Annotated in this window: 98 protein-coding genes and 6 tRNA genes (2 of these 104 only partly in view); 60 read left to right on the forward strand and 44 right to left on the reverse strand. The window is 41.2% G+C overall.

The window, feature by feature from the left end:
* Positions 1-754, forward strand: partial view of a L,D-transpeptidase family protein gene (locus AC1MCB_RS00875; protein ID WP_479966858.1) — the 3' portion only. Its footprint begins 860 nt before the window's first position; only the last 754 of its 1,614 coding nucleotides appear in the window; the start codon falls outside the window, past its left edge; the stop codon is at positions 752-754.
* A gap of 34 nt (positions 755-788) precedes the next feature.
* On the opposite strand, the gene AC1MCB_RS00880 is transcribed toward AC1MCB_RS00875, so the two are convergent.
* Positions 789-864, reverse strand: a tRNA-Gly gene (locus AC1MCB_RS00880).
* Positions 865-1,123: 259 nt separating this feature from the next.
* Here AC1MCB_RS00880 and ric point away from each other — a divergent pair.
* From ric to rlmF, 9 genes are all read left to right on the forward strand, one after another.
* Positions 1,124-2,074, forward strand: a complete 951-nt coding sequence (gene ric, locus AC1MCB_RS00885; RefSeq protein WP_479966859.1) for an iron-sulfur cluster repair di-iron protein — start codon at positions 1,124-1,126, stop codon at positions 2,072-2,074.
* A gap of 235 nt (positions 2,075-2,309) precedes the next feature.
* Positions 2,310-3,686, forward strand: a complete 1,377-nt coding sequence (locus AC1MCB_RS00890; protein ID WP_479966860.1) for an NAD(P)/FAD-dependent oxidoreductase — start codon at positions 2,310-2,312, stop codon at positions 3,684-3,686.
* A gap of 49 nt (positions 3,687-3,735) precedes the next feature.
* Positions 3,736-4,221, forward strand: a complete 486-nt coding sequence (locus AC1MCB_RS00895) for a hypothetical protein (RefSeq protein ID WP_479966861.1) — start codon at positions 3,736-3,738, stop codon at positions 4,219-4,221.
* Positions 4,211-5,023 (forward strand): DUF2249 domain-containing protein, encoded by an 813-nt coding sequence (locus AC1MCB_RS00900; protein ID WP_479966862.1) that lies wholly within the window; start codon positions 4,211-4,213, stop codon positions 5,021-5,023. The genes AC1MCB_RS00895 and AC1MCB_RS00900 overlap by 11 nt, the downstream gene beginning before the upstream one ends.
* Positions 5,023-6,300, forward strand: a complete 1,278-nt coding sequence (locus AC1MCB_RS00905) for a cytochrome C oxidase subunit I (protein WP_479966863.1) — start codon at positions 5,023-5,025, stop codon at positions 6,298-6,300. The genes AC1MCB_RS00900 and AC1MCB_RS00905 overlap by 1 nt, the downstream gene beginning before the upstream one ends.
* On the forward strand, positions 6,300-6,623 hold the full coding sequence (locus AC1MCB_RS00910) for a metal-sulfur cluster assembly factor (RefSeq protein WP_479966864.1): 324 nt from the start codon (positions 6,300-6,302) through the stop codon (positions 6,621-6,623). Before AC1MCB_RS00905 ends, AC1MCB_RS00910 begins: the two co-directional genes overlap by 1 nt.
* A 4-nt stretch (positions 6,624-6,627) precedes the next feature.
* The gene (locus tag AC1MCB_RS00915) at positions 6,628-7,059 is read left to right on the forward strand and encodes an RrF2 family transcriptional regulator (RefSeq protein ID WP_479966865.1); all 432 of its coding nucleotides are present in this window, start codon (positions 6,628-6,630) and stop codon (positions 7,057-7,059) included.
* 592 nt (positions 7,060-7,651) lie between these two features.
* Positions 7,652-9,334 (forward strand): FAD-dependent oxidoreductase, encoded by a 1,683-nt coding sequence (locus AC1MCB_RS00920; RefSeq protein ID WP_479966866.1) that lies wholly within the window; start codon positions 7,652-7,654, stop codon positions 9,332-9,334.
* Positions 9,335-9,412: 78 nt separating this feature from the next.
* Positions 9,413-10,351: a 23S rRNA (adenine(1618)-N(6))-methyltransferase RlmF gene (rlmF, locus tag AC1MCB_RS00925; RefSeq protein WP_479966867.1), complete on the forward strand. Its 939-nt coding sequence runs from the start codon at positions 9,413-9,415 to the stop codon at positions 10,349-10,351.
* Here rlmF and AC1MCB_RS00930 read toward each other — a convergent pair.
* On the reverse strand, positions 10,344-11,267 hold the full coding sequence (locus AC1MCB_RS00930; protein WP_479966868.1) for an alpha/beta hydrolase: 924 nt from the start codon (positions 11,265-11,267) through the stop codon (positions 10,344-10,346). The genes rlmF and AC1MCB_RS00930 overlap by 8 nt on opposite strands.
* Positions 11,268-11,467: 200 nt before the next feature.
* Here AC1MCB_RS00930 and AC1MCB_RS00935 point away from each other — a divergent pair, with 200 nt between their 5' ends.
* Complete coding sequence (locus tag AC1MCB_RS00935; RefSeq protein ID WP_479966869.1) at positions 11,468-12,505, forward strand: virginiamycin B lyase family protein; 1,038 nt, start codon at positions 11,468-11,470, stop codon at positions 12,503-12,505.
* Between the two features lie 40 nt (positions 12,506-12,545).
* Here the strand turns inward: AC1MCB_RS00935 and AC1MCB_RS00940 are convergent, their stop codons facing one another.
* The 11 genes from AC1MCB_RS00940 to AC1MCB_RS00990 all read right to left on the reverse strand — a co-directional run bounded on the left by AC1MCB_RS00940 (position 12,546) and on the right by AC1MCB_RS00990 (position 25,169).
* A complete protein-coding gene (locus AC1MCB_RS00940; RefSeq protein ID WP_479966870.1) occupies positions 12,546-13,628 on the reverse strand; it encodes an AI-2E family transporter in 1,083 nt (360 codons plus the stop codon).
* Positions 13,629-13,859: 231 nt separating this feature from the next.
* Positions 13,860-14,357 (reverse strand): hypothetical protein, encoded by a 498-nt coding sequence (locus AC1MCB_RS00945; protein ID WP_479966871.1) that lies wholly within the window; start codon positions 14,355-14,357, stop codon positions 13,860-13,862.
* Positions 14,358-14,367: 10 nt separating this feature from the next.
* On the reverse strand, positions 14,368-15,072 hold the full coding sequence (locus AC1MCB_RS00950; RefSeq protein ID WP_479966872.1) for an SDR family NAD(P)-dependent oxidoreductase: 705 nt from the start codon (positions 15,070-15,072) through the stop codon (positions 14,368-14,370).
* Positions 15,069-16,853 (reverse strand): aromatic amino acid hydroxylase, encoded by a 1,785-nt coding sequence (locus tag AC1MCB_RS00955; RefSeq protein ID WP_479966873.1) that lies wholly within the window; start codon positions 16,851-16,853, stop codon positions 15,069-15,071. The genes AC1MCB_RS00950 and AC1MCB_RS00955 overlap by 4 nt, the downstream gene beginning before the upstream one ends.
* A gap of 73 nt (positions 16,854-16,926) precedes the next feature.
* Positions 16,927-17,847 carry a lysylphosphatidylglycerol synthase transmembrane domain-containing protein gene (locus AC1MCB_RS00960; protein ID WP_479966874.1) on the reverse strand — a complete coding sequence of 307 codons (921 nt, stop codon included), beginning with the start codon at positions 17,845-17,847 and terminating at the stop codon, positions 16,927-16,929.
* Complete coding sequence (locus tag AC1MCB_RS00965; RefSeq protein WP_479966875.1) at positions 17,816-18,772, reverse strand: glycosyltransferase family 2 protein; 957 nt, start codon at positions 18,770-18,772, stop codon at positions 17,816-17,818. Before AC1MCB_RS00965 ends, AC1MCB_RS00960 begins: the two co-directional genes overlap by 32 nt.
* The gene (locus tag AC1MCB_RS00970) at positions 18,769-20,367 is read right to left on the reverse strand and encodes an ArnT family glycosyltransferase (RefSeq protein WP_479966876.1); all 1,599 of its coding nucleotides are present in this window, start codon (positions 20,365-20,367) and stop codon (positions 18,769-18,771) included. Before AC1MCB_RS00970 ends, AC1MCB_RS00965 begins: the two co-directional genes overlap by 4 nt.
* A 547-nt stretch (positions 20,368-20,914) precedes the next feature.
* Positions 20,915-21,733, reverse strand: a complete 819-nt coding sequence (locus tag AC1MCB_RS00975; protein WP_479966877.1) for a murein L,D-transpeptidase catalytic domain family protein — start codon at positions 21,731-21,733, stop codon at positions 20,915-20,917.
* Between the two features lie 177 nt (positions 21,734-21,910).
* Positions 21,911-22,951, reverse strand: coding sequence for an NAD-dependent epimerase/dehydratase family protein (locus tag AC1MCB_RS00980; protein WP_479966878.1), 1,041 nt, complete (start codon positions 22,949-22,951; stop codon positions 21,911-21,913).
* Between the two features lie 50 nt (positions 22,952-23,001).
* Complete coding sequence (locus AC1MCB_RS00985; protein WP_479966879.1) at positions 23,002-23,628, reverse strand: SET domain-containing protein; 627 nt, start codon at positions 23,626-23,628, stop codon at positions 23,002-23,004.
* 62 nt (positions 23,629-23,690) lie between these two features.
* Entirely contained in the window at positions 23,691-25,169 is a 1,479-nt protein-coding gene (locus AC1MCB_RS00990) for a glycine--tRNA ligase (RefSeq protein WP_479966880.1), read from the reverse strand.
* A gap of 174 nt (positions 25,170-25,343) precedes the next feature.
* Here AC1MCB_RS00990 and AC1MCB_RS00995 point away from each other — a divergent pair, with 174 nt between their 5' ends.
* From AC1MCB_RS00995 to AC1MCB_RS01020, 6 genes are all read left to right on the forward strand, one after another.
* Positions 25,344-25,931, forward strand: a complete 588-nt coding sequence (locus tag AC1MCB_RS00995; RefSeq protein ID WP_479966881.1) for a porin family protein — start codon at positions 25,344-25,346, stop codon at positions 25,929-25,931.
* Positions 25,932-26,065: 134 nt separating this feature from the next.
* The gene (locus tag AC1MCB_RS01000) at positions 26,066-26,779 is read left to right on the forward strand and encodes an ATP-binding cassette domain-containing protein (protein ID WP_479966882.1); all 714 of its coding nucleotides are present in this window, start codon (positions 26,066-26,068) and stop codon (positions 26,777-26,779) included.
* A gap of 217 nt (positions 26,780-26,996) precedes the next feature.
* Entirely contained in the window at positions 26,997-27,725 is a 729-nt protein-coding gene (gene gldF / locus AC1MCB_RS01005; RefSeq protein WP_479966883.1) for a gliding motility-associated ABC transporter permease subunit GldF, read from the forward strand.
* 50 nt (positions 27,726-27,775) lie between these two features.
* Complete coding sequence (gldG, locus tag AC1MCB_RS01010) at positions 27,776-29,410, forward strand: gliding motility-associated ABC transporter substrate-binding protein GldG (protein WP_479966884.1); 1,635 nt, start codon at positions 27,776-27,778, stop codon at positions 29,408-29,410.
* Between the two features lie 155 nt (positions 29,411-29,565).
* Positions 29,566-30,690, forward strand: coding sequence for a DNA polymerase III subunit beta (dnaN, locus tag AC1MCB_RS01015; RefSeq protein WP_479966885.1), 1,125 nt, complete (start codon positions 29,566-29,568; stop codon positions 30,688-30,690).
* A gap of 159 nt (positions 30,691-30,849) precedes the next feature.
* Positions 30,850-31,506, forward strand: coding sequence for a DedA family protein (locus tag AC1MCB_RS01020; protein ID WP_479966886.1), 657 nt, complete (start codon positions 30,850-30,852; stop codon positions 31,504-31,506).
* Here the strand turns inward: AC1MCB_RS01020 and AC1MCB_RS01025 are convergent.
* A complete protein-coding gene (locus tag AC1MCB_RS01025) occupies positions 31,503-32,465 on the reverse strand; it encodes a zinc dependent phospholipase C family protein (protein WP_479966887.1) in 963 nt (320 codons plus the stop codon). The genes AC1MCB_RS01020 and AC1MCB_RS01025 overlap by 4 nt on opposite strands.
* 77 nt (positions 32,466-32,542) lie before the next feature.
* Positions 32,543-33,163 (reverse strand): hypothetical protein, encoded by a 621-nt coding sequence (locus AC1MCB_RS01030; RefSeq protein WP_479966888.1) that lies wholly within the window; start codon positions 33,161-33,163, stop codon positions 32,543-32,545.
* 327 nt (positions 33,164-33,490) lie between these two features.
* Here AC1MCB_RS01030 and rpsT point away from each other — a divergent pair, with 327 nt between their 5' ends.
* The 9 genes from rpsT (at position 33,491) to AC1MCB_RS01075 (ending at position 44,694) form a co-directional block, all read left to right on the forward strand.
* The gene (gene rpsT, locus AC1MCB_RS01035) at positions 33,491-33,745 is read left to right on the forward strand and encodes a 30S ribosomal protein S20 (RefSeq protein WP_479966889.1); all 255 of its coding nucleotides are present in this window, start codon (positions 33,491-33,493) and stop codon (positions 33,743-33,745) included.
* An 83-nt stretch (positions 33,746-33,828) separates the two neighbouring features.
* Positions 33,829-34,527, forward strand: coding sequence for a RadC family protein (gene radC, locus AC1MCB_RS01040; RefSeq protein WP_479966890.1), 699 nt, complete (start codon positions 33,829-33,831; stop codon positions 34,525-34,527).
* A gap of 64 nt (positions 34,528-34,591) precedes the next feature.
* A complete protein-coding gene (pheT, locus tag AC1MCB_RS01045) occupies positions 34,592-36,991 on the forward strand; it encodes a phenylalanine--tRNA ligase subunit beta (protein ID WP_479966891.1) in 2,400 nt (799 codons plus the stop codon).
* Positions 36,992-37,025: 34 nt separating this feature from the next.
* Positions 37,026-37,337 (forward strand): hypothetical protein, encoded by a 312-nt coding sequence (locus AC1MCB_RS01050; RefSeq protein WP_479966892.1) that lies wholly within the window; start codon positions 37,026-37,028, stop codon positions 37,335-37,337.
* A gap of 22 nt (positions 37,338-37,359) precedes the next feature.
* Complete coding sequence (locus tag AC1MCB_RS01055) at positions 37,360-37,650, forward strand: cell division protein ZapA (RefSeq protein ID WP_479966893.1); 291 nt, start codon at positions 37,360-37,362, stop codon at positions 37,648-37,650.
* 205 nt (positions 37,651-37,855) lie between these two features.
* Entirely contained in the window at positions 37,856-39,409 is a 1,554-nt protein-coding gene (rny, locus tag AC1MCB_RS01060) for a ribonuclease Y (protein ID WP_479966894.1), read from the forward strand.
* A gap of 155 nt (positions 39,410-39,564) precedes the next feature.
* Positions 39,565-40,104, forward strand: a complete 540-nt coding sequence (locus tag AC1MCB_RS01065) for an Mpo1 family 2-hydroxy fatty acid dioxygenase (protein ID WP_479966895.1) — start codon at positions 39,565-39,567, stop codon at positions 40,102-40,104.
* A 323-nt stretch (positions 40,105-40,427) separates the two neighbouring features.
* On the forward strand, positions 40,428-43,268 hold the full coding sequence (locus tag AC1MCB_RS01070) for a TonB-dependent receptor (RefSeq protein ID WP_479966896.1): 2,841 nt from the start codon (positions 40,428-40,430) through the stop codon (positions 43,266-43,268).
* A 103-nt stretch (positions 43,269-43,371) separates the two neighbouring features.
* Positions 43,372-44,694: a hypothetical protein gene (locus AC1MCB_RS01075; protein ID WP_479966897.1), complete on the forward strand. Its 1,323-nt coding sequence runs from the start codon at positions 43,372-43,374 to the stop codon at positions 44,692-44,694.
* Between the two features lie 73 nt (positions 44,695-44,767).
* Here AC1MCB_RS01075 and AC1MCB_RS01080 read toward each other — a convergent pair whose 3' ends face one another.
* Positions 44,768-45,967 carry a hypothetical protein gene (locus AC1MCB_RS01080; protein ID WP_479966898.1) on the reverse strand — a complete coding sequence of 400 codons (1,200 nt, stop codon included), beginning with the start codon at positions 45,965-45,967 and terminating at the stop codon, positions 44,768-44,770.
* A gap of 283 nt (positions 45,968-46,250) precedes the next feature.
* Here AC1MCB_RS01080 and AC1MCB_RS01085 point away from each other — a divergent pair, with 283 nt between their 5' ends.
* Entirely contained in the window at positions 46,251-46,604 is a 354-nt protein-coding gene (locus tag AC1MCB_RS01085) for a DUF6152 family protein (RefSeq protein WP_479966899.1), read from the forward strand.
* Between the two features lie 8 nt (positions 46,605-46,612).
* On the forward strand, positions 46,613-47,083 hold the full coding sequence (locus tag AC1MCB_RS01090; protein WP_479966900.1) for a DUF6644 family protein: 471 nt from the start codon (positions 46,613-46,615) through the stop codon (positions 47,081-47,083).
* A 1-nt stretch (position 47,084) separates the two neighbouring features.
* On the opposite strand, the gene AC1MCB_RS01095 is transcribed toward AC1MCB_RS01090, so the two are convergent.
* Positions 47,085-48,839, reverse strand: coding sequence for a GNAT family N-acyltransferase (locus tag AC1MCB_RS01095; protein ID WP_479966901.1), 1,755 nt, complete (start codon positions 48,837-48,839; stop codon positions 47,085-47,087).
* 253 nt (positions 48,840-49,092) lie between these two features.
* On the opposite strand from AC1MCB_RS01095, the gene AC1MCB_RS01100 reads away from it, so the two are divergent.
* The 26 genes from AC1MCB_RS01100 (at position 49,093) to AC1MCB_RS01225 (ending at position 73,159) form a co-directional block, all read left to right on the forward strand.
* Positions 49,093-50,019, forward strand: a complete 927-nt coding sequence (locus tag AC1MCB_RS01100) for a ComEA family DNA-binding protein (RefSeq protein ID WP_479966902.1) — start codon at positions 49,093-49,095, stop codon at positions 50,017-50,019.
* Positions 50,019-50,546 carry an adenine phosphoribosyltransferase gene (locus AC1MCB_RS01105; protein ID WP_479966903.1) on the forward strand — a complete coding sequence of 176 codons (528 nt, stop codon included), beginning with the start codon at positions 50,019-50,021 and terminating at the stop codon, positions 50,544-50,546. The genes AC1MCB_RS01100 and AC1MCB_RS01105 overlap by 1 nt, the downstream gene beginning before the upstream one ends.
* Positions 50,547-50,685: 139 nt before the next feature.
* Positions 50,686-51,858, forward strand: coding sequence for an acyl-CoA dehydrogenase (locus AC1MCB_RS01110; protein ID WP_479966904.1), 1,173 nt, complete (start codon positions 50,686-50,688; stop codon positions 51,856-51,858).
* 497 nt (positions 51,859-52,355) lie between these two features.
* On the forward strand, positions 52,356-53,192 hold the full coding sequence (locus AC1MCB_RS01115) for a hypothetical protein (RefSeq protein WP_479966905.1): 837 nt from the start codon (positions 52,356-52,358) through the stop codon (positions 53,190-53,192).
* Between the two features lie 293 nt (positions 53,193-53,485).
* Entirely contained in the window at positions 53,486-54,001 is a 516-nt protein-coding gene (locus AC1MCB_RS01120) for a hypothetical protein (protein WP_479966906.1), read from the forward strand.
* Positions 54,002-54,146: 145 nt separating this feature from the next.
* A complete protein-coding gene (locus AC1MCB_RS01125) occupies positions 54,147-54,980 on the forward strand; it encodes a hypothetical protein (RefSeq protein ID WP_479966907.1) in 834 nt (277 codons plus the stop codon).
* 400 nt (positions 54,981-55,380) lie between these two features.
* Positions 55,381-56,604 carry an IS256 family transposase gene (locus tag AC1MCB_RS01130; RefSeq protein WP_479966343.1) on the forward strand — a complete coding sequence of 408 codons (1,224 nt, stop codon included), beginning with the start codon at positions 55,381-55,383 and terminating at the stop codon, positions 56,602-56,604.
* 249 nt (positions 56,605-56,853) lie between these two features.
* Entirely contained in the window at positions 56,854-57,045 is a 192-nt protein-coding gene (rpsU, locus tag AC1MCB_RS01135) for a 30S ribosomal protein S21 (RefSeq protein WP_479966908.1), read from the forward strand.
* 72 nt (positions 57,046-57,117) lie between these two features.
* A complete protein-coding gene (locus AC1MCB_RS01140) occupies positions 57,118-58,020 on the forward strand; it encodes a tyrosine-type recombinase/integrase (protein WP_479966909.1) in 903 nt (300 codons plus the stop codon).
* A 13-nt stretch (positions 58,021-58,033) separates the two neighbouring features.
* Positions 58,034-58,375 (forward strand): ribosome hibernation-promoting factor, HPF/YfiA family, encoded by a 342-nt coding sequence (gene hpf, locus AC1MCB_RS01145; protein WP_479966910.1) that lies wholly within the window; start codon positions 58,034-58,036, stop codon positions 58,373-58,375.
* A 203-nt stretch (positions 58,376-58,578) separates the two neighbouring features.
* Positions 58,579-58,651, forward strand: a tRNA-Thr gene (locus AC1MCB_RS01150).
* A gap of 82 nt (positions 58,652-58,733) precedes the next feature.
* Positions 58,734-58,817: transfer RNA gene (locus tag AC1MCB_RS01155), tRNA-Tyr, on the forward strand.
* 37 nt (positions 58,818-58,854) lie between these two features.
* Positions 58,855-58,927: transfer RNA gene (locus tag AC1MCB_RS01160), tRNA-Gly, on the forward strand.
* A gap of 103 nt (positions 58,928-59,030) precedes the next feature.
* A tRNA-Thr gene (locus AC1MCB_RS01165) sits at positions 59,031-59,102 on the forward strand.
* 54 nt (positions 59,103-59,156) lie between these two features.
* Positions 59,157-60,344 (forward strand): elongation factor Tu, encoded by a 1,188-nt coding sequence (tuf, locus tag AC1MCB_RS01170; RefSeq protein WP_479966911.1) that lies wholly within the window; start codon positions 59,157-59,159, stop codon positions 60,342-60,344.
* 116 nt (positions 60,345-60,460) lie between these two features.
* A tRNA-Trp gene (locus AC1MCB_RS01175) sits at positions 60,461-60,531 on the forward strand.
* A gap of 17 nt (positions 60,532-60,548) precedes the next feature.
* The gene (gene secE / locus AC1MCB_RS01180) at positions 60,549-60,743 is read left to right on the forward strand and encodes a preprotein translocase subunit SecE (RefSeq protein WP_479966912.1); all 195 of its coding nucleotides are present in this window, start codon (positions 60,549-60,551) and stop codon (positions 60,741-60,743) included.
* A gap of 11 nt (positions 60,744-60,754) precedes the next feature.
* On the forward strand, positions 60,755-61,297 hold the full coding sequence (gene nusG / locus AC1MCB_RS01185) for a transcription termination/antitermination protein NusG (protein WP_479966913.1): 543 nt from the start codon (positions 60,755-60,757) through the stop codon (positions 61,295-61,297).
* Positions 61,298-61,450: 153 nt separating this feature from the next.
* On the forward strand, positions 61,451-61,894 hold the full coding sequence (gene rplK / locus AC1MCB_RS01190; protein WP_479966914.1) for a 50S ribosomal protein L11: 444 nt from the start codon (positions 61,451-61,453) through the stop codon (positions 61,892-61,894).
* A 22-nt stretch (positions 61,895-61,916) separates the two neighbouring features.
* Positions 61,917-62,612 carry a 50S ribosomal protein L1 gene (gene rplA / locus AC1MCB_RS01195; RefSeq protein WP_479966915.1) on the forward strand — a complete coding sequence of 232 codons (696 nt, stop codon included), beginning with the start codon at positions 61,917-61,919 and terminating at the stop codon, positions 62,610-62,612.
* 2 nt (positions 62,613-62,614) lie between these two features.
* Entirely contained in the window at positions 62,615-63,133 is a 519-nt protein-coding gene (rplJ, locus tag AC1MCB_RS01200; protein ID WP_479966916.1) for a 50S ribosomal protein L10, read from the forward strand.
* Positions 63,134-63,193: 60 nt separating this feature from the next.
* The gene (rplL, locus tag AC1MCB_RS01205) at positions 63,194-63,571 is read left to right on the forward strand and encodes a 50S ribosomal protein L7/L12 (protein ID WP_479966917.1); all 378 of its coding nucleotides are present in this window, start codon (positions 63,194-63,196) and stop codon (positions 63,569-63,571) included.
* Positions 63,572-63,722: 151 nt separating this feature from the next.
* Entirely contained in the window at positions 63,723-67,532 is a 3,810-nt protein-coding gene (rpoB, locus tag AC1MCB_RS01210) for a DNA-directed RNA polymerase subunit beta (RefSeq protein ID WP_479966918.1), read from the forward strand.
* A 94-nt stretch (positions 67,533-67,626) separates the two neighbouring features.
* Positions 67,627-71,913, forward strand: coding sequence for a DNA-directed RNA polymerase subunit beta' (gene rpoC, locus AC1MCB_RS01215; protein WP_479966919.1), 4,287 nt, complete (start codon positions 67,627-67,629; stop codon positions 71,911-71,913).
* Between the two features lie 235 nt (positions 71,914-72,148).
* Positions 72,149-72,463 carry a DUF3467 domain-containing protein gene (locus tag AC1MCB_RS01220; RefSeq protein WP_479966920.1) on the forward strand — a complete coding sequence of 105 codons (315 nt, stop codon included), beginning with the start codon at positions 72,149-72,151 and terminating at the stop codon, positions 72,461-72,463.
* Between the two features lie 3 nt (positions 72,464-72,466).
* Positions 72,467-73,159 carry a potassium channel family protein gene (locus tag AC1MCB_RS01225; protein ID WP_479966921.1) on the forward strand — a complete coding sequence of 231 codons (693 nt, stop codon included), beginning with the start codon at positions 72,467-72,469 and terminating at the stop codon, positions 73,157-73,159.
* On the opposite strand, the gene miaA is transcribed toward AC1MCB_RS01225, so the two are convergent.
* The 6 genes from miaA to AC1MCB_RS01255 form a co-directional block, all read right to left on the reverse strand.
* A complete protein-coding gene (miaA, locus tag AC1MCB_RS01230; RefSeq protein WP_479966922.1) occupies positions 73,119-74,051 on the reverse strand; it encodes a tRNA (adenosine(37)-N6)-dimethylallyltransferase MiaA in 933 nt (310 codons plus the stop codon). The genes AC1MCB_RS01225 and miaA overlap by 41 nt on opposite strands.
* A 36-nt stretch (positions 74,052-74,087) precedes the next feature.
* A complete protein-coding gene (locus AC1MCB_RS01235; RefSeq protein ID WP_479966923.1) occupies positions 74,088-74,711 on the reverse strand; it encodes an IS1096 element passenger TnpR family protein in 624 nt (207 codons plus the stop codon).
* An 87-nt stretch (positions 74,712-74,798) separates the two neighbouring features.
* Positions 74,799-76,211 (reverse strand): CCA tRNA nucleotidyltransferase, encoded by a 1,413-nt coding sequence (locus AC1MCB_RS01240; protein ID WP_479966924.1) that lies wholly within the window; start codon positions 76,209-76,211, stop codon positions 74,799-74,801.
* Positions 76,212-76,322: 111 nt separating this feature from the next.
* Positions 76,323-76,889: an L-threonylcarbamoyladenylate synthase gene (locus tag AC1MCB_RS01245; protein ID WP_479966925.1), complete on the reverse strand. Its 567-nt coding sequence runs from the start codon at positions 76,887-76,889 to the stop codon at positions 76,323-76,325.
* The gene (locus AC1MCB_RS01250) at positions 76,882-78,033 is read right to left on the reverse strand and encodes a glycosyltransferase family 4 protein (RefSeq protein WP_479966926.1); all 1,152 of its coding nucleotides are present in this window, start codon (positions 78,031-78,033) and stop codon (positions 76,882-76,884) included. The genes AC1MCB_RS01245 and AC1MCB_RS01250 overlap by 8 nt, the downstream gene beginning before the upstream one ends.
* Positions 78,034-78,049: 16 nt before the next feature.
* The gene (locus AC1MCB_RS01255) at positions 78,050-78,868 is read right to left on the reverse strand and encodes a 2,3,4,5-tetrahydropyridine-2,6-dicarboxylate N-succinyltransferase (RefSeq protein WP_479966927.1); all 819 of its coding nucleotides are present in this window, start codon (positions 78,866-78,868) and stop codon (positions 78,050-78,052) included.
* A 79-nt stretch (positions 78,869-78,947) separates the two neighbouring features.
* Here AC1MCB_RS01255 and AC1MCB_RS01260 point away from each other — a divergent pair, with 79 nt between their 5' ends.
* Positions 78,948-79,349 (forward strand): RNA-binding S4 domain-containing protein, encoded by a 402-nt coding sequence (locus AC1MCB_RS01260; protein WP_479966928.1) that lies wholly within the window; start codon positions 78,948-78,950, stop codon positions 79,347-79,349.
* A gap of 64 nt (positions 79,350-79,413) precedes the next feature.
* Here the strand turns inward: AC1MCB_RS01260 and AC1MCB_RS01265 are convergent, their stop codons facing one another.
* From AC1MCB_RS01265 to AC1MCB_RS01280, 4 genes are all read right to left on the reverse strand, one after another.
* On the reverse strand, positions 79,414-80,175 hold the full coding sequence (locus AC1MCB_RS01265) for a DUF72 domain-containing protein (RefSeq protein ID WP_479966929.1): 762 nt from the start codon (positions 80,173-80,175) through the stop codon (positions 79,414-79,416).
* A gap of 49 nt (positions 80,176-80,224) precedes the next feature.
* Entirely contained in the window at positions 80,225-81,055 is an 831-nt protein-coding gene (locus AC1MCB_RS01270; RefSeq protein ID WP_479966930.1) for a metallophosphoesterase, read from the reverse strand.
* A gap of 41 nt (positions 81,056-81,096) precedes the next feature.
* Entirely contained in the window at positions 81,097-81,579 is a 483-nt protein-coding gene (locus AC1MCB_RS01275; protein WP_479966931.1) for a nucleoside deaminase, read from the reverse strand.
* A gap of 82 nt (positions 81,580-81,661) precedes the next feature.
* Positions 81,662-82,252 carry an OmpH/Skp family outer membrane protein gene (locus tag AC1MCB_RS01280; protein WP_479966932.1) on the reverse strand — a complete coding sequence of 197 codons (591 nt, stop codon included), beginning with the start codon at positions 82,250-82,252 and terminating at the stop codon, positions 81,662-81,664.
* 160 nt (positions 82,253-82,412) lie between these two features.
* Here AC1MCB_RS01280 and gyrB point away from each other — a divergent pair, with 160 nt between their 5' ends.
* A complete protein-coding gene (gene gyrB / locus AC1MCB_RS01285) occupies positions 82,413-84,371 on the forward strand; it encodes a DNA topoisomerase (ATP-hydrolyzing) subunit B (RefSeq protein WP_479966933.1) in 1,959 nt (652 codons plus the stop codon).
* Between the two features lie 116 nt (positions 84,372-84,487).
* On the opposite strand, the gene AC1MCB_RS01290 is transcribed toward gyrB, so the two are convergent.
* From AC1MCB_RS01290 to AC1MCB_RS01330, 9 genes are all read right to left on the reverse strand, one after another.
* Positions 84,488-85,387: a hypothetical protein gene (locus AC1MCB_RS01290; protein ID WP_479966934.1), complete on the reverse strand. Its 900-nt coding sequence runs from the start codon at positions 85,385-85,387 to the stop codon at positions 84,488-84,490.
* Between the two features lie 3 nt (positions 85,388-85,390).
* Positions 85,391-86,290 carry a hypothetical protein gene (locus AC1MCB_RS01295; protein ID WP_479966935.1) on the reverse strand — a complete coding sequence of 300 codons (900 nt, stop codon included), beginning with the start codon at positions 86,288-86,290 and terminating at the stop codon, positions 85,391-85,393.
* A 55-nt stretch (positions 86,291-86,345) separates the two neighbouring features.
* Positions 86,346-86,774 carry a retropepsin-like aspartic protease gene (locus tag AC1MCB_RS01300; RefSeq protein WP_479966936.1) on the reverse strand — a complete coding sequence of 143 codons (429 nt, stop codon included), beginning with the start codon at positions 86,772-86,774 and terminating at the stop codon, positions 86,346-86,348.
* 22 nt (positions 86,775-86,796) lie between these two features.
* The gene (gene mdh, locus AC1MCB_RS01305) at positions 86,797-87,735 is read right to left on the reverse strand and encodes a malate dehydrogenase (RefSeq protein WP_479966937.1); all 939 of its coding nucleotides are present in this window, start codon (positions 87,733-87,735) and stop codon (positions 86,797-86,799) included.
* A 218-nt stretch (positions 87,736-87,953) separates the two neighbouring features.
* A complete protein-coding gene (locus tag AC1MCB_RS01310; RefSeq protein WP_479966938.1) occupies positions 87,954-88,706 on the reverse strand; it encodes an energy transducer TonB in 753 nt (250 codons plus the stop codon).
* Positions 88,707-88,771: 65 nt separating this feature from the next.
* A complete protein-coding gene (locus AC1MCB_RS01315; protein ID WP_479966939.1) occupies positions 88,772-90,283 on the reverse strand; it encodes a GNAT family N-acetyltransferase in 1,512 nt (503 codons plus the stop codon).
* 59 nt (positions 90,284-90,342) lie between these two features.
* Positions 90,343-90,810, reverse strand: coding sequence for a GNAT family N-acetyltransferase (locus tag AC1MCB_RS01320; RefSeq protein ID WP_479966940.1), 468 nt, complete (start codon positions 90,808-90,810; stop codon positions 90,343-90,345).
* Positions 90,811-90,981: 171 nt separating this feature from the next.
* Positions 90,982-91,242 (reverse strand): VOC family protein, encoded by a 261-nt coding sequence (locus AC1MCB_RS01325; RefSeq protein WP_479966941.1) that lies wholly within the window; start codon positions 91,240-91,242, stop codon positions 90,982-90,984.
* The gene (locus AC1MCB_RS01330) at positions 91,242-91,376 is read right to left on the reverse strand and encodes a hypothetical protein (protein WP_479966942.1); all 135 of its coding nucleotides are present in this window, start codon (positions 91,374-91,376) and stop codon (positions 91,242-91,244) included. Before AC1MCB_RS01330 ends, AC1MCB_RS01325 begins: the two co-directional genes overlap by 1 nt.
* 401 nt (positions 91,377-91,777) lie before the next feature.
* Between AC1MCB_RS01330 and AC1MCB_RS01335 the strand changes: the two genes are divergently transcribed.
* On the forward strand, positions 91,778-92,338 hold the full coding sequence (locus AC1MCB_RS01335) for a nuclear transport factor 2 family protein (RefSeq protein WP_479966943.1): 561 nt from the start codon (positions 91,778-91,780) through the stop codon (positions 92,336-92,338).
* 79 nt (positions 92,339-92,417) lie between these two features.
* Here AC1MCB_RS01335 and tamL read toward each other — a convergent pair whose 3' ends face one another.
* The 5 genes from tamL to AC1MCB_RS01360 all read right to left on the reverse strand — a co-directional run bounded on the left by tamL (position 92,418) and on the right by AC1MCB_RS01360 (position 104,376).
* Positions 92,418-94,733, reverse strand: coding sequence for a translocation and assembly module lipoprotein TamL (gene tamL, locus AC1MCB_RS01340; protein WP_479966944.1), 2,316 nt, complete (start codon positions 94,731-94,733; stop codon positions 92,418-92,420).
* Positions 94,734-94,760: 27 nt separating this feature from the next.
* Positions 94,761-99,842: a translocation/assembly module TamB domain-containing protein gene (locus AC1MCB_RS01345; RefSeq protein WP_479966945.1), complete on the reverse strand. Its 5,082-nt coding sequence runs from the start codon at positions 99,840-99,842 to the stop codon at positions 94,761-94,763.
* Positions 99,843-100,114: 272 nt separating this feature from the next.
* Positions 100,115-102,223: a glycoside hydrolase family 97 protein gene (locus tag AC1MCB_RS01350; protein ID WP_479966946.1), complete on the reverse strand. Its 2,109-nt coding sequence runs from the start codon at positions 102,221-102,223 to the stop codon at positions 100,115-100,117.
* A 21-nt stretch (positions 102,224-102,244) separates the two neighbouring features.
* A complete protein-coding gene (locus AC1MCB_RS01355; RefSeq protein ID WP_479966947.1) occupies positions 102,245-103,003 on the reverse strand; it encodes an SGNH/GDSL hydrolase family protein in 759 nt (252 codons plus the stop codon).
* Between the two features lie 128 nt (positions 103,004-103,131).
* Entirely contained in the window at positions 103,132-104,376 is a 1,245-nt protein-coding gene (locus tag AC1MCB_RS01360) for a PQQ-dependent sugar dehydrogenase (protein ID WP_479966948.1), read from the reverse strand.
* Between the two features lie 634 nt (positions 104,377-105,010).
* On the opposite strand from AC1MCB_RS01360, the gene dnaE reads away from it, so the two are divergent.
* Positions 105,011-108,643: a DNA polymerase III subunit alpha gene (dnaE, locus tag AC1MCB_RS01365; RefSeq protein WP_479966949.1), complete on the forward strand. Its 3,633-nt coding sequence runs from the start codon at positions 105,011-105,013 to the stop codon at positions 108,641-108,643.
* Positions 108,644-108,919: 276 nt separating this feature from the next.
* Positions 108,920-109,240: a thioredoxin gene (trxA, locus tag AC1MCB_RS01370; protein ID WP_479966950.1), complete on the forward strand. Its 321-nt coding sequence runs from the start codon at positions 108,920-108,922 to the stop codon at positions 109,238-109,240.
* Between the two features lie 158 nt (positions 109,241-109,398).
* Here trxA and AC1MCB_RS01375 read toward each other — a convergent pair whose 3' ends face one another.
* On the reverse strand, positions 109,399-111,555 hold the full coding sequence (locus tag AC1MCB_RS01375; protein ID WP_479966951.1) for a S9 family peptidase: 2,157 nt from the start codon (positions 111,553-111,555) through the stop codon (positions 109,399-109,401).
* A 227-nt stretch (positions 111,556-111,782) separates the two neighbouring features.
* Here AC1MCB_RS01375 and AC1MCB_RS01380 point away from each other — a divergent pair, with 227 nt between their 5' ends.
* Complete coding sequence (locus tag AC1MCB_RS01380) at positions 111,783-113,261, forward strand: glycoside hydrolase family 130 protein (RefSeq protein ID WP_479966952.1); 1,479 nt, start codon at positions 111,783-111,785, stop codon at positions 113,259-113,261.
* Here the strand turns inward: AC1MCB_RS01380 and AC1MCB_RS01385 are convergent.
* Both AC1MCB_RS01385 and AC1MCB_RS01390 read right to left on the reverse strand, forming a co-directional pair.
* On the reverse strand, positions 113,258-114,265 hold the full coding sequence (locus AC1MCB_RS01385) for a glycosyltransferase family 4 protein (protein ID WP_479966953.1): 1,008 nt from the start codon (positions 114,263-114,265) through the stop codon (positions 113,258-113,260). The two genes, AC1MCB_RS01380 and AC1MCB_RS01385, sit on opposite strands and share 4 nt — an antisense overlap.
* Positions 114,266-114,296: 31 nt before the next feature.
* Positions 114,297-115,343, reverse strand: the 3' end of a protein-coding gene (locus AC1MCB_RS01390; protein ID WP_479966954.1) for a glycosyltransferase family 4 protein. 1,239 nt of this gene lie beyond the right edge of the window; 1,047 of the gene's 2,286 nt are visible here — the last part of the coding sequence; its start codon lies off the right edge, out of view; it ends in the stop codon at positions 114,297-114,299.

The following is a 115,343-nucleotide window of genomic DNA, read 5'->3' on the forward strand; positions in this document are numbered from 1 at the left end:
AGCTTTTATTGAGATGTGTAACATCCCAATCAATTTCAGGATAAAGCAAATGTTGATCAATATGGAAAGGATGCGATGGATGCCAAAGGAACGGCCCGGAAATTTTATTGTAGCCAACATTCCGGAGTTTCGATTACATGTATTTGAAGATTCCAAAAGGTTATTTAGTATGGATATTATTGTTGGGAAGGCCGCCAACCGGACGATTATTTTCAATGAGATGCTGAAACAAGTGGTCTTCTGTCCCTATTGGAATATCCCGCCAAGTATCGTGAAGAATGAAATACTGCCGGAAATTCGAAGAAATGGAAACTATTTGCAGTCAAAGAATATGGAGCAGATTGGCTTCAGCGGAGGGCTGCCGGTTATTCGTCAGAAACCCGGTGCAGGCAATTCATTAGGGAAGGTTAAATTCATCTTTCCCAATGCCTACAATATTTATTTTCACGATACGCCGACAAAATCGCTTTTTAAAGAACAGAGCCGAATGTTTAGCCACGGATGTATCCGCATATCGCAACCCGAAAAGCTAGCCATTTACCTTTTAAAAAACCAGCCTGAGTGGACTCCTGAAAATATCAGGAAAGCTATGAATGCATCTAAAGAAAAGTGGGTTAAACTAAAGGACCCTGTACCTGTAGTCATAACCTATTTCACCGCCTGGGTAGATAGAGACGGATTGCTAAATTTCAGAAATGATGTTTACGGGCACGACCAAAAGATGGCGGAGTTGTTATTTGCTGCAGACAAATAGCAAAGTAAACCATTCAGTAAAGGTCATCAAAACTTGGAGCGAAAAACGGGGTTCGAACCCGCGACCCCGACCTTGGGAAGGTCGTGCTCTACCAGCTGAGCTACTTTCGCTTTTTTTGTTATCATTAATTTACGGACAATTTGATAATTATACAATCTGGCGAAAATTTAGTGAGACCTTGATTTTTCATTAACTCAAATAGAAGACTCAGTTTTTTTATTCTCCCGTTGGTTGTCTTCAACTAAGCCATTAATTAATACATACCCGAAGAATTTTCAACGTAATGTCATATATGAAGTATAAAAGTACTTGAATACTTTTATTATCTATATCTTTGAAGCAGAAACAAAAAAACTAAAATATAAAATCATGGAAACAGTACAGGAAAACTTCATTGATGTAACGCTGATCGAACCTAAGCTAAAACACCCGACCATCTTTCAGGTGTTTGACAGTCTGGCCGGCGGAGAGAGCTTAACGATTCATAACGATCACGACCCGAAGCCGGTTTATTATCAGCTGCTGGGTGAACGCGGCGATATCTTTACCTGGCAGTATCTGCTGGAAGGACCCGAATGGTGGGATGTGCGGATCACTAAACGCGGTGAAGAAGATAAAGAAACCATTGGTGAAATAGCGGTAAAGGATCTGCGTAAAGCGGAAGTTTTCAAAAAATACGGTATTGATTTTTGCTGCGGTGGTAAGAAAACACTGAAGGAGGTATGTGCTGAGAAGAACATTGACGCCAGTAAGATTGAAACCGAACTTTTGCAGTTGAGTACCGAAGGAAAAGCAAGTAATATATCGTATAACGACTGGAATATCGACTTCCTGGCTGATTATATTGTAAACACCCATCACAGCTACGTGCGCAAATATTCCCCTGAGCTAAATGCTTATGCTATAAAAGTGGCACAGGTGCATGGGGCTCAGCATCCGGAGTTATTGGAAATTCGGACACTGGTGAATGAGATCGTAGAGGAGCTTGCCGACCACATGGAAGAGGAAGAAAAAGTATTATTTGCCTATGTGAAAAGAATCGTCTTTGCCAAAAACATGAATCAGCCTTTGGTAAAAGAAGAAAAAGATCTTGAAAGCCTGATTGAAGAGTTGGAAAAAGAGCACGATCATGTTGGACGCTGCCTTGACCAGATCAGAGTGTTGAGCAATGGCTATGCAATTCCATCCGATGCCTGCGCAAGTTATCAACTGCTCTTTAAAATGATCCAGGAATTTGAAGACGATCTGCATATCCATATTCACCTGGAAAATAATATCCTCTTTCCGAAAGCGGTGGCGATGGAAAAGGAGATTGACTGAGACTTGAGATCTTAGACTTGAGATTTGAGACACGAAACATTATATCTGAAAGGCTCAAACCTTCAAAATTGCATTGTGGCTGGTGCTTTCGCCAGCCACATTAGTAAACGCTGCTCGCCAGTTTCACGCCCAGGCCCATGGTCGGGGTTACATAAAAAATCAACATGTTCTTACTTTCACAATGTTTTCACCTTTTTTCGTCTGAGCAGGAACAACATAGTTATACCAATCTAATATGGACATTCCAGAAACAGACGTCAAAGAGAAAAGAGTAATCGTAGTAGGTGCCGGGTTTGCCGGATTAACATTAGCCCGGAAATTATCGGGGCAACACTTCCAGGTGGTCCTGCTTGATAAGAATAATTACCACCAGTTTCAGCCTTTACTCTACCAGGTGGCTACCGCCGGACTAGAGCCGAGCAGCATTAGCTTCCCCTTGCGAAAAGTATTTCAGGATCAGAAGAACATCTTCATCCGTGTAGCGGAGGTGAAAAAAGTACTGCCTGAAAGGAATGAGATCGAAACAAGTATTGGGCTCATCCCTTATGATTATCTCGTGCTGGCCAATGGCGCTGAGAGTAATTTCTTTGGCAATGATAACCTAAATCACCACGGCTATTCGATGAAATCGGTCTCTGAAGCTTTACTAATCCGGAATACGCTTTTGCAGAACTACGAGCACGCCCTGGTTACCAATAATGAAATCGACCGGGAGGCATTGCTGAACATTGTGATCGTTGGTGGCGGACCGACCGGGGTAGAACTGGCCGGTGCTATTGCAGAAATGAAGAATAAACTGCTGCCTAAAGATTATCCGGAGCTGAACTTCACATCCATGAAAATCTACCTGCTCGAAGCAGCAGCCGGTTTAATCAACAGCATGAGTTCGGCTTCAGCGACGCGGGTAAAAGGTTATCTGGAAGAGCTGGGGGTAGAGGTTTTAACCGGAACAGCAGTTAAGGACTATGATGGAGAAACAGTTTATTTAAGCGATGAATCGACCTTGAAAACACGCTGCCTGATATGGGCAGCCGGGGTAAAAGGTGCGGCTATGGAAGGAATTCCTGCAGCAGCTGTATTAGGCAATAAGCGGATCAGCGTAGACACTTACAACCGGGTCGCCGGAACAACAAATGTCTTCGCACTGGGAGACATTGCCTGTATGATGACCGACCAACAACCGAAGGGTCATCCGCAAGTAGCCCCGGTGGCAATGCAACAGGCAGCGCTGCTGGCCGGCAATTTAAAACGTCTGGTGAACCACCAGCCATTAAAGCCCTTTATTTATCAAGATAAAGGAAGCATGGCCACTGTGGGGAGGAATCTTGCGGTCGCTGAGATGGGAAAGATCAAGTTCCGGGGACTTACTGCCTGGCTCATCTGGATGTTAGTGCACCTCTTGTCGGTCATTGGCTTAAAGAACAGGCTCTTCATTCTGATCAATTGGGTTTGGCAATATATCACCTACGATCAGTCCCTTCGCCTAATTATCCGACCAACGGAGAAAAAGAAACGAGCCAACTCATCGGATGAAAATCAACTGGTAAGGGGTATTAAAAGCGGCTTCCCGATAAAGAAGGAAATGACGGTCGCAACAGGTACCACCATCTGATCATCCTGTAATTTTTCAATATTTACAAAAAATTTAAAACAATAGCATCATGAAAATTAAGATCACATTGACCGGTTTATTAGTTGTTTTGTTTCTGGCCTGTACCAGTGAGAAGAAACAAGGATCAACCGATATCGTTCAAACAGAGGCTGCCGATGCTCATTCAGATACCGGGGAAGCCCATGCCGTCGCACTAGCACTGAATAAGGGAAGTAAATGGCAGTCGGATGAAAGCACATGGGTGCACGCCGCTAACCTGAATGCCCTGGTTAACGAATTCCAGAATAAAAAAGATACAGACCTCGGATCATACCAGGTTTTTGCGGCAGATATGCAGGAAGAACTGGGCGGATTAGTCAAAGATTGCAAAATGAAAGGCGCTGATCATGACGCTTTACATTTATGGCTGGAGCCGATTATGAAAGATGTAAATGATCTGAAAAAAGCAGCCACAGCAGCAGAAGCAAAGCCAATAGCTGACGTGCTTAGCGCAAATGTTCAAAAGTTCAATCAATATTTTGCAAATGCTAATTAATTCACAGACAAAGATAGCGGCCCTGCTGAAGCACCATCCGGATGCATTGGAAGCTATTGTCACGCTGAGTCCGGATTTTAAGAAACTGCGCAATCCAATTTTGCGAAAGCTGATGGCGGGGCGTACCAGTATCTCTATGGCTTCTAAAATTGGTGGCTGCAAGCCTGAAGACTTTTTCGAGACACTAAAGCTTTACGGCTTTGAAGTGGATAGTGCTCCCGAACCCGACGAAGCAGCTCCCGATCATTTGCCTCTGCCGCAGTTCATCAAAGATGTTGAAGCCGGACATATTATAACATTGGATGTTCGTTCTATGCTTGCTGGCGGTGATGATCCGCTGAAGCTGATTCAGAAAACGGTGAAAGAGCTGCAGTCAGGGCAAATATTGAAGATCGTCAATACATTTGAGCCTACACCGCTGATTAAGCTTTTAGAAAAACAAGGCTTCCAATCCTATGTCGATGTGCTCGATAAAGACCTGGTGGAAACTTACTTCAGCAAAACAGATGCAGAGAGCGGTATAAAAGTAGAAGCGAGCTCGTCAGAGCATGATGACTGGGAACAGATCATCGGCCAGCATAGAAATAAGCTGCAGCAAATCGATGTCCGTCATCTAGAAATGCCCATGCCGATGATGACCATTCTGGAGTCTTTAGAGAAGTTGGCTCCCGATGCCGCTTTGTATGTACATCACAAACGGATCCCTGTTTTCCTGCTCACCGAACTGAAGGAAAGAAATTTCGACTACCGCATCAAGGAGATCAGTGAAGGGGAAGTATATTTGCTGATCTTTAAAAGCTAATGTTCCCATCCTCTGATACCGGATCACAGAAAACTACTTCTTACCAGGTAGTATTGCCATTTTACATCTATGGCGCCCTGTCCTTTTTACTTGCCTGCGTGTTGCTCCTGATCAATACCGGAGTGGTACACCAGCATTATTTTCAACCGCAAACTCTGGCTATCACTCACCTGATGGCCCTTGGCTGGGGCACCATGATCATCCTGGGTGCCAGTCATCAGTTGCTACCCGTTCTGATAGAAGGTAAGCTGGATAGTAATCTGCTGGCCTACCTATCCTTCATTTTTGCAGCCATTGGGATTCCGTTTCTGGTCACCGGTTTTTACCAGTTCAACACCGGCTGGGTGCTTCAAACGGGGGCAGTCCTGGTCAATTTGTCGGTCGTCTGCTATTTTCTGAATGTGGTCACCAGCATCATCGAAAGCAAGCGGAATGATGTGCATGCCTGGTTTATCGCCACTGCCTCCCTGTGGCTGTTCGTAACCGTTTTCTTTGGCTTACTGCTGGTATTCAATTTCAGCCGTTCGCTGTTGCCGGATAATTCCATGGAATACCTGTCGCTGCACGCACACATGGGCCTGGCGGGATGGTTCCTGCTCCTGGTGATCGGTGTAGCGTCAAGGCTTATCCCTATGTTCCTGATCTCCAAATATACCAGCAAAGCCACGCTGTGGTGGGTTTACGCGCTGATCAATGGAGCCCTATTGGGATTTATCGTGTTGAAGACCTTAAAGGCTTATTCTCAATTCTACTATACTCCGTTTTTGCTGGTACTGATCGCCCTCCTGTTGTTCGGGCGGCTTTGTTATACAGCCTATCGTTTACGGATCCGCAAACAGGTAGACGAGCAAATGAAGGTTTCCTTGCTGTCTGTCGCCCTATTGTTCCTGCCATTGATCGCCTTGCTGGCAGTCATTTATTTCATCTCTATAGATGAACGGGCGAACATCGTGCTGTTGTACGGCTTTTGTATTTTCTTCGGCTGGATCACGGCCATCATTTTCGGTATGACCTTTAAGACCCTACCCTTTATCGTCTGGAATAAAGTGTATCGTAGCCGGGCCGGCGGTAAAACACCGGCCCCGAAAGAGTTATTCAGTGAGCGGCTTTTTCAAATCATGGCGCTCCTTTATCTGCTGGGCTTTCTTCTATTCCTGGCCGGGATTATTATACTGAATGATATTTTATTAAAAAGCGGGGCGGCCTCTTTGCTTGCTTCCGCTGTGTTTTATGTTTGGAACGTGGCTAAAACCCTGTTTCATCAACCAAAGAAGTAATGGAAATAATAACAAATGATCACATACAGTGTAATCAGGCGCTGGTAGGTTTGTACGAAGTGTACGACCCGGAGATCGGTCTGAATGTAGTGGACCTGGGTTTGATCTATGGGATCAACTTCAATGAAGATCGAAAAGAAATTGATATCGTCATGACGCTGACTACGCAGTTTTGCCCTATGGGTGAAAGTATTCAGAGTGACGTGAAACAATCCGTCAGTTCCGCATTCAGTGATTATGCGGTGAACATTACCCTAACGTTTGACCCCGCCTGGAGTCACGAATTTCTTTCGCCTGAAGGCGAGGCTTTTTTAAACGGATAAGCGGATGTTGAGTTTTACCTGTAAAACAGCCATCAAAGCGGTGATCTACCTGTCTTCCCGAAGTGCGCTGGGCGAGAAGGCTGGGATCAAAGAAACGGCTGAGCATATCAATGCAAGCGAGCACACTGTGGGCAAGATCCTGCAGACACTGGCCCGGCAAGGGCTAATTAACAGTATGAAGGGACCATCAGGAGGATTTTATATCAATGAACAGCAGCAGGAACAGCCAATCATTGGCATTGTTGAGACCATAGACGGTAAGCAGATCTTCAAGGAATGCGGCCTGGGTTTAAGTCAGTGCAACGCGCTGCATCCCTGCCCGATCCATGATGAGTATAAAGTGGCCCGCGATCTGATTGAAAACCTGTTCCGGGTAAAGAAAGTGAGGCACCTTACCGATCCGGTCACTCATGGCTTAGCTTACCTGATCGGGTAGAGGCAGGCTTGAGCGACTTTCCCGCAGGCTTGGGCCGCTAAACGACGCAGATCTGTTCTAATATTTCTGGGACTAATCTATCGGGTCGCCCCGATCACCATCAATCTTCCGAAACACTTCAAAACAAATCTCCGAATAGCTACCGACTCTGTACGGCGTAACCGTGCACAGGATTCTTCTCCAAAACGTATGTTTTTTCATAGAGGACAATACGGCCAGGCTTTCAGCCTGTTATGTACTATGGTGGAGCCTTTTACATGTAAAGAATATCATTACCATTAATACACTATGTGTAAACAGGGTGATAACCATATCGGCATATGCTGAGCATACTGTTATCATACTGTTATCACGCTGTTAACACCCTGTTATCTCGAAGACAAAACATCGTCATTTCCGACGAATAGTTTATGTCGTTTTGCGCGGTTGGATTGTCGAAATTATACACTAAGCTCTTTTCTGGCTGTTTGTTTAGCATGATTATTTTGGCTTTGACAGCCGCTTTATAATTACTCTCATTTAATTATATGACCAAGGTCACGCGGCCACTGCTTACGAACTCCTTTATTTGATTAGAAATTAAATTAAGAGTTTGAAATACATCATCATTGGAGCCGTAGCCGGTGGCGCAAGTACAGCAGCCCGCTTAAGGCGTTTAGACGAACATGCAGAAATCGTGATCTTTGAAAGAGGTCAGTACATATCATACGCGAATTGCGGGTTACCCTATTATATTGGTGACGTGATTAAAGACCGGAATAAGTTATTTGTTCAAACTGCGTCTTCGTTCGCGACACGGTTTCAGATTGACGTGCGGGTACGATCAGAGGTTACGGCTGTTGATGCTGCGGCCAAAACTATTACAGTAGTAAACCTGAGAACAGGCGACGAGTACTATGAAAGTTACGACAAGCTCGTTCTTTCACCCGGAGCTAATCCGATCGTTCCTCCCTTCCCAGGTATAGAATTGGATGGGATTTTCACGATCCGGAATGTTGGGGATACCGATTATATCAAGGCGTATGTCAATAAGCTTTCCGTGCGGAAGGCCGTGGTGATTGGGGCTGGATTTATAGGTCTTGAAATGGCCGAAAATCTGAGTAATTTGGGTTTAGAGGTCAGCGTGGTTGAACTGGGAAACCAGGTACTGGCGCCGGTAGATTATCCTATTGCTGCCATCGCTCAGCAGCACTTACGCGAAAAGGGTATCAACCTTTATTTAAACACTAAGGTAGAAGGTTTTGTTAAGGATGGTGTGCAGTTAAGCGTAGCCATTGAAGACGGGGAATCAATACAGGCGGATATCGTTATTTTGTCTATTGGCGTTAAACCTGATACGTTTTTAGCCGAAACAGCAGGCCTGGATTTGGGTGTTGCAAAGGGGATTTGGGTGAATGAATATCTGCAAACGTCTGATCCGGATATCTACGCGGTGGGGGATGCGATAGAATTTAAGAACCCTATTTCCGGTATTTCGATGCCTGCATATTTGGCTGGTCCGGCTAATAAGCAGGGGCGGATTTGTGCTACTAACCTGGTTTTCGGCAATAAACAATCCTATCAGGGATCTATAAATACGGCAATACTTAAGCTTTTTGATTTAAATATTGGCGTCACCGGCATGGCGGCAAAGCATTTGAAAAAGAACGGCATTGATCATATCGTTTCTACAATTCACGGGACCTCACATGCCGGCTACTATCCAGGCGCACAATTAATGACTATCCAGATCGCTTTCACTCCTGAAACCGGACGATTATTAGGCGCCCAGGTGATCGGGCAGGATGGAGTAGATAAAAGGCTTGATATTCTGGCAGCTGTAATTAAAAACAAAGGAACGATCTATGACCTGGAGGAAATTGAGCACGCTTATGCGCCACCCTTTTCATCGGCAAAAGATCCGGTGAATATGGCAGGCTTTGTTGCGGAAAACATCCTGCTGGGTCGTTTAAAAGTGGTGCAATGTTCAGATCTTGCCGCCATTGATGATGATGATGTTTTGCTTGATGTAAGAACTGAAGCAGAGTACCAGGAGGGAACAATGCCCGGAGCGGTTAATATTCCGCTGGATGAATTGCGCGACCGGATTGATGAAATACCTGAGAAAAAAACCATCTATATTTTTTGTCAGCAAGGTATGCGCGGTTATTTGGCCCAACGGATTCTTGTTCAAAGTTTGGAAAACAAGGTCGTTAATGTGTCAGGTGGTTATTTGCTGTGGAAGAGCTACTGTAGAGAAAAGATGCTAGCGGAGAGCGTGATGGTTTGTGCGTAATTTGAGGGTCCACATTTAATTGAGCAATGAATATGGTTATTATTGCCGTATTTTTGAAATATTACCAGATTGCTTTTAATGACATTAAAACACACTCCTTCCCAGGAAGAAAAAGCTGTACTTCACCCAAGAAATCTACATCGGTTCAGATATGATTTTGAAAAACTTATTCAAAGTTCTCCTGAACTAGCTGAATTTGTATCAATTAACAATTTCAACGATCAGTCTGTCGATTTTAATGATCCAGCAGCTGTAAAAGCGCTTAACCGTGCTCTGTTGAAGCATTTCTATCATATAGATTTCTGGGATGTCCCGGTTGGTTATTTATGCCCTCCAATTCCAGGAAGAGCCGATTATATTCATTATGCGGCGGATCTGCTTGCTTCGCTTAACGGTGGTGTAATCCCACGTGGTAAAAGTGTTAAAATTCTGGACATAGGCGTGGGTGCTAATTGTGTTTATCCCATTATTGGTTTTAAAGAATATGGTTGGAATTTCGTTGGTTCAGATATAGATCATCTTGCCGTACGCTCTGCGAAAAATATAATTGAAGCCAATGGATTATCAAAAGCTATTGAGGTGAGAAAGCAACTTTCTGCAAGTAACATATTCGACGGAATAATTAAACAGGGCGAGAAATTTCACCTGAGTGTTTGTAATCCGCCCTTCCACTCCTCTGCTTCAGCTGCGGAAGCTGGGACTCAGCGTAAGTGGAAGAACCTTGGTCAAAAAGGTAAAACGGAGGATGTATTGAATTTTGGCGGCCAGCAGAACGAGCTTTCCTGTGAAGGGGGAGAAGAAGGTTTTTTGAAACGGATGATTCTCGAAAGTCAACAATATGCTAACAGTTGCAACTGGTTCTCTACGTTGGTTTCAAAAAGGAGTACATTGGATGCAGCTTATCACCAGCTTAAAAGTGCAGGTGCATCAGATGTGCGCACTATAGATATGGCACAAGGTCAGAAGGTGAGCAGAATATTAGCCTGGACGTTCTTCAGGGGTGATAACGCTATTTAATTGGAATAATACTAATTGCTTTAAGCCAGTTTTCTACTCTTTCTATCCATTTATCAGGTGTGGTTTGATTGTGAACACCAAATCCATGTCCCCCTTTTGGATAGATATGCATTTCGGCTGGGACGTTATGCTTCAAAAGAGCTTCATAGAATTTGATGGTGTTACCGACCTTTACAGATTGGTCATCCCCGGCATGAATGAGAAGGGTTTGAGGTGTTTTATCCGATACCTGAAGCTCATTTGAGAAAAGATTGCTAAGTTCTTCCGTTGGATTTGATCCGATTAAATTATCACGTGAGCCTTTATGCATCAATTCCTTAGTGAAGCTAATCACAGGATAAACCAATATCATATAATCTGGACGCAAATTAGTCCGCTCTTTATTTTCTATAACCGCTTTGCTGAAGTGTGTTCCGGCCGTTGAAGCAAGATGGCCGCCTGCGGAAAATCCAATGATACCAACTTTAGACGAATCAATCCCCCATTCTCTCGCTCTCATCCTGACGGTTTTAATTGCCTGTTGCGCATCCTGCAAGGGACCAATGCTCATGTCAACCATTGTTTTGGCTGAAGGCAACCGATATTTCAGGATAAAAGCTGCAACTCCCATTTTGTTAAATGCCGATGCAATGTTAGTTCCCTCATGGGTATAGGCAACTATACCATAACCGCCTCCAGGTATGATGATTACAGCAGCTCCTGTAGCTTTTCCGTTTTCAGGAAGATGAATCTCCAGCGTTGGTTGGGTAATCTTGCTATACCTGATTTGATTAGCGTTATCGACGTCCGTAATTTCCTGTTCAGCACTTTTAATAGCATTTGGGACTTGTTCTGGCGGATAAAGAGAAATTATATTCTGCGCATTCACATTCATCGATATTGAAAAAAATATTACAGCTATTACTAATTTGCACATGGTTCACACTTTCGAACAAAATACGAAATCTATTTCAAGTCAGTTATTGATTCAGTATATTGGTTATAGATATTCTGCAACAGGTAATTGATGGCTCTCTAACGTCCACTCTAACAACTTGAGCTTGTTGTGTCTCATATAAATCGAAAGTCAGAAATAAAGTATTAGATCTAGGTATACGGTATCAATCGTGATTTGCTATGACTCCATTCAGAACTAAAGCAGCTATTACTTTCGTAGGTTTGCTCTTGCTTTTGTCTTGTCAGAAAGAAGCCAGTGATTCAGACCCCATCACTACGAAGGTTAATGTATTTTTTATTTCTACATATGCTGGTTCTTTTTTACAGGGAAATCAGGATGGCCCAGCTTTACAGGCATCTTTCAAATCACCTTTTGGCATTGCCGCCACTTCTGAGGGCACTTTATTTTTAACCGATAATGGAAATGGCAACATTCGTAAGATCTCTCCTGAAGGCTTGGTTGAAACCGTGACACCTATAGGATCCCTAAATGCTCCATCGGGTATAGAAATCGGGCCCGCCGGAATGCTTTATGTTTGTGAATCACTAAATAACCGCATTGTTAAAGTCACGCCCGAAGGTCTAATAAGCGAACTTGAGGTTTTTGAAGTAAACACGGATGGTACTCATGTAAAAGCAAGGTTTAATTCTCCTAACGGTATTGCATTAGCTCCTGATGGGAGTTTATATATCGCTGATACTTTCAATCATGAGATCAGGAAAATAAGTCCGAAGGGGCGTGTTACATTAGTAGCAGGAGGCCACGCAGGATATAAAGATGGTAAATGTGCTGAGGCCAGATTCAACCTCCCATTTGGTGTGACACTTGATAAAGACGGCTCCTTGTATGTTTCAGATTATGGCAATCATTCTATCCGAAAGATAAATGCGAATCTAATAGTAAGTACCGTTGCAGGCACAAACGCGGAAGGGAACGACGATGCAGTAAAGGCATCGGATGCACGATTTAGATTTCCAACAAATTTAACGATTGCAGAAGATGGCACTATCTACATAGCTGATTATTATAATTCTCGGATCAGGTCTATTCTTACAACAGGCGAGGTAACTACAGTTGCAGGAACAGATAACGGTTTTTTAGATGGAGTTGGAATAACTGCAAAGCTTTTCAATCCAGTATCGTTAGTAATCCATAAAAATGTATTGTATATAACGGACAGCAAAAATGGTCGGATAAGAAAAATTCCTTTAGGATAATTTCTCAAAAAAATGAAGTAGATAGTGTAAACTTCTATGTTCACGAACTTTTTAATTTCTTTTTCAGTGTGCCAAACAGTACCGGCCGTTTCTTCTTCTTCTTCTTTTCAGAACCAATCAGAAAGCCATAAGGTTGAAGTTCGGGAACATTGTCGCAAATAATTTTTACTATACCTAATAATGGGATAGCCAGAACCATTCCTCCGATACCCCACAGCATTTCTCCTACCACAATAACCATGATGGTAAACAGTGGATTTAAACTAACTTGTTCACCCACAACCAGGGGTTCGATAATATAGGTCTGCAGGAACTGCACTAAGAGGTAAGTACACACTACGCCGATGAGCATACTGGTATCACCCCCTTGAACTAGCACGGCTAATACTGTTATAGACGTACCTGTTATGTTTCCCACAAAAGGAACGATCTCTAATAAACCACAAAGAACGGCAAAGAAGATTGCATATTCTACGCCAACGATGCTGAAACCAATACCATACATGATCCACAGCATAACGATCATCGCGCTAAGTCCGCCCAGGTATTTTTGGGCTACCTGAACCGATTCGCCGATCACTTTTTCAGTGTTTACTCTCTTATCTGTGTGGAACAACTTCAATATAAATTGCTTGATGTGATGCCGGGAGTAGAGTAAAAGATAGATGTAAACTGTTACCAGGACTGAGTTCACCAATATCCCCATAAAAGAACCTGCAAAAGAGCCTATTTGGCTGCTGCTTCCCTTACTCTGATCTTCCAGCAACTCTTTTTGCTTTTGGTACGAGATATTGAAAGTCTGCTGTATCCATACCTTAACTTGGTCCAGCATATCAAGGAGCCGCATTTTTATCCCATCCAAATTATCTGCAAGGTTGCTTAGCTGGAGAGATAAGAGTGTAAAAGCACCAGCTACCAGCAGGAGAAGTAATAAGACACACACCAACGCTGACCATCCCCGATGCATTCCTTTACTCTCAAGGTAGTTGCTAAAACGCACAAAAAGCATCGCCAGAAGCGCCGCAAGCGATAAGGGGATCAGGAACTCACGTGCATAGTACAGTCCACTGAAAGCGAGAAATAACAATAATAAAATATAGACGCTGCGTTGAAGTTTTTGCATAAAAAGCAGATAAGCAAATAGTATCCGGTTTGGTCAATTTGCATTTACCAAATAAGTGGGCGAATATTAAATCTACAGCAAATTACATTTAAGCACTGTAATTACAAAACGAGGCTCAACGAGGTAAATTTAAAGAAACAGGATGGGAATGAAAATTCATTTCAATAGTCTTATACAACCGAACTTCAGACTGGTTACAAGGAAGGTGAAAAGTGCTTTTTGAAATTGGATTTAATTAAAGTTCTCAAAGCTTTTCCGGGTTAATATACCAGGCATAGCATGGTCACCTGCCTCAAATCTAAAGTCCACAGAATCGATACCATCGATTTCAGTTAACGAGTAGGTCGCCTCTGCTAAAAATGCTCTGGCTCCTGCGGAGCCCATTTCCTGGGTTAAGTAAACAGCGTTTGGAATCTTTACAATCGCTTTGTTACCTTCCCTGGAAACCGCCTCCATCTTAATTTGGGGGTATTTCAAATTTAAGGCATCAATGATATCCTGTTCGTTCAGATTATCGGGATGGGCTACCGGATTTTTCTTTAATTCCAACAACTGCGTACTATCATTAAAAACTGCTATCCATGGAACGTCAAGTGTTTTGTCAGATTCTTTCGCCGTAACTGACGGCTCCCTGATGGTATCGTCTGAAGAAGTATCTTTTAAGGGCTTTTCATTCTGACAAGAAGCGAGTGTTATAATTGCTAATAAACATAGAAGGGAACGCTTCATAGGGCAGGGGTTAAGGTGTTGTAACGGCTACTGGCAATATCTTTCCATTAAAGAATTTATGCCCGGTAAGAGCAAAATCTGCTATATATTTCCCCATTTCAAAAGCCATTACAGGTGACTCATAATCCGGAAAAGCTTTTTCAAACATCTCCGTTTGTGCTGAACCAAGTGCCAGGCAATTCACTTTAATTTGCCGGTTTTCCAGTTCAAATGCCAGGCATTCAGTCAATGTGTGTAGTGCCGCTTTACTAACGGAGTAGGCAGCCAGGCCCGGAAATTTAATACTCCCCTGGAACCCACCCATACTGCCAATGTTTAATATGTGGGCTCCGGGCATCATTAGCGGAAGCAGATGTTGAATCATTTTTACATGGCCAAGCAAATTGATCTGCAGCATTTCGGCAAAATCTAATTGAACAAGTTCTTCAAAAGGTTTGTTAATCAATGACCCGGCATTATTGATTAAAATATCAACCGTCCCAAACTTCGATTCAATAAATGGAAGAAGTTCAGCTGCATAGTCATCATGCACAATATCAAATTTACGCGTATATAGTGTACAATCCGGGTTAAGGCTAGTGGCTATGTCGAATAAACGCTGAAGTTTATCTTCCGAGCGGGCTAACGCGATTACCCGATGGTCGTTATTCAGAATAAACTGCAAAACGGCTTCAAATCCAACCCCACTGCTGGCACCAGTTATTACGATGTTCATACGCTTAACTTTTGCTGACTTACCGGATTCTTGATCAGGTAGAAACCATCCTGAATGAGTTTTGTGTATTCCGGTTCAGTTGCAGCCTTCATTTCTAAAAATATCCTGATCTCACGGGCAAGTTCAGACATGGTCTCTTCATGTTCTAATATCTCAAGAATCTCGAGGGAGCAAAGCCAATCCTCCCTAAACTTGTCTTTGAGTTGATTCCATACATTACTCAAAGTCTCATAGCCAGATTGAGTCTCGCGAACCTCACGAACGGTCTCATATAATCTGTGGTATTGCTGGGTTTTTTGGTCATACTCCGGACGAATCGTTGCTGTCTTAGATATTAAAGCCACCTCTTCGAAAGCATCTTTGTCGGCCGCTCCGCAAAAAACAGAAATTATCTTTTCGCCTACTGCCATGTCGTAGTTTCCCCATGCAGGATCAAACAGGAGTTTGCCAGTCTCATCGCTCACCGAGCAATTCGAAAAACTGATCAATACTACTTTGCCATTTTTACGTTCTACATTTTTAACGTTCCCGCTAACATGAATACCGCTATCAAACTGCAGGCTGGCACGGCTACCCGGCATTACACCGATAGCTTGAAGCTCGTGTTCTCCAAATTCTTCAAGAGGCTTAGAAAATCCTTTAAGCTTACCTACGGGAGATGAAAAGCCATCAGCATGAGTGCTCTTGCTATGGTCAGAGAGTTCTTTGTTGTCAAATGCAAGCGCGCTGGGCCCTTGGGTTCTTAAAAAAGTAACGCTGTTTTTTCGGTCCATTCCAACATCAGTAAATACACCGCTAACCTGCAGCCCAGAGCTGAATACTGCGGTACATACGTTTTTACACTCTACTGCTTTGAGCAATCCTTCTAATCCGCCCACCCGGAATGCCATGGTATTCGCAAATTGTTCAAGCACGTTGATCAGATTTTGAAAGTCGTGAGTTACGAACAATTGCGGTTGCGTCTGCGTAATATCAAATGGATAATTGACGGCATCGATGGTATAGGGTATTTTTTTTATGTCCGGACGCATACAACTGGCACTTTCTCCAATTGAAGAAAGTAATCCTGCACCGTAAATTTTAGGGTTGTCAAGAGTGCCAATTAAACCGTATTCGACAGTCCACCAATGTAACCGGCTTAACAGGGCCATTTCTGAAGGTTCACCCAGATTATTCTGACAGTATTCTACTTTCTTTTCAGCTTTACGAATTTCCGCGGGGTCAGCATCAGGCATCTCTTTTAATATTGAAAGGTGACGGATGGCCTCGTATAATTCAAAGTCTTTGGAAGAGAAAATAGCTTTAGCTCCAATAGAGCCAAAGTAGCTCAGATATTCGTGATAATCCTTATCGGCAATAATAGGAGCATGGCCGGCTGATTCATGAATGATATCCGGTGCAGGAGTATACTCAATATGATGGATCTGCCGGATATCCGCCGCAATCACCAACACCCGGTAAGCCTGGTATTCCATAAAGGCCGCCGGTGGAATAAATCCGTCAACTGTAACAGCACCCCAGCCAATTTTACCAAGGGCGTCATTCATGTCCTGAAGATTTGGAATTCTCTCTATGGTCAGTCCTGCCGCTTCAAGTCCGGGAATATATGGATAGTAAGCAACGTCTTTGAGAAAGCTATAATTCTGGCGCATCACATAACGCCATACCGCATGATCGACAGGCGTATACTGATCATATTGTTGTTCAACAATAAACTGTTTCAGATGCTTAGGTAACTTGGCAACTTGCGGATTATTAAAATCGTTAAAGCTGTTCATCATTTATAGAAAATTTGATGGATAAAGAACGGATATAAATTTAAGAAATTTTTAACCCGCTTTGTATTGCCGTAAATTAAGGATTTAGTTCTGTCAGATCAGGTATTTCTTTCAAATTCCCAATATCACCTCCGGTATCCTCGAGTGTCTTCGGATTTAAAACAAAATACATACCCGACAGAGATACCAATGCGGAGATACAGTAAAACAGCAGACTGATGATGACCCCGTAATGTTCGTCAATGCCGAAAATGTCTGCCCCATATAGAAATACCATTTCACGGGCGCCCAAACCTCCCATCGTAAACGGTATAACCGCGACGAGCGATGATACAAGGAAGATGAACAGGTAGGGGGAAAACTTCCCGTCAAAATGAAGTGCATAGAGCAAGAATATAATAGAGATGACTTGCATCGACTGCACGAGGATCGCCTTCAAATGTGTCGAAATAAAATAGTGGCTGTAATCAACAAAAAAGCGTTTCATTACAAAGTAATACGCAATGCTCCCAATGATAACTACTGTGATAGGAAGCCAGGTAGGTATGCCAAATTTGGGGATAAAGACCACCAATGCAGAAATAATTAATCCGAGCGCCCAGAAGCCACTTAAACGATCAAAGAATATAGCCTGAAACAGCTTTCGGCCCTTTACTTCCATGCGTTTGCGCAGGTAGAAAATTTTGTAGCCATCGCCGCCAATCCCTCCCGGCAGAAATAAATTATAAAACATACCCAGCAGGTAGATCTTAAAGTTGAATATGTTAGAAACATGAATTCCAATTCCTTTAAAAAACGAGTTTAGCCGTGAAGAGGTGATGATAGTCGAAACAACAAAACAAATAAATGCAGCTATGAGAAACCATGGATTAGCTGCGGATACTGCTTTCTGAAGATCATTCAAATTAACCTTAGTGAAAACCAGGTACAAGGATAAGCCGCTGATTCCAATCTTAAGTATGAGCTTAATTATGCTCCAAAGCCTTTTTTTCTCCATCAAAAATTCGTCTAACCTGGTAAGTCTTCTTGTTCGTACCCTCAAAATAAGTACGAACGTTTATCTCTGCTAAAATCCCGAAGGTAATCAATTGGATACCGCCCAATAGAAACACCATCCCTAAAATGAGCAAAGGCTTACCCCATATATCATGCCCCATAATTTTAAGGATTAGAAGGTATGTATTGATGATTACTCCTAATCCTAAGGATACAAATCCCATCGTTCCAAAAAGATGCATCGGCTTCTGAATGTATTTCCTGAAGAACACCATCAGGATCAGGTCAGACATCACTTTAAACGTCCGGTTCAGGCCATACTTAGAGTTCCCATAACGTCTGGCGTGGTGTTTTACGTCCACCTGGGTAATGCTCGCGCCTTGCAATTTGGCAAGTACAGGGATAAATCGGTGCAGCTCGCCGTAAATGCCAAGATCTTCTGCAATCTCCCGTTTAAAGATCTTTAAGGTACACCCGTAATCGCGGATATACACACCTGTCATTCGGCGAATTAAGGCGTTAGCTATTTTCGATGGGATCTTACGAAGAAACATTCCATCCTGGCGATTTTTACGATTCCCAGCCACCACGTCCCAATCTTCATCCACCAGCTTCTTCAACATGAATGGAATATCGGTAGGATCATTCTGAAGATCTCCGTCCATTAATGCGATAAAGGCACCGGTAGAATGATCAATACCGGCTGTCATAGCGGTACTCTGTCCGTAGTTTTTACGCAGTTCTACCAACCGGATGCGACCGTCGGCTTGGTTGCGGATCTCTTTTTGTGTCCCGTCATCAGAGCCGTCGTCTACAAAGACAACTTCGTAATCAATATCATCTAAAGCGTTGCGTATTGCGAGAATAAGCGGTTGAATATTTTCACGTTCATTCAGAACGGTTATGACAACGGAGAGTTCTCTCATTTTACTCTAAACAATTTAAGGTTGCCATTGTAAGATTTTATTAATTCAGCGTCTTGTCGTTCTATATCCCTATCAAAGGTAAAATAATAACCCGGCATAGCATCTGTAGCAACAAACTTAACCTTTTGCATGCGGGTGCGCTCCATGTAAAATATTAACCTGTCATGAAACGGAATATTTTCAAGCTCAGGTTTATATTGATAGAAATATAGAGGTTTTCCGTCGGTTATTTTGCCGATTTCGATAGCTGCATGTCGAAAGTAATTTAATTCTCCGTGATGAAGTCGATGCGGCAGTACAAACCAACTAAAAGCTAGCCTGACGACGAGCAGAAACCCGATGAAAGGGAAAATATAATCTTTTTTGAAACGATAGATCAGCCATGTGAATAATCCTGCTGCTACAAAAACTACAGTTACTTTCAGGGTCAAATCTGAAATGAATGTTTCAAGACCCAGAAAGAGCGCTGATGGGAGTGCTAAGGTGATAAGTGCAGCGAGTCCAAGATGGATATACTTTACAACCTTATCTGTTCTGGGTAGCTGACTTCGATAAGTGTAAAAAGCATGCGCCCAGACGATAAATACCAGAGGGTAGAGCATCAAAATGTACCGTGGTCTCGTCTCTGGCGAAAGCCAGTAAACCCAAATATTCGCCAGAAATATAATAGTGACAAACTTCAGGAAGTCATTATTCATCAGGCCCCGCCAAAATCGCTTATGCAAGCAAAACAAAACCAGGATGCTTACAGGGAACAAATGAACAAGGTGTTCGAAAGGAAATCCTAAAACATAAAGCAAGGTTTTTCCGAGGCCGGTTTGAACAGGCGTGCGCCTGCTGCTCTGATCCCAGATCGTGCTAAAATAACCTTCTAAGTTTGAGTTATACTGACGATAGTTTATAAAGTAAATAGAGATAATCAGAAGGCAGATTAATCCGCTTATAATGTGCTGCCAGCTAACAATTTTTTTTAAATTTTTGGTATAGATCAGTAAAGCAATAATTGTAAAGCCCTGGAAAACTATCGATGGTAAGCCTTTGGATAAAAAAGTGACCGCTGTGATGAGGTAACTAAAAAAAAAGAGGTTAAACCATTGTTTACGCTGATAAAAGTAGAAGATACTCATGAACGATACGTAAGTAAGCCATGAGTAGAAGATGTCGATATGCCCAAGCATTGAATCGTAAATAAGCATTCGGCCATTCACCAGGAAGAAAAGTCCGCTTATTGCAGCGATGTGCTTATTCTTTAGAAAATAGTTAACTGTGTAGTATATGGTTATCGCAAACAGGAACATGGGAATAGTCGCTGGCAGGCGCGTCACAAATTCAGAAAAGCTACCTGTTAACAGGTAGAGTCCAGCCAGTAGCCAGTTATAAAGAGGGGGTTTGTTGTAATAATATTCGCCCCCAATAGTTGGAACTGCATAGTTACCACTGAGAATCATCTCTAACGCCACATTTGCCCGTGTAGGCTCATCAGCGAAGAGAGGTAAGAGGCCCAAGTTAATTAGAAATGGAGGTAGAGCTGCCAGCAGCAAGATGAAGAACGCCCAACCGGGATATTTTTGTACGTAAGTTTCCAGTTGCTGCATAGAGTCGGCAAAGATAAAGTAAAATAGACGGTCAATAAGCCCTCTAAAATAAGTTAAAGTAGCTGAGGTCTGGCTGTTTTAATAGCAATCAGCAGTATTTGTCTTAACTGCATTGGGGCCCTCAACAATGACAAGACGAATCGATGCGCGGAGAGTACTGATTTGGAATACCTCGATGATTACTATGTGATAACAAGATGTTAACAGGGTGCTTACTATATCTTGATCGAAGGATGACATAGTAAGCATATAGTAGTATATAGTAATCGTCGAACCAGGGGGGACTGTAAATGAACTGTGCCAGCAAGTAAAAAGGATATTTAAACCGATCATATTCAAGTTACCTTTTGGAGTTATGCGCTCCAGGAGAAATTGGTAATATGAAATTCTAGAGGTTATCGAACCTTGTTTACTGTAGAACAGCTTAGGAATACCTGGTGACTGCAATCTGGTACTGCCAGAAGCATGGTCTGGTTAGTAAGGCACAAAAAAGGCCATCCGGAATAGTGTCTGGACGGCCTTTTTTATTGTGTAGTGTGGTTTGTTCTTATATAGCAGCTATACCGGTTGTCGACGCAACGAAACCGCTGATAGCGGTCTGTTGATCTGAATATTTAGAGTTATACTTTTCTGCAGGTCCGGCTATGAATAAGCAGGTTTTGCCTTTAATGTTGTCAATTATTTTGCTTGTCAGTTCGACAGGTAAAGCCGGGCAACCGTGACTTCTGCCGAGACGTCCACGCTGATTAACGAATTGCTGGCTTACATAATCTGCACCATGTATTACAACCGCCCGTTCTTTAGCATTCGTATTGAAGCCTTCGTCCATTCCATCAAGTTTCATCGAAAGACCATGTTTGCCATGATAAATATCACTGGTTACATAGAATCCAAGACTGCTTTGATGCGAATTCGGCAGATTTGAAAATTTATCAGGCACATCGCCACCACTTCCCTGACCATGAGCTACTAACGTATTGAATAACAGCTTTTCTTGTGCTAGATCTATGATCCACAGACGTTTTTGAGTGCTGCTTTTGTTAAAATCAACAATGGTCAGGAGTTGTTTTGCTGAGATAAGATCAGCAGTCTTCAAATTAACATAACCAATGAAGGCCTTCTTAAACACATTATAGTCAAGCTTAGATTCTGCCAGGCCTGCGGCATTATAAATACCATTAACTCGCTGCTCAAACTGTTCCTCAGCAGAAACCGTAACATTAACCGCAAGGGTTGACTTGACAACGGTTTTATCGGTAATTTCGGAAGAAGCAGAATGACTTTCTTTAACAGAGATCCAGCTGATAGCTGTGAATGCGGTAACAAGAATTGATAAGGTGAGAATCCAAAATGATTGTTTTTTCATAAGTTGTCCTTCTTTTCTGTTTAATTCGAAACGTTTCAATCGTTTTAAAATTGCTTTATGTCAGCAAGCTCTACAACAGGTAGACTCAAAAGTAAGACAATAGATTAACTAGTATGTCACAGTTAAGTTTAAAAATACTCTTTTTTATTAAAAAGTACAGATTATAAGGCAATTACGCTAAAAATTAACCAGCCATGGGGCGGCTGAAAGCTGTTGAGAATAGGCTTTTTTACCACCAATATACTTAATCCACCGGGCAATCTCTGCAATAGAGTTATGCAGATTTCGGTTAGGTTTGTATACCAGCTGCTCGCGGATGCAATGAATGTCAAGGACGGAATTTTTATGGATAGCCTGGAAAAGCGACGGGTTCAACTGCTTAAGAAATGTCAACTTTGAATAGATTCGGTCAATTGCATTTAAGGGAGTTGATGGAATGTTTATTAACTCTAAGGGCCGCTCTTCAATGGCCGACAGGAGTTCTACAATTGAATCGCAGAGTTGATATTCCTCATCATCAGTTACATTAAATATTTGAAGATTCTGGCCATCTTTCTGATTTAAGAAAAGGTCGATAGCATACGCTATATTTTCCACATGAGTTAACGAGGTTTTAACTTTCTTGTCTACCGTACAGAAAATAGTGTGGCCCTTTAACAGATTGAATAGTTTTGGAAGAAACAGGGTATCGCCAACCCCATAAATTACCCGGGGGCGCAATATCAACCGCCTTTGATTTACCGGGATATCATAACTAAGTACTTCTTCAGCAAGTAACTTAGTTTCACCATACTCACTCAGCTTCGAATCTATATTGGCGTCTTTTTCTGTAACGGGTTGATCTCCAAACTGATATACGGATGATGAGGAAAGATGTATCAGATAAGAACAGTTTTGAGCAGCCTCTACCACATTAAGGGTGCCTTCAACATGATTTAGAAAGAGTTCATGGTAGTGTGCAGTTTCTAAGTGATAATTATCTGCATGAATACAAACATCGGCATCAAGAATAGCAAGAGGCTTTAAAATATCGGCTTGCTTGTATGAGGCAAACTGCAATAAGGTTGGAGAGGGTTCCTGCGGTTTTGCCAACGCTAAAATTTCATGCCCTGCAGCTTGGAAGTACCGACATAGGTAAGCTCCCACAAATTCATTTGCCCCGGTGATCGCAATTTTCAAAATGGTTCCCTTTCTGCTCAAAAATGTCAGATCGGGCAAGCGTCCGAGGTTGACATTCTAACGGCTAAACAATTAGTGTTATCAAAAGTTCAGACGCTAGAGTTTTTAGACGCATTTATCAAAGAGGCTGAATCAGAATAATAACAGGTCAAAATACTATCCATTGGAATTTCCTGCTTTGCAACTTTATTTACCTTCTTTCTGTAGGCCTCATCGATTATACCCTCTAGTGGTTGATTAACTTTTGTATAATGCTTAAACGCCTCGTTAAGCTGCTTATCCCACTGTGCAGAGAAAAACAGAAGATCATTGGGTAAAGCTTGTTTGCGGCTGGTGCCTGGCTCGGGTAAACAATCGAATGGTTCTATTAAGTTTAGATAACCATAATCGTCTGTCAACTCTTCGCCTGGTAAAATATCCCGCACTGCAAGCTCAAAATTATATGCTGTTGAGATGCAATTTGAATGAAAACTATGGTTAATGAAGCGGGAATGATCCCAGCATAGAATAAAATCACCGTTTTTGTCCCGATAGGAATAAGTATATACAATATCCTGGAAAAATGGACTGAGGGCTCCAATTCGTTCGGGAGTAAACACCTGATCAAGCGGATCATATACCCACGTGATAGTTCCATTTGGTATTAACTGGGTTGCTATTACTCCGAACCCTTTTTCTGGGCTGATGTATTGCAGCTTGGTGTGGGGATGTATCATAAAATCAATCAAACAGTTTTAGGTATAATGCTTAAACACTAAAACTGTTTGATTGACTATTATTAAGCAATTAAGTTTTTCCAGCTAACCAGGTTTCCTATAATTTGATCAAGATGGTCTGCTGACACGCGCTCTTGTTCCATTGTATCACGATGACGAATTGTGACGGTATTATCTTCAAGCGTCTGGTGATCAATTGTGATACAGAATGGAGTTCCAATTGCATCCTGACGGCGATAACGTTTTCCTATAGAATCTTTTTCATCGTACTGCATGTTAAAATCCAATTTTAACCTATCCATGATCTCGCGCGCTTTTTCTGGTAAACCATCTTTTTTAGTTAAGGGTAACACAGCAGCTTTTATAGGAGCCAGAGCGGGGTGGAGGCGCAAGACAGTACGTGAGTCCTGTTTTTCATCAGTGCTTAAATCCTGTTCTTCATAAGCATTACAGAGCGTGAGCAAAAACATGCGGTCAAGGCCTATCGAGGTTTCAATAACATATGGGATATAATTTCCGTAAGGCTTCCCCTCTTCATTAAGTTCGTTATCAAAATATTGCATTTTTTTTCCCGAGAATTGTTGATGCTGCCTCAGGTCGAAATCAGTACGGCTGTGAATTCCTTCTACCTCTTTGAATCCAAACGGGAAATCGAATTCAATGTCGACCGCTGCGTTGGCATAATGTGCCAACTTCACGTGATCATGATAACGATATTTATCAGGTGAAGTGCCAATGGCAAGATGCCAGTTTAAACGTGCCTGCTTCCAGTGCTTATACCATTCCATTTCAGTGCCAGGGCGAACAAAGAATTGCATTTCCATTTGTTCAAATTCACGCATGCGCATGATGAATTGACGAGCAATAACTTCATTACGGAAAGCTTTGCCGATTTGAGCAATTCCGAAAGGGATTTTCATCCTGCCGGATTTCTGTACGTTTAGAAAATTTACAAAAATTCCCTGTGCCGTCTCAGGACGAAGATAAACCTCGTCCGAATCTTCGGCCATAGCTCCCATCCTGGTTGAAAACATGAGATTAAATTGGCGAACTTCGGTCCAATTGCGTGTTCCGCTAACCGGACAAGCGATTTCATGCTCTTCAATCAGTGCTTTTAAACGTGAAAGATCATCAGAGCTAAGTGCTTCATCCATGTCGGCCTGCAGTTTGGCCGCTTTTTCGGTTTTGCCATCTTTCTCATAGCGAGCTATCTTATCTTCAAGCAGGTTGTCTGCGCGATAGCGTTTTTGAGAATCTTTATTATCAATCATCGGGTCAGCAAATCCATCGACGTGTCCTGACGCCTTCCAGATTTTTGGGTGCATGAAAATTGCAGAGTCAATTCCAACGATATTTTCATTCATCTGCACCATACTCTTCCACCAGTAAGTTTTCAGGTTATTTTTCAACTCGGCGCCTAATTGGCCGTAATCATACACTGCGCTTAGGCCGTCGTAGATTTCACTTGATTGAAACACAAAGCCATATTCTTTAGCGTGGCCTATCACATTTTTGAAAAGTTCGTCGTTGTTTTTGCTCATAACGGCACAAATATAATTAACAATGCTATATGAACGGTACGATGACGCATTATCGGGGATAACGTCTTACGACTAATGCATTCAGATGCATTTAATGCAAGTTTTTGCGAAAACTTTGAAGTAAGTGAATTGTTAAAACAATAATCTAATAAACTAATAATTAATCATTTGATTATGAAAGCACTTTTAACTACAATCTTATTTGCATGTGCGGGGATACTTGCAAGTAACGCGCAAACAGAGCGCGGAAATGTAATGTGGGGTACATCTGTAACTAACATGGGGCTTGATTTTCAGAAGGGTAATACCGGCTTCAATTTGGCCATTACACCAAAGATTGGATATTTTATTCAGGATGACCTTGCAATTGGTCCGGAAGTTTTGCTGGGCTTGAATACTCAGTCTGGTTCAACAAGTTTTAATTATGGAGTTGGTGGATTTGGGAGATATTTTTTATCTCCTTCGCCTGCTACGGATGTTATTCATGGATCCAGATGGTTTTTAGAGGCGAATGCTGGCTTAACAGGAACTAATGTTAAGGTTAAAGGGCGGTCTTCAACTAACACAAATGGCCTGGGTATTGGGTTTGGTCCGGGCCTGGCATATTTCGTTACAGACCGGATCGCCCTGGAAGGATTGCTAAAATATAATTTAGGAGTTGGATTCGGAAATGCAACCACAACTAACCGGCTGAATTTAGGTGTTGGTTTTCAAATTTACCTCCCGGGCCGACAGTTGCTTAACAAAGTGAACGAAAAGTAAGGTTCAGAAGTCTAACATGTAAAGACTATTCACAAGATATTTTCCAATTTATTATAACTTCGAAGCGGTTCAATTCAGTCAGGAACCGCTTTTTTTGAGCCCTGAAATCTCATAAAAGCGCAATCATAAATAATATGAGCATTGTAGTCAAGGATATTAATAAAGTTTACGGGCAACAAAAGGCGGTTAATCAAGTAAGTTTTAGTGTACAGCCCGGCAATATTCTGGGATTCTTAGGGCCCAATGGAGCGGGAAAGTCTACCACCATGAAGATTCTCACCTGCTTTATTCCACAGACCTCTGGTAATGCGACGGTTTGTGGATTCGATATATCGGAGAGTCCAATGGAGGTGCGTCGTAACATTGGCTATTTGCCGGAGAACAATCCACTCTACCTGGACATGTATGTAAAAGAGTCCCTAAGCTTTATTGCTGACATCCACCAGATAACAAATAAGCACCGCCGAATAACAGAAATCATTGAGCTTACGGATTTAGGGGAAGAGCAACATAAGAAGATCGGAGCCCTATCGAAAGGATACAGACAGCGTGTTGGTTTAGCACAAGCCATTATACATAATCCACCGGTTTTAATTTTAGATGAACCTACTACCGGGTTAGATCCAAATCAAATATTAGGCATACGAAGTTTAATACAAGAACTAGGAAAGTCGAAAACAGTGATCTTTTCTACGCATATAATGCAGGAAGTTGATGCAATCTGCAACCAGGTACTGATTATTAACAAAGGAACCCTGGTGGCAAATAATTCTTTGGAAAACTTGAAAGTCGACCATCCTGGTAAAACTCTTGAAGAAATTTTTATAATGCTTACCCGGGGGATATAACCGACTTTTAATGAGCTAGTTATTTGCTTTTTTTTTACAAAAAAGTGTCTGCCGGATTTCTGTCTCGCATTAAAGCAGTAGTTAAATTCTAAGTATTAACACCAAACACGTTGTGTTTATAGCGCTTTTTACCATAGTGTTTCGCTTTGAATAATATTGTAGTATTTTCGGCAGGTTTAAAAATATGACGAATGATTTTTCCTACGTTAAGAAGTAAATGTTAACTATCCTCCAAAAAGATCTTAGGGATTTCTTTAATTCTCTTGTTGCGTACATATCAGTTGGTGCGTTCTTGCTGATCACTGGTCTGTTTTTATGGGTTTTTCCGGAGACAAGTATTCTGGACTACGGGTATGCAGGCCTCGAAAGTCTTTTCAATATCGCTCCATATATTTTCATGTTTTTGATACCCGCTATTACGATGCGTTCGCTGGCTGAGGAAAGAAAAGAAGGCACGTTTGAGTTATTAGCAACAAGACCATTAACAGATTGGCAGATTGTGCTTGGAAAATACTTTGCTTGTTTACTAATCGTTATTTTTGCATTACTGCCTACATTAATTTATTATATAAGTGTTTACGAGCTTGGTGTTACAACGGGAAATATAGATTCGGGGGCTGTAATTGGCTCATACATCGGCTTATTTCTATTAGCAGGTTCTTTTGCCGCTATTGGCGTGTTTGCTTCTTCTGTTAGTAAGAATCAAATTATCGCATTTACAATTGCCGTCTTTCTATCTTTTTTTACTTTCAGTGGCTTGGATTCCGTCAGCCAGCTATTACCTCTTCAAACTATTGATACTGTAATTACTGGTTTCGGAATTAACGAACATTACCAATCCATAAGTCGGGGAGTATTAGACACACGCGACCTCATCTTTTTCATAAGTTTTATTAGCCTTTTTCTGCTTATCACCAAGACCATATTAGGAGGTAGAAAATGGTAAATCGTCGGAAGAGGGATTTGATATATCTCATAAGTTTTATCGGTTTTTTGATGGTATTGAATATTTGTTCATCTTATTTCTTTACCCGTTTTGACTTTACAAAAGAGAAACGTTACACTTTATCGTCAGTCAGTAAAAATGTAATAGCCAAACTAGAGGACGAATTACAAGTGACCGTTTACCTTGAAGGCGATCTGCCAGCCGGATTTAAGCGCCTAAGAAACTCCACCCGCGATATTTTAGAAGATCTTAAGGCCTATTCTGATGGCAATCTCCAGTATACTTTTGTAAATCCGTCATTAGGGGACACCAAAAATCAGGAAACTGCTTTACAGGAACTTGCTGAAAAAGGGATCGAACCCACAAATCTTAGTGTAAAAACCGAAGACGGAATGTCGCAAAAATTGATCTTTCCGGCGGCCTTACTAACTTATAAAGGAAAGCAACTTGCTGTAAAAATCTTGCAAAACCGTTCGGGAGCATCGCCTGAAGAAGTTTTAAATAACTCTGCTCAGAATCTCGAATATGCGTTTGCCAGCGCTATAAAAAAGTTAAGTCAGGGTGGTAAACCGCGTATTGGTTTCACCGAAGGGCATAATGAGCTAAATGATCTGCAGTTAAACGATGCGATGAAGTCGCTGGAAGATGGTTATGAGGTGGGGCGTGTCGACCTCAAGGTTATTCCGATTGAGGGGTTGGACAAGTTATCAGTTTTGGTAATTCCAAAACCTGACCGGGAATTCACCGAGGCAGAAAAGTTTAAGATAGATAACTTTGTGATGCGAGGTGGCCGGGTATTGTGGGCCATTGATCAGGTGAGTGCCGAGTTGGATAGTTTACGGGGGGCAGGGCAACAGCTGGCGTTTGCGAAAAAGCTTAATCTGGACGATATTCTCTTTAAATATGGAGTGCGTATTAATTACAATTTGGTTGCGGATATGAACTGTGCCGAAGTGCCGGTCAGCGTTGGAAATGTGGGAGGACAAAGCCAGATACAAATGCTGCCATGGTTGTTTTATCCCATATTTGTTCCTACATCTACACATCCATTGGTTAAAAACCTGGATGGTATTCGCAGTGAATTTTCAGGAACCATTGACACCATTGCGGTTAAAGGCGTGCAAAAAGAAGTTATTCTGTCAACTTCGCCTTTCAGCCGAACACTGGAGACGCCAACGATGCTTTCATTACAAATGGTTGAGCAGGAACCTGATCCGGAGGCGTTCAAGAATGTCCCCAGGCCAGTTGGCGTATTACTTGAAGGAACTTTTCCCTCTAACTACAGAAACCGGCCTATACCGGAGGGGGTAGGCAGCGCATTGTCAATACCGGCAATACCGCCACAAAGCAAACCTACTAAGATGATTGTTCTGGCGGACGGTGACATTCTAAAAAATCAAGTTAGCAGTACAGACGGTTCACCTTTCCCTTTAGGTTATGACCGGTACACACAACAGCAATATGGGAATAAAAACTTGTTGCTTAACGCAGCAGATTATCTGACAGACGATTCGGGGATTATTCAACTCCGTAATAAAGAAATAAAGATCAGATTGCTTGACCGGGCGCGGATTCGGACTGACAAGACCTTTTGGCAGATTTTAAATATCGGGCTACCTTTATTATTGTTGCTTATTTTCGGGATTGCAAGGCATTTCTATAGGCTACAGAAATACGCACGATAATAATATTAACATCTCTAAATTTATGTTGGTATCTTCTTTAGCAGTATCTGCAAGGAATTTATATTTTTGAGCTTGGTTAGGCCTGAGGAATGCATCTTAGCATTTTGTTTTATTAGACAATTGCCCTACCTTATTAATCATTCAGATTTTAGAACATGAGATTCATTGTTTCAACATCCATCTTATTAAAGCAGTTGCAGGCAGTTAACGGAGCATCGAGCAGCAGTACGGTATTGCCAATCCTTGAAAATTTTCTATTTGAAATCAAAGATGGGATATTGACGATATCAGCCACTGATTTGCAGACAAGTATGACCACGACCCTCCCTGTTGAATCGAAGGAAGACGGAAAAGTTGCGATACCCTCTAAGATATTATTGGAGACACTTAAAACCTTGCCCGATCAGCCTATTTCTTTTTCAGTTGATGACACCACGTTTTCAATTGAAATTAGCGCCGGCGATGGCAAGTATAAATTGAGTGGAGAGAACGGCGAAGACTTTCCTAAAATTCCGGTTGTTGAAAACGCGTCTTCAGTGAATATGCAAGCTTCCGTTTTATCTGAAGCGATCAACAAGACTTTGTTTGCCGTTAGTAACGATGAGCTACGTCCAGCTATGACAGGTGTTTTCTGTCAGCTTAGCCCCGAGCACGTCACTTTCGTTGCTACCGACGCACATAAATTGGTTCGGTACCGTCGTAAAGATGCAAAATCAGAGTCGGCTACTACCTTTATCCTGCCTAAGAAAGCACTGACGCTTTTGAAATCGTCATTGCCAAATGACGATGAGAGTGTTTCAGTTGAGTATAATAGTACCAGTGCGTTTTTCCGCTTTGGAAATATTAACCTAATTTGCCGGTTAATTGATGAGCGTTACCCCGATTATGAAGCGGTAATTCCTCAGAACAATCCTAATAAACTGATTATAGACCGAAGCCTGTTTTTAAACTGCCTTCGCCGGGTTGTTATTTTCGCAAATAAAACTACACATCAGGTCCGATTAAAAATCACCGGAAGTGAACTAAACATTTCCTCGGAAGATATTGATTTTGCAAATGAGGCTCATGAGCGACTAAGCTGCCAATATGAAGGAGAGGATATGGAAATTGGGTTTAATGCAAAATTTCTTATCGAAATGCTAAATAATTTGGGCGGCGAAGAAGTGCTTTTGGAAATGAGCACTCCCAACAGAGCAGGATTGCTAATGCCCCAAACTCATGATGATAACGAAGATGTATTAATGCTGGTGATGCCCGTAATGTTGAATTCTTACGCGTGATTTTTGGCTTCTGAGCAAAACTTAACATAAAGTTTACACTTCATGACAGATTAATTCCGGCCCGTATTGCCGGAATTTCTATTTTTGCTCCAGATTAAACATGGCATAAATTTGGCGTAAGCCACCAATTCATATTCATCATCTATTAACCAAAAAATTGTGGAAGTAGTAAGCAGCGTTTTAGATTTTATCCTTCATATTGACAAGCATCTTGTGGAAATCGCCAGCGATTACCAAACATGGACTTACCTTATTATTTTCCTGATCATATTTGCCGAGACGGGTTTCGTTGTAACTCCTTTTTTACCCGGCGATTCTTTGTTATTTGCCGTGGGGGCTTTGATAGCTAAAGGCAATACTGGTTTAGACATTTATCTTATGGGCATATTGCTCATTATCGGCGCAATTGCAGGCAATTCTGTTAATTATTATTTGGGTAGTATACTCGGGCCTAAAGTATTTAAAGAGCATAACCGGATATTAAAACTTGAGTATTACATCAAAACTCAAGAGTTCTTTAATAAGCAAGGTGGAAAGGCGGTAATTTTTAGTCGGTTTTTACCTATTTTCAGAACGGTTGCACCTTTTGTAGCGGGTGTCGGTAAAATGAACATTGGAAAGTTTACCTATTTCAATGTGATTGGTGCCCTTCTTTGGATCATCAGCTTCCTGGGCCTTGGTTTTGTTTTTGGCAATATTCCTGTAATTAAGGATAATTTCACTTACGTAATGCTGGTTATTATCGTGTTAACGATTTTACCGGCGATATTCGCTGGTATAAAAACTAAAAGGGACATGAAAAAAAGTGCGGCTTAGTTTTCTTCGCGGCCCAATATCTTCCCTAGTTTAAAGAGTCTTTCCTCTTTTTCTATCTGCTGTCGCTCTTCGTCGGTGCTTTTTAGTCGCCGCAGATTTTTTAAGTTCGGTTGCCCTGCATCAACCCATGCGGAATACCAAAAATTACCTATTGTGGCAATTGAAGAACGCATTTGAGTTTCGACCATACCGTTTAAGGCTTTCGCGTAAGACTCCGAGTATGCTTCAGAGTATTGTTTAATCACTTTGCCGTTACGATCACTAAAGTTGTATTTTTGGTCGGAAGGGAAAATAGCGTTTAGTTGGGCTTCAATCAAAAGAACAGAGTCTTTTAAGTGAAATGCATGTTGGACGATACGCCAAGCCTCTTTTAGAGGGTGTTCAATATATCTGGCCTTGCCACTATAAAAATCATAGTTCTTAGCAAATAATTCAGGTAATCTACTTTCCCAGAAGGCGTGTATGCCTATCTGATCAGACAGTTGTCCATTGTAGTTTTCCGTAGTATGGAGGGGTACATGTGCATCACCAATGTAGTGGCCAAGGTTGGCGGAAATCCTTAATATTTTTGCAGAGTCTCTGTTCTGGAAAGCTTTGACGAGGGAATAATATGATCTTTCTATCTGCCAGGGAACTGTCCCATTTTCCTTTAAAGTTTTCTCTGAATATTTGGCAACTGCTGAACTCCATTTCTGAGGCACACTGTCAAAGGGCGTAGGACCATAGCGGTCAATATCAATAAAATGCCGGGCTGCCTCCGCGGTGTCTGCGTAGCGGCGTTTGTCTGCATCGACGGCATGCTCGGCAATGTAATTAATATTGCTTTTATAAAAGCGAATCATTTCCTTGGGCAAGGTAAAGACCGCCAGACGGTTAATTTGCTGGTGGGCGAAAAATCCCCAAGAGCTAAACGCAACCAAACAAATTAACAGAATTAAGTGGCAAAGGAGTCTCTTCATCTTTTAATATAAAGAATTCACAGTGTCAAAGGAAGCATGGTAAGCTATGGAGCAGCATATGAGCGCTTGTAATGTTATTATAAGTTCCTTGTATGAGGCTTATTAATCTTAATTGAGATGAAAGATTCGTTCGGGGCAATGTATCGTAACAAAGCCCAGATAAATAGTATTACTCCGACCATCTCGCTAACCTCTTCAATACAGTAAAGCAAATCGAGAGTTAAGTTATCAACGCCCCCGCTGAAGACTTTAAGCTGGCCCTCAATGATTTCTATTCCCACAGCACCAGTTACAAAAATAACACCTGAGAAAATAAGCAGATTTCGTGTTTTTACTGGTAAACTCAGTAGGAAACTCTTTAGAAAAATCAGTAGAAAGATTACCAATGCTGAGTACGGTAGAACCCACGCATGTGCCAAAGATGAATTTTCCAACAAATCGACCCTCGACTTGATTTTATCAAACTTTTCATGAATCTGGGTTGACTCATCGAGACAAAGAAACAGGAATAGTCCGCTAAGGAAAAGCCAGTAGAAGTTTTTTTTAACCGCCCATTTATAAATAAATAACAATAATAGGGATGCAAACAATAGCAGAATAGTTGAGAGTAGAGTAGGGAAGTTTGCTTCTTTGTCAAAATCAAAAAAACCTTCAATCAGATTAAAAAGCCGGGTGTTATAATTTAGATAATACTTCATAAAAAGAAGTATTAACTCTATACCTAATAACAGAAGTACAAGATAAACTAACGTGTAAAGTATTGTATTGGGGTTTATTGAAACGGTATTAGTTGAAATGTACCTTGTGTCCTTCTTCAAAGGAAGAGCTATTTCGCTTGATTCAATCATGAGAGGCTAATAAATATTATATTAATTTAACATTAACTTAATATACATATAATGTTTTACAAAGTTTTTTGCTAGTTCGATATATTGGCATATAATATTTAGAAATCTCTTTTGAAATTAAAATAAACGGTCTATATTTGCAGTCCTTAAAGGAATACAGAAAAATTAAGCTAACAAATGGCAAATCATAAATCATCAATTAAAAGAATCAGATCAAACGCTGCAAAGCGTTTACGTAACAGATATCAGGCGAAGACTACCCGTAATGCGATCAAGAAATTGCGTTCCTCTACGGATAAAGCAGAAGCTTCAACACTTTTAACGAAGGTGATCTCTATGCTTGATCGTTTGGCTAAAAAGAATGTTATTCACAAAAACAAAGCTTCAAACAATAAATCTAAGTTGACTAAATACGTTAACAACTTGAAATAATACTCAAAAGTTATCTTTTAAAGGGTTCCGGTATACATCGGAACCCTTTTTTGTTTTTCTGTCTTTATTAATTAGATTTAGTAATGGCAGAGTACGAAGAAAAAATCACCATTAAACTATGGGCGGAAGAAGATCGCCCTCGCGAAAAGCTGTCGTTGCAGGGACGACGTTCTTTAAGTGACGCTGAATTGATCGCAATCCTGATTGGATCCGGCAGTCGCAACGAATCTGCAGTTGACTTAAGTAAACGGATTCTGCACACCTGTAATAATGATCTAAATTTTCTTAGCAAGTTGAACATTCAAGATCTTTCAAAATTTAAAGGAATCGGTGACGCTAAAGCTATATCGATAATTGCCGCCTTAGAATTAGGTCGAAGACGGAAAGATACCATCAGACAACATCAGGTTTTGGTACACAGCAGCAAGGACGCTTACGAAGCGATAAAATCTCAGTTCGCTGATCTAAATCATGAAGAGTTTTGGATATTGCTTTTAAACCGGGCAAATAAAATTACCTCCAAGCAATTAATAAGTAAAGGTGGTCAGGCAGGTACGGTTGCTGATCCCAAAATAATATTTAACACAGCTCTACAAAATCATGCATCATCAGTGATTTTGGCTCATAACCATCCTTCCGGAAATTTGAAACCGAGTCAGGCGGATATTGATCTTACACGGAAGTTGAAGTCGGCTGGCGCCTTTCTGGATATTCCGGTTTTGGATCATCTCATTATCACAGATACAGGATTCTTCAGTTTTACAGACGAAGGAATGCTTTAAAACCACTTCCCGCCATCTCAAATCTCATATCTTTTCTATCTTTGCCGTTTAGCAAAAACAGAACATGAAGATTTCTTATAAATGGCTTAAGCAGTTCATTAAAACAGACAAAACTCCTGAAGAAATTTCTTTGATACTGACCAATATTGGCTTAGAGGTAGAAAGCCTTGAAAAGGTTCAGACTATTCCAGGAGGGCTTGAAGGTTTGCTTATTGGCTATGTGAAGGACTGTGTTCAACATCCCAATGCTGATCGGCTAAAGGTGACAAAGGTTGATGTGGGAAACGGTGACGATCTGCAGATAGTTTGTGGCGCTAGTAACGTTGCTGCCGGGCAGAAGGTTGTGGTTGCTACCGTAAGCACTACGGTATATCCTATTAGTGGTGAACCCTTCAAAATAAACAAATCAAAGATCAGGGGCGAGGTTTCTGAAGGGATGATCTGCGCTGAGGATGAAGTTGGATTAGGATCTGACCATGATGGAATTATGGTTCTGGCAGAAGATGCGATGATAGGTTCGTTAGCAAAGGAATATTTTAAGGTCGAGGACGATTACCTTTTTGAAATTGGATTGACGCCTAACCGGGCTGATGCTGCCTCCCATCTGGGTGTTGCAAGGGATTTAAGTGCCTACCTAGGAACATCGATAGAGATGCCAGATGTCTCAGCTTTTCAGACAGATAATAATAGTCTTGAAATTCCTGTAACCGTCGAGGATTCAGAAGCTTGTCCACGTTATTCATCGGTCACGATCAGTGGTGTGAGTGTTAAAGAATCACCCGAATGGTTAAAAGAGAAGCTTAACGTGATCGGCGTGCGTCCCATTAATAACATAGTAGATGTCACTAATTACATTTTGCACGATTTAGGTCAACCCTTGCATGCATTCAATGCGGATGCAATAGCCGGTGGACAAGTGATTGTTACAAAATGTCCTGAAGGGACTTTATTTACTACCTTAGATGAAGTTGAAAGGAAGTTGTCAGCTGATGACCTGATGATCTGTAGTGCGGAAATGCCCATGTGTATTGCGGGCGTTTTTGGCGGCATTGGTTCAGGCGTAGATATTGAAACCAAGAATATTTTTCTGGAGAGCGCATGGTTCAATCCAGTGTCAGTGCGCAAAACCTCCAAACGTTTTGGTTTAAAAACCGATGCTTCATTCAGATTTGAGCGGGGCACTGATCCTAACATGACAGTGGTTGCTTTAAAGAGGGCCGCCATATTAATTCAGGAAGTTGCAGGTGGTACTATTTCATCGTCGGTTTCTGACATCTATCCTACACCGGCACAACCTTTTGCGATTAACATTACATATAAAAATGTGGATCGGTTAATTGGAAAATCTGTACCACATGATGAAATTAAGTCAATACTGATCGGTTTAGGCATCTCTATATTACACGAGAATGAAAGTGGTCTGGCTTTAGAAGTGCCAGCTTTTAAGGTTGACGTAACCAGAGAAGTTGACATCATTGAAGAGATTCTACGAATTCACGGATATGATAACGTTGAGATTCCTTCTCAGATCAGAGCTTCATTAAATTATGCTCCTAAGCCTGACAGTGAAGTTGTGCAAAACCAGGTAGCCGACTTGTTAACTGCCAACGGTTTTAATGAAATCCTTTCTAATTCACTCACCAAGTTATCGTATTCAGCGGATCCAGAGATTGCTGTCAGGATTTTGAATCCTTTAAGTACCGATTTGGATGTGATGCGTCAGAGTTTACTTTTCTCCGGACTGGAGGCAATATCTTATAATCAAAATCGACGTAAGGCTGATTTGAAACTTTACGAATTTGGTAAGATCTACAATCTGGATGCGGATGCTTACAATGAAAATCAGCGTCTTGCAATTTTTATAACAGGAGAGCAGCACTCTGAAAACTGGGGCATATCTTCCCAGAAATCCAGCTTTTATAATTTAAAGGCTTTTGTGGATGGTGTTATCAACCGGTTACATATCAAAGGGTTGAATCAATCCACTAAAGTGTCAGATAGTTTCGGATATGGCCTTAGCTACCTGAGAGGTGATAAAGCATTAGTAAACATGGGTAGTGTCTCTAAAAGTGCTCTAAAGAAACTTGATATTTCTGGTGAAGTTTTCTATGCTGATTTTAATTGGGATTTAGTTTTAAAGTCAATCCGCAATAACGTAATTGCTTATCAGGAAATTTCAAAATTTCCTTCTGTTCGCCGGGATCTTTCTATGCTGTTGAATAAGGAAGTAACATTTGAGCAGCTAAGGCAAATAGCGCTGCGTACCGATAAGAAATTGTTGAAAGAAGTAAACGTGTTCGATGTTTATCAGGGTGATAAGCTTCCTGAGGGGAAAAAATCATATGCATTAAGTTTTATTTTCCAGGATGAGGAAAAAACCCTTACAGATAAACAGATTGACAGTACCGTTCAGAAATTAATTTATAATTTCGAAAAGGAAGCTGGTGCAGAGATCAGAAAGTAATAAAGGAGCGAAGGCAACTAATAACTAAATCCAAATGGGTCAGGTAGCAGATCAATTACATAAGGTAGTAGAAAAGACAACACGGTTGATTGACCTTTGTGCTGCTCTGCAAGAAGAGAATGATTTGTTGAAGCTGGAAAATCAATCCTTGAAAGTTGCTGTTGATACGGGGAAAGAAAAAAAAATAGAACTGGAAGAAAAGCTCCGTATCTTGCAGATGGCCCGCTCTTTAGAAGGTTTGTCGCCGGCGCAAATTGGCACTAATGAAAAAAGCCTTGACATAAAGCAAAAAATTAGCGAATTTGTACGCGAAATAGATAAGTGTATTGTATTGCTGAAAAAGTAATGCGATAGTGAACCAAGCTCAAATGGGAGAAATCTCCATAAAAATAAATATTGCTGACAGAGTTTACCCATTAAAGGTAAACATGGAGGAAGAGGAAATAATACGTAGGGCAGCTAAGATGATTAATGACCGCATTAAAGAGTATCAGGATAACTATGCGGTTAGGGACAAGCAGGATTTGCTCTCCATGTCGGTATTACATTACGCCACAGCAACGCTGAAGGCAGAAAAGAAAGTAATGCATGAAGACACTGAGGTAGCAGATAAGGTTTACCAGTTAGATCAGTTGTTAAACGATTTCTTTTCAAAGTAATGCGTTCTTTATTTAGAGCCTAAGATTTAGCCGCAGTTAAATTTTTAGATTTCACTATTTTAAGCTTAACGCTTCAATATTAAAGAGTTCAATGTGATGATCACGGTTTTGCCTTGATATATCCAAGACTCTAAATGTTTTGATGAGGCTTTATAATACATGAGATTTATAATTTAGTTGCGGTTTTTTTATTTAACAAGAAATTATGGAAATAATACTTTACGTTTTATTAGGATTAGCAGTTGGGGTAGTAATCGGGAGATTCCTGCTTAGAAAACTACTTAAAGGGCAGGAAGTTGCCGCCCAGAATAAGGTTAAAAAGATCTTGAAAGATGCCGAAAGCAAGGCGGAGATATTAAGGAAAGACAAGCTTCTTGAAGCCAAGGAGAAGTTTTTGCAAATGAAAGCTGATCACGAGCAGGAAGTAAATGCAAAGAACAACAGTATTAATCAGCGGGAGAATTCGATCAAGCAGAAGGAGCAATCCATTAATCAGAAGCTTGAAAACATGAATCGCAAAGAGCAAGAACTTGATAATGCTCGCAAAAACCTTGAGAAGCAAACTGAACTAGCTCAGAAGAAACAGGAGGAAGTTGATACTATTAAGAATCAACATATTGTTCAGTTGGAGTCAATAGCAGGTCTTTCGGCTGAGGAAGCTAAGAATCAACTGGTAGATTCCCTTCGCGAGGAAGCCCGTACAAAAGCGATGAGCCAGATCAAGGATATTGTTGATGAAGCCAAATTAACTGCCAGTAAGGAAGCTAAGAAGGTTGTAATTCAAACTATTCAAAGAACGGCCACAGAAAGTGCTATAGAAAACACAGTATCTATTTTTAACATTGAAAGCGACGAAATAAAGGGCCGTGTTATTGGTCGTGAAGGCCGTAATATTCGGGCTTTGGAAGCTGCTACAGGTATTGAAATTATTGTCGATGACACTCCTGAAGCAATCATTCTATCAGGGTTTGATCCAGTTAGGCGTGAAATTGCCCGTTTGGCTTTGCACCGGCTCGTAACAGATGGCCGTATTCACCCCGCACGAATAGAGGAAGTGGTTGCCAAGACTAAAAAGCAGATAGAAGATGAGATTGTTGAAATAGGCGAACGTACGGTAATTGATCTGGGTATTCATGGACTCCATCCAGAGCTAATCAGAATGGTTGGGCGGATGCGCTATCGTTCTTCTTACGGCCAGAATTTATTACAACACTCACGGGAGGTTGCTAATTTCTGTGCAACAATGGCAGCGGAACTTGGGTTGAACGTAAAACTTGCTAAACGTGCAGGGTTGCTTCATGATATTGGTAAGGTGCCAGATGATAATCCAGAATTACCTCACGCGATTTTAGGTATGCAACTGGCTGAAAAGTATAAGGAACATCCGGAGGTGTGCAATGCAATTGGTGCCCACCATGATGAAGTTGAAATGACTTCTATGATCTCACCCATTATACAAGCCTGTGATGCAATTTCCGGTGCTCGTCCGGGTGCCAGACGTGAGGTTGTGGAGAGCTATATTAAGCGATTGAAGGACCTTGAGTCTCTTGCTCTTTCGTATCCGGGCGTTGAAAAAACCTTTGCAATACAGGCTGGTCGCGAACTGCGGGTTGTAGTAGAGAGCGAACGAATTACTGATGCTCAATCTGAGATATTAGCTGCGGATATATCAAATAGGATTCAAACTGAGATGACCTATCCTGGACAGATTAAAGTTACAGTGATCCGGGAAACCAGGTCAGTTTCTTACGCCAAGTAAGTCAAACATAAATACTGCCCTTTAGAACGGGAAACTTCTGCTGCCAGCAATTTTAATTATCGATTGCTTTCCAGGAGTTTCCCGTTTTTTAATGCTTTAAGCTTTTACGTTTGTTTTATCACTAAAGTAAATTTAAGTTTGAAAAAGGTTACCCTATGCAAAAGCAAAATAAAGGCATGAACACTTCCAAAAGCAAACAACAGGATTTAAGACCGGTTGATGTTTATTTTAATAAGTACGCTGAAAGTCATCAAAATCATACGAATGAATTGATCCATTGGATTTGTGTACCGCTGATTGTTTTTAGTCTGTTTGGCTTAATTTGGTCGATACCTTTTCCTCATCTGGAGTTTTTAGGAAGATATAATGGCTATGTCAACTGGGCTTCATTTCTAATCGCATTTTCTATTTACTACTATTACAAGCTTTCACCAGTACTTTCATATGCCATGCTTCTTATTGTAATGATCTTTTCGGCTGGTATAGTTGGCTTAGAAAAGCTTCATAATTTGAATGGCTGGCCACCGATTTGGCAGGTTTGCCTCATAATTTTTATCGTTGCATGGATCGGGCAATTTATTGGTCATAAAATAGAAGGTAAAAAGCCTTCCTTTTTAGATGATGTAAAGTTTCTCCTGATAGGCCCGATATGGTTACTGCATTTCATTTTCAAAAAGGCAGGGATTAGGTATTAGATGACAATTGTTGAAGCACTATAAGTTTAGTCGCCACCCAAAATCACTTTCGCCAATAACATGGTTAATTTAGTAACACAGCCCAGGTGTTCAAAATTGATGTTTAATTCACACAACTAATTAATGTTTTTACTTGGCGGGCTGATGTTTGAGTCATTAAGGTTCAATAAATCAGTTAGTTATTGTCAATTTACTCTTCGAGAGCATGGTTTTTTTTGGTGCTTAACATTAGATTAACACTAACATCACCTATACTTAATTAACATCTAACATTGCGGTAACATTGTGATAATACTTTTGCTGAAACATTAAATTCAGTAGAAGTGAAATACAACGCAATCATAAAGATTTTAACCCTAAGCCTATTTTGCAGCTTAAATGCGCTCCATCTTTTCGGACAACAGCCAGGTAAAATTACCGGTAAAGTAACTGATAAAAAGACTGGTGAAACTTTGATAGGCCTTACTGTAAAACAGGAAGGTACCACCAATGGAGTATTTACCGACGTGGAAGGACGTTACACTTTAGGTAACCTTACTCCTGGTAAGCACGCGATTACCTTCACTTACGTAGGATATAAAAGCAAAAATATTACTGATATTGAAATTGCTGCCGGCAAGGTAACTACCCTTGATGTTGTGATGGAAGAAGCGGGAGAGCAGCTGGCGGAGGTTGTAATTACGGCAACCGCCCGTCAGGAAAGTATCGGGTCTTTATACGCAAAGCAGAAAAACAGTGTAACCGTCTCTAGTGGTATCTCCTCAGAACAAATTCGGAAATCTCCCGATCGGAATACCTCTGAAGTATTAAAACGCGTAAGCGGTACAAGCATCCAGGATAATAAATATGTTATCGTCAGAGGGCTAAGCGACCGATATAATTCTGCCAGACTGAACAATGCTGTTTTACCAAGCTCAGAGCCGGATCGGAAAGCCTTTTCTTTTGACATTGTTCCATCTAATCTGGTTGATAACCTGATTATAAATAAGACAGCGAGCCCCGACCTGCCGGGTGATTTTTCCGGAGGTCTGGTAACTATTAATACCAAAGATTTCCCTGATGAGAACTTTTTAAGCTTTAGTGCTGGTTTGGGTTATAATAGTGAATCAACCTTTAAAACATTCAAGTCAGGGCAACGAGGCGGTTTAGACGCCCTTGGTTTTGATAATGGCAACAGACAACTGCCGAATGGCTTTGCGAGTACTGCCAGATATAATACCCTTCCATTGGCACAAAAGCTCGAACAAACCAAACTGTTTTCTAACTCATTTAACATTGTTCCGGGAAGAGTTGCTGCACCTGTTCAAAATTACCAGTTAACCTGGGGAGGAGTTAAGCAGTTTAAGAATACAGGTTCTTTTGGAAGTATAATTTCACTTACCTATAGAAATTCCGAAAGTATTAACAACTCGCACAGACTTGATTATGAAAATGATGGGCGTGCGGCATATGACTTTCAGGATGATATTTACAAGTATTCAACAAACGTTGGTTTGCTAGCAAACTTCTCCTATAAACAAGGTCGCAATAAGTTCTCTTTTAAAAATATTCTTAACAAATCATTTGATGATTCCTACACTTTCAGAAATGGTGTAAACACTGATAATTCAGTGGCCAGACGGAGCAATACAATGGATCTTACTGATAAAGCATTAGTGAATAGTCAGGTTGATGGGGAGCACTTTCTGGGCCAGAATGACTGGAAACTAGATTGGAATGCCAACTACACTTTTACTTATCGCGATCAGCCTGATTTGCGTGTCCAGTCTTATGCTAAGCCGATTGATGCGGTTAATGATCTATCTGTTCCTTATCGTGCTGAAATGCCTAGCGGGTCTTCAGCCAGCCGACCGTTAAGCCGTTTCTTTTCACGTTTAGATGATTATGCATATGGTGCTTCGGCAACACTGTCTATTCCATTCACTTTTAAAGAAGAGAAAAGCACTTTTAAAGTTGGCGCGTCGGCCTTGTTGAAAGACCGTACTTTTAACGCTAGAGTGTTAGGCTATGTGGGAGCTACTGGTCAGTTTGATAATTCATTACGCAATTTACCTGGCGATGAGATATTTGCCCCTGAAAATATCAATCCGAATGGATTTGTATTAAACGAGATCACCAACAATAACGACAGGTATAAAGCATTGGCAGATCTGTATTCAGGCTTTGCCATGTTTGACAACCGCTTCGGTAAAAAAGTACGTTTAGTTTGGGGTGCCCGTGCCGAGTTCTATAGCCAGGATCTTGATGCCCGTGGTTTTTCAAACGAAAAAGTGAACGCCGATGTGTCCAACCTGGATCTATTACCATCATTCAACCTGACCTACAATGCAACAGAAAAATCTAATTTCCGTTTATCCGGTTCGCAAACAGTTGCCCGTCCTGAATTGAGAGAGCTCGCGCCATTCCAGTACTATGATTTTGTGTCCAACAGTACAACCTCCGGCAATCCCAACCTGATTCGTACAAAGGTCTACAATGGTGATTTCAAATATGAGTATTACCCAAGTTCTGGGGAAGTCTTATCTGGTGGAATATTTTACAAACAATTCAATAATCCTATAGAGCAGATTATCCCTGCCGGAAGCAGTGCTAATAACCGTTTAAGAACTTATGCAAATGCTAATTCGGCTACAAACTTTGGTTTCGAGGTTGAATTTCGGAAACGCTTGAATTTTATCAACAACACAGCCGACTGGTTGAAAGATCTAACTGTCTTCGCTAACTATTCTTACATCGTCTCAGACGTCGATTTATCTAATACAACTACATCCGCATCCGAAAGTAGTCGTTCATTGCAGGGGCAGTCTCCCTACCTGGTTAACGCCGGGTTACAATACAATAACTCTAAAGGCGACTTCGGGGTCAGCATGCTGTACAATCGCATCGGTCAGCGTATTTATGATGTAGGCTTTGAAGGCTATCCATCTATCTATGAGAATTCAAGAGACCTGATTGATCTTCAGTTCAGCAAAAAAATTATGAAATCAAAAGCTGAATTAAAATTAAACTTCTCAGATCTGTTAAACCAGGATATTATTTTCTACCAAAATGCCAATGACAAGAACTCATACGACAGCAAGGTTGATAAGCCATTAAACACCTTTAAGCCGGGTTCTGGGATATCACTTTCTTTCTCATATAATCTGCGATTAAATAATAATTAATTATCTAAAAAGAATTCGAATTTAAGGATTCCTTAACATAAAAATGAAGTTAAGGTAATTGTGCAACTCTACTTTTGGATCAGGAAAACCAAAGAAAATTAAAATGAAGAAACTAAAATTAACTGCGCTGATGATTTGTGGTGTAATTGCTATAAGTTCATGCAGAAAGACTGATGATGGAGATGGCCCGATCATTCCTCAGGCTCCAGAAACCGTTACTGGCGTGATAGCTGCTAATAAAACTTTAACAAATGACCGTGTATGGGTATTGCAGGGATATGTTTTTGTGAATAATAGCGCCACTTTAACTATTGAGCCTGGAACGGTAATCAAAGGCGACCTTACCAATAAGGGTGCTTTAATTATTGAACGGGGTTCTAAATTAATTGCAAATGGTACTGCAACAAGTCCGATTGTATTTACATCCGGTAAAGCAGTTGGTGAACGTGCTCCGGGAGACTGGGGAGGTATAGTACTTTTAGGTAAGGGTATTTCGAATAAAGGCACTGAAGTATTAATCGAAGGCGGAATTGATAAATATTACGGGGGTACAGACAATGCCGATAACTCCGGGTCTTTAAAATTTGTCCGCATTGAGTACGCTGGTATTTCCGCTTTCCAAAATTCAGAGATTAACGCGCTTACTCTTGGGGCTGTTGGTAGTGGCACTGTGCTTGAAAACATCCAGGTTTCTTACGCAAATGATGATGCATTTGAGTTTTTTGGTGGAGCGGTTAACGGTAAATATTTGATCGCTCATGCTACTGCAGATGATGATTTTGACTTTGATAATGGTTACGTTGGCTCTATTCAGTATGCCGTTTCATTACGTAACCCTAAAATTGGCGATACTGACCAGAATAATGGCATCGAGACAGATAATAATGGTGAGGGAACTGCAACAGCGCCGATCACTCATCCTAAATTGTCAAACTTCACCTTGATCGGTCCAAACACAGCTACTCCAGAAAAAGGTGTGATAGGTTTTGGTAACCGTTGGAGAAGATCAACCAACTTCACCTTCAATAATTCAATTATTATGGCATGGCCGAAAGCTGGTTTCTCAATTGAATCTGCTAACTCCTTAGCTTCTTATACTTCTAACGTATCGCAATTCAAAAATAACATTGTACAGGCTTTAGCTAGTCCTTACAGAAGTGATGTTGCTGGTGCTGCAGATGCGATGAAACTTAAAGCTGAAGCTGAAGGAAATGTAACTTTAAGTATAGATCCTGCAGAAGTTAAGTTAACATCTCCGTTTACTTTAACTGCTCCTAACTTGTTGCCCGCTGCCGGTTCACCTGCTTTGCAAGGTACTTTCGCTATAACTCCAGGTGCAGCAACCACAACTTACCGTGGCGCCTTCGGTACTACCGACTGGACTGCAGGATGGACCAACTGGGATCCGAATAGTAAAGTATACTAAAGAACTTTTGATTGGTTTAGTTTATTGGAACCCTGCCGTGAGGTGGGGTTTCTTTTTTTTAATTTGTATGGGTTCAGGGCTCGTAAGAATAAACCACCTTGTAACGTGTGTTTTTCAAACTTGCCGATAACTGGCCAATACGCAGGTCCTCCTTTTGTGGGGTCGGTTCACAAACAGTATATTTTTTGCCCTTATAAACTATATGTGTGCCCAGGGGCTTGTCAAACCCAACAGCCATAGTGATATGTGTGGGGTATAAAAGGGTAATCATCGGCAGATTGTATATTTCTTTCACCAGGTAGAAGAACAAGGCAGCCCGGTCATCACAATCACTTTGATCATAGAAGAGTGTTTGTTCCGGTGATAAGCGTTTTTCCTTTCCAAAATTCTCTTGGTCTTTCTCGTATAAAAAAGCATAACGAGTGAAACGCATTAAATAATCTACACCCTTTTTTTGCTTCATATTTTTTACGTTTTCTCTCAATAGGGGTATTAAAGACTGATAAGTCTCAGCACTCAGTGGAATATTAAAATAAGATTCAAAATCCACACTCGGATAATTAGCAAAGATTTGTTGGACTTCGGGATTCAGTTTTACCTTAAAATGATATGCTTTCTGATCGTAATTAAACTGAAGATCTTTCTCTACGTAGTACTCAGGTTTAAATTCAGGCATCCGAGTCACTTTATAGGAAAAGGAGCCTATGGCTTCGGGGATAACGATGGCAATCGGTTTGTAGGCTGTTCTATTATTAAAACTTTTACCGTAGTCGTGAACATTTAAGCACATGAACTTTTTATCGTCAATCATGAAAAACGGAATGTCTGAAATGTCTTCGTCGTTCCGGACATAGAAGAAGATTTGATCATTGCCTATAGCAAGTCTGGCGTCATACCCTGACTTGCTTAACAAAAACCATTTGTACAGAGTATATCGATTGTAGTTCTCGCTTTTCGGGCTGATTTGCTGGGCGGCTTTTCTGATCAGCTGATAATATAACCAGTCGTTCAGTTGATGCTTTAGTTTATACTCTTTTAATGCTGCTATAACGGGCTCTGACTGCGCCTCCTTTATTGAATGATAAAATGTTTGTATAGCATCTTCAGTAAGGGGCTCATCAAACTCAATAATCATTGATGAATCTACTTCGAGGTTGAGAGTCCCGGAATAAAACTCAAAGCTGATGCGCAGGCTTCGGTTATCTCCAAAGACCGTAGAGGATATAAATGCCAGCAATAGAAAAACTGTAATTTTTACCGAAGCTTTTTTCACGTTAACTATTTGATAACACTAAATTTACATAAATTTAATGGGCTTTTAACACAATATAGGATAGCAACGTGCATTTCTATCCAATATTAAAACATCTATAAAGTTCTCTTGTACTGATTTTGGAAATTTCCGATCTTAGATAACAAACATAAATTACCAGTATTAAGCGACCTTTATTGTTCAACATTAGGTTCTGATTTGTTGCTTACACAATCATCAGGCATAATAGCTACAGCAATCAGTCAAGTAGACAGATAAATTCACTAATGCTAATTCTAACGATATGGCTTACTTAAAATATCTTTCACTGGCCCTTGTATTCTTTCTTACCGTATCATTTACCTATTTCCATCATGGCTGGGCTAACTACGATCAGAAAAAGTTGCTTGATTTTAAATCAGTAGTCGAGGAGTCTACTTATGAAAACCCTCATGCGCTGGTTAAAGTCAAGTACAACGATAAGCTTTGGACGGTATACCTGGCACCTACCAGCCGGATGGCAGATCGCGGGCTCACTGCTGAGATGATCAAGGATGGTACGGAAGTACGGCTAGTCGCCTATCCACATAAGACGATCAAGACAGAAATGCGTGCTGAACGCATCTATGTTAGTGACAAAAAATACGAATTGCGTTAATTTTGCCCGTGCTGTCGCAAGGCCTTGACTGGCTGGAATCTACATCTCTGGCTGAGCAGATCAGGCAGTCTTTATGGTTGTATCCTGCGTTGGAAATTGTTCACATAACGGGAATAACCATTCTTGTTGGCGCCGCTTTTATGTTCGATCTACGTCTGCTTGGCTTTTCTAAACATCTGCCAATTTCAGCGCTGTCGCATCACTTATTGCCCTGGTCGCAAAGAGGGTTGTGGCTGATTATTCCATCGGGAGTAATGCTGTTCATTACCAACGCGAAAACGCTTGGTTTTGATCCCATCTTCTGGCTTAAAATGCTTTTGTTACTTATCGCAGTAGTTAACATGCTAATCTTTCACCGAATTATTTATGTCTCTGCGAATATTAATGGCAGAGTTCCCGCTTCGGCTAAGATCTCTGCCCTTGTTTCAATCCTCGTTTGGATTGCTGTAATTGCCTGCGGTCGTTTATTGGCTTATTGACCTAGTTAAAATCTTTACCCAGTTTTTCCATCATTTCAGACGGTATTTTCTCCATATCAACTATTAAAAAACCATCAAGGCTGTCAGAAAATTTAGGATCGATGTTGAAGCAAATTATTTTGGCATTGAGGCCCAGGTATTGCCTTAACAATACCGGAATCTTCATATTCGAAGTCTCCACATCAGCGATCAGGTCATTCAGGTCTTTCAACGAGCCGCTTGAGTCCAGCAAAACTTCCGTGTCGATTTTTGATAGATCCACCTTAAACTTTTTGCGTGGTTTCACATACTGCGCCAGCTGCAAATCAAAGTGGTTCTTGGTGATATAATTTACAATGAGAGACTTTGAAAACTTCGAAAAGTTATTGCTGATGCTAACGGGGCCAATCAAATAACGGTATTGCGGATTATCAAGCAGATATTTTAGAATGCCCTTCCAAAGTAAAAACAAGGGAAGTGCCTTTTGCTGATATTCTTTGCGTACCCACGAGCGGCCAAGTTCAAGGCTTTTTCGTAAAATGGGATTAAACTGTTCTTTTATCTTAAACAGCTCAGCCACATAAAATCCCTTCCGACCCATACTGTCGAATATCTCATCGCCGCGACCAATACGGTAAGCCCCAACAATTCGCTTCGCTTCTGTATCCCAAATAAACAAATGGTAATAATAAATATCGTATTCATCCAGATCAATTGATTTATTTGTCCCTTCACCTACCTCGCGAAAAGTGATCTCTCGTAGCCGGCCAATTTCTTTGAGAATGTTCGGAATGCTGGCAGCGGGAGAAATGTAAACGTCATAGTTCTTTTCCGACCAGACTTTATCATCCTGCAACGTTGTAACTTCCCGCGTCAGGATCTCTGAATCTATTTCGTTGACAATCGTTTTTGGATGCTTTTTAACCTTAAAAATATTTTTAGGATTAAAAAGCTTCGGTTCGTTTTCAAGGCCAGTACCCAGCGAATAGGTTTTCGCACGGAGGAAAGCCAGCAGTTTATTAGAATTACCTTTAAAGGGTACATCGCCGATGTTTATCGGTTTGCCTATACGGATTCGAATGGTATGCCCCTGTTTGTTAAAAAGCTCTGACGGAAGTTTTGCAGTTCGCAAGGTGGGATGTATCAGGCTAAGAAGGTTAAAGATAAGGCCGTTGTTGCCGTGGAAATAGATCGGCACGACCGGAACATTCGCCTTCTGAATGAGTTTTCCGACAACGGGATGCCATAGCTTATCAGTTACCTGCTGATCTTCAAGTTTAAAGGTTGATACTTCGCCTGCCGGAAAGATCCCAATCGGCGTGCCGGTTTGCAATAGGTGCAATGTGGTCTTAACACCGCCGATACTTGACGAATGCTCGACGTTTTCAAATGGGTTAACTGCAATAAAGTATTCGCTTAGATTAGGTATTTTTTTAAGTAAGAAGTTGGCCATCAGTTTAGCGTCGGGCCTCATAGTGCATAACAGTTTAAGCAGAATTAATCCTTCAATTCCACCATATGGATGGTTTGCAATGGCAATGAAGGCACCTTCTTTAGGCAAATTTTTAAGTTCTCGCTCATCGTACTCAATTTTCACTCCCAGGTTTTGCAGAATTTTATCTACAAAGGCAGTTCCCTGTAAATGACTGGCTTTTTGGAACGTTTCGTTGACATCGTTAATCTTCATAACCTCCATCAACAAGGAGGCCAGCCCAGGTAAATACACTTTATCAGTATGTGTTGCTTTCGCGAACTCTTCTTTGCTAATGATCTTCATAAATACGGATTCTATAGTATCTAAGCTTAAATTCCACTAATTTATAGCTAATAATCTGAATGGATCAATCTGATTTATATCTGATCTTCAAAGCATATGAAATTGAATTATTATATTAGATAAATCTGAAAGTCTGCAAAAGAAAGATAGATGGATTATCATTGGTGACACTTCTGTATGATAATCGGTAAAGCTCATAAGCATATTGCCTGTAATCTATACCCGCTTGTCCGGAATTAAAGCCTGTGTTTTGATGAAAAGAATGTTGCAGTCATATTTCGGATTCACAAAGAAAGAGTTAAACGGAATATTGATTTTATGCATTTTAATTATGCTCATCCTGATCTTTCCATGGGTGTACAGTCAATTCAGGAAGCCCGAAGTTCACAGCTTCGATAATTTTGATCTGGAGATGAAAGAATTTCTAGCTTCAGCTAGGTTAAAAACCCCTGAAAACTATAATAAAGTACGCGACAACATAGAAGACGCCGAGCTAAAAACAACTTACTATTATTTTGATCCAAATGGTCTGGAGGAAAGCAAATGGCGAAAGCTGGGCCTGTCTGCCCGGCAGATCAAAGTCATTAAAAACTACGAGTCGAAAGGTGGGCGGTTCTACAAAAAGGAAGATCTGAAAAAGATGTATAGTATCTCTGAACGAATGTACCAGCAACTGGAGCCCTATATTCTTATCCCATCTGACGGAAAGCAAGTTAAAGTTTATCCCCGGTCTTATTCTGAGAACAATTCACAAAAAACTTATCCGTCAACGACCGAATCTTTAAAGGCAGTTGAACTTAATACTGCTGATTCAACTCAACTGGAAAACTTGAGAGGAATCGGACCAGCATTTTCTGCGCGAATAGTCAAGTACAGGAACAAGCTGGGGGGCTTCTATAAAAAAGAGCAACTCCTTGATGTGTATGGTATTGATTCAGGAAAATTCGAAGGCTTGAAGAATCAAGTATTCGTTGATCCTTCGATCATTCAAAAGATAAATGTGAATACAGCCACTTTCGATGAGTTTAAAAGACATCCTTATCTATCGTATAAACAGATGAACGCAATTATCCAATACCGCAAACAGCATGGTAGTTACCAGTCAGTAGAAGATTTAAGAAAAATAGCGATCATCAATGAAGAGATTTTACGTAAAATTGAGCCTTATTTAACTTATTGATGATCCAAGCGAAACTAAAGGCTGCAATACGCGATGTCCCTGACTTTCCAAAGCCCGGAATTCTTTTTAAAGACATTACTCCAATCCTTAAAGATGCCGCTTTGTGCTGCGAAATTGTTGATGCATTTGCGGCAAAATTAGAAAATGTAGACATCGATGTGATTGCAGGCATTGAGAGTCGTGGCTTTCTATTTGGTTTAATGCTTGCTAACAAACTAAAAGTGCCTTTTGTACCTATTCGAAAACAAGGTAAACTTCCGTTTAAGAAAATCGCGCAACCCTGCGAGTTAGAGTATGGTTCAGCTATTCTGGAACTTCACGAGGATGCCATTGTGCCCGGTCAGAAAGTATTGATCCATGATGACCTGCTTGCCACAGGCGGCACGGTGAATGCAGCCACCCGGTTGGTTCACCAGCTTGATGGTGTAGTTGCTGGGTATGCATTTGTTATAAGCCTTGATTTTTTGAAGGGGAGAGAAGCTTTAAAGTCTCATACCTCTAATATAATTTCCCTGGTTTCTTTTTAAATTTGCTGGGTTATTCAGCGGTATTTTCCCATACGGCTTTTAATCAAAGTAAATGGACTCAAAACCGCTTTGTTCCATTTTTTGAGATTTTATACAAGGCTCAGAAAAGTCTATACTTGCAAAAATCAATCTAAATTGTATGCATTCAACAGTGGTAGCTGAACAAAACGGACCAAACTTCTGTAAGTCCGAAAATCAGCAAATGATTATTAACATGGTTCGCGATTTCACCGAAAAGAATATCCGCCCTTATGTAATGGAGTGGGATGAGGCACAAACTTTTCCGGTAGAGACTTTTAAGAAACTGGGCGACCTTGGCTTAATGGGGGTATTAGTTCCGGAAGAATACGGAGGTTCGGGGCTTGGTTATTTTGAGTATGTAAACGTTATTGTCGAGATCGCGAAGGTTTGCGGTTCGATCGGCTTATCAGTGGCCGCACATAATTCTTTGTGTACGGGTCATATTCTTGCTTTTGCAAATGACGAACAAAAATCAAGGTGGCTTCCTAAACTAGCAACTGCCGAATGGATTGGTGCCTGGGGCTTAACAGAAGCCAACACTGGCTCTGATGCCATGGGGATGAATACAACCGCGGTTCTGGATGGCGACCACTACGTAATTAATGGTTCTAAGAACTGGATCACGCACGGAAAGACAGGCGATGTAGCAGTCGTAATGGTTAGAACGGGGGACAAAGGAAGTTCGAAAGGCATTTCTACCATTGTGATAGAAAAGGGCACGCCTGGTTTTACTCACGGTAAGAAGGAGAACAAGCTTGGAATGCGCGCTTCTGAAACTACAGAGCTTATTTTTGATAACTGTCGGGTTCCCAAAGAAAATCTTTTGGGTAAAGAAGGAGAAGGATTTAAACAGGCTATGTATGTGTTAGATGGCGGACGTATTTCCATCGCGGCATTATCACTTGGGATAGCCAAAGGAGCTTTTGAAGCGGCGGTTGCTTATTCAAAGGAGCGGCAGCAATTTGGTAAACCTATTTCAAGCTTCCAGGGTATATCATTCAAATTAGCCGATATGGCTACGGAGATCGAGGCCGCCGAATTGCTAATCATGCAGGCAGCAGATTTGAAAAATAGGGGTAGGAGTGTTACTAAGGAATCGGCTATGGCAAAATATTTTGCTTCCGAGGTTTGCGTTAGAGCATCTACTGAAGCCGTACAGATCTTTGGGGGCTATGGCTACACGAAAGATTTCCCTGTAGAGAAATTTTACCGTGACAGTAAGTTATGCACAATAGGAGAAGGAACCTCTGAAATACAGAAACTCGTTATTGCCAGAGAAGTATTGAAATAGAAAGCAATACAATATATTCGAAAAGCGGTCGTGGAAAGTTTCCACGACCGCTTTTTTTGTTTAACATTTTCAACCTTTTAAGACACTTTTTTAGCTCTAAGTAGTTCTGCTTCAGCAAAAGTGCCTTTTAAGCTATTTCAGCGGAAGGATAGGTGACTAAGAATTGAACAGGAACTAAATCAGACGCGACTGCATTAATATCATTGGGTTTCTAGGCTTGTGTGATACAAGCTTCGGAGAATCCCATTAAACTAATTGGAGCTGTGGCTTTACGGTCTTAAACAGAAACTAATTTTATAACCGGTTTTATTCAATTCCGCTTAGATTCGATTTGTTGGCGAGCTGTTTATTAATTAAATTTAGTTTAGAATGACGAATCAGTCACGCTTGCATATATTTGCTGAACTTAAAGATGTTTGCAGATTCGACTAGCTTTCATCTAGTGTTTTAATAGCTTTTTAGATCTGCACAATGGTGCTCGATAATTCTTGGCCTTGATGATATCATTTGTAAAAAAAGTAAACCTTTGTTTTCTTGTGCTGCTTTTGCTTCTGAGTCTGATTTCCGCCTCAGCACAAATACTTCCTCCCAGGAGTCAAACGGATACTGTTTTCTTTAATCTGAATGACAAACCCGTTCAGATCATTCGGTATCAATATGGTGATCCTCATATTCGCTTCCTATCGTTACATGATACCGAAAAGACCGGATTGAGAGCTGCTTTTAAGTTTATGGGAATTCATGGAGGCTGCGTTATCGAACTGCAATATGGAAAAGTTCGCAATATCGATTTTTCCGACAGTTTGAGACAGTTCTCATTCGACCCGAACAATATGTTTACTTATGAGGGCGCATACATCGGTTTAGCCAGGAACAGCTCGCCTCGAATTCATGATGGCTTGCCTGAAAAGGTACAGGCCTTGGGGAATAAAGTGCTGGATTTTGGGAGTTTGGATAGTCTTGGTGTAATTGTTACGCTGCATAATAATTATAATGGAGGATTTTCTATATTCTCTTATACCCAGGGGAATTATCTGGAGACAAGCGCTGACGATGTTTTTATCAATAGTGCGATGGATCCGGACGATTTGATTTTTGTAACTGATCGTAGGTTTTTTGAATATCTGAAGAAGAAGGAAGTTAATGTAGTGTTGCAAAGCATACAGGTGCCCGACGATGGTTCTTTGTCTGTTTCCGCCATGCAAAACAACATTCCGTACGCTAATGTAGAAGTGCAGCACGGGCACCTTGATGAGAATTACAGGTTGATACTGATTGTAAACGACATGATCAAAGAGATTGCCCCTTCCTATCAGCTAAGTAATAAGCAATGAACAAATCCCACCTCTAAAAGGCGGCGTTACGTCCCCGACGATTTATAACAGAAATGATACTGAAAAGCTTTAATTTGTGTGCAACAAATGATTTCTCATGTCGTCTAATTATCGTGCACACCTGCTCGGGGAATCAAAAAATTTGCGGGGCAGCCTTATCGGTAAGTTAAATTAACAGTCTGTACTACAAGGAGATTTGCTTTGTATTAACGTATTGCTATTCGTTTGTTTATCTGCTCGCGCCTCTCTCCTCAAAAGCTGACTAAAGTTTTACAGTTTTAAATCTAAACGACATGAAAAAGTTAATTTTAATGATGGCTTTGAGCGGCTTGCTTACCCTGGCTTTTGTAAATACAAGCATTGCTCAAATTAAACTTCCTGAGGTCAAAATTACCAGCCCTGACCAACTTCCCGTGAAAGTTACGAAAGCTTTTCAAAGCACATTTCCTGATGCAAAAACTCCTACCTGGTATCACCCTAATAAGAATTATGTAGTTACATTCTTAATGAATGATATTAAGCATAACGCATTATTTTCCAAAAATGGGTATTTGATCTATCAGATAAGCTACGGTAACGAAAACACCATTCCGGGAGAAATGCAATCGCAAGTTGAAAAACAGTTTGAGGGTTATAATATTATTGCCGCAATCAACGTGAAGCAAGATGGGCGCGATATGTGGTTCATTACGGGGGAGGGGCAAAAGGATTTCCTGAATGTAAGTGTTGAAGAAGGAGTGATGTCCAGACCAACTAAAGTGAAACGCTATGGTCCTAAAGCTGCTTTGGTAAGAGGGAGGGATGATTAGCCCGATTTCATTACGTTAATTTTTAATACAAAGGTTTAAGGATCCGGATGAAAAGTTCGGATCCTTTTTAGTTTAAATTATATGTTAATTTACCGTACTGCTAATTGAGTATTAATCGCAGAATAGCATCTATCGTTTAACAGCCATGTTGAAAAGTGTTAAAGCAACCATTCTAATAATTCTCCTGACGCTGCCTTGCAAAGTGGTTTTTGGAACTGGACAAGCTCCCGACAGATTAATTTATCAAGGAGATACACTCGCATTGTTCGCAAATCCGCTTGAACAACTTTATCGAAATGGTTTATCGAGACCAGATTTCTTCAATGGAAGAGGGGCCTGTTGGACTACTGGTTGCTGGAGAGGGTATCAAGCTACCTGGATCATCGAAGACGAGAATCTATATTTAAAGGAAATAGCTAGTTGTTGCTTTTATGAGGACGGCATTAAAGCAGACTTAAAGGAATTATTTGGCAGCAAGTATGCCGATGGTAAGGTTAAGGCAGATTGGTTTACCGACACGGTAATAGCCCCACAGGGAAAGCGACTCTATTATGTTCACATGGGATATAATTCGATTTATGAAAAGGAGCTGGAGCTGAAATTTCAAAAGGGCAGGTTGATCGGTACAGTTATGTACGACAATGCTAAATCCAGACCATCAGTTTACAATGGGAATGAGAAGAAGCTTGAGGAGTTTATTTATTCCAATATTGACTGGTCAAAATTACCGGAGACCAGCAAGAAGGCGATCCGGGTTGTGGCATATTTCTCCGCTAATGAGCACGGAGTTGTTGATAGTGTAGAGATCATGCCAGGCTGTCCACGTAAGTATGATCGGGAGACCATCAGAGTGATAAAAAGTATTCCTGATTGGGACGTTGTTTACAAGCGCGGGCAATTCCATAGAAGTCGACGAGGCTTTCGAATAGTCTTCAGTGAAGCAAATAAGCTGAAGTATTTAAATCGAAGTCGAGGTTAGAAATCTTGTAAATCCCCTTGCTCGACCCGACCTTATATAAGTAGATAAGTGGAAGGGGAGGTGGTCTTCCACTCTGTATCTTATACCAGCAATCTAGAATTAAGAAGAACAATTAAAGCTACCGGGAGGTGAGGGCGCCTTATATAGTTTTACGCCCTGTAAAACACCGCAATCTGTTAAAGCAGCAGAACTAATCATCTCCCTATCTCGTGTTCCGCTTACTATGTGCTTACTATGTGCTTACTATGTGATCCTTCGATCATGATATAATAAGCACCTTGTTAGTACATAGTTAATATATAGTCATCCTATTAGTAATTCGAAGGAAAGTTCGGAAAAAATGAGAGTGGAAAATGAACTGTGTCAAAAAGTAAAAAACATACTTTAGCCGCAGTTTATTATGAATAAGAAAGAGGAACTCGATTACGAGTTAATGAAAAAGAAAGCCCTTGAGCAATTTCGTTCGGGCAAGTCCCTGTTTGGAAGAGAGGGTGCCTTTGCACCCTTGATAAAAAGTTTTTTGGAAGCAACTTTGGAGGCTGAGATGGAAAGTCATCTGGATGAGGGTGAACGCCAGTCCGGGAACCGCCGGAACGGCAAAACCAGTAAGCAGATCAGGACCGGTAGCGGCACCCTAAGCATCGATACTCCGCGGGACCGCTCCTCCAGTTTTGAACCTCAGCTCATCAAAAAGCGGGAAACTATTCTGGCCGAAAGCCTGGAGGAGAGAATCTTATGCATGTATAGCACCGGAATGAGTTTGCGGGATATTTCCAGTCATATTAAGGCCATATACGATACGGATATCAGCCACAGTACCTTATCGGCCATTACCGATAAGATCATTCCGCAGGTGAAGGAATGGCAGTCGCGTCCTCTGGATGAGCTCTATACGACTGTGTGGCTGGATGCCATGCACTACAAAGTGAAAGCAGATTATCAGATCGTCTCGCGTGCGGTCTATAATATCCTGGGGATCAACCGGCATGGCCGGAAAGAACTGCTGGGCATGTATATTTCTCACAGTGAGGGAGCTAACTTCTGGTTATCGGTATTGACCGATCTGCAAAACCGCGGTGTGAAGGACATCCTGATTGCCTGTATCGATAACCTGAATGGATTTGCGGAAGCCATTCAGGCAGCCTTTCCCAAAACGGAAATACAAAGTTGCATTGTTCACCAGATTCGCAACAGCCTGAAGTACGTAGCCACCAAGGATAAACCGGAGTTCATGAAGAGTTTAAGGCCCGTATATCAGGCCACTACCCTGGACCTAGCCGAGCTGCGACTGGATGATCTGGAAGCACAATGGGGCAAGAAATATGAGAAGGTGATCGACTCGTGGCGGCGAAACTGGCCCAAGCTATCCACCTATTTCCGATATGATCTGGCGATTCGAAAGATGATTTACACCACCAATGCGATTGAGGCTTTTCACCGGCAGCTTCGTAAAGTAACCAAGACCAAAGGGGCTTTTACCTCCGATATGGCCCTGTTGAAGCTCATCTACCTGGCTCAAAACAGAATCAGTGAACGATGGACCTTAGCACTTCCCAACTGGGCGCAGACCGCTCAGAAGTTGGCGATTTGGTTTCCCGAGAGAATGAAATTAGATTTGAGCTAATTGGTAACCGCCCCTTTGGCCCTTTGGTGGGGCCAGGGGCTCACAACAAATGACACAGTTCATTTTACAGACCCTAAAAAATGTAAAGGTGAAAGCCAGGTATCGTACGGATTTAGTAGAATGAAACGAACAGGGTTTGCAGGAATGGTGGAGCTGTTCTAAGTTGAAAGTTAATGAAAATAGCTTTTCATATTCTTACACTTTTTCTTACATTTGCAATCCAGAAAACGAGAGGAGGTATTTTTAACCATGATCATTATCAACGTAAAAGACGGCGAATCATTAGACAAGGCATTAAAACGCTTTAAAAAGAAGTTCGAAAAAACAGGAGTTTTAAAAGAACTTCGTAGCCGCCAGGCGTACGAGAAAAAATCCATCACTCGTAGAACTGCTGTTAAAAAGGCGATTTACAAGCAAGGATTAAATCAGGAAACTGTTTAATTTCCTTTATTCTTATAATACGATTAAAACTATTTGTACCTTCACCCTTAGGTGATGTGCAAATAGTTTTTCATGTTTACAGAACGTTTTATAAGGTATCTTCAATTCGAAAAAAGGTATTCTGCCCATACCATTGCTGCCTACCAAAAAGATCTTGATCAGTTTGCCGGTTTCCTTAATTTACTTGAAATAGAAATTCAGGAAGCTTCTCACACCCATATCCGTTCGTGGATGGTAGAGATGATGGATAAAGGTGCGGATAGCAGATCTATTAATCGTAAAGGTTCTACTTTACGATCATTTTACAAGTTCTTACTTCGTGAACAAGCGGTTTCTGCAAACCCAATGCTAAGGATTCAATCGCTGAAAACCGCAAAGCGTTTACCCGTAGTGGTTGAGGATAAGAAACTGGGTATCTGGTTAGACCAGGAATCAGCCAGAAAAACAGATAATATGGTTGGTGAAATCGACTTTGCCAAGCTCAGAGACCTTTTGGTAGTAGAGATTTTGTTTGGGACAGGTATACGCTCTGCTGAACTCATTACATTAAAGGAATCGGATGTAGATGTTTACAACAGCCAGATTAAAGTCTTGGGCAAGCGCAATAAGGAGCGCTTGATTCCGGTAAACAACACCCTGCTCAATTTAATTAATGAATATATTGAGATAAAAAAAACAATAAAATTTGATAACAATACTGGAGTGTTAATCGTTACCAATACTGGTAATTCGACCTATCCTAAACACATTTATCGTATAGTGAAATCTTGTTTGACTAACATATCTACCAACGATAAAAAGAGCCCACACGTATTGCGACATACTTTTGCAACGAGCTTGCTGAATAACGGTGCTGATCTGAATGCTATCAAAGAGCTATTAGGACATGCCAGTTTAGCTGCTACGCAAGTATATACTCATAATTCTGTGGAAAGATTAAAAACAATTTATAAACAAGCCCATCCAAAGGCCTAAAAAAGGAGGAAACATGAAAATCCGAGTGCAATCGATTCATTTTACAGCAGATGCTAAGCTGCTGGATTTTATCCAACGAAGAGTAGATAAGCTGGATCAGTTTTTTGATCAGATTATAAGTGGTGAGGTTTATTTGAAATTAGAAAATACTGAAGATGAAGAAAATAAGATAACGGAAATTAAGATATTAATCCCGGGTAACGATTTATTTGCGAAAGAACAATGCAAAACCTTCGAAGAGGCAACGGATAAAGCAATTGAGTCGTTACGCCGCCAGGTAGACAAGCATAAAGACAAGTTACGCTCAAAAATGAGCAATCATAAAGAGATAGCCATTCCAAGCGAAGGGCTGTAGTTGCTAGCAGTTTTATTTATCTGCATTTCAATGGATTTTCGGCAGTTGAAAAAGCTGCCGAAAATTTTTTTCAAAAAATTTTGTTCAGCTCTTATTTTTTGTAGATTTGCATTCCCTTACGGAAAGGTCATCAACTAATGTTTTTGATAAGAAGAAAGGGTTGTTCTTTAAGGATTGAAAAATAATTAAAGATGTAGCATTTAGCCTCCTTAGCTCAGCTGGTAGAGCAACTGACTTGTAATCAGTAGGTCATTGGTTCGATCCCGATAGGAGGCTCAGATGAGATTTACGATTTTGGAATTATAATTTACGGTTTTTCCGATCGTAAATCTAATATCCAGACAATCGTAAATCAACAGGGGGGATTCCAGAGCGGTCAAATGGGACGGACTGTAAATCCGTTACTTCGGTTTCGAAGGTTCGAATCCTTCTCCCCCCACCATCAAATTAGCAAATTAGCTAATTAGCACGTTGATTAAGCGGAAGTAGCTCAGTTGGTAGAGCGATAGCCTTCCAAGCTATAGGTCGCGAGTTCGAACCTCGTCTTCCGCTCTTAATATTTGGCAGCCGGCATTGGCCGTGTGAAGTTTTTTCTGTTTTGAAAACTGTAACCTTTCTGCCCGCAAGCAGGCTTAAGCTACAAATAACGAAATAAGCCGACTTAGCTCAGCGGTAGAGCACTTCCTTGGTAAGGAAGAGGTCATGGGTTCAATTCCCATAGTTGGCTCAAAATTTTAATTATAATAACAATTAAATTAACCTAATAATAAGTATAATAAACATGGCAAAAGAAAAATTTGACCGTAGTAAGCCGCATTTAAACATCGGTACTATCGGTCACGTTGACCACGGTAAAACAACCTTAACTGCAGCTATCACTAAAGTGTTATCTGATGCAGGTTTTTCTGAGGCACGTTCATTTGAATCAATTGACTCTGCTCCGGAAGAAAAAGAAAGAGGCATCACGATTAATACTGCACACGTGGAGTATTCAACTCAAACTCGTCACTATGCTCACGTTGACTGTCCAGGTCACGCGGATTACGTGAAGAACATGGTTACTGGTGCGGCTCAGATGGATGGTGCAATTTTAGTAGTTGCTTCTACTGATGGTCCAATGCCACAAACCCGTGAGCACATCCTATTGGCTCGTCAGGTTGGTGTGCCTTCGTTAGTTGTGTTTATGAACAAAGTAGACATGGTTGATGATCCTGAATTGTTAGAGCTTGTTGAAATGGAAATTCGTGAATTATTATCATTCTACGAATATCCAGGTGATGACATTCCGGTAATCCAAGGTTCTGCTTTGGGTGGATTAAACGGTGATCCGAAATGGGTTGAAAAGATTCTCGAGCTTATGGCTGCAGTAGATTCTTATATTCCAATTCCTCCACGTTTGACTGAGCTTCCTTTCTTGATGCCTGTTGAAGACGTATTCTCGATCACTGGTCGTGGTACTGTTGCAACTGGTCGTATCGAAAGAGGTGTTATCAACTCAGGTGAGCAGGTTGACATTTTAGGTATGGGAGCTGAAAACTTAAAATCTGTTGTTACAGGTGTTGAGATGTTCCGTAAAATATTAGACAGAGGTGAAGCTGGTGACAACGTAGGTTTATTATTACGTGGTATTGAGAAAACTGATATCCGTCGTGGTATGGTTATCTGTAAGCCAGGTTCTGTTACGCCTCACACAGATTTCAAAGCTGAGATCTATGTATTATCGAAAGCTGAGGGTGGTCGTCACACTCCGTTCTTTAACAAATATCGTCCGCAATTCTATTTCCGTACTACAGACGTTACTGGTGAGATTTCACTAGCTGAAGGTGTAGAAATGGTTATGCCAGGTGATAACGTTACCATCACTGTAAAGTTGATCAACGCTATTGCAATGGAGAAAGGTCTTCGTTTCGCTATCCGTGAAGGTGGTAGAACAGTTGGTGCCGGACAAGTAACTGAGATTTTAAAATAATAAAATTTCAGAATAAGGTTAATTGGATAACATAAGTCCGCCTTTGTGTGGACTTATGTTTTCTTATAATTAACGAGCTTGGTTTTGAATGATTAAGGACTAAGCTTAATATATACACGGGCATAGTTCAATGGTAGAATAGAGGTCTCCAAAACCTTTGATCAGGGTTCGAATCCTTGTGCCCGTGCTTACGCTAAACAAAACATGGCTAACGTAGTAGAGTATTTAAAAGAGTCATACATTGAGATGACTCAAAAAGTAAGCTGGCCAACCTGGTTGGAGTTGCAAAATTCAGCAGTATTGGTGTTGGTTGCCTCGGTTATCATTTCATTGCTAATATTGGCAATGGACGAAACTGCTGGTAATGCCCTTAAGATGTTCTATAATTCTCTCGCCTAAATAGCATAATAATGAGTGATCAATTGAAATGGTATGTGGTTAGAGCAGTAAGCGGAAAAGAAAAAAAGGTTAAGCAATACTTAGAAGCAGAAATAAACCGTTTAGGTATCTCCGAATTAATTCCACAGGTTTTAATACCAATGGAAAAATACTATCAGATGCGTGATGGCAAAAAGATTGCAAAGGAGCGCAATTTTTACCCAGGTTACGTACTAATTGAAGCTGCGTTGAATGGCGAGCTGGAACACGTTATTAAGGGAATTAATAGCGTTATCGGCTTTTTGGGAGATAAGTCCGGGAATGCTGTTCCGATGCGTCCGGCAGAGGTTAACCGTATTTTGGGAAAAGTAGATGAGATGACCGTTCAGGGCGAATCCATGAACGTACCATACTATGTTGGTGAAAACGTTAAAGTAATGGATGGACCATTCAACGGATTTACCGGCGTGATTGAAGAAGTAAATGAAGAGAAAAAGAAACTTAAGGTAATGGTGAAGATCTTCGGCAGAAGAACGCCACTTGAGTTGAATTATATGCAGGTAGAGAAGGAGTAGATAGTATTTAGTAGGTAGTACTTAGTACTAACTGCCCTCGGATACTAGGAATATTATACTCTAACTACTATGTACTAAATACTAAGTACTATAAAGATCTTAAATGTTACATGCTTCCACTATTAACATTGAGTAATAAATAAATTAAGTAAAATGGCAAAAGAAGTCGGTGCGTTAGTAAAATTACAAATCAAAGGCGGCGCTGCTAATCCATCACCACCGGTAGGACCTGCATTGGGTGCTAAAGGTGTTAACATTATGGAATTTTGCAAGCAGTTTAATGCTCGTACTCAGGATAAACCTGGTAAAGTATTGCCTGTTGTAATTACTGTCTATGTTGACAAGTCTTTTGAATTTATCATTAAAACTCCTCCTGTAGCTATCCAGTTATTAGAAGCAACAGGTTTAAAGGGTGGTTCTGCAGAGCCCAACCGTAAAAAAGTTTCTAGCGTAAGCTGGGAGCAGGTTGAGTCTATTGCGAAAGATAAAATGACCGACTTGAATGCATTCTCTGTAGAGTCAGCCATGAAAATGGTTGCGGGCACAGCACGCAGTATGGGAATTACCGTTAGCGGTAGTGCGCCCTGGAACAATTAATTAACACAAATCAGTTTAAGAAGTGGCTAGATTAACAAAGAATCAAAAAAAGGCACATTCCAAAATTGAGGAAGGTAAAGCATATCCATTAAATCAGGCTTCTGCCTTGGTTAAAGATATTACTACTACTAAATTTGATGCTTCGGTAGACCTGGATGTACGCTTAGGCGTAGATCCGCGTAAAGCGAACCAAATGGTACGTGGTATTGCCACACTTCCTCATGGAACCGGTAAAACTGTCCGTGTTTTAGTTTTATGTACTCCTGATAAGGAAGAAGAAGCTAAGGCAGCAGGTGCAGATTACGTGGGTCTGGATGAATATATTGCCAAAATTGAAGGTGGATGGACTGACGTTGATATCATTATTACCATGCCTAGTGTGATGGCAAAAGTGGGTAAGCTGGGCCGTATTTTAGGTCCGCGTAACCTGATGCCAAATCCTAAGTCAGGAACTGTAACTCCAGAAGTTGGAAAAGCAGTTACTGAGGTTAAAGCAGGTAAGATCGATTTCAAGGTTGACAAAACAGGTATCATCCATGCTTCTATCGGAAAAGTATCATTTGATGCTGACAAAATTTATGAGAACGCTTTGGAATTAATTTCAGTGATCTCTAAATTAAAACCATCAGCTGCTAAGGGAACTTATTTCAAGAGCATTCACATGTCGTCGACGATGAGTCCTGGAATTGAAATTGAAACTAAATCAGCGGGGGTTTAATCATGAGAAAAGAAGAAAAGCACGAAGTTGTTTTAGCTTTAACCGAGCAGATTAAGGAGTACGGTAATTTTTATATTACCGATACGGCAAACCTGACAGTTGCAAAAGTAAATGCTATCCGTCGTAAATGTTTTGAGAGCGATATCAAAATGCAAGTAGCTAAAAACTCATTGATCAGAAAAGCTATGGAAGCTGCTGATGGTGATTATAGTGAAATGTATGATGTACTTAAAGGCTCATCATCTATTATGTTTTCTAAAGCAGCAAACGCTCCGGCTAAGCTGATCAAACAACTTAGAAAGCAAGGTGATAAGCCTGTACTGAAAGCAGCTTACATTGATTCAGCAGTATTTATCGGTGATAACCAGTTAGATGCATTAGTGAACCTTAAATCTAAGGAAGAATTAGTAGCAGATATCATTGCATTGCTGCAATCTCCAGCTAAGAACGTTATATCAGGCTTACAGTCAGGTGGTAACAAATTGGCAGGAATCGTTAAAACATTACAAGAAAGAGGTTAACGAACACCTAAAGTTCGAATTGAATTAAAACAAAGAATTGAATTTTAAAATTTAAATAAAATGGCAGATTTAAAATCGTTTGCTGAGCAATTAGTAAACTTAACAGTAAAAGAAGTTAACGAATTAGCTCAAATATTAAAAGATGAGTATGGTATTGAGCCTGCTGCAGCTGTTGCTGTTGCTGGTCCTGCTGCTGGCGCTGATGCACCTGCTGCTGCGGCTGAGCAAACTGCTTTTGATGTAATCTTAAAAGAAGCTGGTGGCGCTAAATTAGCGGTAGTTAAATTAGTGAAAGATTTAACCGGATTAGGTTTGAAAGAAGCTAAAGACTTAGTGGATGGCGCACCTAAAGAAGTTAAAACTGGCGTTGACAAAGCTGAGGCAGAAAGCCTGAAAAAACAATTAGAAGAAGCAGGAGCTGTAGTTGAAATTAAGTAATCTTAATTACAATATTAAATGGTCATTTAGACCCCGATTTTCGTCGGGGTCTATTGCCATTTCTATCATTCCCATTTTTGTTTGACTTACAAAGCCGGTTTAACCCGCAAAAAAAGTCACAGTTTATTTTTTAAACTAAATTCTCATTCCCTTGGCAAACAAAAATAAGCACACCGAAAGAGTAAATTTTGCTACCAGTAAGCATGTGTTGGATTATCCAGACTTTCTGGATGTGCAGTTGCAATCTTTCAAGGAGTTTTTCCAACTAGAAACAACCTCAGATAACCGTCACCAGGAAGGTCTGTTTAAGGTGTTTTCAGAAAACTTCCCGATCTCTGATTCCCGGAATATCTTCGTTTTAGAATTTCTGGATTATTTCATTGATCCGCCGCGTTATGATATACAGGAATGTATAGAACGTGGTTTAACACACAGTGTTCCGTTAAAAGCGAAGCTTCGTCTTTCTTGTAACGACGAAGAGCACGAGGATTTTGAAACAATTGTTCAGGATGTATACCTGGGAACTATCCCATACATGACTCCAAAAGGAACATTTGTAATTAACGGCGCGGAGCGGGTAATTGTATCCCAGCTTCACCGTTCACCGGGAGTGTTCTTTGGCCAAAGCCGTCACACGAACGGTACTAAGTTATATTCTGCCCGGGTTATTCCTTTTAAAGGTTCTTGGATCGAGTTTGCAACTGACGTAAATAACGTGATGTATGCTTACATTGACCGTAAGAAAAAATTCCCGGTTACCACGTTACTTCGTGCTATCGGTTATTCTGATGACAAGGACATCCTTGAATTATTTGAATTAGCTGATGAGGTTAAAGTAAGTAAATCTGGTTTGAAGAAATTCATTGGCCGTAAGCTTGCCGCGAGGGTATTGAGAAAGTGGGTAGAAGATTTTGTTGATGAAGACACTGGTGAGGTAGTTTCAATCGACCGTAATGAGATCATTATGGAACGTGAAACGGTCCTTCAGGACGAACATATTGATCTGATCATCGAGGCTGGCGTTAAAACGGTTATTTTAACTAAGGATGACGCAATCAACAGCGGTGATTATACCATTATATATAATACACTACAAAAAGATACTTCGAACTCTGAGAAGGAAGCGGTAGAACATATCTATCGTCAATTACGTAACGCTGAACCGCCTGATGAAGAAACAGCTCGTGGTATCATCGACCGTTTATTCTTCTCGGATAAAAGATATGATTTAGGAGATGTTGGTCGTTACCGTATCAACCGTAAATTGAAATTAGATACCCCTGTTGCAACGAAAGTATTAACCAAGCAGGATATCATCGCGATTGTTAAGTACCTGATCAAGTTGATCAACTCTAAAGCAGAAGTGGATGATATCGATCACTTGTCAAATCGTCGGGTGCGTACAGTAGGTGAGCAGTTATACGCTCAGTTTGGTGTAGGTTTAGCACGTATGGCCAGAACAATTCGTGAGCGGATGAACATCCGTGACAACGAAGTGTTCACGCCAACGGATCTGATTAATGCACGTACACTTTCTTCTGTGATCAACTCGTTCTTCGGAACTAACCAGTTATCACAGTTCATGGATCAAACCAATCCTCTGGCAGAGATTACGCACAAGCGTCGTCTGTCAGCTTTAGGTCCTGGTGGTCTTTCACGTGAGCGTGCAGGTTTTGAGGTTCGTGACGTTCACTACACTCACTACGGTCGTTTATGTACTATTGAAACACCCGAGGGTCCAAACATTGGTCTGATTTCATCTCTTTGCGTTCACGCGAAGATCAACAACTTAGGTTTCATCGAAACTCCTTATCGTAAGGTTGACGATGGTCGTGTAGTTGTTGAAGAGCCGGTAATTTATTTATCAGCTGAGGATGAAGAAGGAAAAACAATCGGACAAGCAAATGCTCAGTATGATGACAATGGTGTTTTCGCCACTCCTCATGTTAAAGCACGTTACGAAGGTGACTTCCCGGTAATTGAGCCTAAGAAACTTGATTTAATGGACATCGCTCCAAACCAGATCACTTCTATTGCAGCCTCACTTATTCCATTTCTGGAACATGATGATGCTAACCGTGCATTGATGGGATCGAACATGCAGCGCCAGGCTGTGCCTTTATTACGTCCGGAAGCGCCAATTGTTGGTACCGGATTGGAAGGCCGTGTGGCTCGTGACTCTCGTACCCTGATCAATGCAGAAGGAAATGGTGTAGTTGAATACGTAGATGCTAATGAGATCAAAATCCGTTACGAACGTAATGATGATGATGTTTTGGTTTCTTTTGAAGGTGAGGTTAAATCTTACCGTCTGATCAAATTCAAGAAAACTAACCAGAGTACTTGTATTAACTTGAAGCCGATCGTTAAGAAAGGTCAGAAAGTTGAAAAAGGACAAGTTCTTTGCGAAGGATATGCAACTCAAGATGGCGAATTAGCCTTAGGTCGTAACTTGAAAGTGGCGTTCATGCCATGGCAAGGTTTCAACTTTGAGGATGCGATCGTTATCTCTGAGCGTGTAGTTTCTGAAGATATCTTTACTTCTTTACACATTGAGGAATTCGAACTTGAAGTGCGTGATACAAAACGTGGCGAGGAAGAATTGACACCGGATATTCCTAACGTATCAGAAGAGGCTACTAAAGACCTTGATGAGAACGGTATTATTCGTGTTGGAGCTGAAGTAAAAGAAGGGGATATTCTGATCGGTAAGATCACTCCAAAAGGAGAATCTGATCCTTCACCTGAAGAAAAATTGCTTCGTGCAATCTTTGGTGATAAAGCCGGTGATGTGAAGGATGCTTCCTTAAAAACTCCGCCGTCTATTCACGGTGTGGTTATCGATACTAAGTTATTCTCACGTGCTAAGAAAACCACGAAGGCCGAAGAAAAGGCATTGATCGAGAAATTGGACGCTCGTCATAACAAGGCAACCAAGGAACTTAAGGAATCATTAATCGACAAGTTATTCACCATCGTTAACGGTAAAACTTCACAAGGCGTTTTCAACGTTTACAAAGAGTTACTGGTAGCAAAAGGTGTTAAATTCACTCAGAAAGTTTTAGTTGAGTTAGAGTATTCTAACATTAACCCAACTAAATGGACAACTGATGAAGATAAAAATGAGCTGATCAAACAAACTCTTCACAACTACAACATCAAGTTGAACGAAGAGCTTGGTGCTTATAAGCGTGATAAGTTTGCAATCTCGGTAGGGGATGAGCTTCCATCAGGTATCGTTCAGATGGCTAAAGTCTACATCGCTAAGAAGCGTAAGCTTAAAGTGGGTGATAAAATGGCTGGTCGTCACGGTAACAAGGGTATTGTTGCCCGTATCGTTCGTGATGAAGATATGCCGTTCCTGGAAGATGGAACTCCGGTAGATATTGTGCTAAACCCACTTGGTGTACCATCGCGTATGAACCTTGGACAGATCTACGAGACCGTTTTAGGATGGGCTGGTAAGGAGCTGGGGATGAAATTCGCTACTCCTATTTTTGATGGTGCAAGCCATGATGAGGTAGAAGGATGGGTTGCTAAAGCAGGTGTTCCGGCTTCTGGTCGTACATATTTATACAATGGTTTAACCGGAGATCGTTTTGACCAGCAGACTACAGTAGGTATTATCTACATGCTGAAGTTAGGTCACATGGTTGATGATAAAATGCACGCCCGTTCAATCGGACCGTACTCTTTAATCACCCAACAGCCATTAGGTGGTAAGGCACAATTCGGTGGTCAGCGTTTTGGTGAGATGGAGGTTTGGGCATTAGAGGCATTCGGTGCTGCTAATATCCTTCAGGAAATCTTAACTGTTAAATCTGATGACGTGGTTGGACGTGCAAAAACCTACGAGGCGATTGTTAAGGGTGAAAACCTGCCAACACCTTCAGTTCCTGAATCATTCAATGTATTGGTTCATGAGTTAAGAGGATTAGGTTTAGATATTACGTTAGACTAAATAGTATATGGTATAAAGTATCAAGTAGCAAGACGGGGCATTGCCTGAATCTTATTACTTGATACCTGATACCTGATACTCCAAAAAAAGAGCTATGTCTTACAAAAAGGATAATAAAATCAAAAGTAATTTCACCTCGATTACCATTAGTTTGGCGTCTCCGGAGTCAATCCTGGAGCGATCAAGCGGTGAGGTGTTAAAACCGGAAACAATTAACTACCGGACTTACAAACCCGAGCGGGATGGTTTGTTCTGCGAACGCATTTTTGGTCCTGTAAAGGATTACGAATGTCATTGCGGTAAATACAAGCGTATTCGTTACAAGGGTATTGTTTGTGACCGTTGCGGTGTTGAAGTAACCGAGAAAAAAGTACGTCGTGAGCGTATGGGACACATCAACTTGGTGGTTCCTGTTGCACACATCTGGTACTTCCGTTCATTGCCGAATAAGATTGGTTATTTATTAGGCTTGCCTACTAAAAAACTGGATCTGATCATTTATTATGAACGTTATGTAGTTATCCAGGCTGGTATTAAAGAAGCTGACGGAATTAACAGGATGGATTTCCTGACAGAGGAAGAATACCTTGATATTCTGGATACCTTACCAAAAGAAAACCAGTATTTAGACGATAAAGATCCACAGAAATTCATCGCTAAGATGGGTGCTGATGCTTTACAGGATCTTTTAAGCCGCTTAGATTTAGATCAGCAGTCGTATGATCTTCGTCACCAGGCAGCTAACGAAACTTCACAACAACGTAAAAATGAAGCGTTAAAGCGTCTTCAGGTTGTTGAGGCTTTCCGTGGTGCGAATACACGTATTCAGAATAACCCGGAGTGGATGATCGTTAAGATCGTTCCTGTAATTCCACCTGAATTACGTCCGTTAGTTCCTTTGGAAGGTGGTCGTTTTGCTACTTCTGATTTAAATGATTTATACCGTCGTGTGATTATCCGTAACAACCGTTTAAAGCGTTTGATCGAGATTAAAGCACCGGAAGTTATTTTACGTAACGAAAAAAGAATGCTGCAGGAAGCTGTGGATTCATTATTTGATAACTCACGTAAAGTAAACGCTGTTAAAACAGAGGGTAACCGTGCCCTGAAATCACTTTCAGATATTCTGAAAGGTAAGCAAGGTCGTTTCCGTCAGAACTTATTAGGTAAGCGTGTGGATTATTCAGCACGTTCTGTAATTGTTGTAGGACCAAACTTGAAATTACACGAGTGCGGTTTACCTAAAGATATGGCCGCGGAGCTTTTCAAACCGTTCATTATTCGTAAGATGATTGAGCGTGGTGTTGTAAAGACCGTGAAATCAGCTAAGAAAATTGTGGATCGTAAAGATCCAATCGTTTGGGATATTCTTGAGAACGTATTAAAAGGTCACCCGGTATTATTAAACCGTGCACCTACGTTACACCGTTTAGGTATTCAGTCCTTCCAGCCTAAGTTGGTAGAAGGTAAAGCGATTCAGTTGCATCCGTTAGTGTGTACGGCATTTAACGCGGATTTTGACGGTGACCAGATGGCAGTGCATTTACCTTTAGGTAATGCTGCAATCCTGGAAGCCCAAATGCTGATGTTGGCTTCGCATAACATTTTGAATCCTGCAAACGGTACTCCAATTACTGTTCCTTCTCAGGATATGGTTTTGGGTCTGTACTATATTACTAAAGGCCGAAGAACAGATGCTGGTCGTGTGGTAAAAGGACAAGATCAAACTTTCTACTCAGCTGAAGAAGTAATTATCGCTTACAATGAGCGAATGATTGATCTTCATGCTTTCATCAAGGTGAAAACCAATGTGAAAGAGAAAGACGGATCGATAGTTAATAAGATCATTGATACTACAGTAGGTCGTGTGTTGTTTAATCAACACGTACCGAAAGAAGTAGGCTTTATCAATGAGCTGCTTACTAAGAAATCGCTTCGTGATATTATTGGTGAGGTAGTAAAAATAACCGGTATGGCTCGTTCCGCTCAGTTCCTTGATGATATCAAAGAATTGGGATTCTTAATGGCATTCCAGGGTGGATTATCGTTTAATCTTCAGGATCTTAATATTCCTGATGAGAAAGTAACGCTGATTGCTCAGGCTACCAAAGAGGTTCAGGAAGTTATGGGTAACTATAACATGGGTTTCATCACCAATAACGAACGTTACAACCAGATCATCGATATCTGGACTCGTATCAACAATCGTTTGACGGCCAATGTAATGGATATCCTTTCAAATGATAACCAGGGCTTCAATTCGGTGTACATGATGCTTGATTCAGGTGCGCGTGGTTCAAAAGAGCAGATTCGTCAGCTTTGCGGAATGCGTGGATTGATGGCTAAGCCTCAAAAATCAGGTTCGGGTGGCGAGATTATTGAAAATCCGATTCTGTCTAACTTTAAGGAAGGGTTGTCTGTATTGGAGTACTTCATTTCTACTCACGGTGCGCGTAAAGGTTTAGCGGATACGGCTTTGAAAACAGCTGATGCTGGTTACTTAACCCGTCGTTTACATGATGTTGCTCAGGATATGATCGTGGGGGAAGTGGATTGCGGAACTTTAAGAGGTATTTTCACCACAGCGTTGAAAGATAATGAGGATGTTGTTGAACCATTATTTGATCGTATACTGGGTCGTACTACTTTACATGACGTTTATGATCCATTAACAAACGAATTGTTAGTGTCAGCTGGGGAAGATATTGAAGAAGCGATTGCTTATAGAATTGAGAATTCACCACTTGAAGGAATTGAAATCCGTTCCGTATTAACTTGTGAAAGCAAACGTGGTGTGTGTAGCTTATGCTATGGCCGTAACCTTGCTTCCGGTAAACGTGTGCAAATGGGAGAGGCTGTTGGTGTTATCGCAGCTCAGTCAATTGGTGAGCCTGGTACACAGTTAACACTTCGTACTTTCCACGTGGGTGGTACCGCATCTAACATTGCAGCAGAATCTCAGATTCATGCGAAGTTTGATGGTATCATTGAATTTGAAAACGTTCGTACAGTTAGTCACGAAACAGAAGAAGGGCCGGTTGAAGTAGTATTAGGTCGTTCTGGTGAGTTCCGGATTATTGAGCCTGGAACCAACAAAATGATCATGGCTAACAACATTCCTTACGGAGCGAATCTGTATGTGAAGGATGGGGAGAAAATCTCTAAAGGCGATCGTATTTGTAGCTGGGATCCGTACAATGCGGTTATTATCTCCGAGTTTGAAGGTAAAGCAGAGTTTGAATCAATCATTGAAGGCGTTACATTCCGTGAGGAATCTGACGAGCAAACTGGTCACCGCGAGAAAGTAATTATTGATACACGTGATAAGACTAAAAACCCGGTTATCCGCGTAGCTGATAAGGCTGGAAACGGGTTGAAAGGTTATAATATTCCAGTTGGTGCTCACATTGCAGTGGATGAAGGTGAGAAGGTGAAAATGGGCCAGGTGATTGTTAAGATCCCTCGGTCAACCGGGAAAACAAGAGATATTACAGGTGGTCTACCACGTGTGACCGAGTTGTTTGAAGCACGTAACCCATCTAACCCTGCGGTAGTGACCGAGATTGATGGTGTTGTAACTTTAGCTGGTGTTAAACGTGGTAACCGTGAGATGTCCATCGAGTCAAAAGACGGGCAAATCAAGAAGTACCTGGTTCCTCTTTCTAAGCACATCCTTGTTCAGGATAATGACTTCGTGAAAGCTGGTATGCCATTATCTGATGGTTCCATTTCTCCTGCTGATATTCTTAATATCAAGGGTCCGGCAGCGGTTCAGGAATACCTTGTAAATGGTATTCAGGAAGTTTACCGTCTGCAGGGTGTGAAGATCAACGATAAGCACTTTGAAACCATTGTTCACCAAATGATGCAGAAAGTGATGATCGAAGATGCTGGGGACACCCGTTTCCTTGAAAAAGAACTTGTTGATCGTTGGGACTTCCAAAAAGAAAATGACGAGATCTATGACAAGAAGGTAGTTACCGAGCCTGGTGATTCTACTAATCTTAAAGCTGGACAGATCATCTCAGTTCGTAAGTTACGTGATGAAAACTCTATTTTAAGACGTAAGGATATGAAACTTGTAGAAGCACGCGATGCAATTGCTGCAACTTCAAGCCAGATGTTGCAAGGTATAACACGTGCATCTCTTGGTACTAAATCATTTATCTCTGCGGCTTCCTTCCAGGAAACTACCAAAGTATTAAACGAAGCGGCTATCAGCGGAAAACGTGATAACCTCTTAGGTTTGAAAGAGAACGTAATCGTAGGTCACCTGATTCCATCAGGAACTGGCTTACGTCATTACGAGCGGATCATAGTTGGTTCTCAGGAAGAATACGATAAGCTATTAGCTTCAAAACAAGAAGAAGTAGAAGCGTAATCCTCAAACTAATATTTAAAAGAGTCCTCCCATAAACCGGAGGACTTTTTTTTATGCGGTTATTTTTATAGATTTATTATTGAGCCAGTTAGTACAAAGGCAGTCAATACATTTATTTGCCTTTTTTCGAATTCCCTGATGCATTCTTCAAATGAACTGTGATAGGGTAAATAGAGCGTTAATAATACTTTTTCTAAAATCTTCTTTTCAATCCGGACTTTTTTAATTTTACCTCATGGAAGAACAAAATATCGAAAACCAGTTAAATATTGAATTATCAGAGGAGGTAGCGGAAGGAACATACTCCAACCTGGCTATAATAACACATTCAAATACTGAGTTTGTAGTGGATTTTATACGGGTCATGCCAGGAGTGCCAAAAGCACGTGTTAAATCGCGGATTGTTTTAACTCCTGAACATGCAAAACGCTTTATGCGGGCGTTGGAGGATAATATCGAAAAATTTGAGGCGGTTAATGGACGAATCAAAATCATCGATGAATCTAAAGCCTTTCCTATGAATTTTGGAGGACCTACAGCGCAGGCATAAGCAGTGAGACAGCATTTTATAAAACTTGTATATGGAAATGCTGAACCGAAGCCAGAGATTCGGTCCAAGCCGATCTCTCATGCGCAAAGAATCCAAAATGTATGGAATAGCAGAAGGTACTATGATTTTGGTATCGAAAGGATTTTCAGGCTTTTTCTGGTAACTTCTAAGCTGCTATTTCCCGGGATCTATATTGATTACCTCTTTAGAAACTCTACCTATCAGACTCAAAAAGTTGCGGGAGAAGTGTTCGTATTGTTTAAGACAGCGATGCCCTTTTTTATGCTGTACTTTCAACTATGGCATCACAACTGGCTATACATTATTAACATGTATCTGCTCTTAGAAACGTATCTATATATCTTCTATAAGATATTTGTTCCGGAACACAACCATCAAAGGACGCACAAACGATCCTTGCTTTTACTTTTTCTCAATTTCATTGAAGTAATAGGATCTTTTGGGGTTATTTATGCGGCTGGGGATTTTCTCAGTCATCCAGTTGCGAATTGGATTGACGCATTATATTTCAGTTTTGTAACTGGTGCTACTGTTGGATACGGGGACCTCTATCCCACAACCTCCGCAGGCAAACAGATTGTGATTCTTCAAATAATAAGTACAATGGCATTTTTGATCTTATTCTTTAATTTTTTCACCCCTCGGGCAGGGGATGCCGAAGAATTGATTGATTAATAAATTCGATTATCTTTTCTGTCTCTCCAGGTTTAAACCACTTTATATCCTCGTGCCTTTTGAACCAAGTAAGTTGACGCTTTGCGAACCTTCGGGTATTCTGCTTTATTTTATCAACCGCTTTTTCCATAGAAATGTTCCCTTCCAGATATTCGAAAAGTTCTGAGTAACCTACTGTATTTAATGCATTTAGATTTCTACTGGGTAATAGGGCATTAACCTCTTGAAGTAGTCCATTCTCTAACATTATATCAACCCTGTGGTTAATACGTTCATAAAGTTCGTCGCGTTTAATGTCAAGCCCGATTTTAATTATATGAAAGGGGCGGGGATTAATCTTTTTGATACGATAAGATGAAAATGGCTTGCCTGTAGTGTCATATACTTCCAGGGCTCTGATCAATCGTTGCGGATTACTTTTATCTACTTCCCGATAATATTCTGGATCTACGCCGTTTAAAGCTTCTTGTAGTGCCGCAATACCTTCCTCAGCAAAAACCTTGTTCCACTTTTCCCTCACCCCATCCGCGGCTTTAGGTATATCATCAAACCCTTCGCAGACAGCTTGAATATACAGACCTGACCCACCTACTAAAATGGCAGCATCATGTTCCTTAAAAAGTTTTTCTAACAAGAGATTAGCCTGTCTTTCGAAGTCGCCCACACTGAAAGGCGAATCGATGCTGTGCGAGTTGATGAAATGATGCTTTACTGTTTGCAACTCTTGCTCTGAAGGTTTGGCAGTACCGATTGATGTCTCTTTAAAAAACTGGCGTGAATCAGCAGATATGATTTCAGTATGATAATGCTGAGCCAATTTAATAGCAAGATCTGTTTTACCGATGGCTGTTGGCCCGACAATAACAATCAGCGTTTTATTGGACCAGACCATCAGAGAATATAGAAAGATTTATTTTCAAAGGCTGGCTTAAAAATCGTCTTTCTGAAGATCCTCTTCATCGAACCCTTCATTGGAAAATTCATCAGCCTCCTCTTCTTCATCTTCTTCTGCGCCGTCAGAGATACCCAGATCGCTCATGTTTGATAGTTCTTCAGGATCAGTGGTGTTATATTCCATCTCATTTAAGAAGTCGAAATCTTCGGAGCCAGGAACCGATACTGGAGGGACAAGACCTGTTCCTGCGAGACGAGGCACCTCTCCAGAACTTCGTACTACATAAGGATACGTTTTACCAGGCTCATCATTTAATAATATTTTGATCAGCTCAATATGAAAGTCGAACGGCCGCTCGAAGTTATAGGTGTAATAAAATTTCTGGTGCGGATCATCAATAAATGCACTCAGTTTCGAGTTACTCATCAGAACCACACCATTATTTACTTTTCGTTCACTTGGCAAAAAGCTTATTTCCTGCCCCTTGATCCAATGGTCATTGCTAACATAAAATGAAGACGAAACTTCTGGGTTATATTTTGTTGACTGATGAATCGCGTGATGCAGATCTTCAAAGGTTTGATTTGACTTTATGTCAATTTCGCGAACCACATCGTCGTAATCTTCAAAAGAAACTTTAAATCTGTAAATGGCCATTTCCTGCGTTTATTCTATAAAAACATGCGAAATTACTGTTTCGAAAAATCGAATAACGATTATATTTCAATAAAGTTTTAATTCTGCTTATTTAGAGGAGGTTACGGGAACAAGCCCCAACTCACCGCCCTTTTTAAGCATAAAAATCAAGGCTTCATGGCGAGAGTTCTTAATTTCACCCTCTAATATTGCTTCCCGGATCTGGTTCTTAATGATACCAACCTCTTTACCTTCCCTAATTCCAAAAGCATTCATTATGTCCACTCCGCTTACAGGAGGTTGCCAGTTACGTATCTGGTCCTGTTCTTCAACGTCTTTCAGTTTTTGCTTAACCAGTTCAAAGTTCCTTCGGTATTTTTTAACCTTGAAATCGTTCTTGGTTGTGACATCGGCGTGGCAAAGAAGCATTAGACTATCTATGTCGTCGCCTGCTTCAAAAAGTAACCGTCGAACCGCGGAATCGCTTACAATGTCCTTTGCCAGAACAATAGGTCTCAAATGTAAGGCCACGAGCTTCTGTACGAGTTTCATTTTCTCATTTAAAGGAAGCTTTAGTTGAGCAAATATTTTTGGTACCATTCGGGCTCCCTTATCTTCATGGCCATGGAACGTCCAACCGATTCCCTTTTCGAAACGTTTAGTTGCAGGCTTGGCGATATCATGAAGAATAGCTGCCCAACGCAACCATAAATCAGTAGTATGCTCGGATATATTATCCAGCACCTGAAGGGTATGGTAAAAATTGTCTTTGTGACTGTGCCCATCAATAACATCAACACCATACAGCGCCACCATCTGCGGGAAGAATTGATGCAGAAGCCCGGTGTCAAATAGATGCTTGAACCCTACAGACGGCTTTTGTGCTAATATTATTTTATTTAATTCATCAGTGATCCGCTCTGCGGATACTATTTTTATCCGTTCACTATTCTGTTTAATAGCCTTTAACGCTGATTCATCAATACTAAAATGAAGTTGGGTAGCAAAGCGGATGGCTCTGAGCATCCGCAGTGGATCATCGGAAAAGGTCTCTGCGGGATCCAGCGGAGTGCGGATGATTTTTTGATCCAGATCATCGATTCCATTGAATGGGTCAACAAGCTGGCCGAAGCTTTCTGAGTTCAGAGAAAGCGCCATTGCATTAATCGTAAAATCCCTCCGTAGCTGATCGTCCTGTAAAGTGCCATTCTCTACAATTGGCTTTCGGGAATCCGACCGGTAAGACTCTTTTCGGGCGCCCACGAACTCTATCTCCAGTTGTCCGTGTCTGAGCATTGCGGTTCCGAAGCTTTTGAAGATGGACACTTTACTTTGAAGTACTGTTCCGGCAGCTTCGGCAAACTCAATCCCATTTCCAATTACCAGGATATCGATGTCTTTAGACGCGCGTTTCAAAAATATGTCACGAACAAAGCCGCCGATCACATAGATTTCCGTCTGGGTTTCTTCGGCGAGTTTTGAAAGTTGTTTAAAGAGTGGATTTTGTAAGTGTGCTTTCATAAGGCCTCGGCCTCTCTTAAAGAAAAGGAATTGGAATGCCCAAAGGACAGGATATTCTGGGGATTTTTCAAGTAATCTTTCAAATGACTTAAATAAGGTCAATACATGGCGTTATTTTCTAAGGAAAACAAAACGTCCATCCGGTTCTAATTTCATTATAGTTGATGGCCTTTTGACACTCGGATCATCCTGTTTCCAGTTAACCACCAAGTCGACACCCTCAATTATTTCTTCACTGATCTCATGAAAATTGGCTGGCGATGGCTGTCCGCTCAAGTTAGCCGAAGTGGAGATAATTGGCTTTTTGAAGCGCTGTATCAACTGTTTACTAAAATCGTCGTGAGTAATACGAATGCCGATGGAGCCATCTTGTCCAATTGTATTTGGTGCGAGATTTTTAGCTCCCGAATAAATGATAGTCAATGGATGTTCCGCATATTCAATCAAGTCATAGGCGATATCCGGCACCTCGCGCACATAGGAAGGAAGTTTACTCTCTGTGTCTAAAAGTACGATCATGCTTTTAGCCTCATTACGACCTTTTAGTTTAAATATCTTATCAACCGCTTCCTGGTTGCACGCATCGCAGCCAATGCCCCAGATTGTATCGGTCGGATAGAGAATAATTCCGCCTTCCTTCAATACGATGAGCGCTTTTTCAACTTCTTCTTTAAGCATTACGTTTTATTCTTTGGTAGATATTCATCAGTTTGATCGCTATCACTTGATCGTCGAATCGTTTGATATATTGTGAGCCCGAACTCACCATTTGTTCTCGTTTGATTGGATCATTTAATATCATATTCATTGCACCAGATAACGCTTTCTCATCATCCGGATTGACATATATACTTTGCGGACCGCCAGCTTCCTCAAGGCAAGAACCGGTAGCAGCTATCACAGGTATCTGGCAGTGCAGTGCTTCCACTATCGGAATACCAAAACCTTCAAACCTCGAAGGGTAAACGAACATCGCTGCCTGTCGGTAAATTGGAGGTAAATCTTGCAGGGGCACGTTTCTATAAAAATGTACCCGGGTGCTCAAGTCGTTTTCTTCTATGTACTGTTTGATGATCTTTGAATAAGCCGTTTCTTTCCCAATTACTACTAAATGGATAGCTGCCCGGATGTATTTCAGCGCTTTGACTATAAGTAATAAATTTTTCCGCGATTCTATGGTGCCCACGTTCAACAGATACTGTTCTGGAAGATTATACTCTAGTTTGATCTTTTGCAGTTTCTCCGTCGAAATGTCTTGTCGAAATACTTCGTGGCAGTTCTGGTAGATAACGTCTATCCGACTTTCCGGGATCTTGAATAAATTGACGATATCCCGTTTGGTTTGTTCGCTTATTGCGATAATATGATCAGCATTCCTGCAAGCATATTTAACCTTAAATTTATACATCTGGCGATCTAACCAGGGATAATAATGTGGATACCTTAAAAAGATCAAGTCGTGAATGGTAACCACGGTTGGGATACCTGCTTTTTTAATTCCAAAAGGAATTTCATTACTCAGGCCGTGATAAACATCTATTCCGTCGTTTTTTAAATCCTTTGAAATCCCAAAGCTTCTCCAAAAAGTTTTAAGTACGGAGTTTTGCGGATGGCGAAACCATACAGATGGCAGACTTTTAAAATAACCGACTCGTTGCTCATCAGGTTCTCGTGGTGAATACACCATGTATTGATTGACGGGAAAGTATCTAGCCATTATCTCGATAATATAACGGCTGTAATTTCCAAGCCCAGTGAAATTTTGAGCGGCGCGCTTTCCATCAAATCCAATGATCATGGCATCGGAACTTTCCGGTTTCATCCCCTAAGCGATTAGCTTAAACTGCCACGTTATTTTCGCGCAGTGCGTCATTCAGGGACGTTTTCTTATCAGTTGACTCTTTCCGCTGACCAATAATTAAAGCACATGGAACCTGGAAGTCACCGGCAGGGAATTTCTTGGTATAAGAGCCTGGAATGACTACCGAACGTGCCGGTACGACTCCTTTATATTCAATAGGCTCTTCACCTGAAACATCAATAATTTTAGTGGAAGCGGTTAATACAACGTTAGCACCTAAAACAGCTTCCTGCTCAACACGAACCCCTTCAACAACGATGGCCCTGGAACCAATGAAGCAGTTATCTTCAATAATCACAGGAGAAGCCTGAATGGGTTCAAGAACACCGCCAATCCCGACGCCGCCGCTTAAGTGGACATGCTTGCCTATCTGAGCGCAGGAACCAACCGTTGCCCAAGTATCAACCATGGTGCCTTCACCTACATAGGCGCCAATATTAACATAAGATGGCATCAGTATAACGCCAGGCGCTAAGTAGGAGCCATAGCGAGCCAAACCATGCGGAACCACACGAACGCCAGCGTCTTTGAAGTTGGTTTTCAGTTTCATCTTATCATGGAAAACAAATGGGCCAGCCTTAATTTCTTTCATCTCGCGAATCTGAAAGTATAGTATAACTGCTTTTTTAACCCATTCATTCACATGCCAGCGCGTCCCAATTGGCTCTGCAGCGCGAAGTGTTCCCAGGTCGAGATTATGTATAACCCGTTCGATAGCATCCCGGTACTCTTTAAAAGTAATAACCGTACGGTCATCCCAGGCATCTTCTATAAGTTTCTTTAGTTCCGTCGTCATAATTTATATTCTGAACAAATTAAAGGATTTTCCGGCAGTTATTACACCGAACCTGATTAGTTATGTAAATTTGAGCCTAATGGCAGAAGCGGAAAAATTACGAGTAGATAAGTATTTATGGGCCATTAGAGCCTTCAAGACCCGAAGTGTGGCAACGGAAGCGTGTAAAGCAGGTCGCGTTAAAATAAATGGGCAAAATACAAAGCCGTCACATATTGTGAAAATTGGTGAGGTGTATTCAGTTCAGAAAGGTCCGCAAAAAAAAGTAATTAAAGTTTCCGGATTACTTGAGCGTCGGGTAGATGCGAAAACAGCTATTAATTTTTACGAAGATCTTACTCCGGAGGAAGAAACACACGCTTACAAATCAGCTTTCCTTTCACCTAATCTCGCCCGCGATAGGGGAGCCGGACGACCTACCAAAAAAGACCGGCGCGAAATTGACGACCTGCAGGATGGATGGTTTGATGAAGATAATTAAGAAGTATTAGTAATTAAGAATAAAACATGTGCGATCGGCAGGATCAAGGCTGGCTAGTCCCGATTTATAATTTTGCCTTCTTAATTTGTTTCAGTTTCTTATTCTTAGCTACCATCTCCTGCATCTGTTTTGCATTGGTAATAGCTGAGCAGCCGATATCATTATTGAAATAGATAAACGCTTGTTTCACTTTTCCAGCCGATTTGATTTCCTCTATGAATGTCTTTAATACTTCTTTACCATACTCCGATTTATACAATTCGGGCACTCCGTGAAAACGGTAGTATAACAGTGCGTTATTCTGGATAACATCCTCAGGTAATTGCGGATGACTCATCCCGCAAAATGTAATATTATTTTTTGCTAGCTTTTCGTACACTTCAGCCACCCACCAACTCAGGTGACGAAACTCCAACACATTGTTGAAGTTTGGGTCTAGACTATCAATAATTCTTTCAAGACGTTCAGTGGTGAAAGCGGTGCGCGGCGGAAGCTGGAATAATATACAACCAAGTTTCTCTTTAAGTCCGTCCGAAATTACCGAATAGAAATCGCTCAATTGCTGATCCGCATTATGAAACTGCTTATAATGCGTGATGAGTCTGGGAGCTTTTATAGCGAATACAAAGTCGCAAGGACTTCTCTTATGCCAACTTTCTAAGAATGTCAGTTTGGGGAATCGGTAAAATGTGGAATTCAGCTCAACTGTGTTGAAATACCCACAGTAAAACTCAAACCATTTGCTTTGGGCAAGATCACTGGGATAAAAGAACCCTTTCCAGTGCTTATAGTGAAAGCCTGAGCATCCTGTCTTCCATGATATCATAGCAATAGATGTTATGACACAACAAATATTAAAGAATGTTGATTTAAGATTAAGCTTTTCTTTTTAAATTGAATACAGCTATTTCGGCTCTTGAACCAAATCTGATAGGCAGCGCCGTAGTGCCGATTCCTTTCGACACGTAAAGGTGCGGAATATTATCCCGATACCAGCCGCTGGTATATCTGCCGCTGCCCTCGGGCTTGTAGGGGGCATAACCCAAAATTCTAATTTGTCCACCGTGGGTATGACCAGACAACACACAGTCAATAGAGATGTCACCCAGTTGCTCCACTATCGTATCTCTATGTTGCGGGCAATGTGTTAGAACGATGTGGTGATCAGCTGGAGTATATTTTTTCATTGCCAGAGGAAAGTCGGGTTTGCCTTCCACCAGGTCATCTATTCCCGTTATAGAGACGGTATTATCGCCGAGGGTGTAAATCTTTGAATCGTTGATCAAAAGATCAGTGTTATGACGTTGGTATATTTCTTTGAGTTTTACGAGGTCGATGCCCTGCTTATATTCGCGATTTCCTAAAATTGCCACTTTTTTTATTCCCTGGTCAAATAGATCCAGGTAACTATCAAAGAGATCCATTTTGCTACCCCGGTCGACAGAATCACCGGTAAACAACAAAAGATCCGGATTTATTTTGTTGATCTTCTTAGCAAGTTGTTTATGCTGTAATTTTATCGCCTTAAGGTGAAGATCTGATATTTGTATCACCCTTAAGTTTTTGGTATTACTGGTCGCATCACCCAGAAAAAATTCATTCGTTTCAATAAAATACTGCTCAAGCCAGCAAGCATCCAGAACAAACGTAGCTGTGAGTAGTGTAAATGCATCAATAACAAATTTTCTTCTGGATATCTTCTTCATTTTTTAATTAATCGGTCTATAACCAGGATGCCGTTCTGAGATCAGTATTCAATCTTCAAATCAGAGGCAGTCCATTGTTTAAAGACCTGCTGCGCTTCTTCCCGAAGTAATTGAACGACAGGAAGCCTCCTTTTATTCATCGCCAGGTCAATTTCATCATAAATAAACTGGTCGTCAAATCCTATATCAGCTGCATCTTTTTTGGAATTAGCATAATATATCAACTCAATACGCGACCAATAAATTGCACCCAGGCACATCGGGCATGGTTCACAACTGGTATAAATAACACATCCTGAAAGGTCATAAGTCTTTAGCTTACGGCAGGCTTTTCTAATAGCAGCAATTTCGGCATGAGCAGTCGGGTCATTAGTTGTAGTCACGGTATTAGCGCTTTTTGCTATCAGTTTTCCATCTTTAACAATAACTGCCCCAAAAGGTCCGCCTAAAGATTTCTTTACATTTTGCTCTGAAAGGCTGATAGCCATTTTCATGAATCTTTCGTTTTCTTTTTGCTGCTTCATAAGCTTTTCAAAGGTGAAGAATATGCTTTTAACAAGAAACCCCGGCTTAAGCCAGGGTTGTACTTTATAAACTCGATTAATGTTATTTCTTTTCCTTTTTAAATTCAGCATTTAAGCCTGATACTACCTCTTTAGTTACATCAAGACTCTCGTCGGCGAATAATACCGTTGGATTAGATTTCGAATAGGTTAGTACCATTTTATATCCTTTAGCTTTTGCATGCTTTTTCAAAAATTCAGAAACTTTATTGTAAAGCTTTTCATTTTCAGCTGCTTCTTCGTTTGCTAAAGCATTACCCGCATTCTGATTGAATGTTTGCAATTCCTGCTGCTTGCGGGCTAAACGCTCTTCGGTTGTTGCACGTTGTTCAGCGCTCAAATTAGCAGCGTTTTGTTGATAAGCAGCAACCTCACGCTGAAATGCAGTTCCTTTTGCAGTTAAATCTGATTGGGCTTTTTTAGATTTAGTCTGAAATTTATCTTTAATAGTTTTAAAGTACTCGTAATTGTTCAATAATGAATCCGAATTAACGTAAACGATTAACTCAGCTTTTTTCTCTGTGGAAGCGGTGGTAGCTGCGGCTTTAGGCTGCTCTTTATTACAGGAGATCACCACGGCTGCCAATACTATTGCGGCAGTAAATTTGGTCAGGGTTGCCAATATTTTTTTCATGTTTTTTAAAAATTTAGGCAAATATAAACTTTCAGGCTAAGTATCCCAATCATTTAACTTTCGTTAACAAAAAGGATATATGTTGCACCTTATTTTATCCACATTCCTTCGAAATACGGCTTAAAATCGTTATTTTTGATACTTTGTTGGTAAATAAAATATGAGCATAGAAACAGAAGACAGATCTAATTATTCAGCGGATAATATACAGGTTTTAGAAGGACTGGAAGCAGTTAGAAAACGCCCTTCTATGTACATTGGAGATACAGGTTTTAAAGGTTTGCATCACCTGGTATACGAGGTCGTAGATAATTCAATTGATGAGGCACTCGCCGGTTACTGTTCAGATATTAAAGTAACTATTCATAAAAACAATTCAATTACAGTTGAGGATAATGGCCGTGGTATTCCTACGGCGATGCATACGAAAGAAAAGAAGTCAGCTCTTGAAGTAGTAATGACAGTTTTGCATGCTGGTGGTAAATTCGATAAGGATACCTACAAGGTTTCGGGTGGTCTGCACGGTGTAGGTGTGAGTTGCGTAAATGCGTTATCCATCCATCTGAAGGCGGTTGTTCATCGCGATGGACAGATATTCACTCAGGAATATTCTTGCGGTAAACCGTTGTTTGACGTCAAGGTTATCGGCGAAACCAAACGTACGGGAACAATTGTTACGTTTCTTCCGGATGACAGTATTTTTAGCCTTACAACCGAATATAAATTTGACACACTTGCAGCCAGGCTTAGGGAGTTAGCATTTTTAAATAAAGGAATTCGTTTATCTCTTCAGGATGAACGTGAAATTCTGGAAGACGGAACTCTTTTAAGCGAAGAATTCCATTCAGAAGGTGGTTTAAAGGAATTTGTCAAATATCTTGATGGCACCCGTACAGCCATAATTCCTGAGCCGATATACGTAGAAGGAATTAAGCAGGGAATACCGGTTGAGATGGCTCTGCAGTATAATGACACTTATGCTGAGAATGTTCATTCATACGTAAATAATATCAATACCCACGAAGGTGGAACACACGTGGCGGGTTTTCGCCGTGGTTTAACACGTACTTTAAAAGCTTATGCCGAAAAGTCTGGTTTGTTAAAGAACATGAAGATTGAGATTACCGGTGATGACTTTCGAGAAGGATTAACCGCGGTAATTTCTGTTAAAGTTCAGGAACCTCAGTTTGAAGGGCAGACCAAAACTAAGCTGGGAAATAACGAGGTGATGGGAGCGGTTGATATCGCTGTTGGTGAAATATTGGGTAACTTTTTAGAAGAAAATCCCAAAGAAGCCCGCCTGATCGTGAATAAAGTTATACTTGCAGCGACTGCACGCGCAGCTGCGCGTAAGGCTCGGGAAATGGTTCAGCGAAAGAGTGTGATGGGCGGTTCAGGCTTACCCGGTAAACTGGCTGATTGTGCCAACAATGATCCAGCTGCTTGTGAACTTTACCTTGTGGAGGGAGATTCTGCGGGTGGTACGGCTAAACAAGGACGCGACCGGAACTTTCAGGCTATCCTACCATTAAAGGGTAAGATTCTGAACGTTGAAAAAGCGATGGAACATAAGATCTACGAGAACGACGAGATCAAGAATATGTTTACAGCCATGGGAGTCAGCATCGGTACGCCGGAAGACGACAAAGGACTAAACATGGATAAACTGCGCTATCACCGCATTATCATCATGACGGATGCGGATGTCGACGGATCGCACATTACCACGCTTATCCTGACATTCTTTTTCCGTTACATGAAGGAATTAATTGAGAATGGATACATCTACATTGCCGCTCCGCCATTGTATCTTGTTAAAAAGGGTAAAGAGTTTGAATATGCATGGACAGATGAGCAGCGTGATATTGCTGTTCAACGTTTAAAAGGCACCGGTAAAGAGGACAGTGTGCATATACAACGTTACAAAGGTTTAGGTGAGATGAACGCCGAACAACTTTGGGAAACTACTTTAAATCCAGAGACCAGAACTTTAAGGAAAGTGACTATCGACAATGCAGCTGAATGTGATCATATTTTCTCAATGCTTATGGGCGACGAAGTTGCACCAAGAAGAGAGTTTATCGAACGTAATGCAAAGTATGCCCGTATAGACATTTAAGGTTCCATCATAGATTTTATAACACAAAAAGGAATTGTCTTTTAAGGAACAGTTCCTTTTTTTATGGGGTTAAATAGGCAGAAATAGTTAGGAGCAAGGTAGCTTCAAGCCGGCTCTCAAGTGCCGTCCGGAGTATAGCGAAGATATACTACTGCACTAACTTCTTTGGTTGAACGGATTATAAGCTGATGTTTTTTTTTGCCGTCAGTAATGATCAAATCAGAGGTGTTAGGTGGTACTAAACCCAGATTCTCTGCATAGAGGATAATTTCATTCAATTCCGAATTTTCATGAAGCCGGAAAGTCTGCTTGTATGGTTTTTTAAAGATTCCGATTTTATGAGCGAGTGGCCGGCGGTTTAGGTAGATTGATACGGTATCGAAATCTTCTCTCATATAATCGCGAATTTCAAATTTTATAACCGGGCTACTTACATTAATTGTAATGGGCTTGGCCAGTTCGGTATTCAGAAAGGTCATTTTGCTCGATTGATCAGCTGCTATGGCTTTTAGTATTTCGCCCGGAATCGGCTCAATCCCGTCAGGGTCATTAGGATTATGTCTGCGCAGGTATACTTTACCGGGTAGACAGGGAGATTGGTCTACAAGTGAACCGTCCCAGCTACCGGTTAAAAACTCAACTGTGTCTTTCTTGCTGAATTCGAGCCCCATAAATTTAACGCAGAGTCGCCAATGATCGTCAGGCATTTTTTCTCTGATTATAACCAGCTCCGTCAGGTTACTTCTGGTTTGGTTAACTGTGCCTATAAAGTCAAGTACACCATCGAAAATAACAGGTTCTTCGTTCCGGTAAATATATGCGGTTCCAGAAATCCGGTCGCCCGTATGATCTTCAATATGAAGCGTATAACCGGAATTTAAAGAGCCCGGTGCTGTTATATAGCCCTGCCATATTCCTTTATAATTAACCTGCGCCCAGGCATTGACTCCTGGCAGCGCGAGAATTAAGACGGCATAGCTATAAGTCAGTAATTTTAAAGGTAAATAATGGGCCATTTACTATTGATTTCTTCTGGGCTTATACTTTAAATATACAGCCGCTGTCTTTTGCTTATCAGATACGATCATCACCCGATGAGACTCGTTTCCATCAATTATCAGCAGTTCTGATGTATTGGGTGGAATCTCACCGAGGTTTTCGGCGTAAAGTAAGAGTTCGTGCGTTTCAAATTTGGGATTAAGGGTAAAATTTATGATTGTAGCCCTCTTTGAAATCCATATATTTTTAGCCAGAACCGATCTGTTGAGGTAGACAGATACCGTATCATTATCAACTTTTAAATAGTCAATCAGTTGCAGTTTAAGATGTTTATTGCGCACCTGGATCTCGGTCACCTTCTTAGCTTCAGTTTCCATAAATGGCGTTTTGAAGTCCGGAAGCGTCGTTTCATTTTTTATACTGGCGGTAGGCTGGGCAGTAATAACCGAATCACGGTTCTCATACAGGAACTGATTTAATCCCTCAACAGTTCTTGACAGTATTACTCTGCCCGGAATACAATCTTCGTATGGCCTGTCTTTGCTCACGCCATTCCAATTACCTTCAAGGTATTCGTGATTTTTTTCTTTGCGATAAGCAACATTGATGTTCTTAATACAGGCTACCCAATTCCACGGTACCTTGTCTACCCGAATCCAATCCCGACTCTCACTCAGGCGTATGGTGTCTTTATCAATAAAACCCGACAGTCCGATTCGGATTTCCACCGAATCTTTCATATAGGCATAAGAATCACCCCATATATTTTTCTTTTGAGTCAAATCAAGTTCAAAATCATATAATTCGCTGTAGCCGCCGGGTTGTTGGGTAATCTTACCATACCATTTACCGCTTATGTTTTGAGCAAGTGCTGCGGGGATGCAGCAACATGAAAGAAGGAGGTATAAAAGCGTTTTCATGGTAAGCGATTATATAATCAAGTTAATGATTTATAACCGCTTTATGAATAGCTAATTACAGGGATAATTTAAGAATTAATTTATTGTAGTCTATAATCGCGTTGTACTGAAAAAGGATATCTCCGCCAAGCACGCCGATTACAGAAGGTAATTCAAGATTCTCATACGCAAGGCTAATGGAGGAAAGGTCCAGTACGGCTGCTTCGAAATTCTCCAGCTTTAATTTCCCGATATTCAAAGCAGGGAGATGGAGTGTATAACTTTCCATGGTATTAGTTCCCAAGCCGGTTGAAAGTTTGTCCGACGTAAGGAGATCGTCTGCCGCAATATGGTTCTCCACACTGGCTTTGTCGAGTACTGTCTTTGAAGCCCCCGTATCCAATACGACGTTGAAGGGATGGCCAAAAACAACAACTTCCACCAAAAGGTGGAAGCCGTCGTTTTGAAGATTAATAAGTTGTAACGGAATTTTAAAGGTTTTCATAAAAGCCGTTTCAAATTAAAGGTTATACCAGGCTCATATCGTGCAACACCTGGTTCATATTCCGAACGGCATCAGCGCTTTTATTGAATTCAGCTTGTTCGGCATCAGTTAGTTGAAAGTTGACGATCTTTTCCCAACCATTTTTGCCAAGAATTACCGGAACAACCAATGATACATCACTCTGACCGTATTCGCCATCCAGCGCTACACCACAGGAGATTAATTTCTTTTGATCTCTAACTATGCTTTCAACCATAAAAGCGGTACCAGCGCCCGGGGCGTACCAAGCAGATGTACCGATCAGCTTGGTAAGCGTAGCACCACCTACCATCGTTGCGGCAACAACTTTATCTTGTTGTTCTTTGCTTAATAATTGGGTTACCGGGATGCTGTTCCATGTAGCATGATTAATCAACGGGATCATTGTGGTATCGCCGTGACCGCCGATAACTACCGCGTTTAAATCAGCCGGAGAGCAATTCAACTCCTGACTTAAATAATATTTGAAACGTGCAGAATCTAAAGCACCACCCATGCCAATTACACGGTTTTTAGGCAGACCTGAAGATTTTAACGTTAAGTAATTCATTGTATCCATCGGGTTTGAGACTACAATGATGATGGTGTTCGGAGAATATTTTAAGATATTGTCGGTAACACTTTTTACAATGCCTGCATTTGTGCCGATCAATTCTTCACGGGTCATACCCGGTTTGCGGGGTAATCCAGATGTAATCACAACTACTTCCGAGTCAGCCGTTGCTGCGTAATCATTTGTAACTCCTTTTATACGAGTGTCAAATTCCAGCAAAGCTGCGGTCTGCATCATGTCAATCGCTTTACCTTCAGCAAAGCCTTCTTTGATATCCAACAAAATAAGCTCTTCAGCTAATTCTTTCCTGGCGATATTATCTGCACAGGTTGCACCTACAGCTCCGGCGCCAACAACGGTAATTTTCATGATTAATTCGTTTTTTGGGGTATGAAATTAAACTAGCCGAAGATAGATATTCTAAAGGAAAGGTAATGCCATTAGAGGCTATTTTCAGAGCGTTAATTAGAAACTGTCTTTGCAAGATGGTCGCAAAGACAGTTTCTTAGTAGAGCCCTTACCGAATTATAAGTTGTATTTTAGAGAATGCTACCCGCTGATTCAACATGAAATTGCACCGTAGCTAATTATCTGATCAGCGCAAATTGTACCGCAATACCTAAAGGGTAATCGACCGGACGGCCAAAAAATATTGCTTGTTTCCATTTGGGCATCTTTTTTAGTGCATTTATGGCGGCTTGGTCACATTCGTTGCTCAGTCCCGAAGAAATCATAAAATCGCTAGGAGTACCGTCCTTCCCAATTATTAGCTGAACAATCACTTCGCCTTCCAAATTGTCTTTTAGAGCTTTGGCTGGATACACAAGATTAGCTTTTATAAATTTCTCCAATTTGGCAGTTCCGCCTGGGAATTCCGGGTATACTCCATAGCTAGGGAAGTAGGGGCCGCAATTAGCAGTAAGTTTACTATTTACAAATTTCTTTTTTGCATTTGCAGTACCTTTTACAGTAACGGTTGTAACAGTTCCTGCGCTTTCAGCGAGTGTGGGAATTAAAATTCTCAAAAACCTGCTTCCATTGTTAGGTATCGTTTTAGAAAAGTACGAGGACTCAATGATAAGTGTGTCTATTGGTTTGACATTCTTCAAATGAAATCTTCCTAAGGAATCTGTTATCGCAGAAACTCCGTAATACTGTAAATTTGTGTAAATAATAACATCCACCGCGGGTCTATTGTTGCTGTACAAAATGACTCCTGATACGTTGATGGTGTCTGTCAAAGTAATTGTACAAACAGAATCTTTAGCAGGTATTTGTGAAGTTTGAGCATTAGCCATAATACTGGCGCATACTAGAATCAGGAAGGAATAGAATTTCATTTTACAGTTTACAAGTAAGATGCAGTTCTCACCTCAATTGCATAACGAATAATATTACTCAGCCCTTACTTTAATAACCTCACCTCATACAAATCCTTCCGCCGGTCTTTTAATGTCTTCACTGTTCCATAATGATGAAGTTCCTTTAAAGCATTTAGATCAACATCTACAACCAGCACCATCTCTGTGTTCGGAGTAGCTTCTGCCTTTATTGCATCAGGAGGAAAAGCAAAATCTGAGGGAGTGAATACCGCTGATTGAGCAAACTGGATATCCATGTTGTTAACCTTTGGCAGATTACCTACGCATCCTGCAATTGCAACGTAGCATTCATTTTCAATAGCTCTGGCTTGTGCACAATGGCGTACGCGCGTATAACCGTTTTGCGTATCCGTTAAGAACGGGACAAATAGTATTTGCATCCCCTGCTCCGCATAAATACGGCTTAGTTCCGGAAATTCGACATCATAACAAATCAGAATACCCACTTTGCCGCAGTCAGTGTCGAAGATCTTCACTGTATCTCCGCCCATCATGCCGTAATATTTCAACTCATTAGGTGTGATGTGAACTTTCCGGTATTCGTCAGTCTTACCGCTGCGATGGCACAGGTAGGAAACATTATACAGATGTTCCCCATCCATCAAAGGCATGGTTCCGGTAATGATGTTCACGTTATAAGAAACTGCAAACTCCTGAATTTTTTGAAGGGTTTCTGGCGTCAGTTCAGCAAGCTTACGCATCGCCACCGGCTCGGGCAAGTGATTATAGGCCTGCATTAATGGAGTGCTAAAAAACTCCGGAAACATGACAAAGTCGGACGAGTAGCCACTTAACGCATCAATAAAAAACTCCATCTGCTCATAGAAAGCATTCATGTCAGCAAAAAGCCTCATTTGCCACTGCACCAACCCAAGTCTGATGCTTTGGTTAGTAGGAGAGGCCGATTTATGTTTAGGCTGATAGTAAATATTATTCCACTCTAATAAAGTGGCATATTCCTTTGACTCATAATCGCCGGGTAAATATCCTTTCAGGACTTTGTTTACGTGAAAATCATTGGCTAACTGAAACGTTAAAGTAGGATCGTAGATCTCTTTAAGTTTTACTTTATTGATATATTCACGGGGGGTCAGTTCATTCGAAAACTGGTGATAGCTGGGCAGGCGGCCACCTGCCACAATGCTCTTAAGATTCAAACGCTCACATAAAACCTTCCGTTCATCGTATAATCGTCGGCCTAAACGTAGACCACGGTATTCCGGGTGAACGAAGATCTCAATTCCGTACATCACATTGCCATCCGGGTCATGCGTGTTAAAAGAATAATTTCCGGTTATTTCATTGTAGGTATGTGCATCGTCAACCTTTGTATAATCTACTACTATTGCCAAAGCGCAGGCCACTACTTTACCGTCGACCTCAATGCAAAGCTGGCCCTCAGGAAATTTTTCCAGTAAGATATCGATTCGGGCTTTACTCCAATATTGACCTCCGATACCTTCGTAGGCCTCAATCATAGAATTTTTAAGGTCGAGGTAGTCCCTTTCTGTTAAAAGTCGGGTTTGAATGTTCATAAGTGAGAATCAAAACGCGAAATTAGATAAATTAAATTACGCATCACTTATTTGCTGCCTTATGAATTCGTTGTTTTAGACAATAGTTTCTTTATGCAAACACTGTTCTCAACTCCTTCGTACTGTCCGTAATTAGGAATTACCAGGTAGTGCATATTTTGATATAGACTGATCGCTTCGGCCTGCCTTTTTCCTGTTTCGAGAATGCATGTCGAAAAGCCGGATTCACCTGCCCAGTGTTCCAATTCTTTTAAAATGAGTTTAGCAATGCCTTGATTCCGATAGTCGGGATGTACAAACATTCTTTTAACCTCAGCAATGTCGGGCGTGTATTCTTTGATCGCACCACAACCAACGGGAATGTCATCCCTATAGGCCACTATTATCTGATGTATTTTATCGAGTTTATTATACTGCGCATAAAAAGAATGCTCATCTCCATCGATATGGCTTAAATACCGGTCTAAGAGAACTACCAGAGCACGAAAGTCTGAATTGTCGGAGTCAGTTCGAACTAATTGAATCATAAAATAATTAGTTGGAGCGCAATTGATTTTTAACGTCACTACAGAACCCGTGTTGGCTACCACAACCACAAGCAACAACACTAACTGATTTAGCGGGTAAGGAACGTTCGGAGAACCTGAACTCGTCGTGCTGACCAATGGCTTGAGGATCTACCTATCCCCACTATATTCCTAAAGGTATTTACTAAAGTCCATGTACAGTACATTCCAGCGATGTCCGTCGAGATCGGTAAACTCGTATCCGTACATCCACCCGCTGACTCTTTCCGGCTCAGCGAAAACTTTTCCTTCAGCGCCTGATACTATTTCTGCGATCTCGTTAACTTCTTCTTTGCTCTCCGCATCAATGGAAAATAATACTTCAGTAGTTTGATCTGTGTCTGAGAGCTCATTTCGAGTAAAACTTTTGAAAAGAGACTCTTGAAATAACATTAAAACGATGTTTTTTCACCTATCAGAATGGACGCCGACTGATCGCTATTGCCATATTTCTGGTTCAATGAAAAGCCAAGCTTGGTAAAGAATTCCTTTGATTTGCCAACGTCCTTTACTGGCAGATTGATCATATTTGTTTAATCATAACCGATTAATTAGCCTGCTTAGATGTTTACCTATTCGACATTTTTTAAGTTTATTTTATTTTAACACCAAGTTAATTATCAAGATAGCTTTTCTATTCAAGATTATTTAAATTTTAATAAATCTTCTGCTTAAAGATGAACTCCAGTAATATGCTTTTTTTGATACCTAACGTTTTATATTTCTACTGTTAAGAACCAATCTTTGCAATGTTCGGCGTCAACTGTAAGTCAATTTATTTTATTAAATTAGTGTATAGAATTCTTAATTTTCAGATCCTTCCTTCATTAAGGACTTCCACTGTGCTCGGATATACAGGCAGCAATGCTTATTTGTTGCAGCAAAGCCAACGTCGAATTTCATCTTATATTAACTAAATAATACTGATATGAAAACCACTGTGAAGTATTTAATGCTCCCCATAATGTTGGTGGGCTTTATGTTTTTTAACGTTGCTCAGGCGCAGACTGACAAAACTAAAGAAAAGGATAAAATGCAAAAGGCCGCCCCGGCAATGCCTTACACAGCGACCTATTCCTCTCAATTTCAAATTGGCGACCCCAAATACGCGCAAATAATTGTAAGACTGTGGAAAGACTGGGACAATAATACTCTAGACCAGAGTGCCAACATGTTTGCAGATACTGTTACGATGTATAATACTGATGGAACAATGCTTAAGGGGAAGGAACAAAACCTTGCTGAAGCTAAAAAGTATAGAGGTCAATTTGCAACTGTAAAAAGTACAATTCATGCTTTTGTTAGTTTGAAAAGCGTAGACCAGAACGAAAACTGGGTGGCAATCTGGGGAACAGAGCAGGATACAGGGCAGGATGGTAAAATAACCAGTGTTGAATTACATGAAGTATGGAAATTCAACAAAGATGGTAAAATTGATGTAATGCGCCAGTTTCAAGCGAAATCACATACAGGTCCAATGAAAGAGTAATTTTAAAAAAGATGGTTAACCGTTGGGTATAGGTGAGCTAATTTAGAAGCTTTTTTACGAAATGAACGGTCGTACTCGTTTAAAACGGATATCCGATAGCGAGATTAAATACAAGGTTTTCGCGCCTCCAGCCCTTATCACCAAAGTTTATTTCGTTTAATACCCATCGTTCACCTTTTGGAAGCCAGGGCTTACGTATAGGGAACGCCAGATCTGTACGAAGGATTAAAAATGAAAAGTCGAAGCGTAAACCGAAGCCTGCGCCCGCTGCCAGTTCACTTAAAAATTCCTTACTGAATGTAGCTCCGGGCTTCCGTTTAACAGAATCGGGATTTTCGCGATAAAGCCATATATTACCGGCGTCAACAAATAGAGCACCGTGAACAATGCCCGCAAGCTGTGTGCGGTATTCAGAATTTAACTCTAACTTGATATCCCCTGATTGATCAGGGAGAAAATCATCAAGGCTTGCTTGTTCCGGACGATATGTACCGGGTCCTACAGACCTGGCCCTAAAAGCACGAATACTATTGCTTCCCCCAATAAAGAACTGCTTGATAAATGGGAGTTCGAATGAATTTCCGTAAGGGTATCCTACACCTGCAATAATTCGGTTAGCAAACTGTGACTTACGGCCAATCTTATAATAGTACCTAAAGTCGCCATCCAGCCGGATGTATTGAGCAAACCGGGCGTTAAATAGTGAAATGGTATCACCAGTTTTATAGTTAGCACCGCTGGCCAGTCCCCATATATTGCCTCCAAGATCTAAAATTCCATTAAAGAAGATATTGTTCTGACGGGTAACCTGTGCTTGATTATTATAAGTAAACGAATAAGTGGAACCTATGATAAATTGCTTTTCTATAGATTTTTCGAGGGTAATATTGTTTCGAATACTATCTGTAAACTGTTGGGTTATGTTCGCTGGTTGTACATAACTTATGCTTACTAAATTTAGTTCATGCTCTTTAGTATCAGTTTCTTTCCAATTATAGCCGGCAAGACCTCTAAACGAGTTAAGTGCATAAAGCTTCCTCTTATTAAGCAACTCATAGCCTAGTGTAAACTTCGTGCGGGGTACGAACTGATTGCTAGTATTAAAATCAAAAAATGGAATCACAAAACGCGGAATGGAGAGTATTGCTTCTGTTCCAAGCCGAACCGTGTTATACCCACGCTGTGTTCCGCTGACCTGTACTTCGAAACCAGTGTATGCTTTTATGCTGAGCTGTTCGGCACCTCGAAAAGCATTTCGGTTACGCCAGCTCAATGAAACTTCTGATCCCGTAAGATTATTAGACTTCGTAGACCCAAGAACTTCACCTCTTAGCGATTTTTTGGGAAGAGGCGTGAGGTAGTAGGAAGCGTCTAGAGTGGGGCGGCCGGCAGTGTCAATGCGCTCAAAACGATTCTTTACGAACTTAAAAGAGCCGATCGTTGTTAATCGGTTGAGTGAAAGGTTATGGTCTTTCCGGTTATAAACTTCGCCGGTGTTAAAGAACATAGATCGTCTGAAAACAGAAGGCTTGAAAATACTATCCTTATCCACAACATAAAAGCCGTCGAAAAAGACTGCATCGTTTTTTGAGGTGTCCGCCTGAGTTTGCGCAAGGCTGAAATTCGGATATACGTAGATATCACCAATGCTATATATCTGGCGGGAAAGGGCTGGAGTTTCCGGCTTAACCGTTACAAATAGATCAACCTTATGTTCACCGATAGTGCTGTCCACCTTAACAAGCAGGTAGTCTGGGCCAAAGTAATAGAAACCGGTTTCTTTCAATGTTTGATCTATTCGTTCCCTTTCACCTTTGATTACATCAAGATTATACGGATCGCCAGGCTTTAAGATCGTCTTAAGAGCCGATCCCGCAATCGCATGTTCCAGGTCAGAAGTGTCTGTAGGAAAGTTAACCGCGTTGATAAGATATTGTGGACCCGTGAATGCTGTATACTCAGCCTTTACTTTTCTGTTTTTGGAGGTAGTATCACCTGTAACAACATTTTGAAAATACCCTTTATTTTCAAGCCTGTTTTGCAAGATCTCCTGATTGTTTTGAAGATCAACTGAACTGGCTAGGACAGGTGGTTCGCCGACTTTGTTTTTTAACCAGTTACGCAGGCCTTTTGGCTTTTTTGGTGTTCCCGCAATGTTATAGGCGTACAATTTTGGTCTCAGACCTAAGAAAGTTGTATTAGGCTTCGGACGAAGCAATCCTTTTAGTTCTGTTCGAAGAGCCTTCTTTTCGCCTTTCTTCAGACTATCGCCTTTTATAGTTACATCCCCACCTATATAAAGCTTTTCGCCTTTAGGTAAATACTTGATGTTGCTGCAAGCTGCCAGGCTTAAAAAGCCGGATATTAAAACAAGATATCTGTATCTCTTTAGCATCTAGTGTTATTTTGATCCGGAAACGAATTAATTGTCAATGGTTACATTCTGTTTCTCAGCCCGTTTTTCCCGTTTCCGATTTTCTTTTTCTATACGCCTGATCTCTTTATCCTCTGCTGTTTTCTTTGCAAAGAGATCCTTAAAGTGATTATAGTCTAAAGTAAAAAGAAAGCCCACTCCTGTTTCTATCAGATATCCTTCAACAACACCCTCATATTCATTCTTTCTATACGCCCGCAACATGTACCGGCCATCTTTAGACAGTTGGTAATCGATTGCTATATCGCCTGCGATATTATTAGATCCCTGGTTTGCGTTTCTTGGACCCTCCAGTTCAAAATTACTGCCTACGCTAACTTTCAGCCGGTCATTCAACAGACGCTTTGATAAACCAACATTTAGATCTGTGCGATTCTGCAGTGAACCGGTAGTATAATCTTCACTTGATACCATGTCAAAATTCAAATCCACGCCAGCTATTAAATTACCCGCCAGCTGGTTTAGTTGTTCCGATAGTATTTTGCTCACACTATTGCGAGCCATCGATTCTACACCGCCACCACCGGCACCGCTTTCAAAAGGATTCTCAGCTACAAAGCGGTTTAGCAGCAACAGAGCAAATACTTGCTTGTTTAATTCTGAAGGTTGCGATTTGAGTTGCGTTAGCTGGTACTGCACATTATCCACAACATCTCGCGCAACGTTGTAATTTCTGTTGGGAAGAGTAATATCAAAAGTGATTGCCGGTTTCATCAATTCGCCGTTCATGCTAAGTGCCACCTCAAATGGTAATTTTTGCTTATAACGATTCAGGGCCGCCGGTGGTTCATCCAGCTGGCTTTCAACGAGATCAAATGGAGCAGTATTGGCTACGTATATAGCCGTAACATCCACATCAGCTGTAGTGGGTTCTCCCTGCCAGTTAATCACACTTCCCTTCTCGATTTCGAACCGCCTTTTAAGGAAATTAAACGACAGCTCGTATGCACCGTTAACCACCATAAAGCTACCAGTCAAAGTGATCTTCCCGCTTGGATCAATTCCGGCAGTCAGTTGGGCGTCACCCTGTACTTCAAGGAAATCACCGTTACCCTCATCAACTACAATGTTGAAGATCGCGTTTGAATCCACTTCTATATTTACAGTAACGTCCATGCCGGTAATGCCGGTGGTGTTTAGAGTGTCCAAGCCCGAGGTAAGCGCAGTAACACTTTCAGGATCATCCATATCAACAAATTGCACAATTCCTTCGCGATCAATCACACCGGGTGCACTTTGAGGAAGCACAAAGCTGAACTCGGTGCCCTTATTTATCTTCACACTTCCATCCACTACCGGACTGTTCATGTCACCTCTGATGTGCAAATCACTGTTTAGAAATACTTCGCCATAAAAAAGTTCGTTGTCTTTTTTAGTACTGCTTAAAACCTTAAAGTCATCCGTGGTTACATCAAGACCGAATCGGTAGTCAAGGTAATTGGTTGTATAAACCGCACCATCCACAATCGCCTTATTACCAACAGAATCAACCAAAGTAAAGGTGTCGAAGTTGATCCCCTCAGAAGTAAAGCTAATTTCCTCCTGCTCAATCCGGAAATAGGAGTTTAGCATAGCAACATTAAATGCCGCTTTGTTAAAATTCAATCCTCCTCTAACTGAAGGTGCGTCAACAGTACCGGTTATATCTAGCTTCCCGGTAATATCGCCCGAAGCATCTTTCAGGTTTCCCATAGTTAATCCTTCAATAGATGCCAGGTTGAGCTTATTTACATTTAAGTCAAAATCAAAGCTGCTTTTATTCTCCGGCCTCACAAAATATTCACCGTCGAATACGATGTCGTTTCCCTGGCCGGTGATACTTACAATAGCCGCATAGGTATTTGCTTCACTATTATTAACCTTCAGACTAATGTCTCCAACCGTATCAGTTCTAAAGGTAAAATCTTTAACAGTAAGATCTCCAACAAAAACGGGGCTGCTTTTCAGGTTGTTGACTATTACGTTCCCATTTATAGTTCCATCAGCCAAGAGGGAGTCTTGTTCTGCAATTGCCGATAATGTTGCAATTTTAAAGTTGCTGAAGCCGACGCTTAAAGGAGCATTTGACTGCTGCGGATTGCTATTTACAGATAAGGTCTGCCCACTTCGTGAAAGATTAAAGTTGCTGGCTAATATTCCTTTAGGACCATACTCTATAAAATTTCCCTCGGTTACCGTCCATGGCTCATAATTTAACATCAAACCCTGCGGCTTAAAGCTAAATTGATACTGATCGGCGTCAAGTGAGAAAAGACCTGCAAGACTATATTTATCCTTTCTTCCTTTGTCTTTAATATTGAGATTCACATTCAGGCGATTATCTTTTGCATTCCCTGATATACTTGTCTGATAAATGTTAAGGGCAGAAGAAGCTAGTTTATCCATACTAACCTGGTAGTTTAAAACATCCGTATCAGTATTCAGGCTAAGGTTTATATTCTCTAATGTATTTCCAGAGAAAACAGTTTTAGGAGCAACCCCTTTCAACATCAAACCACCCTCAGTAGTAAAATTACCGGTGATGTTTACGGGTTCCAGCTGCGTTAACAAAGGGACAAACTGCTGTAAGACCGGCCGGTGAGTAAGATCCATCGCGAATGAGAAATCTTGCGGCTTACTGACTGGCAGTTGCTTTCCATCACCGATTTTAAAGTAATTATTGATCTCGTTGGTAAGCGCATTGCCAATCTCTGTCAGGTTGTATTTTCCAGTCAGGTTTGCTGTAAGAAATTCAGAGCGAAAGCGAAGATCTTTTTCCTCTCCATTAACAGTGGCGAGTACATTCATGCTGTCGAGCTGATATCGTTTTCCATTTGCTGCAACCAACAGGTTGCTAGCGTTTACAGTTCCGATTAGCCTATCCGGATTAGTAGAAGGTAGATTTGCTACAATACGTCCGCGAAAACGAATATCTTCATTGTATAGATTTAACTTCTGCAGGTTTAAACTGTCAACATCCAGAACCAGGTTGACAGCAGGATAGGTGTCTTTAATATTTGCCTTCGCATTGAGGTTAAAGCGGATATTATGATCGTTCATCCGGGCAGTCATGGTCACATTTTGCCGGGCAATGTTTCCGTTCAATGCCAAGTTTTTATAATTATACCCCTTCAGTACAGCGCTTTGTGCAACTGCACTAAACTTGGCATTCATGTATTTTGGATCAAGACCTGTACCAGTAACTGTCGCAGTTGCATTAACTCTGCCTATCAGGGTATCCTGTTTTAAAAAGCGTCCCGCATGAAAGTTAATCAGTTGAACAGTGCCGTTGAATCTTTCTGATCCTTTACGAGAGCCTGACTTCATACCACCTTTTGCCCGTGCAGTACCAAAATCGGAACGTAATAAAAGATTTGTATTAAAATCATTCATACCACCTTTGAAAGTGCCGGAAAGATTAAATGATTGAGGCAGTCGGATGTTGGGAGGAATCATTCCGGGCGAAACCAGCCGGTTTAAATCGGCCCTGCCTGATTTAAATTCTTGCAGATTGACGTCGAAAACGGCCTTGTTCATGTCGGGTAATCCGGTAATTCGGCCAGAAGCAGCTATACGCGTGTTGCCAAGTCCTGAGATTGCCATCTTAGGTATGCGCAGATCAGAAACACTGCCACTAACGCTTCCGTTAACATTCAAAACAGCGTTAGGGCTGCTCTTAAATGGATCCATGGCCGCCATTTGAGGAGCAAGTAAAAGGACGTCTTTAAAACTTAACCGACTGTTCACCAAATCGGCATTTACCTTCATAACCCCCGGATTCTTAGTTACACTTTCCAGGGACGGGTATTGTATGCTTACGTAATTTCGAATAAGAGTTCCCGGCGTCTTGATGTAAAGATCTTCAAGTGTTGCGCCAGTGTTGGTGTAGATAAAATTGGTTTTTAAGTCTTCCAGTATAAATCCACTTTTATCACGGAAGCTTGTTTTTGCTAGATCACCAGATATACTGTCGAGGCTGAAATAAAAATCAGAAGCCAGTAGATTTAAATTGCTCAGACCCATATGTCCGTAGTCAATACCTCTTCGTTGGACCGGCATACTAAAGTTGTCAAAAACGAGTTTGTTGTTCTGCAGATTAACATTGGCAACAGAAATCTTCCAGTCGTTGTTGAGTTGCGCTTCTGCTTCTTTTCCTACCTGCTCGGCAACTACTTTTGCCTGCTGAGTTTTGCCCAGGGATATACTTGAATTGGAGTTTTTAAGCTCGAGGGTTTTAAACGCTATTTTTTGATTTTTTAAATCTATGAGATCAAAATCAACCAACAGTTTTTCGAAGCTTATCTTGGACTTGAGTGCAGCAACAGCGTTCTGGTAGTTAATATTAATATTGGAGAGATCGGCAGTTCCAAACGTCAGATCCATATCAATTGGCTCGTTACTATCCGCTTCGACTTTAGCAGTGCTCTCATTTTTTAGCGGAGGCTCACTTTGTATGATCTGGGCATTTACATTCTTAAGAACCAGCTTTGGAACGGAGAACTTCATTTTTTCAAGGTCAAATTCCTGTATCCTGGTATCAAAGTGACCTAAACTGAAGGCGACGTCATTGGAGGTAACCGCATCTTTAAAGGTAACATTGATCCGGTCAAGGTTAATCTTGTCGATAGAAAACTTCAGGGCTGCAGCACTATCAGCCGGAGGTGCTTCGACCTTCTGTTCACCCATGAAAGCGTTGATAATGTAATCGAAATTAAAAGCGCTGTCTGGCATTGTGCGTTTTACATTCGCACGGATTCCCCGAAGATCTATTTCATTTATTTCGACCTGATTGCTTAGTAGCTTCAACAGACTGATATCTACTTTCAAAGTGTCGCCAGCGAGAAGGGTATCGCGGTTCTGATCTTCGAAATATATATCCTCTAAAACCAGGAGCTTAGGTAGATCGAGACTAAGCTTATTGATTTCTACTTTAGTCTTAATCTTATTTTGAACAAAGCTGACCACCTCTTTTCGGGCAAAATCTTGTACAGCAGGAACCTGAATCAAAATGAAAAGAAGGAGTACAAGGCCGATAATGCCGCCAATGATCCACAAAAAAATTTTTAATGCTATAAGTCCGGTGCGTTTCAAAAGCTCAGGTTAATTCTTCATGATATAAAAGCAAAAGCATTAAAAATGTTTTGCCTATTCTGAAGAGAGTAAAAATGAGGTTTTATTTGACAGAGAAGCATGCATCCCGTATGCAAAAAAGAGTCCACAAAATGAAAGAGCCGGACACCACTTTGTGGAACCGGCTCTAATCTAATTAACGCTCTCAGGTTCTTTTACCCCCGGGGGCTACTAAAGGTTACGAATAGCAATGATAAGTTATCAACATCTTAAACCGTTTTCCTGGTGTCTGATTAATTTGTTACCCCCACGATGCTTATTGCCACACCACCACCAGCACCCAGTTTTTGCTTAAGCCTGGTTTTACTTGTTACCACCATTTTTTTAACCGTATAGCTATGCGCATTTTTATTCCAGCTGGCATTCTTGCCGTCGGCATAAACTGTAGCAAGATATCTTTTCCCTGCAGGCAGATAGCTGAAAGATATGTTGGCTATTCGCGCATTTTCATCAGTAACGCCGCCAACAAACCATTCGTTCTTATTTTTAGCCTTGCGGGCGATGGTAATATAATCTCCGGGTTCTGCTTCTAAAATATAACTGTCGTCCCAATCTACTGCGACGTCTTTAATAAATTGGAAAGCATCTGCAAAGCGTACATAATTTTCTGGCAGATCAGCTGCCATTTGCAATGGACTGTACATGGTGATATAATAGGCTAGCTGCTTAACGAGCGTGGTATTCACACGCTGACCTTTAGAGCCATAGTAAGACAAATCAGTTTGCATTATGCCAGGTGTGTAGTCCATTGGTCCACCCATTAACCGGGTAAAGGGAAGAATAGTGGTATGCTCCGGTGGCAATCCACCCATTGCTTCAAACTCAGTTCCCCTAGCTGACTCCTGGGCTATCCAGTTTGGATAGGTACGATGTACGCCAGTAGGCCGCACAGCCTCATGGCTATTCACCATAATCTTATGCTCAGCCGCTTTTTCAGCTACATGAATATAATGATTCACCATCCACTGGCTGTCATGATGCTCACCACGCGGAATGATCTTTCCAACGTATCCCGTTTTAACGGAATTGTAGCCGTTTTCGGCCATAAATTTAAAGGCTGTATCCAGCCGGCGTTCATAGTTGGTAGCCGATCCTGAAGTTTCATGATGCATCATGATTTTAACCCCCTTCGACTTTGCATACTGGTTAAGTTCTTTAACATTGAAATCAGGATAAGGAGTCACAAAATCAAACACATCTTCTTTCCAGTTTCCGAACCAGTCCTCCCAGCCAACATTCCAACCTTCTACCAGTACCGCATCAAAGCCATTGGCCGCGGCGAAGTCTATATGCTTCTTAACATTCTCGTTATTCGCACCATGGCGGCCGTTAGGTTTAAGTTTACTGAAGTCCTGACCTAACTTCACATTGTTCTCATTGCTGTAAGCCCAGGTGCTCTTTCCCGCTACAAAATATTCCCACCACACGCCGATGTATTTTACTGGCTTAATCCAGGATACATCTTTATAAGCTGTAGGCTCATTCAGGTTTAAGATCATCTTGGAAGCGAGAATATCAGTCGCTTTATCGCTTACTACAATGGTGCGCCATGGTGTGTGTGTATCTGTTTGCATATAACCTTTGTTGCCTACGCCGTCCGGAGTTAAATGAGAACTTAGCTTGAAGCTTGCAGCATCAACATTTAAAGACATTGCCGGATAATTAATCAGGGCAGCTTCATGGATATTGATATAAAGCCCGTCGGCCGATTTCATCATAGAGGGCGTTTGTATGGCCAGGGTTTTGATCGGGTGCTGAGCATGAATATCAATAGTCGCCTTTTTCATCAAACCAGGAATCTCAGAAATCTTTGAAGTGGTATACGCATATTCATTCGTATCATAATCTCCCGGGATCCAGAAAGTTTTATGGTCACCAGCTAAATTAAACTGAGTGTTCTCTTCCTTAATCACAAAGTATTTTAAATTCTCCTGCTTGGGGAATTCATAACGGAAGCCTAGGCCGTCGTTAAACAACCTGAAACGTATCATAATAAACCGGCCTTTCTGCGCTTGTTGAGACAGCGTGACCACCAACTCATTATAATTATTCCGGATAGTTTTCTGTTCCCCCATTATCGGGTCCCAAGTATCGTTTACAGTTTTATTTTCTGTCTTCGTAATCGTAAACCCTTCTGTAAAGGACGGAACATCAGACGTCTCAAGCCCCAGCGTGCTAGCCTTAATGACTGACTTTTGTTTATAATCTAACTGGTATGATGGGGTGCCGTTGGCGGTTAATTCAAACTTTAGCGACAAATTAGAGTTCGGAGAAATAAGTACCTGGGCATGTGCTAAAGTAGCACAGACTGATACTAAAATAGTAAAGAACAGTTTACCCATAGAAAGACTTTTAAGAAAGGACTATTTTATTGTTTTCAACCAGGCAGCGGCCATTAATTTTGCCCCTGCGGCACTTGGATGGACTCCATCAGGAGACCAATAGGCACCCGGTGCTACTTTTAATGCTTTATCAAAAACACTTTGGTAAGGAACAAAGGCTGCACCAAACTCACCTGCCAGTTCGCGGGCAGCTAAACGGTATTCGTTAAAGGCGGGAAACCAGGCTTCAGTCACCGCAGTTCCAATGATAGCAAACGGTTCCCCGATAATTAATTTTACGTCGGGTAAATGATCTTTTGTTCGTTGCAATAATGCGCGGTAATCTTTTCTGTACGTGTCAATTGTGGCTTTGTAACCAAAGCTCAGCGTATGCCAATAGTCGTTCACACCAACCAATATACTTAATACATCGGGCTTTAAATCAAGCGCATCTTTATCCCATGAATCAGCTAGTTGATATACCTTATTGCCTCCAACGCCCCGGTTAAATATTTGAAGATTTTTTTCAGGATATTGGAAAAGTAGGTCAGAGGCTGCCAGAAAAGCGTATCCACCGCCAAGTCCATCATGGTTGTTGGGGTCGGTATTTTTCCTGTTACGACCCGCGTCGGTAATAGAATCACCCTGGAACAGGAGGACATTATTTTTTTTGAGCGCTACTTTTGATGATTTAGCTTCAGGCATTGCAGCCGAGACTATTTCTGGAATACTTACGGCTGCCAAACTTCCAAGGGCAACTTTAGTGATAAAGGATCGTCGTGAAGATTGATTAGAATTCATGCTGCAAGATAACGGAAAAACGGAAAAGAGTGACCTTTTGCTAACGCTCTTTCCAATAGTTTTAGAAGCAAATGAGTTGTGCGTGCTGAAATCGTTCAACACGCACTAAACCCATCAACGCTGTATTCTTATTTTTTCCCAATCCGGTATAATCTACCCTCATCAGTTATCGCATAAAGTGCTCCGTCTTTACCCTGGGTCACATCCCTAAACCTTTGACCCTGGTCAGCCAATAATCGCTCTTCGCCAACCACCTTTTTATTATCTATTACCAGGCGAATTATATGGTTACTGTTTAATCCGCCGATAAACAAATTGTTTTTCCATTCAGGTATCTGGTTTCCGCTATAAAAGGTCATTCCGCTGGGAGAAACAACTGGGTCCCAATAGTATACCGGTTGTTCCAGGCCCTCTTTTTGGGTAAGGGAACCGCCAATTTTCTCGCCATCGTACTCTATTCCGTAGGTAATGGTAGGCCAGCCATAGTTCTTCCCTGGCTGAATCTGGTTTAGCTCGTCGCCTCCCCGGGGCCCGAATTCGCCCTCCCACAGATCGCCAGTTTCTGGGTGCAAGGCCAGGCTCTGCACATTCCGGTGTCCATAAGAATAAAGTTCAGGGCGAGCACCTTTATTGTTAAGAAAAGGATTGCCGGCGGCCGGTTTTCCATCCTTAGTAATACGAATAATTTTACCGAGACCTGAGTTCAGGTCTTGCGCCTGTGGGCGCGTAACTTTATCAGACCGCTCACCGGTGCTGAAAATAATGTTACCTTCTTTATCGAACAAGATCCGCCCTCCATAGTGCAGGTTCCCCTTATAAGCCGGGGTTGCTCTGTAAATAACGGTCGCATTTTCAATCCGTTGATCGTTAGCAGAGAGTTTTCCCTTTGCCACCGCGGTTAAATTACCTTCAGAAAGAGGTTCAGAAAAGGTCCAGTAAACCATCCGGTTCTCAGCAAACGAAGGGTCAAGGGTTAATCCTAATAAACCGCCCTGCCCCGATGAATTTACTTTAGGCATACCAGTGATGGGAGCGCTCAAATCACCCTTGGCCGTTGCTATGCGCATAACGCCTTCCTTCTCTGTGATGAGAAAACGTCCGTCCGGGAGTGATGTAATACCCCAGGGTTTGTTTAATCCGGTGCTTAAAACAACTCCTTCATAAGGCGTACTCGTTTTAACGCCTCTAATTCGGGTCTGTCCTTCAAAGGCTGGCTTATAATCGGTGTTCGCCTTCCTGGTTTCAACGGGCGGTAGTTGAGTTGAGTCGGATGTGGGTGCGGCTGTGGTTTCCTTTCCATTTGGAGCTTTGGTACTGCAGCTGCTTAGCCACATGCCGATACCTAAAGTTAACGCAAGCGGGAGTTTATGCATGATCTGAATTTTTAGCGGTGAAATGAATCAATTATTTTTATCCTTCAATAGGATGCTTTATCAAACTTAATAAAACGAATTGTAGATTTTTTGTTTTAACCGATGCAAGCATCTTCATTTCTCATAGCATACAATAGTAAATACTGTGGACTTCTGACCTTTCACAGTTAAACCTGTATATTTTCGATAAACCTACTACGCCTCAGATAGAACATTGCTTTAGTCTAATTCGTAACTGGTTCGTGTCAGGCCGTCAATTTGACGGCCTGATACGAACATGAGTAAAGGATGATGAAGGGAAGTGCAGAGAAGCTGGGGTTGTTACTCTTGGCCAGGAGGTCATTTTATGATAGCGGAGCATCATCGAGGTATTGGTTTGAACTACCGTGTTCTATGTGTTTACCATATAATGTTGGAAATGGAAGGCCCTGTCACTAAAGTAATTGAGTTACCCGATTTAGCCCATCGCAATGATAGTTACAATCTTTTTCCCTGAAGCCACGTGCTTAGGCCCACTGAAGGGTAGTGATCAGACGGTTAAAATTTGATGCTGGCTATTCCTATTTTCTTTCAACACACACACCTCCACCTACAAAGAATTGTTAATTTTGAGGTTCAATTGTTTCTCATAAGAATGCCTGATTTTTCCCACCTCCACGTACATACTCAATTTTCTTTATTAGACGGCGCCGCCGATATTTCACGTCTCTTCAAAAAAGCAAAAGAAGATGGCATGAAAGCGATGGCCATAACCGACCATGGAAACATGTTCGGTGCCTTTAAATTTGTGGCTGAGGCTGGGAAGCAGGGCATTAAGCCCATTGTTGGCTGTGAGTTCTACGTGGTTGATGACCGACATATCAAGCAGTTCAGTAAGGAGAAAAAGGACAAACGTTACCACCAGTTATTGCTGGCCAAAAATGCGCAGGGATATAAAAACCTGGTCAAGCTTTGTTCCCTGGGCTACATGGAGGGGATGTACAGTAAATGGCCGCGTATAGATAAAGCGCTGATCCTGCAGTACCATGAAGGCCTGATCGCTACTACCTGCTGTATCGGAGCTTCAGTGCCTCAGGCTATTCTGAAGGACGGCGAAGCAGCCGGGGAAACAGAGTTCAAGTGGTGGCTTGATTTGTTTGGTGAGGATTTTTACATCGAGCTTCAGCGCCATGACATTCCTGATCAGCATATTGTTAATAATGCCTTACTAAAGTTTGCCAAAAAGTACAATGTAAAAGTAATCTGTTCCAACGATTCGCATTACGTGGACCAGCAGGACGCTAATGCTCACGACATACTTTTATGCGTGAATACCGGTGATATGCAGAGTACACCGAAGGCGACCGACGAAGAAGGAGGCAAGGGTTATCGTTTCGGATTTCCCAATGATCAGTTCTACTTCAAGACGCAAAAAGAAATGGGCGCTTTGTTTCATGACCTGCCTGAAGCGCTCGACAATACCAATGAGATTGTAGACAAAGTTGATCTTTTGAAGCTGAAGCGGGATATAATGCTTCCAAATTTCCCGATACCTGATGAGTTTAAGATTCATACAGGTGCTGAGTCTGAAAACATGAACCAGTGGGAATATTTGAAGCATCTCACCTTCACGGGCGCTAAAGAGCGATATAAGGAAATTGACGAAAAAACTGAAGAGCGCATCAACTTTGAGCTTTTTACAATCCGAACGATGGGATTTGCCGGATATTTCTTAATCGTTGCCGATTTTATAAGGGCCGGCAGAGAGATCGGGGTATTTATAGGTCCCGGCAGGGGATCTGCTGCGGGCTCGGTGGTAGCTTACTGTACCGGTATCACTAATATAGACCCTCTGAAGTACGGATTGCTTTTTGAGCGTTTCCTTAACCCCGACAGAAAATCAATGCCCGATATTGATACGGACTTTGATGACGCCGGACGTCAGAAGGTAATTGATTATGTGGTTGAAAAATATGGCAAGAACCAGGTAGCACAAATTATTACCTATGGTTCGATGGCTGCTAAGTCCAGCATTAAAGATGTTGCACGAGTGTTAGACTTACCACTCGCTGAGTCGAATATGCTTGCTAAGCTGGTGCCTGACAGACCTGGTACGAACCTGGTACAGGTGATGACTGCGCCCATAGAAACGATTAAAAAGGAGTTAAATCCGGAAGACTTTGAGAATGTAAAGAAGCTGCGGGATATCCTTGCCGAGGGAAATAGTATACATGCTAAAGTATTGAAGGAAGCGCTCATTCTTGAAGGCTCTGTGCGTAACGTGGGAATTCATGCTGCAGGTATAATTATCGCTCCTGACGACCTTACGAACATTATTCCTGTTGCTACATCCAAGGAATCAAACCTGCTGGTCACCCAGTTTGACGGCCGGGTAATTGAAGATGCGGGAGTAATTAAAATGGACTTTTTAGGGTTAAAGACCCTAACCATTATTAAAGACGCACTCCGCCTGATCAAGCAGAATCACGGGGTGGAGATCGATATAGATTACATCTCGCTCGACGATCAAAAAACATTCGACCTGTACCAGCGAGGTGATACGAACGGTACTTTTCAGTTTGAAAGCGATGGGATGCAAATGTATCTCCGCGAGTTGAAGCCCGATAAGTTTGAAGATCTGATTGCAATGAATGCGCTGTATCGTCCGGGGCCTATTGAATATATTCCCAAGTTCATTTCCCGAAAGCATGGTCGCGAGGACGTGAGTTATGACCTCGAGGATATGAAAGAATATCTGGAAGAGACTTACGGAATCACTGTTTACCAGGAGCAGGTAATGCTTTTATCGCAGAAGCTGGCTAACTTCAGCAAAGGCGACGCTGACGTATTGCGTAAAGCGATGGGTAAAAAGGATATCGCGACTCTTAACAAAATGAAGCCTAAGTTCATGGACGGCTGTAAAGCCAATGGTCATGACTTAAAAACCGTTGAAAAGGTTTGGGTTGACTGGGAAGCGTTCGCGCAATATGCCTTCAACAAGTCGCACTCTACATGCTACGCTTTTGTGGCTTATCAAACCGCGTACTTGAAAGCGAATTACCCGGCCGAGTATATGGCTGCTGTTTTAAATAACCAGAACAATATTGAGAAGATCTCTTTCTTTATGGAAGAGTGTAAACAGATGGGGATCCCTGTTCTTGGTCCGGATATCAATGAATCTGAACTGAGTTTTACGGTTAATAAGAAGGGTGAAGTTCGTTTTGGTATGTCGGGAATGAAGGGAGTAGGTGAGAAGGCCGTAGAAAGCATAGTGGCCGAAAGAGTGGAGAACGGACCATATACTTCTATTTATGACTTCGCTTGCCGGACTAACTCACGCGCTGTTACCAAAAAGGTATACGAGAATCTGGTATATGGTGGTGCTTTTGATTGCTTTGGTTATCACCGGGCTCAGTTCTTTGCTCGCCCGGACGGAAGTCTGTATAACGGCATTGAGCGGCTGGTGAAATATACCAATGATTACCAGAATAGCCTGAATTCGTCGCAGGCATCATTATTTGGCGGTACTAACGATGCGCAGATCATAGAACCTCAGATGCCGGAATGCCCTGAATGGGGCTTAATAGAAAAGCTTAAATATGAGAAGGAAGCCATCGGGATCTATCTCACGGGACATCCGCTTGACAACTACCGTTTCGAGATGGATAATTTCTGCACCCACCAGGTGAAGCATCTCAGCTTGATAAATCGAATGAAGTCTGCCGAAGTTTCTGAGGAAGACAAAGAAGAGTTTAATAAAATAAAGAACCGCGACCTGGTGATTGGCGGCCTGGTATCTATGTGCAATCATCGTACTACCAAAACCGGTAAGCCGTTTGGTGCTTTCATGTTCGAAGATTACAGTGAAACGTTTGAGGTAGTACTCTTTGGCGAGGATTATGTGAAAATGAGGCAATATTTAAATGATGGCTTCTTCCTGCAGGTTCGTGGAACGGTTGGGGAACGCTTTAAACAAAAAGATAACTGGGAGTTTAAAGTGACCAGTATGGTACTGCTTTCTGAACTTCGGGATAAAATGGCTAAGTGTTTAACTATTCAGTTTTCATTAAATGAAGTATCGCCTGATTTCATCGGAAAGATTGATGAGATAGTGAACATCAATAAAGAGCATAATCCTAATCGTAATTGCCAGCTAAAATTCCAGATCTTCGATTACGATGAAGAAACGACGTTGGAAATGCCTTCAAAGTCAGTTAAAATTAATCCTAGTAACGAGTTTCTGGAAGATCTTGCAAAACTAAATGGGGTAAGATACAAGCTTAACTAGTTTGTAATTTCCAACAAAGGTTCTGAAACAAACCTTTAACCACAAGTGAACCTTCTACTTAAACTAATCCAGTGTATTTAGTTCTTTAGGGTTGAAGATTATTTTCCTTTTTAATATTGTAATCTTAAAACCGTCAATTTCCCTGACAAACTAAATTAAGATCTATTTTATTATTTAGATGTCACCATATTTGCACATTGTTCTGTCACAATGGCAAAGGCTTTTTGTGGCAAAGAAATTGAAGACTATATTTGATTAAATTAAAGAAAACTCATTATGGCATTAGAAATAACAGATGCGAACTTCGATGAACTGGTTCTGAAATCAGATAAACCTGTATTGGTAGACTTTTGGGCAGAATGGTGTGGCCCTTGTCGTATGGTAGGCCCGGTGGTTGAAGAATTAGCTAAAGAATATGAAGGCAGAGCAGTTATCGGAAAAGTGAATGTGGATAATAATCCCGGTATTTCTATGAAATTCGGTATCCGTAATATACCTGCTTTGTTATTTTTTAAAGGCGGTGAAATTGTCGACAAACAAATTGGTGCTGTTCCTAAATCTGTTCTAGCAGATAAATTGAGCAAGCAAATCGCATAAATTTCTGTACTCTTACCAGAAACTCCGGTTCATTGAGCCGGAGTTTTTTGTTTCTGTAAGAATCTATTTCAGCCCAATAAAAAAGCTCCGGCTCATTTAAGAACCGAAGCTTTTTATATGATTTGTGTTTATAGCAGATTTAATCTTCTGGCTACTTCTTACTTCCAATATTCATAGAAATCAGCGGGCAGAGGTTTTTCAAGCATGTGCTGATACATAAATCGAATGTTTTCCTGTTCACTGTGACGTCCTTTTTTGCCTCTCCATCCATGACGTTCTCCCGGATAGAGCATAAATTCAAAGTGCTTATTCAGGTCCTGAAGCTTATCAACCAGCTGAATGCTATTCTGCATGTGCACATTGTCATCCATGGTTCCATGGACAATACGAAGTGTTCCTTTCAACTTGTCGGCGTAGGTTAAGACTGAGGTTACCTTATATCCTTCCGCATTATCCTGCGGGGTGTCCATAAAACGTTCTGTATAGTGGGTATCATACAAAGACCAGTCAGTCGGGGAGTAATTAGCCACCCCATGAGTAAATACATCAGCTGCGTAGGTTAACGCCATGGCAGAAACGTATCCGCCATAACTTCCGCCAGTAATACCAACTTTATTCTCATTAACATATCCTTTTGTCTTCAGAAACTTCACTGCATCAACGTAATCTTCTATTTCGTGGATACCTAACTTTCGGTAGATGTAGTTCTGACCGGTCTTGCCTAAATGACCAGCTGCACGATTATCAATTGCTACCTGGATTACACCTTCGTTAGCCCACCAATATGCCTGTCCTAAAGGACTTTTGAACCGGTCATAAACTGTACCTGCGTCAGGTCCTCCGTATATTGATATCCAAACAGGATATTTTTTTGAAGAGTCGAAGTTCAATGGTAAAGTAACCGTCATAGGTAAAGTTAAGCCATCCCTTGTTGTATAGTTAATCAACTCTGTTTTTGGCAATTGATATGCAGCAAATGCAGCTCCCTTTGAATCCGCGAGTTTGCGAATTAACTTGCCATTTCTATCCAGCAACGCGGTTTGAATTGGCGTCTGCAGATTTGAGTAGGTGCTTACGAAGTAATTTCCATCGGGTGATAGGCTAACGTTATGATCATAATTTCCAAAAGTCAAACGTTTAATTGCGCCGCCTTTTAAGCTTACACGATACAGGTCATAACGAGTGGTAGCCTCTTTCCGTGCGGTGAAGAATATTTCACCGGCCTTTTCGTCCACTTTCAATAACTTTCCTACGCGCCAGTTACCTGATGTAAGTTGCTTTTTAAGCTTTCCATTCAGATCCATATAATAGAAATGGCCGTAACCTGTCTTGTCGCTTTTCAGGATAAAACCTTGTCCATTCTTCAGGAAATACATATCATCAAACCAGTCAACCCAGGTTTTCTGCTTTTCTTCGTAAATGATACTCTTTTTGCCATTTGAAGGGATCACTGAGTAGATAATCAGGTCGTTCTGGTCCCTGTTCATCCACTGCATCCATAAAGTTTTGCTATCAGCCATCCAGAATGGCGTACCAAAATACTGGTCGTCCTTCTCGTTAAAATCAGTCCATACGATACCCTGCGTATTAGTATTAACTATTCCCATTTTAACTTCAGGATTTTTATCTCCCGGTTTAGGGTAACGGGTGTTTTCTAAAAAACCGTGCTGACCTTCAGAGTTATAAATTGGAAATACGGGTACCTTCGAATCGTCAAAACGCATAAATGCAAGACGTTTACTGTCAGGACTCCACCAGAAAGCTTTGTAGCGAGTCGCTCTTCCAAGTATTTCCTCATAGTACACCCACGAGGCCCAGCCGTTGTAGATCACATCAGAGCCGTCGCTGGTATAGCGTATTTCCTTTCCACTGGCAACATCAACCGAATATAAGTCGTTGTTACGTGTAAAGGCTACCTGATTACCATCTGGTGAGAGCGTAGGATTCTTCTCTTCTGCCTCGTCACGAGTAAGCTGCTTCTCCGTCCCATTTACGTCTTTGTAAAAAATATCGTTGTCTTTGATGCTTACCGTGGCCTGGTTTACCTGTGCCGGGGTTGACGGAACCGCATTTCCGGTTTTTACATCTACAGTATACGGTTTCGATTGCCCGTTTTCTAAGCGGTATTCAATAAAGTGAGTGTCATCAGCCCATCCTCGTTGACTAGCAATAGGAGCAATAATATCCTTTGGAGCCTGAACGAACACCTCATCAAAAGTGAGCTTCTTTTGCTGAGTTGAAACCTGTGCCGAGACAGAAAGAGAACTGGCTAAAGCTGTAATGAACAGCGCAGTTCTTAAAAAATTTATCTTCATAATGTGTGTTTATGGTTTGGCAATATTTAGCTCTGTAAGATAATGCCTTATTTTAAATGGCGATGTAATAAAATAAATACAATAATGAGTTTGCTGGCGATAGGTGAATTAAAAATAGTGTAATTTAGATAACAAGAACTTGCAGTATTGATAAAAACTAGTTGAGGTGACACCTCTGCACTTGTATCATTTCTGCTTTAGTTAAGATTATTCGAAAGTCCCTTGAAATGAGATTATCTGTTGAAAGGAAGAAGGAAAAAGTTTATCCTGATTTCAAACGAGTAATAGCACGTTTCATCTTTAATCATACTGAGCGTTCGAAGGAACTTATTCAAAGAGTAATGAGTTTGCCGGAGCATGAGGTATTTCCAATCGTGTCGCCCCTGTTACAGGAATATTCTAAAAGGCACCGTAATATTACTAAAATTCTTTACCGCCATTGTAAAAAGTTAAAGCACTTAATCGATGAGCTTGGTTTTGATTATGAAAAAATCTCGGAAAATCGAAAATTGCTTATGGGATCTTATTTTACGCATGAGTATTCTGTTGAGTCTGCCGCTTTCTTCAATCCTTCTATAGTCGAGGATCCTGACCAGTCGGAATTGGAGGAAGGACATAAGCGAATGATTATAAGCTTCAGAGCTGTAGGCGAAGGTCATATTTCATCTATCGCTTTTCGCCGGGCGGTGGTAGACAAGTTAGGTGATATTCAGGTTCAACCGGCAGGAAACTATATTGATGAGGCAGAGGTTATTCTTAAAGCGTCCTATAACAAAAAACTGTTTTTTGAGAAGGCTGCTGAGACTAAAATTGATATCCACGTTCTGGAAGAGGTTGGAGAAAAACTCGGCGATACTTTTGACTATGTAAATCTACGAAAAGTTATAACGGATTCGAAAAATCTACGTGAAGATGATATGCGCCGGATTGAGTACGAGAAAGTATTGTGGCTTTCTGATTCTTACCATGATATCTGCTTCTCTAAAGATACGGATATTTCAGACCGGGTAATTTTTCCGATCTCGGAGTTTGAGCGTAAAGGAATTGAAGATGCCCGTTTTGTTAAATTCATAGATGAGGATGATTCCGTGATCTATTATGCTACTTATACTGCATATGACGGGTCTTTAATTATGCCGAAGTTAATGCAGACCAGGGACTTTTATGACTTTAACGTGAGTCCCCTCTTCGGTGTAGGTGCGCAAAATAAAAACCTGGCTCTTTTTCCGCGAAAAATTAACGGCAAATATGCGATGATATCCAGGATTGATGGATGTAATAACTACATCATGTATTCGGATAAGATCACCGTTTGGCAGCATCCTATAAAATTGCAGGAGCCCAAGTACCCATGGGAATTTATGCAAATTGGAAACTGCGGCTCACCCATTGAAACGGAACATGGATGGTTGATCATCACCCACGGTGTTGGTCCAATGAGACGTTATTGTTTAGGTGCAAGTTTATACGACCTGCAAGACCCTACTGTTGAGATCGGGCGTTTAGAGGAACCACTCCTGATCCCGAATAAGGAAGAACGGGAAGGATATGTGCCAAACGTACTCTACTCCTGTGGCTCCGTAATTCATAATAACAAGTTGATCATTCCTTACGGACTTTCTGATTACTGCTCGTCATTTGCGACAGTGGATATTGATGAATTGCTCCATCGCTTAAGATGGAATCATATCGGGACGCAATCTTAATGACAAGTAATTTGCTTATAACATTTAATGTACCCTTGAACCATTTGCTCACAAGAAAATTTACTTTCAGACCAGGTTCTGCAATTTGTACGTTTCAGACTTGCCACTAGCTTAACAGCTTCGACAGCCTCTTCAACTGAGTCGACCAGAAAGCCTGTTTCTCCAATCTTAATCAATTCTGGCATACTGCCTCTATTGAAGGCGATCACCGGAGTGCCACACATCATTGCCTCAGCGACACTCATACCAAACGGTTCATTAAAACTAATCGGGTGCAGCAAAGCGTATGCGTTACCAAGTAATTGATTTCTTCTTTCAGGCCCGGACCGTCCTACAAATACGATATCGTTACTAAGATGAGGCTTTACTTTTTCGGTAAAATAAGCTTGATCCTGGATGATTCCGGATATAGTAAGGCGTCGGTTACTTCTCCGTGCTATTTCGATTGCTTCAGCGGCGCCTTTATCTGGATGTATTCGGCCAAAGAATAGCAGGAAATTATCAGGTCGGTCATTAAATGTGAAGTCTGCCACGTTGATACCATTATAGACCGTTGCCAGGTAACTGAGTTCTTTGTGACGGTCGGCCTGGCTGATAGATACGTAGTGCGAACTGCTATTGTATTTTTTGTAAACGGGAATAATTTTAGATGATGAAAAACCGTGTATGGTAGTTATTATAGGAGTTTGAATCAACCGCGAGTAAGTCAGGGGAAGAAAATCGTAATGGTTATGGATCAGGTCGAAATGATCTGCCTTTTCCATCAGGTTGCTTATATGCAGACATTCTACCACCTTAGCATCCAGGCTTTCATCTTCTTCGTATCCCTGTGGAATAATAGCATTTAGCTTACCAGATGTAACAGAGTTGCCGGTCGCAAAAAGGGTAACGTCAAGACCTGAACGAATCAAGCCCTCAGTAAGATTATAAGCGATCTGCTCCCAGGGGCCATAATGTTCAGGGGGTGTTCTCCATGCAACAGGTGAAAGGACTGCTACTTTCATAAAAGGGACTGCATGTCTGTGGTTTTTGGAGTTACTTCGTATACTTTCCTAATGTCAGCGAAGCGGTATCTGATGCTATAACTTCTTTATATTCGTATTCGAGTTCAAGCGCTTTAAGTACGGTGAGATGAGATATCAAATAAGCAAGTGTACTTTCTGCACCCTGATTTCGATTAATTCCGTTTGCCTGCAATCCATCGCAGCACCCATGAGTTTCATGGTCATAGAGCGGAATCCGAAGCGTATTTTCTCCGAGAAACCACTTAAAGCTTAAGTACATGTTACTGATAAAGTCAAGTCTCCTGGTGCGTTGGTAAGCTTCAAAATACATCAAAACCATGCCCATTACTTCAATTGCCTGTTGATCAAATATTGCCATGGTTCCATCTTTAAAGAAAAAGCCATCGGTTCCAACCGGATTAAGGTATCCATGTCTCATGGTTTGCGCTTCAAGAAATTCCAGAGACTCGAGAGCAATATCCTTAACTCCATCGTCTTTAATGATCTCTGATGAATGCAATAGTGAAAGCGGGAGAATAGCATTATCATACGTTAGTTTTTCTTCAAACCACCTCCAATGTGTTGACTGATGTTTCCTGTAAGCGTTTGCTAGCATATTAGTGAGATCAATCAATTGAACGGTCAACTCTTCATTGAGGGGATGAACCCTCAAATAATTGACGATCCCAATAATGGTATTCGCAATTCCTCGCAAATGTCTAAGGTTTTTAAAGTGCGATACAGATTTGAAAAATAGCTCTTCCGCAAATTCTCTATAGGAACTGTTTGGAGCACAATTGATTAGAAAGCCAAGCGACCATATAGTTCGTCCAAAAGAATCCTCTGAGCCCACATCGTCAAGATATTTCCTGTCAAAACTTAAGAAGTTTCTAAAATTCCCTGTTTGATCCTGCATATATTGGATATAGCTGAGGTAAACAGGCAGAAGTTCCAGAGCAGTTTTGCTTTTATTCTGCTGGTATGACATTAAAGTCATGATCAGGGCCCTGGCATTGTCATCCAGGCAATACCCTTCCTTTAAATTGGGGATTCCATATTTAGCATGTTGCACTATTCC

The sequence above is a fragment of the Daejeonella sp. AP26 genome (assembly GCF_056680515.1).

Coding starts and splice junctions, on each gene's coding strand:
- AC1MCB_RS01050 (WP_479966892.1), top strand. CDS start 37,026: ATGGGTCAGGTAGCAGATCAATTACATAAGGTAGTAGAAAAGACAACA.
- rplK (WP_479966914.1), top strand. CDS start 61,451: ATGGCAAAAGAAGTCGGTGCGTTAGTAAAATTACAAATCAAAGGCGGC.
- AC1MCB_RS01325 (WP_479966941.1), bottom strand. CDS start 91,242: ATGTTATTTCAAGAGTCTCTTTTCAAAAGTTTTACTCGAAATGAGCTC.
- AC1MCB_RS01140 (WP_479966909.1), top strand. CDS start 57,118: ATGTTTACAGAACGTTTTATAAGGTATCTTCAATTCGAAAAAAGGTAT.
- AC1MCB_RS01385 (WP_479966953.1), bottom strand. CDS start 114,265: ATGAAAGTAGCAGTCCTTTCACCTGTTGCATGGAGAACACCCCCTGAA.
- AC1MCB_RS01270 (WP_479966930.1), bottom strand. CDS start 81,055: ATGAAGAAGATATCCAGAAGAAAATTTGTTATTGATGCATTTACACTA.
- AC1MCB_RS01000 (WP_479966882.1), top strand. CDS start 26,066: ATGAGCATTGTAGTCAAGGATATTAATAAAGTTTACGGGCAACAAAAG.
- AC1MCB_RS01245 (WP_479966925.1), bottom strand. CDS start 76,889: ATGCTTAAAGAAGAAGTTGAAAAAGCGCTCATCGTATTGAAGGAAGGC.
- AC1MCB_RS01235 (WP_479966923.1), bottom strand. CDS start 74,711: ATGGCCATTTACAGATTTAAAGTTTCTTTTGAAGATTACGACGATGTG.
- AC1MCB_RS00995 (WP_479966881.1), top strand. CDS start 25,344: ATGAAAGCACTTTTAACTACAATCTTATTTGCATGTGCGGGGATACTT.
- AC1MCB_RS01360 (WP_479966948.1), bottom strand. CDS start 104,376: ATGCATAAACTCCCGCTTGCGTTAACTTTAGGTATCGGCATGTGGCTA.
- AC1MCB_RS01240 (WP_479966924.1), bottom strand. CDS start 76,211: ATGAAAGCACACTTACAAAATCCACTCTTTAAACAACTTTCAAAACTC.
- AC1MCB_RS01075 (WP_479966897.1), top strand. CDS start 43,372: ATGAAGAAACTAAAATTAACTGCGCTGATGATTTGTGGTGTAATTGCT.
- gldF (WP_479966883.1), top strand. CDS start 26,997: ATGTTAACTATCCTCCAAAAAGATCTTAGGGATTTCTTTAATTCTCTT.
- AC1MCB_RS00950 (WP_479966872.1), bottom strand. CDS start 15,072: ATGAACATCGTAATAACTGGTGCCAGCAGTGGGGTTGGATTTGAAGCC.
- AC1MCB_RS01320 (WP_479966940.1), bottom strand. CDS start 90,810: ATGATTCAATTAGTTCGAACTGACTCCGACAATTCAGACTTTCGTGCT.
- AC1MCB_RS01220 (WP_479966920.1), top strand. CDS start 72,149: ATGGAAGAACAAAATATCGAAAACCAGTTAAATATTGAATTATCAGAG.
- secE (WP_479966912.1), top strand. CDS start 60,549: ATGGCTAACGTAGTAGAGTATTTAAAAGAGTCATACATTGAGATGACT.
- AC1MCB_RS00900 (WP_479966862.1), top strand. CDS start 4,211: ATGCTAATTAATTCACAGACAAAGATAGCGGCCCTGCTGAAGCACCAT.
- tamL (WP_479966944.1), bottom strand. CDS start 94,733: ATGCTAAAGAGATACAGATATCTTGTTTTAATATCCGGCTTTTTAAGC.
- AC1MCB_RS00930 (WP_479966868.1), bottom strand. CDS start 11,267: ATGTGCAAATTAGTAATAGCTGTAATATTTTTTTCAATATCGATGAAT.
- AC1MCB_RS01105 (WP_479966903.1), top strand. CDS start 50,019: ATGATCCAAGCGAAACTAAAGGCTGCAATACGCGATGTCCCTGACTTT.
- rpsU (WP_479966908.1), top strand. CDS start 56,854: ATGATCATTATCAACGTAAAAGACGGCGAATCATTAGACAAGGCATTA.
- radC (WP_479966890.1), top strand. CDS start 33,829: ATGGCAGAGTACGAAGAAAAAATCACCATTAAACTATGGGCGGAAGAA.
- AC1MCB_RS01130 (WP_479966343.1), top strand. CDS start 55,381: ATGAATAAGAAAGAGGAACTCGATTACGAGTTAATGAAAAAGAAAGCC.
- AC1MCB_RS01115 (WP_479966905.1), top strand. CDS start 52,356: ATGATATCATTTGTAAAAAAAGTAAACCTTTGTTTTCTTGTGCTGCTT.
- AC1MCB_RS01290 (WP_479966934.1), bottom strand. CDS start 85,387: ATGGCCCATTATTTACCTTTAAAATTACTGACTTATAGCTATGCCGTC.
- AC1MCB_RS00940 (WP_479966870.1), bottom strand. CDS start 13,628: ATGCAAAAACTTCAACGCAGCGTCTATATTTTATTATTGTTATTTCTC.
- AC1MCB_RS01055 (WP_479966893.1), top strand. CDS start 37,360: ATGGGAGAAATCTCCATAAAAATAAATATTGCTGACAGAGTTTACCCA.
- AC1MCB_RS01315 (WP_479966939.1), bottom strand. CDS start 90,283: ATGAACATTCAAACCCGACTTTTAACAGAAAGGGACTACCTCGACCTT.
- AC1MCB_RS01255 (WP_479966927.1), bottom strand. CDS start 78,868: ATGACGACGGAACTAAAGAAACTTATAGAAGATGCCTGGGATGACCGT.
- AC1MCB_RS01380 (WP_479966952.1), top strand. CDS start 111,783: ATGAGATTATCTGTTGAAAGGAAGAAGGAAAAAGTTTATCCTGATTTC.
- dnaN (WP_479966885.1), top strand. CDS start 29,566: ATGAGATTCATTGTTTCAACATCCATCTTATTAAAGCAGTTGCAGGCA.
- rpsT (WP_479966889.1), top strand. CDS start 33,491: ATGGCAAATCATAAATCATCAATTAAAAGAATCAGATCAAACGCTGCA.
- AC1MCB_RS01025 (WP_479966887.1), bottom strand. CDS start 32,465: ATGAAGAGACTCCTTTGCCACTTAATTCTGTTAATTTGTTTGGTTGCG.
- AC1MCB_RS01125 (WP_479966907.1), top strand. CDS start 54,147: ATGTTGAAAAGTGTTAAAGCAACCATTCTAATAATTCTCCTGACGCTG.
- pheT (WP_479966891.1), top strand. CDS start 34,592: ATGAAGATTTCTTATAAATGGCTTAAGCAGTTCATTAAAACAGACAAA.
- AC1MCB_RS01065 (WP_479966895.1), top strand. CDS start 39,565: ATGCAAAAGCAAAATAAAGGCATGAACACTTCCAAAAGCAAACAACAG.
- AC1MCB_RS00935 (WP_479966869.1), top strand. CDS start 11,468: ATGACTCCATTCAGAACTAAAGCAGCTATTACTTTCGTAGGTTTGCTC.
- rny (WP_479966894.1), top strand. CDS start 37,856: ATGGAAATAATACTTTACGTTTTATTAGGATTAGCAGTTGGGGTAGTA.
- AC1MCB_RS00985 (WP_479966879.1), bottom strand. CDS start 23,628: ATGATACATCCCCACACCAAGCTGCAATACATCAGCCCAGAAAAAGGG.
- AC1MCB_RS00905 (WP_479966863.1), top strand. CDS start 5,023: ATGTTCCCATCCTCTGATACCGGATCACAGAAAACTACTTCTTACCAG.
- mdh (WP_479966937.1), bottom strand. CDS start 87,735: ATGAAAATTACCGTTGTTGGCGCCGGAGCTGTAGGTGCAACCTGTGCA.
- AC1MCB_RS00990 (WP_479966880.1), bottom strand. CDS start 25,169: ATGAGCAAAAACAACGACGAACTTTTCAAAAATGTGATAGGCCACGCT.
- AC1MCB_RS01110 (WP_479966904.1), top strand. CDS start 50,686: ATGCATTCAACAGTGGTAGCTGAACAAAACGGACCAAACTTCTGTAAG.
- AC1MCB_RS01265 (WP_479966929.1), bottom strand. CDS start 80,175: ATGATATCATGGAAGACAGGATGCTCAGGCTTTCACTATAAGCACTGG.
- AC1MCB_RS01300 (WP_479966936.1), bottom strand. CDS start 86,774: ATGAAAACCTTTAAAATTCCGTTACAACTTATTAATCTTCAAAACGAC.
- AC1MCB_RS00915 (WP_479966865.1), top strand. CDS start 6,628: ATGTTGAGTTTTACCTGTAAAACAGCCATCAAAGCGGTGATCTACCTG.
- tuf (WP_479966911.1), top strand. CDS start 59,157: ATGGCAAAAGAAAAATTTGACCGTAGTAAGCCGCATTTAAACATCGGT.
- rlmF (WP_479966867.1), top strand. CDS start 9,413: ATGACATTAAAACACACTCCTTCCCAGGAAGAAAAAGCTGTACTTCAC.
- dnaE (WP_479966949.1), top strand. CDS start 105,011: ATGCCTGATTTTTCCCACCTCCACGTACATACTCAATTTTCTTTATTA.
- AC1MCB_RS01120 (WP_479966906.1), top strand. CDS start 53,486: ATGAAAAAGTTAATTTTAATGATGGCTTTGAGCGGCTTGCTTACCCTG.
- AC1MCB_RS00945 (WP_479966871.1), bottom strand. CDS start 14,357: ATGAAGCGTTCCCTTCTATGTTTATTAGCAATTATAACACTCGCTTCT.
- miaA (WP_479966922.1), bottom strand. CDS start 74,051: ATGGTCTGGTCCAATAAAACGCTGATTGTTATTGTCGGGCCAACAGCC.
- AC1MCB_RS01280 (WP_479966932.1), bottom strand. CDS start 82,252: ATGAAAAAAATATTGGCAACCCTGACCAAATTTACTGCCGCAATAGTA.
- hpf (WP_479966910.1), top strand. CDS start 58,034: ATGAAAATCCGAGTGCAATCGATTCATTTTACAGCAGATGCTAAGCTG.
- AC1MCB_RS01295 (WP_479966935.1), bottom strand. CDS start 86,290: ATGAAAACGCTTTTATACCTCCTTCTTTCATGTTGCTGCATCCCCGCA.
- trxA (WP_479966950.1), top strand. CDS start 108,920: ATGGCATTAGAAATAACAGATGCGAACTTCGATGAACTGGTTCTGAAA.
- AC1MCB_RS01275 (WP_479966931.1), bottom strand. CDS start 81,579: ATGAAGCAGCAAAAAGAAAACGAAAGATTCATGAAAATGGCTATCAGC.
- AC1MCB_RS00970 (WP_479966876.1), bottom strand. CDS start 20,367: ATGCAGCAACTGGAAACTTACGTACAAAAATATCCCGGTTGGGCGTTC.
- AC1MCB_RS01310 (WP_479966938.1), bottom strand. CDS start 88,706: ATGAAATTCTATTCCTTCCTGATTCTAGTATGCGCCAGTATTATGGCT.
- rplJ (WP_479966916.1), top strand. CDS start 62,615: ATGAGAAAAGAAGAAAAGCACGAAGTTGTTTTAGCTTTAACCGAGCAG.
- AC1MCB_RS01085 (WP_479966899.1), top strand. CDS start 46,251: ATGGCTTACTTAAAATATCTTTCACTGGCCCTTGTATTCTTTCTTACC.
- AC1MCB_RS01375 (WP_479966951.1), bottom strand. CDS start 111,555: ATGAAGATAAATTTTTTAAGAACTGCGCTGTTCATTACAGCTTTAGCC.
- rplL (WP_479966917.1), top strand. CDS start 63,194: ATGGCAGATTTAAAATCGTTTGCTGAGCAATTAGTAAACTTAACAGTA.
- AC1MCB_RS00960 (WP_479966874.1), bottom strand. CDS start 17,847: ATGGAGAAAAAAAGGCTTTGGAGCATAATTAAGCTCATACTTAAGATT.
- AC1MCB_RS01335 (WP_479966943.1), top strand. CDS start 91,778: ATGAAAACCACTGTGAAGTATTTAATGCTCCCCATAATGTTGGTGGGC.
- nusG (WP_479966913.1), top strand. CDS start 60,755: ATGAGTGATCAATTGAAATGGTATGTGGTTAGAGCAGTAAGCGGAAAA.
- AC1MCB_RS01330 (WP_479966942.1), bottom strand. CDS start 91,376: ATGATCAATCTGCCAGTAAAGGACGTTGGCAAATCAAAGGAATTCTTT.
- AC1MCB_RS01030 (WP_479966888.1), bottom strand. CDS start 33,163: ATGAAGTATTATCTAAATTATAACACCCGGCTTTTTAATCTGATTGAA.
- ric (WP_479966859.1), top strand. CDS start 1,124: ATGGAAACAGTACAGGAAAACTTCATTGATGTAACGCTGATCGAACCT.
- gyrB (WP_479966933.1), top strand. CDS start 82,413: ATGAGCATAGAAACAGAAGACAGATCTAATTATTCAGCGGATAATATA.
- AC1MCB_RS01260 (WP_479966928.1), top strand. CDS start 78,948: ATGGCAGAAGCGGAAAAATTACGAGTAGATAAGTATTTATGGGCCATT.
- rpoC (WP_479966919.1), top strand. CDS start 67,627: ATGTCTTACAAAAAGGATAATAAAATCAAAAGTAATTTCACCTCGATT.
- AC1MCB_RS00895 (WP_479966861.1), top strand. CDS start 3,736: ATGAAAATTAAGATCACATTGACCGGTTTATTAGTTGTTTTGTTTCTG.
- gldG (WP_479966884.1), top strand. CDS start 27,776: ATGGTATTGAATATTTGTTCATCTTATTTCTTTACCCGTTTTGACTTT.
- AC1MCB_RS00910 (WP_479966864.1), top strand. CDS start 6,300: ATGGAAATAATAACAAATGATCACATACAGTGTAATCAGGCGCTGGTA.
- AC1MCB_RS00955 (WP_479966873.1), bottom strand. CDS start 16,853: ATGATGAACAGCTTTAACGATTTTAATAATCCGCAAGTTGCCAAGTTA.
- AC1MCB_RS01095 (WP_479966901.1), bottom strand. CDS start 48,839: ATGAAGATCATTAGCAAAGAAGAGTTCGCGAAAGCAACACATACTGAT.
- AC1MCB_RS01100 (WP_479966902.1), top strand. CDS start 49,093: ATGAAAAGAATGTTGCAGTCATATTTCGGATTCACAAAGAAAGAGTTA.
- AC1MCB_RS00890 (WP_479966860.1), top strand. CDS start 2,310: ATGGACATTCCAGAAACAGACGTCAAAGAGAAAAGAGTAATCGTAGTA.
- AC1MCB_RS01350 (WP_479966946.1), bottom strand. CDS start 102,223: ATGGGTAAACTGTTCTTTACTATTTTAGTATCAGTCTGTGCTACTTTA.
- AC1MCB_RS01355 (WP_479966947.1), bottom strand. CDS start 103,003: ATGAATTCTAATCAATCTTCACGACGATCCTTTATCACTAAAGTTGCC.
- AC1MCB_RS00965 (WP_479966875.1), bottom strand. CDS start 18,772: ATGAGAGAACTCTCCGTTGTCATAACCGTTCTGAATGAACGTGAAAAT.
- AC1MCB_RS00975 (WP_479966877.1), bottom strand. CDS start 21,733: ATGAAAAAACAATCATTTTGGATTCTCACCTTATCAATTCTTGTTACC.
- AC1MCB_RS01250 (WP_479966926.1), bottom strand. CDS start 78,033: ATGAAACCGGAAAGTTCCGATGCCATGATCATTGGATTTGATGGAAAG.